This is a genomic window from Streptomyces cinereospinus, assembly GCF_042430725.1.
GTDB lineage: Bacteria > Actinomycetota > Actinomycetes > Streptomycetales > Streptomycetaceae > Streptomyces > Streptomyces cinereospinus.
Genome location: NZ_JBHMCY010000022.1, coordinates 1 through 99,005 on the forward strand (window position 1 = coordinate 1; position 99,005 = coordinate 99,005).

The window sequence follows — 99,005 nt, forward strand, 5'->3', positions numbered from 1 at the left end:
CCCGCCGGCTTCGGGCAAAGGGGCAGTGAGCGCCTGACCCCCGCGGCGGGTGAGTCCGTTGGTGCAGCCGGCCTCGAGGTGACGTCGAGGGGGATGACCAGGACTGATCGGCGGTCGGGCGCCACATGGGGGCCATGCGCATGCAGCCCGCGGCCGCCTGGTGGAAAAGTCGCACCGACCGGGGGAGCATGAGGTGGCGGCGCCGTGTCATACGGGCCGGCCGGGCACGGGCTTCGGCGCCGTGCCTCATGGGCGGCTCGGGTCCTCATGCCTTCGCGCGCGAGGGGCGGAAGCCTTGCCCGGGTCGGAGGATCACGAAGGGCGACTGCTCGATGAACAAGAGTCTGCGCAGACACGTGCAGGTGCGAGAGGACTCGGCGGCGCGGCGATGCGGGTACGGACATGACTCCCCCAGCAGCAGTAAGGTACGCGTAGTTGCGTACCTCTGGGAAGGTACGCAATCAGGCGTACCTTGTCGAGGGGTGAAGTGATGACGGCAGGCGAGTTGGTGCACCCTCGCGCCGAGGAGTTGCAGGTGGGGCCCATCCTTTTGGCGCTGGCCGACGCGAACCGGCGTCGGGTTGTGGCCCAGCTGGCCGAGCGGCCGGATGAAGAGCGGCTGTGCGCTTCCTTCGACCTGCCGGTGGCCAAGTCCAGTCGCACCCGTCACTGGCGGGTACTGCGCGAGGCGGGCCTGGTGTATCAGCGCGATGCCGGGAACGGTCTCTACATACGCCTCCGCAAGGAGGACTTGGACCGCCGGTTCCCGGGCCTGATCCAGGCCGTCATCGCCGCAGGCCAGGCGAGCTGAACCGCGTCAACGCGCTGCAAGACAGACGCCGGGGAAGTACGGGAAGACGCTGACCTGTCTCGGCGGGACCCAGAATCTGTGCGCTCGGTGCCGTCCGTACAGGGAGCAGCCCGGCCAGCAGATCGGCCTCCAGGGGCGGGCACACGCTCTCCCCGTGAGACCTTGGAGATCGTCGGTGGGCTCCGGGTCCTTGCAGATCAGCGTGTCGTGGTCGGGACCGAACAGCGGGCTCTTGTCGCGGTCGATGGGCTGAGCCGAAGCTCAGGAGTTGTCACCGGCGACGCCGGATGAGCTGGCGGAGAGGACCGGTCGAGGCACGTTTCTTGTCACCGATCAGGCATCCCACCTGTCACAACCGCCCGTTCGGCAGACTTTCTGTCACCAGTACCGAAGTCTCTGAGTTCATGGATACCCCAACGCTGCCGTGCTCAGGGCTGAGCCCTTCCACAGCGAGGCGGAAGAGGCGGTCGGCCTGGGTCTCGGGGTCCTTGTGGTGCTCGGTGGCCAGGGCGATGCCGACGGCGAGGGTCAGCAGGTCGTGAAAGGTGACGTGCGGTGCAACCGCCTTGTCGCGAACGGCCCGCTGGAGCAGGGGAGTTCCGGCCGCTGCGATTCTGTTGCCACAGGAGTGCGGGGAGGGTTCCTCGGCGGGAGGCTCGTAGCTGAGGGTGTCGGCGAATCCGCGGGCTGAGACGGCGTAGAGGACGAGGGCGTGGAACCACTCCAGGAGGGCGGTGCGGCAGTCCTCGGTCGCACTCAGCCGGTGGGCGTGCTCGCACAGGTCCTCGATGCGCTCCTGGAAGACGGCTTCGAGCAGGGCACGGCGGGTGGGGAAGTGACGGCGCACGGTCGCCGAACCGACGCCCGCGGTGCGGGCGATCTGCTCCTGGGATGCCTCGGCGCCGTGCGCGGCGACCTCGGCTTTGGCGACGGCGAGGATGCGCTGGTAGTTGCGTCGGGCGTCCGAGCGCTGACTGGTCATGATCTCCTCATTGCTAAACGGCGGCCCCCGCCATATCTTAGCGGCAGGCAAAGCGGCGGGCCCCGCCGTTTCCTGCCTCCGATATGTGAGGAGCAGCAACCATGCCCATCAACCGCGATACCGTCCTGGTCACCGGAGCCACCGGCCAGCAAGGCGGGGCCACGGCCCGCGCACTCCTGGCCGCCGAGGTGCCCGTACGTGCACTCGTACGCGATCCGCGGTCGAAGTCCGCCCAGGCGATCGAGGCGCTGGGCGCCGAGCTGGTGCGGGCGGATCTCTCCGACCGGGCCTCCCTCGGCCCAGCGGTCGAGGGAGTCCGCGCGGTGTTCTCGGTGCAGACGCCGCCCATGACCGAGACCGGCGTGGACTTCGCGGGCGAGCTCGCCCAAGCCACCAACCTGGTGGACGCGGCGAAGGCTGAGGGAGTACGGCAGTTCGTGCAGTCCTCGACCAGTGGAGTCGGTGAGCACACCCGGGTCGCCGGCTGGGCCGAGGGCCGCTGGGCGGCGATGGCGGACTACTTCCACACCAAGCAGGCGATCATAGAGGCGGTGCGGGGTGCGGGCTTCGCCCGCTGGACGGTGATCAAGCCCGCCTTCTTCATGGAGAACCTGCCCCTGCTGGCACCCAAGGGGCCGCGGGGCGGACTGCTGACGGTACTGAAGCCGGAGACCGAACTGGCCCTGGTGGCCGTGCGGGACATCGGCACGGCTGCGGCGCACGCCCTTCGAGACCCTGACCGGTTCCACCAGGTGGAACTGGAGCTGACCGGTGACCTGCGCACGATGGAGCAGATCGCGCAAACCCTGTCCGCCGCCTGGGGCGTGCCCGTGACCGCACCCTCCATGAGCCTGGAAGAGGCCCTCGATGCGGGCATGCCGACGTGGGGAGCCGGACACGAGTGGAACAACGCGATCGTCCAGCCCGCCCGGCCCGAGTTCGCCCGGGAGTTGGGGATCCCGGTCACCACCTTCGCCGAGTGGGCGGATGAGCATCTGACACCCGTGTCCGGCTAGTACTCCGGTCTGACTTCGCGATCTTGTCGCGGACCCGGCTGGGCACGGGTACGGCCACCGCGTGATCATCGGGGGTTGTGTGGACTCCTGAAGATCGTGCGGTGGCCGCAGGCCATAGCGTAGACCCTGCCCGCTGGCGGGCGATGTTCGACCAGGTCATGGCCCGGATTGCGGGACGGTTCGGGCGAGTCGAGCCCCGGGCGAGTGCTCGCGCCTACCTGCTTGGGTTGCTGTCGCCGCGGAGCTGGTCCGCGTCGCCGGTGTCCGCTGGAGCGTCGAGGAGTGCTTCCAGGCCGCCGAGGGCCAGGTCGGACTCGACCACTACCAGGTCAGGCACGGGACCTCATGGCACCGGCACATCACGCTCGCCATGCCCGCCCTGGCCTTCCTCACCGCCGTCGCCGTCGGCGCAGCCCCCAACCCGTCCGCCGGTCCGCACCACTCCGCCAGCAGCCGCGAGCCGATCAAGCCGACCGTCCCGGAGATCCGCCACCTGCTCGCAGCCGTCTTCAACCCACCAGCCCTGTCAGCAACCAGGCTGCTGCACTGGTCCGACTGGCGCAGACGCCCCCAGGCAACAGCCCGCCGCAGCCACTACCAACGACGGTCTCCCGACGAACCTGCTGGATAGATCACGAAACCGCACTGGAGTACTAGAAGAAGCCCAGCTTCTTCGGCGAGTACGAGACGAGAAGGTTCTTCGTCTGCTGGTAGTGGTCCAGCATCATCTTGTGCGTCTCCCGGCCGATCCCGGACTGCTTGTAGCCGCCGAACGCCGCGTGCGCCGGGTAGGCGTGGTAGCAGTTGGTCCAGACGCGGCCCGCCTGGATGGCCCGGCCGGCGCGGTACGCCGTGTTGATGTCGCGGCTCCACACGCCCGCCCCGAGGCCGTACGACGTGTCGTTGGCGATCTTGATGGCGTCGTCGAAGTCCTCGAACGAGGTGACCGAGACGACCGGGCCGAAGATCTCCTCCTGGAAGACGCGCATGCGGTTGTCGCCCTCGAAGATCGTGGGCCGCACGTAGTAGCCGCCCCTCAAGTCGCCGTCGAGGTCGGCGCGTTCGCCGCCCGTGAGGACCTTGGCGCCTTCCTGCCGGCCGATGTCGATGTACGACAGGATCTTGGCGAGCTGCTCACTGGAGGCCTGCGCGCCGATCATGGTGTCGGTGTCGAGCGGGTGCCCCGGCCTGATCAGTTCGGTGCGGGCGACCGCCGCGGCCAGGAAGTCGGGGTAGTTGCCGCGCTGGATCAGTCCGCGGGACGGGCAGGTGCACACCTCGCCCTGGTTCAGCGCGAACATCGTGAAGCCTTCGAGTGCCTTGTCGCGCAGCTCGTCGTCCTTCTCCCACACGTCGTCGAAGAAGATGTTCGGCGACTTGCCGCCCAGCTCGAGCGTGACCGGCTTCAGGTTCTCCGCCGCGTACTGCATGATCAGCCGTCCCGTGGACGTCTCTCCGGTGAAGGCGACCTTCGCCACCCGGGGGCTGGAGGCGAGCGGCCTTCCGGCTTCCGGGCCGAAGCCGTTGACGATGTTCAGCACGCCCGGCGGGAGCAGGTCGGCGACGAGGCCAAGCCAGTAGTGGACGGAGGCCGGGGTCTGTTCGGCGGGCTTGAGGACGACCGTGTTGCCCGCGGCGAGGGCGGGCGCGAGCTTCCACGTCGCCATCAGGATGGGGAAGTTCCACGGGATGATCTGCGCGATCACGCCCAGCGGCTCGTGGAAGTGGTAGGCGACCGTGTCGTCGTCGAGCTCGCTGAGCGAGCCCTCCTGGGCGCGTAAGGCGCCGGCGAAGTAGCGGAAGTGGTCGATGGCCAGCGGGATGTCGGCCGCGAGGGTCTCCCGGACGGGCTTGCCGTTCTCCCAGGTCTCCGCGACCGCGAGCGGCTCCAGGTGGGCCTCCATGCGGTCGGCGATCTTCAGCAGGATGTCGGACCGCTCGGTGGCCGGCCTGCGTCCCCAGCCGGGCGCCGCCGCGTGCGCCGCGTCCAGTGCCGCCTCGACGTCCTCCGCCGTGCCGCGGGCCACCTCGGTGAACGGCTGCCCGGTCACCGGACTCGGGTTGTCGAAGTACCGCCCCTTGACCGGAGGCACGTACGCGCCGCCGATGAAGTGGTCGTAACGGGGCTGGTAGGAGACGATCGCGCCCTCGCTCCCGGGCGCCGCGTAACGGGTCATGCTGCACCGGCCTCCTTCGGCAACGCCGCCCGCCGTCGGGCGGCTCTGCGCCGGAGGGTAGGGAGGCGGACGTTGCATCCAGGTTGCGGCCGCGGCGGCGCGTCGCCCGGGGAGTGGTGGGGTGTCGTGCCGTCACGACCCCCTGGGGCGGAACAGGCTGCCGTCACCGGTGCGGACTCTTTCGGGTGAAGGTCCGTGGCGTCGAGGACGGCACGGGGTATCCCTCCCGGAGGATCCTGGACCGATCACTGGAGTTCCCATGCGCGTCCGCACCCTCCTGACCGCACTGATCACGACGGTGGCCGCGATGTCCCCGGTCTCGGCCGCCCACGCGGCCACCGGGTCGCCGCCGGCGGCGAGGGCCCAGTGTGCGCAGGGCCATATCTGCCTGTGGGAGCACCCCGACTTCCAGGGTTTCCAGTGGGGCGGCCCGCCACCCCCGAACGAGGAGCCCGACGGCTGCGACGACTTCACCGAGATCTCACCCGGATCGGTCATCAACAACTCCGGCCGGACCTACTACGTCTTCCGCGAAGGCACGTGCAGGAACGCGGGACGCACCATGGAACTGCCCCTCGGGGAGTCGCCGCGGTTCCCGTGGCGGGTCGGCTCCGTCTCGTGGTGCCGAAGCTGCTGATCGGGTCCGGCACCACGAGACGGAGCCGCAGCCGTACCAGCCGCAGCCGCGTCGATCGCGAGGCGCACGGTGGTCACGCGGGGTCCGGCGAGCGGCGGGCCTGAGCGGGCGGTGGCGCGCCGAGCCCCGCGTCGCGCGCCTGCGAGACGGCCTCGGCCCGGTGGGCGACGTGGAGCTTGGCGAAGATACGGCTCACGTTGTTGCGGACGGTCTTGTCCGAGAGGACCAGCTCGCGGGCGATGCGCCGGTTGTCGTACCCCCGCGCGACCAGTTCGAGGACTTCGGTCTCCCGGCGCGTCAGTTCGGGGAAGGGCGGGCCGGGTTCGGTCCGGCGGGAGCCGGCCAGCTGGGCGGCGATCCGGTCGGCGATCTCGGGTCCGAAGACCGCCCCTCCGGTCGCGACGGTCCGCACGGCGTTGAGCACCGCGTCCCGCCCCGACCCCTTGACCAGGTACCCGCGCGCCCCCGCGCGCAACGCGGCGAGGAGACTGGCGTCGTCCTGCGCCATCGTCAGCATGAGGACCGGCAGCCCGGGGTGGCTCGAACACAGCCTGCGTACGGCCTCCGTGCCGGAGATGCCGGGCAGTCCGGCATCCATGACGACCACGTCCGGCCGGGTGTCGTCGACGAGGACGTCCAGCGCTTCGGCGTCCCCCGCCTCGCCCACGACGCCGATGTCCGCGGCACTGTCCAGGGCGGCGCGCAGTCCGGAGCGGAACAGGGGGTGATCGTCGACGATCAGGACCCGCAGGAGCGGGCGGTCTTCGATGGTGTCTGCCACGCCCGCATGCTACTTGTAGTGGCGTGATCACCAAGGGTAGCGGCCGGGGGGCGGTCGATGCGCGGCGGCCGCGCCAGGTCGCGGCCCCGGAGCGCGAGTGGGCGGCGGCCGCCTTCTGCCTCCTGCTGTGCGTCGCGTCCGTGCTGGGCTGGGGAGCGCTGTGCACGCTCCACCCGCCGTCGGGCGGCTGGCGCCTGGACATGGGGACGGACCTGTCCACGGCCCTGGTCGGCCTGCCGTGCGCCGTCCTGGGCTTCCTCGTCCTGGTACGCCCCGCCGACCGTACGGCGGGCTGGCTGCTGCTCGCCACCGGGCTCGGGCTCACGCTGCCGCTGTGCACGGGGCAACTGGTCGTCCTGGCCGAGCCCGGCCCGGGAGCGCGCCTCGCCGCGCACCTCGTCGCCCAGCTGTGCTCGCTGGCGCACGGCTACGCGATGGTCGTGCTGCCCCTGACCTTCCCGGCGCCCCGCCGCGCGGGACGCCTGGTCCGCCTGTACGCGGCGGCACTGGCGGCGGCATGCGTCCTGATCACGCTCGTCGCCACGGCCACGGAGGACGCGCCCGGCACGGGCCCGCACCCGTTGCGCGGGACCCTCTGGGAACGCGCGGCCCTGGCCGTCCTGGAGCCCTGCGCCGCCGCGAACCTCTTGCTCATCGTGCTCTGCGCCCTGGTGAACGCGTCCGTCGTCGCCCGTCGCTGGCGCCGGGCCGGCCGGTGGGCGCGCCGCGAGGCCGTCGCCTTCGCCGCCGCGTACCTCCCCTGGACGTACGGGGACATCGTCGAGGAACTGCCCGGGACGCCCTCCTGGACGGTGATCGCGGCCTTCACCACCGGAGCGGCCGGCTGGTACGCGGCGGTCGCGTACGTCATCGGCAAGGGCGGCATGTGGCAGATCGACCGCACCAGCCGCCGCCTGCTCGTGACCGCCGTCGTCGTCACCGCGGTCGTCGTCGCCTACACGGCGGCCGCGGCCACGGTCTCCACGGTGCTGCCCGACGCCGACGGGGCCGGGGCGTTCGCCGTCGCGGTCGTCGCCGTGCTGATCGGCTCCGGTCTGCGGCCGCTCACCGGGTGGGCGAGCCGCCGCGTCGACCACCTCTTCCACGGCAGGAGCGCGGCACCGTACGAGGCCGTGCGCGGGCTCGCCCGGCGCCTGCGCGAAGCGCCGGAACCGGACGACGTCCCGGTGGTGCTGTGCCGTTGCGCGACGGAGGACCTGCGCTTCCCCATGGCCCTGGTCGAGGTGGCGACCCGCTCCGGCCCGTGCGTCCTGGCCACCACCGGAGGGTCCTGGCGGGGGGAGGGGGCACACGAGTTCCCGTTGCGCCACCACGACGAGGTGATCGGCACGCTGCGGGTGGCGCCGCGCTCGGGAGAGCCGCACCTGTCGGGCCGGGACGCCGAGCTCCTTCAGCTGCTGAGCGACCAGGCCGCGCCCGCGATGGCCGCGCTGCGGCTGATCCAGGACGTACGGGCCGCCCGGCGGCAACTCGTCCTCGCCCGCGAGGAGGAGAGGCGTCGGCTGCGCCGGGAGCTGCACGACGGCCTCGGCCCGCTGCTCGCCGCGGCCCGGATGCACCTGGACACCGCCCTGGCGGTGCTTCCGCCGGGCGCCGCGGAATCCGTCCCGCCCGCCGCCCCGTCCGTACCCTCGGCGCGGCCACCGGCGTCGCCATGGGCGTCGGCCGCCGTGGGCGTGGAGACCGCGCTGCGGCCCGCCGTCGAGGCGATCGCCCAGGCGACGGCCGAGGCCCGGCGTCTCACCGACGGCCTCGGCCCGGCCGTGCTGACCGAGCAGGGACTCGAGTCGGCGCTGCGGGAAATGGCGCAGACGCTGGCGACGCCCGGGATCGTGATCACGGTGGTCACGGAAGCGGAGCCGGAGCTGGAGCCAGGCTTGGCCCGGGGCTGGGCACCGGGTGGGGCTGCCGGGCCGGTGCCGGAGTCGGTTTCGGGCCGGGACCCCGGACCGGTGCCGGACTCGGCACCCGACCGGGACGCCGGACCGGAGCCGGAGCCGGAGCCGGTTCCGGGAGCGGCGGAGTGCGGGGCGGCGCCCGGATCGTCGTTGCCCGCGGCCGTGGAGAGCGCCGTGTACCGGATCGCGGCGGAGGCGCTCGCGAACACCGTCCGGCACGCGGGCGCCACCCGGTGCGAGGTCCGTCTCGCCCGGCATCCCCACGCCGCCGTCCTTACCGTCGTCGACGACGGCACGGGACTGCCCGCCCGCGTCCGTCCCGGCGCCGTGGGACTGGCGTCCATGGCCGAACGGGCCCGGGAGCTGGGCGGCGTCTGCGAGGTGACGAGCGGCCCGTCCGGCACCCGGGTGTACGCGGTGCTGCCGACGGCCGCCGTAGCGTCCCCGCCCGGGTCCTCGCTCCCGTCTGTCCCGGCCGCGGGACGGGACGGAGACGAGACCGGCGCCTCATGCGCCCGGGACACCGGGCGGCGGAAGCTCTGAGCACGGCGCCGGAACGGCCGGCGCCCCGTGGCAGAGGAAGTCACCCATGACCATCCGCACCCGTCTGCGGTCGGCGACGGCCGCGGCGGCGGCCGCGGCGGCGATCGTCCTGACCGCGCAGACCGCGGTCGCCGCCCCGCAGGCCACCGGCCGCTGGGACATGCCCAACGGCGTGCTGTGGGCCCAGACCAGCCGCGAGTTCGGCGACGTGGCCTACCAGCGCACCGGAAGCACCGCCGCCAACGTCTCCATCGGCTTCGTCGACAGCGACGGAGAGCGCCGCTCGCACACCCAGCTCCTGCGCAGCGGCCAGAGCATGGGGTTCCGCTGGGCCCGGGCGAGCGTCCCCGCCGAGTGCGTGACGGTGTTCGTGCAGTTCACCAACGAACGCGTCGCGCACGAGCTGTGCGGCTGACACCCGCACCACCCCCGTTCCGTTTTCCCGAGAGAAGGAGCACCGACGTGCCGACCACCCGCCGACTCCTCGTCCTGTCCACCGTCCTGGCCTCCGCGGCGCTGTTCGCGGCCCCACCGGCCAGTTCCGCGCCGAGCGGCTTCGAGCGCTGCCCCGCCGGCCACTTCTGCCTGTTCGACGGCCCGGACGGCACCGGCCTCATGGCCAGCTTCCGCAGCGGCTCACCCGACCTCGCGCGGCAGAGCATGGACAACCGGGCGTCGTCCCTCGCCCACAACGTCCCCGGCACGGTCTGGTGCGTGTACGACGAGCGCGGCTACGCCGGCACCGAGTACGCGCGCGTGTATCCGGGGGCCGCGGGCCCGTTCCAGCCCGAGTGGGACAACAGGGTCAGCTCCGTCCGGCTGGGCGAATGCAGCCCCTGACGCCGACGCCGACCGCCGGCCACTCCCTTCGACGAACCACCACCCGCAATCGCACAGGAGATTGAGATGAGCAAGATCCGTAAAGCGCTCGCCGTCATGGCGTTGAGCCTCGCCCCGCTCGCGGCGGCGGCGCCGGCCCACGGCGAGGGATCCGGCGTCACCCCGCCGCCGGCCGGGACCGCGGCGGCGCGCGGGCTGGACTTCCGGGTCCCCGGAGTGATCATCTGGGCCACCCCGCTCCAGCCCTCCACCCGGCTGGGCCTGGGCAGCCCCGGCCAGGGATTCGAGATGATCAGCAACGGCGGGCCCTGGGACTACTACACCTGCGACAACGGGGTGACGACCAACTTCTGGCTGTACGGCCGGAATCTCGCCACCAACGTCGTCGGATACGTCCCCGACTGCAACCTCGTCGGCTGACGACGGGACCGAGGAGAGGGGAATCGCCGTGGCCGAGTGGATCCTGGCCTTCGACGCCGACTGCCGGTTGTGCGCGGACGTGATGGAGCGGACGGGCGGCGTGCTCGCCGACGCCGGGCTCACCGCGGCTCCCCTCTCCGACCCTCGGGTCGGGGACCTGCGCCGGCACGCACGCGGCCCGGACGCCGCCTGGGCGCCCACGCTGGTCCGGGTGGGCCCCGGCGGTGTGCGGGCCTGGACCGGGACCGCGCTGTCCCTGCGGCTGGCGGTGCTCCTCGGCCCCGTCGGCTCGCTGCGGGTGGCGCGGGCGCTGCGCGAGGCGGACGTGGTGCGGCGCTCCGGCCGGCGGACGCTGCTGAAGTCCCTGCCCGGGGTGGCGCTCGGGACGTTCCTGCTCTCCGGCGGCCTGACCACGCCGGCGTCCGCCCGGGCGGCGGCGCGGCCGCGGGCGGGTGACGCGCCGGCCGACCGGGGCCCGCGCGCGCCGTCCGACGTCGCCCGGCTGATCACGTACCCCGACCTGTCGGCGTACCCGGAGGCCGACCGCAAGGCGATCTTCCGCGCGGCGCCCGAGGCGGTGCGGCGCGAGCTGTGGACGGCGCACTTCGCCCACTACCGGGCGCGGCACCCGGAGCTGAGTCCGGCCCGGTGTGCCGTCGTCGACCGGGCGACCCGCCTGGCGGCGACCGTCTTCGCGGACGGCGCGGACGGCGCGGACGGCGCGGACGGCGCGGACCGGGCCGCCGCGGCCGAGCTCCGGGCCCTGGAGGACGCCGCGCACGCGGCGTTCGGCCCGGCCGGGACCCGGGCGCTGCTGTGCACGCTCGGCCCGCCCGACCGCCGGGGCGCCACGGCGGCCCCGGTCCTCGCCGGAGTCGCCGCCCTCCCGGAGTGCGACGCCCGGTGCAAGGTCGACGGCTGCGGCCGCGGGCAGATCTGCGACGCGGAACCGTGGAACTGCACCCGCACCACGCGCGGCTGCGGACTGCTGTGGCTGGACCCGTGCGACGGCCGGTGCCTGTAGCGATCCCGGCGGCACGTCACGACAGGCCCCGGAGCCTGTCCGGCCGGGCCCGTCCGTCGCGGCCGGGCCCGGGGCGCGCGGCCCGCCGCGGTGCCGCCAGCTCGGATTCGAGGGCGGCCAGGCGGGCCCGGACCGCCGCCGTCGGCCGGACCGCGGCCAGCGACCGCCACACGTCCAGGTCTTCCTCGCCCCACGGCGCGTGCGCCCAGTCGGCCAGCAGGTCGGGATCCCGGCGGGCGATCAGCGCCGCGCGCAGGCCGTCCGCGAGGTGGCGCCGGAGCCGGACGACGGCCGGAGCCTGGGAGGCGGGCAGCAGCGGGCCCGGGTACGCGGTCAGGGCGCTGGTGACCGCACCGGCCGCCAGCCGGCGCTCCACGACGGTGACGTCCGCTTCGACGGGCGCCGTGAGGCGGTAGGGGCGCGAGGCCAGCAGTCCGGGGCCGAGCATCCGGCGCAGCCGGGCGAGTTCCGCGCGCAGGGTCACGGGCGTCACCGACTCGTCGTCGTACAGGGCGCACAGCAGTGCGTCGCCGGTCAGGCCGCCGGGGTGGCGGGCGAGCAGGACGAGGATCTCGCTGTGCCGGCGGCTGAGCCGGACCCTGCGGCCGCCGGCCGTCAGCAGCGCCTGGTCCCGGCCGAGCGCGGCCAGCCGGGGCGCCCGGGTGCCGGGACGCGCGGGGGCGAGCAGCGCCAGCTGGGACTCCGCCGCCCGCGCCACGGCCTGGACGAAACCCAGGCTGTGCGGGTGGGCCAGGCCGTCCCCGCCGGTGATGTCCACGGCACCGAGCACGCGTCCCGTGCGCGGATCGTGCACCGGCGCGGCCGCGCAGGTCCACGGATGCGCGCGCCGGACGAAGTGCTCGGCCGCGAACACCTGTACCGGGCGGTCGAGTGCGACCGCCGTGCCCGGCGCGTTGGTGCCGACCGCGCTCTCCGCCCAGCGCGCCCCCGGCACGAAGTTCATCCGCCCCGCCTGCCGCAGTGCCGACGCGTGCCCCTCGACCCACAGCAGCCTGCCGTGCGCGTCGCACACCGCCAGCAGGTGCCGGCCGTCCGCGGCGAACGTTCCCATGAGCTCCCGGAACAGCGGCACCACCGGGGCCAGGGGGTGCTCGGCGCGGTGGACGCCGAGGTCGCCGTCGGTGAGTTCGACGTCGGCGGTGCCGTCCGGACGGACCCCGGCCCGCGCCGAGCGCCGCCACGAGTCGGCGACCACCTCGCGCACCGGCCGCGGCACCGTACCGGCCTCGGTGAAGGTCTCGTACGCGCGGTGCAGCGCGCGGACGCGCTCGGCAGGGTCGGCCCCCGGCTCCAGGGCCACCCAGGGATCGGTCAACGTCGCCTCCCGCAGGGTGGTGCGCTGGGGACATCGTCGCTCCACGGGTGCGCGCCGACAACCGTTTCGACGGGCGGCCCTCCAGCCGAGTGTCCGCTCAGCGGACGACCGTGACCGGATCACGCTCTTGACGGAGCATCAGCACCTGACTCAGCATCAGGCGCACACGGCACCCGCACAGCTCTGGCACCACCGATCCAGGCATCGCTCGACTCCCCTCCGCCGTCGGGACATCGACGGCGGCACCGACGCGACATCGACGAGAAAGTGCGGCTCCCCCCATGACGCATCCGCGATCCAGCCTGCCCGTGAGCACCTCCGGACGCCTGGCCGCCGCGGCCCTGGTGACCGTGGCGGGCCTGCTCGCCGCCGCGCCGGCCTCCTCGGCCGCGCCCGACCGCACCGGGGCGGCCACCGCCGGTGCCCGGGTCCTGGCGGCGCCCGACATACCCATCGGCAACGTCAAGGCCCACCTCACGCAGTTCCAGTCGATCGCCACCGCCAACGGCGGCAGCCGCGCGCACGGCCGGACCGGCTACAAGGCCTCGGTCGACTACGTGAAGGCCAGGCTCGACGCGGCCGGCTTCACCACCACCGTCCAGGAGTTCACCACCTCCGGCAGCACCGGGTACAACCTCGTCGCCGACTGGCCCGGCGGGGACCCGAACCAGGTCCTCATGGCCGGGGCGCACCTCGACTCGGTCTCCTCCGGCGCCGGGATCAACGACAACGGATCCGGTTCCGCGGCCGTACTGGAGACGGCCCTCGCCGTCTCCCGCGCCCAGCTCCGGCCCGCCAGGCACCTGCGGTTCGCCTGGTGGGGCGCCGAGGAACTGGGCCTGGTCGGCAGCAAGCACTACGTGAACAACCTGCCGGCCGCCGACCGCGCCCGCGTCTCGGGGTACATCAACCTCGACATGGCCGGCTCCCCGAATCCCGGCTACTTCGTCTACGACGACGATCCGGCGATCGAGAAGGTCTTCAAGGACTGGTACGCGGGCATCGGCGTACCGACCGAGATCGAGACGGAGGGCGACGGCCGCTCCGACCACGCGTCCTTCAAGAACGCCGGTATTCCGGTCGGCGGCCTGTTCACCGGCGCCGGCCGGACGAAGACGGCGGCGCAGGCCGCCAAGTGGGGCGGTACCTCCGGCCAGGCGTTCGACCGGTGCTACCACTCCTCCTGCGACACCACCGCCAACATCAACGACACCGCGCTGGACCGCAACAGCGACGCCCTCGCCCACGCGATCTGGACGCTGGGAACGGCGGAGCCGGTGCCGCCCGGCGAGTCGTACGAGAACGCCGCCGACGTCGCCGTCCCGGACAACGGGGCCGCGGTGACCTCCGCCCTCACGGTCTCGGGCCGCACGGGCAACGCGCCGGCGGCGCTGCGCGCCGGGGTGGACATCAAGCACACCTGGCGCGGTGACCTGGTCGTCGACCTGCTGGCGCCGGACGGCACGGCCTACCGGCTGAAGGACTCCAGCAGCTCGGACTCCGCCGACAACGTCGTCGCCACGTACACCGTCGACGCGTCCGCCGAGCCGGCGAACGGGACCTGGCGGCTGCGGGTGCAGGACGTCGCCGCGCAGGACACGGGCTACGTCGACAGCTGGAAGCTGACCTTCTGACCGGTCGGCCCGGTCGGCTCGCGCGGGAACCGGGGGAGGGCGCCGGCTCACCGGCGGGTGCCTCCGGCCCGGTTCCCGTGCCCGGCTCACCGCACGGAAGCGTGACCGCTCCCCTCGTCGGCACCGTCGTCCCGGTCGGACCGCGGCCAGACGTACGGCAGATCGTCCGGGACACCCGGGAAGGCGTCCCCGTACGCCTCCCGGTCCTTGCGGACCAGTGCGGAACGGTGACTGAGGTGGAAGGCCTCGTCACCGAGCCAGGGCGGCAGTTCCCCGGCGGCCGCGAGCACCGACTGGCCGCGCACCGGGGAGCCCGGGTGGCTCGCGCCGAAACCGGCGACCAGGGAGGCGGCACAGCTGTCCTGGTGCCCCTGCTCGCGCCACACCCGGCAGACCTCCAGCCCGTACCGGACCAGCGCCTCCTCGTACCCGGTCCACATGCGCACGGCCGGGTGCCTGCGCCAGCCGTACCCCGGCACGGTCAGGCCCCGCAGTACCTGGAGCGCCTCGACGCGCTGCTTGCCCAGACGGCGGCGGTCGAGCAGCAGGGCGGAGCGCCGGAAGTCCGGGTCGGGCAGGAACGTCTGCATGGTCGCCGTCCTGAGTCGCTGATTCCTGGATCCTGGCTTTTCGCTGATACGTCCTGAAGGGGGGCTTGCGCGAGCTTCTGCCCCATCCTTCCCCGCGGACCTGGCGGGCGCGATACGTCACGGGACTTCCGCGGTAGCGCGGTGCCGGGGTGACGGGAGCGGGGATGCTCGAAGGCATGGTGCGGTGGCCGTCGCCGGCCCGGCGGTGGCCGCGGCCGGGGCGCGGGCGGCGCGGCCGGCGCCCGGCCGCCCCGGGGACTTCGCCGCGCGGGCGGTGTCCGCGGGCCACGGTCCCCACGGGGGCGCCCCCGAGCGGCGGTGCCGTGCCGTCCACGGTGAGTGCGGGAACCGTCCGGTCGTCCTCGTCCTTCCTCGTCCGTCCCCGCCGGCCGGCGTTCCGCGTCCGTCGGCACGAACGGCACAGGCCGCCGGTCCGGGTGAGATGGGCCAGCTGTTCGAGCGGCCGGCGGGCGCCGGACCCCGACTGGGACAGGCCGTGGGCGGCCCGGCCCGGACCCGAGGGACGTTCCGCCGGCGGGATGTCCGACAGCCGCGGCCGGGCACCGGCGTCCCGCAGCGCCACGGGGGACGGCCGGGCGCGCCCCGCGACGGCGCACCGCTGCCCGCGTCGGCCGAGCCCGCGCCGCTCGCAGCCCGGCGCTCGCGGCCCGGCGCTCCCGCCGCCGCGATCCGCCCGAGCCTGCGGCAGTGGGCCTGACCAGCCCGCTTCGTCCCTCGGCGCGTTGACAGGCGTCCGGCGGCATGGTGCTATGGGGCGCCGCTCGGCCGGACCCGCGTCGCACGGCACCACCCCCGGGTACGCGAGCACGGCCTGGTGGACCGGGGCGGCCCCCGAACCTGGAGCGAGGACCCATGCCGCAGCGCGCCGCGACCGTCGTCGGCGGCGGGATCGGCGGCCTCGCGGCGGCCGTCGCCCTGCACCGCCGAGGCTGGCAGGTCGAGGTGCTGGAACGCGCCCCGGAGTTCACGGAGGTCGGCGCCGGCATCTCCCTCTGGCCGAACGCGCTGCGCGCGCTGGAGGCGCTCGGCCTGGCCGGTGCGGTACGGGCCCTCGGCGCCGTCGAGGCCACGGGCGGCGTACGCGACCGCCGGGGCCGCTGGCTCTCCCGGACGGACAACGCGGAGCTGACGCGCCGCTTCGGGCATCCCCTGGTCGTGCTGCACCGCGCGGACCTGCTGCGGGCGCTCGTCGAGGCGCTGCCCACGGGCAGCCTGCGGCCGGACAGCGAGGTGCACGCGGTCCGCGACGACACCCACGGACCCGTCGTCGAACACCGCGGGGGCACGTCCCGGCCGGACCTCGTGGTCGGCGCCGACGGACTGCGCAGCGCGGTCCGCCGTGCCCTGTGGCCCGCCGCGGCCCCGCCCCGGTACGCCGGCTACACCGCCTGGCGCATGGTCACCGGGCCGCTCGCCGCGCCGCCTGCCGAGGGCGCCGAGACCTGGGGCCGCGGCGAACGGTTCGGCCACACGGCGCTGCCGGGCGGGCGGAGGTACTGCTTCGCGACCGCGTCGCTGCCGGCGGGTGAGGCCGGCGCCGCCTCCGAGTACGCCGAACTGCTGCGCCGCTTCGGCTCCTGGCCGGACCCCGTCCCCGCCCTGCTCGCCGCCGTCCCCGAGGACGCGGTGCTCCGGCACGACCTGTACGACCTGCCCGCGCTGCCCTCCTTCGTCCGCGGCCGGGTCGCGCTGCTGGGCGACGCCGCCCACGCCATGACCCCCAACCTGGGCCAGGGCGCGTGCCAGGCGCTGGAGGACGCGGTCACCCTCGCCCACTGCCTGGACGGCACCCCGGACACGGCCGCCGCGCTCGGCCTTTACGACCGGCTGCGGCGCCCGCGGACCCAGGCCGTCGTCCGCCGCTCCGCCCGGCTCGGCACGGTCGGCCAGCTGGCGTGGCCGCCCGCGGTCCTGCTGCGCGACACGGCGGCCCGGCTGACGCCCGCGTGGGCGACCCTGCGTTCCATGGCGCCGGTGCTCGGCTGGACCGCGCCCGGCGCCCCGGCGAACGCCGCGGAGAGCGGGAACGACTGATGCCGGACTGGACGTACCACCCCCTGCGCGGTCTCGTGGCCGGGGTGCGCTGGGTTCCGCACGCGGCGCGCCGGCGGTTGGCGCCCGAGGGGCCGGAGCCGGAGCGCCGACGCGCGCCGGCCGGCCGGCTGCTGATCGTCACGGGGGCGGGGCCGTTCGTCGGCGGGGCGGTGATCTCGGTCGTCGGCCTGACCGGCGTCCTCGTGCCGTCCGACCTGCCCTTCCTGGGCACCGGCACGCGGACGCTCCAGGCGGTGAACCCCCGGCTCGTGCCGTTCGTCGCGCACGACCGGGCCGGGTTCGGCGGCGCCCTGACGGCCGCCGCCGTGGCGATCGTCCTGCTCAGCGCGTGGGGGTGGCGGCGGGGTGAGTCCTGGGCGCTCTGGAGCCTGGCCGGCGGCGGCCGCCGCCGGGTTCCTCCCGGCGGTCGTGGTGCTCGGCGCGATGCACTACACGGACGTCCTCCACCTGGCCCCGGTGCACTTCGGCATCGCGCTGGCCGGCGCGGGCCTGCTGCTCGCGCGTCCGTACTTGTGCGCGCGGACGGCACGTCCCTGACCTGCCGGGTCCCGGTCCGGGCCGGGACCCGACCGGGGTCACTTCCGGTAGCCGAGGATGGTCATCATCCCGGACTCGGAGTGGTACTGGTTGTGGCAGTGCAGCATCCACAGACCCGGGTTGTCGGCGTAGAAGTCGATGACGAGTTTGCGGTGGGGCAAAACGTGGGCGGTGTCCTTGCGGGCGCCGACCGCGTCGATGCCGGTGAGGGCGAACGTGTGGCCGTGCAGGTGCACCGGATGCCACATGTCGGTGGCGTTGATGAGGCTGATGCGGACCCGTTCGCCCTCCCGGATCGGGATGCGCTTCTGGATGGAGTAGGGCTCGTGGTCGAAGCCCCAGTTGAACTTCTCCATCCCGCCGGTGAGCTTGATGCGCATCTCGCGGTCGGGTTCGTCGTCGCTGAGCGCCACGGACTCGTGCGGCACCAGGCGCCGGGCGGGCACGAGCATGCCGTCGAGCTCGTCCGGATACGCGGTGGGCGGGGGGACGCTGCCACCGCTGGTGCGCAGCACGGCCATGGCCTGCGCGTCCTTGCCCTCGGCGAGCGCGACCAGCGGGAAAACGCCGTCCTTGGCGGTGACCAGCACGTCGTAGCGCTCGGCCATGCCGAGCAGCAGCGCGTCGGTCGTGGTGTGCTCGACCGGGTAGCCGTCCGTGTGGGTGACCGTCATCTCATGGCCGGCCAGGGCCACGCGGAAGGCGGTGTCGCCCCCGGCGTTGATGATCCGCAGCCGGATGCGGTCCCCGGGGCGGGCCCGGAAGACCGTGGGGGCCTTCGGCAGGCGGCCGTTGATCAGGTAGTGCGGGTAGTCGACGTTGCCTCCCATGCTGTGCAGCACACGGCTGTGCGACTCGCGCAGGACGCGGGAGGGACCGGCGTACGCGCGGGGGGAGGAGTCGCTGTCGCCGTTGGACCCGTCACCGCCCGGGCCGTGGTGCGCGGGGCCCTCGCCCATGTCCATCGGCGCGGCCTTGCCGCCCCGCAACTGCGCGAGCACGCCGTCCGGGGTGGAGCCGGACACGCCGTCCACCCAGTCGTCCAGGACGACGACCCACTCCTTGTCGTAGGACAGCGGCTCCTTGGGATCCTCCACGATCAGCGGGGCGTACAGACCGCGGTCGAGCTGCATCCCGGAGTGCGAGTGCAGCCAGTAGGTGCCCGGGTGCGGCACGGCGAAGCGGTACCTGAAGTCCGCGCCGGGCTGGATGGAGGGCTGGGTCAGGCCCGGTACGCCGTCCATGTCGCACCGCATCCGCACCCCGTGCGAGTGCAGCGTGGTCGCCTCCCCCAGATGGTTGGCGAGCGTGAGGTCGAGTACGTCGCCCGCGGTGATGCGCACCTCCTTGCCGGGCAGCGTGTCGCCGTACGCCCATGACCTGACGGTCCGTCCGCCCAGGTCGAGGGAGGTCTCGGTGGCGGTCAGCGTGAATCTTCGTACGGGTCCCGGCCCGCGTCTCCGCTCGGCGGTGAGGACCTCGGGATCGGACGGGTTGACGTATCCCTTGGGCCCCTTGGGGACGAAGCCGCCGCCGCTGTGCGCGTTGCCCCGGTGGCCGGTGGGCCCGGCCTCGGGCTGCGCGTCGTTCCCGGAGCAGGCGGACAGAACCCCCGAGCCGGCGGCCACGATCGAGGCGCCGAGCAAGGCGCGCCGCGTATATCTCTTCATGAATGAATAAGACCTGTTTTATCGCCTTATCTGTGCGAACCTAAGCGGCGCGTCTCGCGATTAGGTCGTGGCGGAGCCCACCGTGCGAGCGTCGTGGGCGCCGCGATCGGTGGTTTGACGCGCCTTCTCTGTTCATATGCATGACCGACGGCGCGATCGGGTTGTGTGAGCGTAGGGCGGAGGGCGGGCAGGCGCTGTATTGAAAGGGGAGGCGACTTCGAAGTCGTCTCTCATGCAACACACTGTTCGTGTACATGAACGTGACGGAATCGATCGAACACGTGAAAGGGAGTCGGCGTGTGACGGCAAACCAGTACCCGGAGAGCGACGCGCACCGCGCCAGAGGCCTCACCAGACGCTGGCTGCTGGCCGGTGCCCCGCTCGCGGCGGCCGGCGGTACGGCCGAGGCTGGCGCCGTCGAGCGCGGGCAGGCCCCCGCCGGCTCGCCGACGTCGCGATCGGGGCGCTGAGCACGGACGGCGTATCCGTCCGGGACGACCACGCGCCCCGGCAGCCGTACGACACCAAGGACGCGTCGACGGGCGCGGCTCAGCCCGCCGGGCCGGCCGGGCTGAAGGTGACCGGCAGCCGGGCCGGGCCGCGCAGCCCGCCGGGCCGCCAGCGCAGCTCGGCCGGCGGCACGGCCAGGGCCAGGTCCGGCAGACGGCGCAGCACCGTGCCGATGGCGATCTGGCCCTCCAGCCGGGCGAGCGGCGCTCCCAGGCAGTAGTGGATGCCGTGCCCGAACGCCAGATGGCCGTTGTCCTGCCGCGCCACGTCCAGCCGGTCGGGGGCGGGGAACCGCGCCGGGTCGCGGTCGGCGATCGCGGTCGCGATCAGCACGGTCGCACCCCGCGGCACGGTCACGCCCGCGATCTCGACGTCCTCACGCGCGAACCGCGGGATGCCCGGGCTGACCGGGCCGTCGTAGCGCAGGAACTCCTCGATCGCGCCGGGCAGCAGCCCGGGATCGGCGCGCAGCAGCTCCAGCTGGCCGGGATGGCGCAGCAGCGCGGCGATCCCACTGCCGATCAGGCTGACCGTCGTGATGTACCCGGCCACCAGCAGCAGGAACGTCATGGAGATCAGCTCGTCCTCGTTCAGCCGCCGCTCCTCGTCGCGGGCGCTGATCAGCGCACTGAGGAGGTCGTCCTCGGGCCGGGCGCGCTTGGACTCCAGCAGCTTCGTGAGATACGCGCGCATCCGCCGCCACGCCTCGTTCACGACCGCCGGGTCCGGCATCGTCTCCCCGCGCAGCAGCATGTCGTCGGTCCACCGCTGGAAGTCGTACCGGTCGTCCGCCGGCACGCCGAGCAGTTCGCCGATCACGGTGACCGGCAGGGGGAGCGCCAGGTCCGCCACGAGATCCGCTTGGCCCGCCGGCGCCACCGCGTCCAGCAGCCGGTCGGTGATCTCCTGGACGCGGGGCCGCAGCCCGGCGACCCGGCGCGCGGTGAACGCCTTGGAGACCAGGCGGCGCAGCCGGGTGTGGTCGGGCGGGTCGGCGCGCAGCATGTTGCTGATCATCGACTCGCGCTCGAACTCGGGCAGCTGCGCCATCAGCCGGGGGTCCGACGCGTCACGGATGTCGCTGCTCAGCCTCGGGTCGGACAGGGCCGCCAGACCGTCCGCGTACCGGGTGACCAGCCAGGCGTCCAGGCCGCCCGCGATGACCGCGCGCCGGACCGGGCCCTCCTCGCGCAGCTGCCGGTAGAGCGGGAAGGGATCCGCCACGAAGACCGGGTCGGAGTAGGGGAAAAGGACCGGCTGCTGACTCATCATGGCTCCCGGGCACGTGACGACATGTGCGACGGTCTGCTGCGACCTGGGTATGTGTACCAGTGTGACCGATGTGTGGCATGAGGGAAGGGACGGGCGCGATGGAACTGAGCGACGGCCTGCGGGCGGGGGAGCGGACCACGTGCTGCGTGGTGGGCGGCGGGCCGGCCGGCATGGTCCTCGCCCTGCTGCTGGCCCGGGCCGGGGTGGCGGTGACGGTCCTGGAGAAGCACGGCGACTTCCTGCGCGACTTCCGCGGTGACACCGTGCACCCGACCACCCTCGCCCTCCTGGACGAGCTCGGCCTCGGTGAGCGGTTCGCCCGGCTGCCGCAGCGGCGGGTCACCACCATCCAGCTGCCGCTCGGCCCCGGCCGGTCGCTGGTCACCGTCGGCGACGTCGCCGCCCTGCGGCGCCGCTACAACTACATCGCGATGGTGCCCCAGTGGGACCTGCTCGACCTGCTCGCGGACGAGGCCCGCAAGGAACCGGCCTTCTCCCTGCGCATGAACACCGAGGCGACCTCGTTCCTGGTGGAGCGCGGCCGCGTCACCGGGGTGTCCTACCGCACCGCCGACGGCCGCACCGGCGAGCTGCGGGCCACCCTCACGGTCGCCTGCGACGGCCGGGGCTCGCTGGCCCGCTCACTGCCCGAGCTGGGCCTGCGCACGTTCCCCTGCCCGATGGACGCCTGGTGGTTCCGGTTGCCGCGGCGCGAGGGCGATCCGCACGGGCTGGTGGGCGGCGCCGGCGAGCGGTTCCTCAGCGCCATGATCGACCGCGGCGACTACTGGCAGTGCGCCGCGCTGATCCCCAAGGGCAGCGACGCGCGGCTGCGCGCGGACGGCCTCGACAGGTTCAGGCAGACGTACGGGACCGCCGTCACCTGGCTCGCGGACCGGATGCACACCCTGACCTCCTGGGACGAGGTGAAACTGCTGGACGTACGGCTCGACCGGCTGCGGCGCTGGCACCGGCCGGGCCTGCTGTGCATCGGGGACGCCGCACACGCCATGTCGCCGGTCTTCGGCATCGGCATCAACCTCGCCGTCCAGGACGCCGTGGCCGCCGCCCGCCATCTCGTCGGGCCGCTGACCGGCGGGGCGGCCGGACTGCCGGCGGCGGTGCGCCGTGTCCAGCGCCGCCGCTGGCCCACCACGGCCCTCACACAGCGCCTGCAGCGCATCGCCCACCGCCGCGTCATCGATCCGGTCCTGCACGGCCGCTCGCCCCTCGGCGACCCCGGGCGCGCCCGGCGCGTGGCCGAACTGGTCAGCGGCTCACGCTGGGTCAACCGGGTGCCGGCCTACTTCCTGGCCTACGGTGCCCTGCGCGAACGCCCCCCGGCGGCCTCCGTCCGCCGGGAGCCGGCGGGCTGAACAAAGCCCGCGCGGAACCCGCGCCGGCTGTAGTGATCACCAGCGTCGACAACGCTCGTGATCACTACACCTGGAAGCCGCGTCCGCCGCCCCCGCAGGATGGTCGTGGCGGCGCTCCTGGCAGCGGTCCTCACGGCGTGCGGCGACGGCGACGCGGACCGGGCGGCGCCGACGCCGTCGTCACCGCCCGTCGCGCCGGACACGGCCGCGTCCCCGGCCCGCTCCGGCTCCGCGTCGAGGCCCTCCGGCCCCCCGTCCGGCTCGCCCAGAGCCAGAGCGGGCCGTTCCTCCAGCTGTCCGCTACGGGGGCGCGACAGGACCTCCAGCAGGCAGCCGGCGTGCTGTCCGGGTGCGGCGAGTTCGGCATCGGGCGGAGCGACGGCACGACCGGACCGAGCGGGTGGTGGCGCACGGGCCGGCGGGCGTCGGCGACGCCTCGTGGCACGCGACGGTCACCGCGACCGCCGAGACGTTCACCGTGCGGGAGACCCTGGTGCTGGTGCTGGTGCTGGTGCTGGTGCTGGTGCTGGTGGTCGTGGGCAGGACCCTGGTCGTCCTCGGCGAGGCGGGCAGTCCCACGGCACCCTCCCGTGCCCGGAGCCTGGACCTGGCCCGCACCGCGGCGTCACGGGTCCCCTGACCGGCGCACCCGGGGTCCACCATGCGCTATGCTGGATCTTGCCGGGGTCGCCCCAACTGGGGGAAACCGGTCGCGCGTTGGTGGTCCAAGGAAAGACGCCCCGCTTCCTGCGGGGAAATGCAGGTGCAAGGCCTGCCCGGCGCTCAGAGACGCGAGCCCATCCCGTACGCGGGGTGGGCTCGCGTGCGTCGTGCGGCCCGGAGGCCGGGACGACGGGAATCGCCCTGGGCCGACCCGTCGACCCACGGAGGCTGACCGGCCGTGCCCGTTTCTGCCGTTTCGACGCAGGGTGCCCGCTTACTGACGGCGTCGGCCGGGGCCCAGCTGCTGTTGGCGCTCGACTTCTCGATCCTCTGTGTCGCGCTGCCCGACATCGGGACGAGCCTCCACTTCTCCGCGGTCGCACCGCAGTGGATCGTGAGCGCGTACGCGGTCTTCTTCGCCGGCTTCCTGCTGCTGGGCGGGCAGTTCGCGGACGTCTTCGGCGCCGGGCGGGTCTGCCTCACCGCTCAGCTGCTCTTCGCCGCCTCCTCGATCGGTGCCGCGCTCTCCTCCGCCGCCGCGCCCCTGATCGCCGCACGGCCGGCGCGGCCGGCCTCCGGGCGCTCGCCCTGGCCGCCGGCACCGAGGGCGGACACGTGCCCGGCCTGCTGCCGGGACTGCTGCTCAGCGGTCTGGGACAGGGAACGGCGTTCACCGGTATGTGCATCACCGGGATCCGCGACCTCCCGCAGGCGAGCGACGCCACCGGAAGCGCCGTGGTGACCACCGCGCAGTACATCGGCGGCTCCATCGGCCTGGCGCTGCTGGGCCTGCTCCACGGAGAACGGCCGACGGGCCCCGACTTCGTCCGGGCGTTCTGCGTCACCGCGGCCGTCGCCGCCGCGGCCGTACCGTCGGCACTGCTCCTCCTCGTCCGCACCGGGCTCCGGCCCGCCCCGGTGCCCCGACCGGACCGGCCTTCCCGGCACCGGACCGAAGGTCGTCGATGAACACGGCCCGCTCCTCCACAGGACCGCACTCCCCGCGCAGGCCCGGCACGGTGGACGACCTGGAGTCCCGGGGCGGCGGCCCACGCCACCGCAGCGGCTCCCCGCAGGCGGCGCCGACCTGACGAGGAGTCGGGTCAACCCTCCTGGCCTGCCGTGCCCAAGACGACCTCGATCGTCTTCCCGCCGCCGGTGGGCGTGACCGTGACGTGCCGGCTGAGTCGTCGGACGAGCGGCCAGCCGAAGCCGCCCGGCGCGGCGGGATGGCTGCGAGGTACGGTGCGCGGTGGTGTGGGCGAGGCGTCGGAGACGCTGAGGACGACGGTGTCGCCGTCGAGGCGGGCGTCGAACGCCGTCAGACCGCCGCCGTGCCGCAGGGCGTTGGTGACCAGTTCGGTGGCGACGAGGAGGATGTCGTCGACCACCGCCCGGGGCGGTGGTCCCGCGGTGCGCGTGGCCAGGAGGCGGCGGAGGCGGGCGCGGACGGCGGCGGCGGTGGGCTGCTGGAGCCGGCCGCCCGTGGGGTCCGTGGCGGTCACGTCTCCTCCTTCGCTCTCCGCATGTCCGTTTCCCCCTCTGCTGGGTTGCCGTTCTGATGTGCCGTGGGTCCGGTCATGGGTGGTGCGGACTGGCGTCGTGCGGGCCGCGGGCCAGCTCCACGGCGGCCGGGAGCCCGGGGGCGATGGTGAAGGCACGGGCGGTGTCGGTCAGGTCCAGCAGGCGCTGGACGAACGGACTGACGTCCGCGAGTACGAGCGGGAGGCCGGCTCGGTCGTGGTCCTGCCGGGCCGTGAGCAGCATGTGGAGGAAGGAGGAATCGGCGAAGGTGACCCCGGACAGGTCGACCACGGTGGCGAGGGGCGATCCGTCCGGAGGGACAGCGAGGCCCTGGATCAGGGTGTCGGCTTCGCCCGGGTCGAGTTCCCCGCCGACCCGTACGATCCGCACGCTGTCGACCATGGATACGGTGATCTCGGCTTCGTCGTTCACCGGGGCATTCTCACAAGCCGCCGGGGGTGCCGGGTAGCCGGGGTGCACGCGGCACGCGGGCACCGCCACCGGCGGGCGGGCCGGTGGCCGCGGGTCCCGGGCGGGGCGGGGGCCCGTCCGGGACCGGTCACGGCCGGTGCGGCGGGCGAGGCGGCCGACCGGTGGTACGGCGCTCCGGTTCGGCCGGTGCGGCGTCATCGGCCGCGTGGCCGACGAAGAGGTGGTCGGTGCCCGTGATCTGCAACACACGTTGGAGGTGGGCCGGCCGGTTGTCCACGTGCAGTCCGGTGCCCGCCTCGGCGGCACACCGGTGGATCATGAGCAGGGCGGCCAGGCCGAGCGAGTCGCACAGCGTCATCCCCGCGCAGTCCAGGTGGAGCCGGCGGGGCGGCGGATCCGCCCGCAGGCAGGCACGGGCCGCTTCGGTGAGGTCGTCGGCGGTGTCCCAGTCGAGATCCCCGGTGATGCGGATGTGGGCGTCGCCGGCGTCGTCCAGGGCGGTGGCCAGCTCGAAGGTGTCGTCCGGGTGGGTCGTCATGCGGTGTGCTCGGGTCCGGGGGGAAGGGGACGGGCGTCCCGCTCGTCCAGGGTGGCGCGGCCCCGGGCGAGGAAGCCCAGGGCGCGGGGGAAGTCCTTCAACTCCTCCCGCAGTAACGCCAGGCCGGGGTCGAGGACGCGGGCGGGGACGCGGCGGGCCTCCAGGACGTCGCAGGTCCAGTCGAGGAAGTCCGTGAACAGGCGGCTGTCGTCGGTGTAGAGGGCGCAGGTGAGGAAGTCGACGATGTGCGCGACGTCCTCGGCGGTGCGCTCGCGCTGGGCTTCGGTGTAGCCGCGCATCGCGGGCAGCCGGTCCTCCAGCCCGGCCAGGACGTTCTTCACCAACTGCCGCTTGCTGCGCAGCACCAGCGTGTACTCCTGGTCGAGCAGGTGCGGCAGGTCCTCCACGGCCTGCCGCGTGCTGCCGGGGGAGGGGCGGGGCAGCCCGCGGGCGAGCAGGCCGGCGGCCGCGCGGGCGTCCGGCGCCCAGGCGTCGGCGCCCAGCAGGCGGGCGTACCGTCCGTCGGCGCCGAAGGCGGCACCGCCCACCAGGACGGGGATGTCGATGGCCCGCACGGCGCTGATCGCGGTGTGCGCGACCGGGAGCCGGGCCGGGATGGAGGAGGACAGGGCCACCGCGTCGGGGGAGGTCTGGTGGAGGTGCGCGATCAGGTGCGGCGTGGGGACCTGGGCGCCGAGGAAGTCCACGCGGTGTCCGCGGTGCCGCAGCACCTCGGCCAGCAGCCGGGCCGGCAGCGCGTGCCATTCGCCGTCCACGCAGGCCACCGTCACCGAGCCGGCCGTGCCGGGCGTGTCCGCCGGGGGGCCGCGGTGGGCCATGGCGGCGATGATCCGGTCGTGGATCGCGGTGGCGGCGTGCTCCTGGGCGACGGTGAAACGATTGGCCGCCCACTCCAGGCCGACCCTGCGCTGCACCGCGGCGATGACCTCCAGCAGCACGTCCTCCGCGTCGGCACCGGCGTCCAGGGCGTCGAAGACGGCCCGGCCCGCGGCGTGCTCGTCACGGTCGGACACCGCCCGCCACAACTCCTCGCGGGCGCGCGCGAGGAGTGGGCCGTGGTCTTCGGCGAAGGTGGTGTCGGTCATGTGGTGTACCTGCCCGGACTGTGTCCGTCTACGGCTGTGAGATGGGCGGTGCGGGAGGCGGTGATCGCCATGACCGCGATGTCGTCGTGCCGGTTGTCGCCGATCCACTCGGCGACCAGCATCTGGACGTGCTCGACGATGGCCTCCGCGGGCATCCCGGCGCACTCCGCCAGCGCGGACCGCAGCCGCGCGTCGCCGAACATCACGTCGCCCAGCGGTCCGCCGCGGGCCTCGGTGACGCCGTCGGTGAACAGCAGGCACGTGTCACCGGGCTTGAGGTCGACGTGCGCGGTGGTGGCCTGGACGTCGGCCAGGGCCCCGATCAGGGTCCCGGACGTCGCCGCCTCCCGCACGCTGCCGTCACCGTGCACGATCAGCGGGACGGGATGGCCGGCGCTGGTCAGCCGCAGCCGCGTGGTGCCGCCCCGCCGCTGGACCGAGGCGAGGACGAGGGTGGCGAAGCGGGTGTGACTGCTGTTGAGCAGCGCGCCGTTGAGCAGCCGCAGCAGCTGCTGGTGGTCGCCGGCCATCGGCAGCAGGGCGTGCAGCGTGTTGCGGATCTTGCCGGTCAGCACGGCGGCCTCCAGCCCCTTGCCGCACACGTCGCCGAGGACCGCCAGGGTCTCCTCACCGGGCCCGGTGCCGGGGTGGACGTCGTAGAAGTCCCCGCCGACGCGTTCGGTGTCCTTCGCCGTCCGGTAGCCGCCGGCGAACTCCACGCCGTGCACGTGCCGCAGTGTCGGAGGCAGCAGCTCCGCCATGAGCGTGGCGGTGATGCCGGCCTGCTCCTGGTACAGCCGGGCCGCGGACAGGGCGGCACCCGCGCGGGCGGCCAGGACCCGGGCGAAGATCCCCTCCGCGGTGTCGAAGGCGGCCTGGTCGCTGCGGCGCAGCAGGATCAGAGCACCGGCCGGGACGCCGTGCCCCGGCAGCGGAGTGACCACCACCGATCCCAGGGGGCCGCCGAAGCCGTCCGGCACGGCCCAGCCGGGCAGCGTGGCGGGGTCTATCCACCGGGACGGCACCGGCGGGAAACCCTGCAGCGCCTCGGCCAGGCCGGGAACCGCCGACGGGTCGATCCGCGCCGAACGGCGCGTGACCGTGCCGCCGACGCAGGTGGCCAGCGGGTGGCGCTTGCCGGAGGCGGGCGCGACCAGCACGGCGGCGTCGGCCAGGTACTCGGACGCCAGTTCCACCGCCACTTCCATGCACCGCTCGATGTTCAGCGAGGCGAGCAGCCGGGTGGAGGCGTCCGCCAGGAACGCGGTGCGCTCGCGCTCGCTCTCCAGCGCCGCCTCGGCCAGCGACCGGTCGGTGTCGTCGATCAGCCACCACACCACCAGCCCGTCCGCGACCGGCGTCGCGTGGGCCTCCAGCGTCCACTGCGCGTGCCGGCCGCGCACCGCGCCGGCCGGGGCGTCACCACCTCCGGCGGCCCGCTGGTGCCCGTCCACCAGCCAGTCGGGGGCCACGTCCGCCAGTCGCGCGCCGCGCGCCGCCGCCGGGAAGAGGCCGGTGGCCTGGGAGTTGATTTCCACGATGGCGCCGGCCGCGTCGACGACCAACGCGGGGTAGGGCGCCCGCATCCACGCGGCACCCACGGACGACAACAGGCTCTGCGCCGCGCGCGAGAAGCCTTCGACACTCGTCATGATCTTCAGATCCGCTTGCCGCGGAACTGATCACCTTCCACTGGAATACAGGGCTCTCCACCCTCTCGCACTTGGAGCAGTGCATCAACCAAGAGCCCTCAAGTGGCACGATCCGATCGCCATAGAGCTATATACGGGGCATTTCGGACGAGTGCGGGGCGAGGAGTGCCGACGTGGGCCGCTCGCCGGCGGTCACCCGCAGGACCGCCTTCCCCGGGACACGGCGCTCGCGCAGGGCCGCGGCGGCCTCCGTGAAGCGCTCCCAGGAGCCCTGCCAGCCGAGCTCGACCGTGAGGGCGCCCTCGGCGGCCAGCCGGGTGAGGACGGCCAGGTCCGCGCCGGCGTCTCCCTCGATGACGAAGGACGTCAGCGACTTGGCCGGGCCGACGGTCGCGTACGGCGGGAAGACCGCGGGCTCCCCGGACGTCCAGCCGACGCTCTGCACGCTGCCCCCGGGGGCGAGCAGGCTCCACGCGGCGACCAGCTGGGGGCCGCCGACGCTGTCGACGACCACGTCGACGGGGTGCCCGAGCCCGTCCAGGCCGACCAGCACCTCGTCGGCACCCAACCGGGTCAGTCCCTCCCCGCGGGCCGCCGAGCCCACCGAGGCGATCACGTGCGCACCGGCCCGCGCCGCCAACTGCACGGCGAACCGGCCGACTCCGCCGGAGGCGCCGGTGACCAGCACCCTCTTGTCCGGGCCGAGCCCGGCGGCGCGCAGGGAGCGCAGCGCGGCGACTCCGGCGACCGGCAGGGCGGCCGCCTCGGCCAGGTCCAGACCCTCGGGCACCTCGGCGAGCGCGCCCCCGTCGATCGCGACCCGCTCCGCGAACGCCCCCGAGGTCAGCGCCACCACCCGGGTACCCACGGCCGGCCCGGTCCCGTCGGCGGCGGCCTCCACCACGACCCCGGCGGCGTCCGAGCCGAGCACCGCGCCCACGGGCACCCGGCCGGAGCGCGCGTCGTTGAGGTCGCCGTAGTTCAGGGAGGCGTGGGAGACCGCCACCAGGACCTGACCCGGTCCGGGCACGGGATCGGGCACCTCGGCCAGACGGACCGCGGCGGGTGCGGACGGGTCGACGACGAGAGCACGAACGGGCATGATCTTCCCCTCAGTTCACGAGATGTAACAGCCGCCATCATCGGTAACCGCGGCGGGCGGCGGAAGGAGGCACTTTCATGTCACGCAGTCACACCCGTGTCACCGACGCGGTGCGGGAGGAGGCCTGTCCGGTCACCGAGGTGCTCGATCGCGTGGCGGGCAAGTGGAGTGTCGGCATCCTGATCGCCGCCGCCCACGGCCCGGTCCGCTTCACCGAACTCGAACGCGCCATCAACGGCATCAGCCGGCGCATGCTCACGCTCACCCTGCGCCGACTGGAACGGGACGGGCTGCTCGTGCGCACCGTCCACCCGACCGTGCCGCCCAAGGTCGAGTACAGCCTCACGCCGATGGCCCGGGAACTGCACGCCTCCCTGACCGGACTGGTGGACTGGGCCGAGCGGCACCGGTCCGCCATCGCCGCGGCCCGCGCCGCCTACGACACCGCGGCGGAGCGGCCGACGGCGCCGGACCCCACGTCCGCACGGTGAGGACGCGGGTCCGCACCGCGTCCGGCCGCCCGTCCGGCTGAGCCGGCCCCGGACCACGGACGGCCAGCCATTCGGCCGCGTCCGAATGGCGCGGCGCACCGGACCGCGGTGGTCTGGACCTGTAGGCGCGCCGGCGTCCAGCGCATGGCGGCGTCGGGCGCCCAGCCGTGAATGGACAAGGCATGCACATATCTGCTCCCACAGCCGGCCGCCGGTGCTGTGCCGCGGCCGTCGCCGCAGTCGTCACCTGCTCGACGGCACTGGCCGGACCGGGACCCGCCGCGGCAGACGGTACGCCGACACCCGCCGCGTCCGCCCCGCGCCTCGACTGGCACCCCTGCGTCAAGGGCAGCCCGTTCGACTGCGCGACCGCGCGGGTCCCACTGGACTACGGCGACCCCGGCGGCCGCACCGTCGAACTGGCGGTCGTCAAGCGGAAGGCGACCGCCCCCGGGCGGCGCATCGGCACCCTGTTCTTCAACCCCGGCGGCCCCGGCGGCCCGGGAACCGTGCAGATGCCCCAGAACTACGCCTTCTTCCCGCGCGAGGTACGGGAACGGTTCGACATCGTCAGCTGGGACCCCCGGGGCGTCGGCAGCAGCACGGCGGTCAAGTGCTTCGCCGGCTCCCAGGAGGCCCAGGCGTGGACGGCGGGCAAATCGACCGGCGTCCCGGTCGGCGCCCGGCAGCGCGCGGCCTGGATCACCGCGTACCAGGACCTCGCCCGGCGCTGCCTCCAGCGCGACCCCGAACTCCTGCGCCACGTGTCGACCGCCGACACCGCCCGCGACCTGGACCGGCTCCGTCAGGCGGTGGGTGACCCGCAACTCACCTACCTCGGCATCTCCTACGGCACGATCCTGGGCGCCACGTACGCCAACCTCTTCCCCGGCACGGTCCGCGCCATGGTCCTCGACAGCAACTGGGACCCGCAGGCCTGGACGGACCACGGCTCCGTCGCCGCCGCCCGGCTCACGGCACCCCTGCGGCAGGGCGCGGACCGCGGCGCGGCGGCCGTCCTGGACGCGTTCCTCGGCCTGTGCGGGTCCGCCACCGCCGCCCGGTGCGCCTTCTCCGCCGGCAGCCCGGAGGCGACCCGGGAGAAGTTCGACCGGCTGGTGCGGCGGCTGCGGACGGATCCCGTGGGCGCGTGGGCGTACGGCCCCGTGATCGGGGACGTGGTGAACAGCCTGTATTCCGTCCACCCAGGGTGGGCGGACCTCGCCGACAGGCTGCAGAGCCTCTGGCAGGGCCGCGCCCCGGAGCCGTCCCCGCTCCCGCCCGCACCACCGGTCCGGGACCCGGATCCGTACCTGGGCGAGGAACAGGCCACCGCGGTGTACTGCGGCGACAGCCCCCATCCGCGCGACCCCGGCGCCTACCAGGCCCTGGAGGAGGCCAGCGCGGCCCGCGCGGGCGACGCCGGACGCTACTGGACCTGGGCCACCGTGGGGTGCGCCACCTGGCGGGCCGTCGCGGCCGACGGCTACCGCGGCCCCTGGAACAAGCCCACGGCACACCCCGTCCTCGTCGTCGGCACCACCCAGGACCCCGCGACCCCGTACTCCGGTTCGCGGGCCATGGCCGAGGAACTGGCCGACGCCCGGCTGCTCACCCACCACGGCTACGGGCACACCGCGCTGGTCAACCCCAGCAGCTGCGTGCAGCGGCACGAGAGCCGCTACCTCGTCGACGGCACGCTGCCGCCGGCGGGGACGACGTGCGAGCAGGACACGCCCCCCTTCCCGGCGGCCGAGCCGCGGGGCGCGGTCGCCGCCGGCGAGGGCGGAGCGGCGAACATCCTGACCAGCCGGCCCTGACATCGCGACCAGCCGGCCCTGACATCGCGACGAGCCGGCCCTGGGATCGTCCGAGCCGGACCTGGGACATCGGAGCCGGCCCTGGGATCGTCCGAGCCGGACCTGGGACGTCGGAGCCGGACCTGGGACGTCCGAGCCGGACCTGGGACGTCCGAGCCGGACCTGAGGAAGCGTCAGCCCACCGGGGCGTCCGGCGCGACCGGATGAACCTCCAGGTCCGGCTCGGCCAGCAGGTCGGCGACGAGGTCGGGGGATCCGCCGACGTAGGTGCTCGTCAGGTCCACGTCCCCGCCGAGGCACCAGGCGCGGTCCTGCGGCCACCACAGGTCGGGCAGCTCGGCGAACGCGTCCGAGACGGCGGGGGAGACGGCGTCGGCGAGCGCGCCCGAGAGCAGCACCTCGTCCCGGCCGGGGGTCCCGAAGAAGGGGAACCGGTCGAAGTCCCGGCTCCCGTAGCCGTTCCAGAGGCCGAACCAGCACTGCTGCGGGGTCCCGGTGTGCCGCTCCAGCACACGGACGAGGATCTCGGCGACGGGCAGCGGGGTCGGACCCTCCACCGGGTGCTCGTCCCAGACGCCGGGCAGGCCGTACTCGGCGGCGTTCTGGTACGTGTCGGCCATCCCGGCCAGTTCGTGCCAGCGGCTGACCGGCGTCACCCCACGCCCGTACGCGGCCGCCACCGTGGCCCAGCGCACCGGCGTCCCGTCCAGTGAGGCCGGGTGCAGCACCCGGACGTAGGCGGGGAATCCGGGCGCGGCCACGCCGGCCACCGTGCCCAGGCCGCCGAGCTCACCGAAGCCGGCGGTCCGTCCGGTGAGCCAGTGGGCCGGGGAGAGATCGGCGCCGCACACCCGCAGGCGTCCGTACCTCTCCGTGGCTGTCTCCCGGTGAACCGGGCGGTAGTCGTTCACCCGCTCAGTCTCGCCGACCCTCCGGGTGCGGTGGGATCCGGTGCCCGTCCGCCGCCTGACAGGACGTCGGGCTCCGCCGCGCGGGCATGTCGGAGCGCCCCGGCGGGACCGGGGCGCTCACGGCGTACGGGCGTCAGCTGCGAGGGCCGTACCCCTCGGACGGCGGACGGTCTCCGTACCCGGCCGAGGCGCCGCGCGTGCCGCGACCGGAGCGCATGTTCGCGCCGGCGGCGGCGGCCAGGGCCAGCAGCAGGGCGATCAGGCCGACGATGACGTTGTTGGTGATGGTGCGTACGGACGACACGTCGCCCGACACCACCCACGGCGCGATGACGGTCCACACGCCCAGTGCGGCGGCGGCCCAGGCCATGCTGTGGGTGCGCTCGTAGGCGTGGCCGAAGCCGCCGATGAGCAGCGCGTAGGCCAGACCCACGATCAGGTTGTTCACGGTCAGGGTGGGGAACTGGTTGAAGCCCACGATCCACGGTGAGGCCGCCAGGTAGAGGCCGGTGACCACGCCCATGGCCTCGATGGCCTGTGCCCGCGGAGTGGTGGCCGCCCGCTCGTGACGAGCCCGCATCTCCAGGATGTCCGGGTGCGATTCCATGGTGGGGTGAGTGTGACTCACGATGGCCTCCTGCGTACGAGCCGGTTACCGAGACTCCACGTACCCATAAGGGTGGGATAAAACCGGCTTGTCGTGTTTATTCCCTGTCCCGTGCCGGTGACGCCTCCGTCGCCCGGGAGGCGGGCGCGGTGGTGTGGCGCCGGGGCGAACGTTCCTTCGAATCGATGCCGTAGGATGCCGCATCGCGTGTCCCGCACCGCCGCCCCGGCCGGGACGGTGCCGTCCCGGGACGGTCAGTAGGCTGCCGGGGTCGCCGCGCCGGGTCACCCTGCCCCGGCGTGCCCGACGTCACCGCCGCCCGCCATCGTTCCGGAGACGCAGCGTGAGCACCGACAGCCTGACCCCGCTCCCCGAGCAGCGAGCCGTCCCCGCGCCGGACGTGCTCAGGCGCAAGCAGCGTCTGCGGCGCCGCCTGGAGCGACTGATCGGCATCGCCGCCACCGAGGGCAACCAGCTCACCCCCCTGCGCAACGGCGACGAGATCTTTCCCGCCATGCTCGGCGCCATCCGGGCCGCCGAGCACACCATCGACATGATGACCTTCGTGTACTGGCGCGGGCGGATCGCCCACGAGTTCGCCGCCGCGCTCGCCGAGCGCGCCCGGGCGGGCGTCCGGGTACGACTGCTGCTGGACGGCTTCGGCGCCCGCCAGATAGAGAAGCCGCTGCTGGACGACATGGACGCCGCGGGGGTGCAGATCGCCTGGTTCCGCAAGCCCGCCTGGCTGTCGCCGTTCAAACAGAACCACCGCTGCCACCGCAAGGCCCTCATCGTGGACGAGCACACCGCGTTCACCGGCGGTGTCGGCATCGCGCAGGAATGGTGCGGGGACGCGCGCGACCCCGGCGAGTGGCGCGACACCCACGTGCAGTTGCGCGGCCCGGCCGTCGACGGGGTCGCCGCCGCGTTCGCCCAGAACTGGGCCGAATGCCATGACGAGCTGTACGACGACCGCGACCGCTTCACCGGCCACGACCGGCACGGAGACGCGATCGTCCAGGTCGTCCGCGGCTCCGCGAGCCTCGGCTGGCAGGACATGCAGACGCTGATCCGCGTCATGCTGACCTCCGCCGAGGAGCGCTTCCGCCTCGCCACCGCCTACTTCGCGCCCGACCAGTACTTCATCGACCTGCTGTGCGCCACCGCCCGCCGCGGCGTCGCCGTCGAGATCCTGCTGCCCGGCCCGTACACCGACCAGCGCGCCTGCCAGCTCGCCGGGCAGGCGCACTACGCCGAGCTGCTCGACGCGGGCGTGCGGATCCGGCAGTACCAGCCCACGATGATGCACGCCAAGATCATCACCGTGGACCGGGTGGCGGCCCTGATCGGGTCCACCAACTTCAACCGCCGCTCCATGGACCACGACGAGGAGGTGATGCTCGCCGTGCTCGACGAGTCCTTCACCGCCGTCCTGGACGACCACTACGACCAGGACATCACCCGCAGCGTCGCCATCGACCTGACCCGGTGGCGGCGGCGAGCCGCACTCCAGCGCGCCAAGGAGATCGCCGTGGCCCCCGTCCGCCGCTTCCTGTAGCCGCGCCTCGCGCCGCCGCGGGGCGGACGGCCGTCAGCAGACGAGAACCGCCGGCCGGTAAGCGTCGCACGGGTAGGGGTCGTACGGCCTCAGTCCGGCGCGCCGAGCGACCAGCCGGAGACGTCGCTGACCCGGCCGCGCCACAGGGGCGAGGTGGGGGTGGCGGTCGCGGACAGGAAGGTGACGTCCACCAGATGGACGAACGCGTGCAGGCTGCCCTCCTCCAGGCTGTCCTGCACCGTACGGGGCAGCAGGACGAGCTGCTCGGCGTCGGCCCGGCCGCCGACGGCTTCCGCGACGACGTCCTCCCACCGCTCGGCCCACACCCGGCTCCCGACGAGGCTGCCGCTGACGATGCCGCCCGCCGTCGTCAGGGTGACGGCGATGCCGGCACCGCTCTGGGCCTCCACCAGCCGCAGCAGCATCTCCAGATGGACGTCGACCGCCGGCTGGGCCCTCTCGCCGGCCGCGGTGGGGTGGTGGTCGGCAGCACTCATGGGCGCACCTCTCGTCGACAGCCTGCCCGCCCACCGGGTGGGCGAGATCCAGGGGGCGGCCCTTCCCGCACCGGACCGACCCGCCGCCGGGCACCGCACCGGCGCCACCCCGCCTACCCGGAGGGCGGCGGGGCATGCCCCCCGGCCGGCGGGCAGGTGCCGGGGGCGTCGGCGTGGAGGGTGAAGACCTGGTCCAGGCCGACCATGGTCAGGATCCGCAGCGTGTTGGCGGGTACGGCGGCCAGGGCGACCTCGGCGCCGGCGGCGAGGGCGACCTGGCGGGCGGCGAGAAGGGCCGTGATGCCACTGGAGTCGCAGAACTCCAGACCGCTCAGGCTGATGACCAGAGGCCGGCCGGGCCGCAGCGCGAGGCCTTCGACCTGTCGGCGCAGCAGGTGGGCGTGGTCGTAGTCGAGGTCGCCGGATACGTCCAGGACGTATCCGGTGGCGGTGGCGCGTTCGGTGATGTTCAGCGGGCTCATCAGTGGTGATTCGTTGTCGGGCGGGTGTGCGGACGGGTGGCGGGAACGCCGAGGGCGAGCAGGGCGGTGTCGTCGTCGAGGCCGTCGCCGAAGCTGTCCAGCAGCCCGGTCAGCGCGGTGATCGCCTCCTGGGCGGTGGCGGGGGCGCGGGCGGAGACGAAGGCGTGCAGGGCCTCCTCGCCGTACAGGCTGTCGCGGGTGGGACCGGTACGCGCCTCGGTCAGGCCGTCGGTGTACAGCAGGAGGGTGTCGCCGGGCGCGAGGGTGGTCTCGGCGGTGGCGAAGGACACGTCGGGCAGCACGCCGACGAGCAGGCCGCCCGGGGTGGGCAGGTACTCGGCCTCTCCCGCGGCGCGCAGCAGCAGGGCCGAGGGGTGGCCGCCGGAGGCGATGCGGACCGTGGGGCGGTCCGGGTCGGTGCCGGTGTCGACGACGCCGAATATGGCGGTGCAGTAGCGGGGGTCGCCGCCGGCCGTGTACCGCTCGTGCAGCACGGCGTTGAGCGTGGCCAGCGCGGTGGCCGGCTCCGGGTCGTGGAGGGCGGCGGCGCGCAGTGTGTACCGGGTCAGCGACGTCAGCGCGGCCGCCTCCGGGCCCTTGCCGCACACGTCGCCGATGAAGAATCCCCAGCGGGCACCGTCGATCGGGAACAGGTCGTAGAAGTCGCCGCCCAACTGGTCGGCGGAGGCGGTGTGGTAATAGACGGCCGTCTCCATCCCGGGCACCGCCGGCAGTGACGTCGGCAGCAGCGACCGCTGCAGCACGGTCAGGGCGTCGGCGAGCCGGGCCCGGTCGGCCTCGGCCTGTGCGCGGGCCTGCTCGGCCTCTTCCCGGGCCTGCTCGGCCTGTGCGCGGGCCTGCTCGGCCTCTTCCCGGGCCTGCTCGGCCTCCTGCTTGCGGCGCAGGAGTTCCTCTTCGTAGGCCCGGCGGTCGGAGGCGTCGAAGACGGTGGTGCGGATCAGCAGCGGCTCCCCTTCACCGCCGTGCTTGACCGCGGAGGAGACCAGCACCGGCAGCCGGCTGCCGCGGCTGGTCCTCATCTCCAGGGCGATACCGGTGATCTCGCCCTGCAACCGCAGCAGGGGCGCGAAGTGGGTCTCGTGGTAGAGCTTGCCGCCCACGGTGAGCAGGTCCGTGAAACGCAGCCGGCCCACCACCGCCTCGCGCTCCAGGCCGAGCCAGTCCAGCAGTGTCGCGTTGATCTTGGCGATGGTGCCGTCCATCAGCGTCGACAGGTACCCGCAGGGAGCCGACTCGTACAGCTCCTCGGAGCTGTCCTCCAGCAGCGTGGTGAAGACGGTGTTGATGTAGGCCTCGTCCCCGGTGCCGGAGGGCTCGGGGTCCTGGCCGGTGCGGCACATCACCGCGACCGGAGGAAGTCGAGGATCGCCTCCGCGGTGGCCTCGGGTGCGCTCAGCTGCGGGCAGTGCCCGGTGGTGTTCAGGGTGACCAGCCGGGAGGAGGGGATCGCGGCGTGCACGTACGCGCCGACTTCGCGCGGGGCGATGACGTCCTCGGCGCACTCCAGCACCAGGGTCGGCACCCGCACGCCCGCCAGGTCCGCACGGCTGTCGGACAGGAACGTGGCGCGGGCGAAGACCCGCGCGATGTCCGGGTCGGTCGCGCAGAAGCTGTTGGTCAGCTCCTGGCCCAGTTCCGGGCGGTCCGGGTTGCCCATGATGACCGGAGCCATCGTGGAGGACCAGCCCAGGTAGTTCGCCTCCAGCGACGACAGCAGTTCGTCGATGTCCTCGGCGGTGAAGCCGCCGCGGTAGCCGTCGTCGTCGTTGAGGTAACAGGGGGACGGGGCCACCATCACCAGCGAACCGATCCGCGCCGGTGCCGCCTGTGCGGCCAGCACGCCGATCATGGCACTGACCGAGTGCCCCACGAACACGGCGTGGTCGAGCTCCAGCTCGTCGCAGACGTCCACCACGTCCTGGGCGTAGCCGTCCAGTGACGCGTAACGCTCCTCGCTCCAGGCGGACAGGTCCGAGCCGCCGGAGCCGACGTAGTCGAAGAGCACCACCCGGTGGTGCTCGGCCAGCGCGGGCACGACGAGGCGCCACATGTTCTGGTCGCAGCCGAACCCGTGCGCCAGCACCACCGCCTGCCCGTCCGGGCGGCCCGTCACCGTCACGTTGTTCCTGCTGCGCGTGTCCATCCCGCCATCCTGCCATTCGGGCCGCACCGCCCTTCAGGGCGGTCCGCCTGCCGCTGGCCCCGTGACGTGCCGGTCGCGGAAGGTGACAGCGGATCGTCCGGGCGGTCAGAGGCCGGCCAGCAGGCCGTCGAGCGGGGCGGGCACGCCGTCGGGGCCGAGGGCCTCGACGAGGACCCGGCCGTAATGGATCTTGCGTCCCTTCTTCGTGCCGAGGAAACGCCGCACCTGTTGCTGCGGGGTGCGGCCCCGCTGGGCGGGCTGGCGCAGGAACGTCCGCAGAGCGCGCAGATCGCCCTGCGCCCGGACCAGCTCGCGCACCCGTGCGACCCCCAGCGCGCGGATGAGTTCGTCCTCCAGGTCCGCCGCGCAGACGAAGAACTCCTGCCGTGCCACGCCGGCCCGCTCCCAGCCGCGGGCGTAGTAGTCGCGCTCGGCCTCGTCGCACAGGCCCGTGAGGCGCAGGCCCAGACCGGGCGGTCCCAGGAGGCGGGCGAACCGCCCGACGCTCATCGCACCGCCCATCGGCAGGACGCAGACGCCTTCGGCCGCCAGGTCCCGGCCGCGGCTCGCGGCCAGCGCGCCGACGGCTGCCGCGTCGCTCGGCCCTTCGAGCAGGACGACGGTCCGGACGGACAGCCGCGTGGCCAGCTGGTGCGCGGGGTCGCCGGGACCGCCCGCCGCCCACGCGACGACCGCCTCCCGGAACGCGCGCATGTCAGTCATGGGGCGAGTCTCCACCCTCTCCGGTCACGGCGGTACGCGATTTCCGCCCGTGCGCCGAGCACCGCGCCGACGCCCGTGACCGGCGGAGCGGCACGAGGCCTGCTATAGTCGATCATGGCTTCGCCGCCCGCACCCCGGGCAGCCGGTCACGCGTTGGTCGTCTAAGGCAAGACGCCCCGCTTCCTGCGGGGAAATGCAGGTGCAAGGCCTGCCCGGCGCTCCAGCACACGAGCCCGCTCCGGCACACGGGGCGGGCTCGTGCCGTTCTGTCAGCCGGGAGCCCCTGGCGGGCCGTTCGACGTCACGGATGGCTCACCGGGTCGGCGACGTCGGTCGCGGAGCCCGGACGGGCCGCCCCGGCCGCCGCCCTCCCGGCAGACCTGGGGTCCGGTCAGGTGAGCGCGCCCGCGTCGCACGCGGCCGAGGACTCGACCTCGTGCGTGTAGGACGTGATGAGGCGTTTCATCGCGTCGGCGTCGCGGTGCCCGGAGCCCTGGGCCTGCATCGCCGTGTACAGCTCCTGGCCGTACCGGGAGTCGACGCATCCGGCCGTCTTGCCGAAGGCCTCGTTCCCCGAGTAGCGGAACCGGTCGTCCTCCGCCGAGTGCCCGACTGCCTCCAGTGACTGGCCGTACGCGAAGTACGCGGTGGTCCTGCCCTCCTCCAGCCACGCCTGCGTGGTGGTCAGGACGAGCCTGCCGTCGACGACCACCTGGCAACTCCTCACCCCGCCGCCGGACTTGGCGCGCACGCTGATCGCGTCTCCGGCCGGCAGGAACGGTGCGAGGTCGTCGGTGCCGACGGCGATCCCGCACAGCTCGGCCGGCACCGCGTAGTTCCGCCCGGGCGCCTCCTCGCCACATCCGCAGAGGGCGGCGAGGAGGGCGGCGATCACCGGGACGACGACCGTGGCGCGCTTCCGTGACGGCGTACGGCGAGACTTCACGGGGACCCTTTCGGCGTGCCGGGGTCATGATTTTCGCATGACGTGGGCCGCCGGCCGGGGCCAGGGCGGGTCACCCCATGCTCTTGGCGCCGTCCAGGGACTCGCGGACGATGTCGGCGTGACCGGCGTGCTGGGCCGTCTCGCCGATGATGTGCAGCAGGACCCGGCGGACGGACCAGCGCGTGCCCGGCTCGTGCCAGGGGGCCGGCGGCAGCGGCTGGGACCGGTCCAGGTCCGGCACCGTGACGACCAGTTCGTCCGTCCGGCGCGCCATGTCCTCGTACGTCTCCAGCACCCCGGCCAGAGTCTCGCCGGGCAGCATCCGGAACTCGTCGGCCCGGCGCTGCCAGTCCGCCTCGGTCATGTTGTTCCAGTCGCCCAGCACCTCGGGGCCGTGCTCGATGAAGTCGCCCCAGGACCGTTCGACCGAGGTGACGTGCTTGATCAGACCGCCCAGGCACAGCTCGCCGGCGGTGGTCCGCCGCCCGGCCTGTTCGTCGGTCAGGTCGCGGGTGGTCAGGCGCAGGAACCCGCGGTGGTGGGCCAACGCCTCCAGCAGGTCGGCGCGTTCGCCGGTGGGCGCGGTGGGCGCGGTGGGCGCGGTGGGCGCGGCGGACGGCGTGGTCGGGGTGGCGGCGTGCTGGGTCTCGGTCATCGGCTCCGGCTTCCGTCGGTGGTGTTGCGTGGACGGGCGCCACGTTAGGAGCCGTATAGGTCGGATCCTGTCCTAAAGGTGCCGCCGCCCTCACGGGACTCGTCCGCACGGCCCCGCCCTACCGGCGCGGGACCAGGCCCGGCCCCCGGCCCGATCCCGGAGAGGGCGCCGCTGCCGCGGTGGCTCCCCAGGCGTCGGCGCACAGCGCCCGTTCGGCCGCGTCGGTGTAGAGGGCGGCGGCCAGCCAGGCACGGGCGAAGCGGTCCGTGTCGGCCGGGAGCAGACGCCCGAAGGCGTCGCGGGAACGGTCGGCGGCGGCGCCGTGCAGGCCGTCCAGGAGGTCGGCCGCCGTGGCGAGGCCGGCCCGGCGCAGGCGGGTGCCGTCGCCCGGCCCGCTCCGGGAGAACGCCAGGACCCGGCGGCCCCCTGCCACCGCCTGGTGCACGCGGCGGCGCAGCAGGTGCAGTGGGGCCTCCTCGCCGGCGGCGGCCACGAGGGGCGCCGGGACCGTCCCGGTGGGCAGGTCCGCGTGTTGCAGCCAGTCCAGGCCCAGGTCCACCCGGGCGGCGGGGTCGACGGGATGCTCGGCGGCGAGCAGCAGGGCGCGGGGGAACGGGCCGGGGACCAGGCGCGCGACGATCCGCAACCGGCTGCCCCGGGCGGCGGCGAGCAGGCGCAGGTTGTCCCGGTAGGGGAGGGCGGGATCGTCGTGGGCCGTCGCCAGCCGCACGGGCACGCCCGCGCAGTCGGCCAGCAGGCAGTCGCCCGCCGTCTCCCGGAGGGTGCCCGTGAGGGTCACCTCCAGGAACAGCAGGTCCTGCCCGCCGTCCAGGGCCCGCGCCACCTGGTCGCCCACGGGTACCGCCCACAGCCGGTCCAGCGGCTCGGCGCGCCAGGCGGCGCCGGACGCGCGGACCGCCCGTACCGCCGCCCCGGTGCCGAGCCGGCCCGTCGGAGAGACGGTGGCACCGGACACGGCCAGCCCCGCACGCGACAGTTGACGGTGGGTCAGGGCCGTGTCGCCGATGCGGACGGCCCGGTCGGCGGCGCCGGTCGCCCGGGCCGGCCCGCCCGGCGCCACGTCCGACACCGTGTACAGGCGGCCGTCGGCGTCGGCGGTCCAGGTGACCGCGCCCGCGTACCCGGTCGCCGTGAGGACCGGCTCGGAGAAGAGCCCGTACAGCCGCAGGGAGCCGTCCGGGCGGTACGGCTGCCGGACCGTGCCGCGCAGCTCGGCGAGGTCCGGGCCGGTGGCGCGCGGGACGCGGTGGGCGACACCCAGGACGCCGGCCAGCGCGCCGGCGAGTTCGGCAAGGCGGTGGCCGGCGGCCGCGGCGCGGGCCGCGTGCACCCGGGTCACCACCGAGACCGCCGCGGCGGAGGCCCGGGGCAGGCCGGCCAGGCGGGCGGCGTGCGCGGCGCGCAGCAGCTCCGCCTGGAGCACGGCGCCGGCGCCGTCCGTGCCGGCGTCCAGGACGGCGGCGGCCGCGGCGTGCACGGCGTGGGCGGCGGTGCGTTGTTCGGGGGTTGCGGTGTCGGTGCCGGTGTCGGAATTGGCGCCGCCGGCGGTGGTGCCGGTGTCGGAGTTGGAGTCGCCGGCGGTGGTGCCGGTGTCGGAGTTGGAGTCGCCGGCGGTGGCGACGTCGGGTGCGGTGGTGGTGTCGGTGGAGTCGGTGGCGGGCTGTGCCTGGTCCGCGTCCGTCGCGCCGTCCGGGGTGTCGTCGGCGATCGGGGCGGCCGAGGCCGCCGCCGCGCGGTGCAGGCAGTCGGGGGCCAGCAGGCATCCGCAGCGGATCGCGTCCGCGCTGGTCACCGTCCCGCCGGGCGCGTGCAGAACGACGTCGGTCTCGTCGTCGACGGCGACGCGGACGGTGTCGCCGTCGCGGACGGCCGGACGCGCCGCGAGCTTGGCGACGCCCGCGTCCAGCCGCTTGCGGAGCCGGGGCGGGAGCGCCCCGACGAGTTCGGCGGTGACGGACGGGACGACCAAAGGCAGGTCCGGGCTCATGCGATCTTCTCCCCTACCCAGCGGGCGAGTTCCAGCGGACTGAGGGCGGCGACCGGCATGCCCGCGGCGACGAGCTGACCGGCGACGCCCGTGGAGTAGCGGGGCCGGCCCGCGTCGTCGAGGCTCGCGCAGCCCAGGACGTGGCAGCCGGCCCCGACCAGGGCGCGGACCTCGGCGAGCAGGCCGCCGAGCGGATAGCCCTCCTCGAAGTCGCTGACGACCACGACGAGGGTGCGCGACGGCACGGTGACGAGCTCGCGCGCGTGCCGGAGACCGGCCGCGATGTGCGTGCCGCCGCCCACGCTCACCTCCAGCAGCAGTGACAGCGGGTCGTCCACGTGCCCGGTGAGGTCGATGACCTCGGTGGAGAACGCCAGGAAGTGGGTGGACAGCGTCGGCACCCCCGCCAGCACCGAGGCGGTCAGCGCGGCCCACACCGTGGACGCCTCCATGGACCCCGACACGTCCGTGACCAGGATCAGCCGCCAGTCGGCGGCCCGGCGCGCCCGGGTGCGGAAGACCGGCCGCTCCGGGATCACCTGCACGGTGCCGTCCGGGAGGCGGCGCGCGGTCGCCAGGTTGGCCCGCAGTGTGCGGGGCAGGTCCAGGCCGCCGCCGGGCCGCCTGCTGGGGCGCGGCAGGGCGGTGCCGTGCAGGGCGGGCCGCAGCCGGGTGGCCAGTTGCCGGGTCAGCGCGTCGACCAGCCGCCGGACCAGCGGGCGCAGCGTGGCCAGGCGGGCCTCTGGCAGCCCGCCCGCGTGCCGCAGGACGGTGCGCAGCAGGTCCACCGAGGGACGCACGCCGTCCGCGTCCAGCTCGGCCAGGACGTCCGTGCGGCCGGACGCGGCGGCCGCCGCCAGGACCTCCTCCCGGACGCCGGGCCCGAACAGCGCGGCCAGCTCCTCGGACCACTCCCGTACCCCGGGGTACGGCGCCTCCCGTCCGCCACCGTTCCCGGCGCCGGCCAGGTCCCCGCGGCTGCCCTCGCCGCGTCCGCTGCCGTACAGCTCGTCCAGCGCGGTCGCCAGCCGTGCGGCGGACCGCGGCAGCCCGTCCGCGCGGCGGCCCAGCAGGAGACGCCAGCGGTCGGCGGGGGCGACGAGGCGGTCCTCGGCCGGGGAAGCGGCCGGCGCCGTGGCACGGCCCTGCTCCGGCCGTTCCGGCGAGGGCTCCGCCGGGCCGCCGGGCGGGGCGGCGGCACCCTCGGACACGGGCAGCAGCCCCAGCGAACGCAGCGCCTCGCGGGCGGTGAGGTCCGCCCGGGTCCAGGCGGCGAGCGAGACCGGGTCGGCACCGTCCGTGCCGGCGACGTGCGCCGTACCGAGGCGCTCCTCGACGGCGGCCAGGAGACGGTCGCGGGCCGCGGGGCTGAGCGTGTCGAAGCCGCCGCGCAGCGCGGGGAGCCGGTCGAGGAACTCCCGGTCCGGCAGCTCGGACACCCGGGCGAGCAGCGGTTCGAGCGCGGGTTCCGCGGCCTCCAGCAGCGGGCCCGCGGCGGTCAGCAGACCGCTGAGCCGGGCGGTCAGCGCGGTCCGCGAGCCGGGGTCGGTGGCCCCGTCGATCCAGGAGGCCACGCGGTCACCGAGGACGCGCGCGTCCTCCTGCCCCAGCAGCACGCGCACGGCCCCGGCGGCACCGCGCATCAGCGGCGAGCCGTCGGCGGACAGCCGGGCCAGGGCGTCGGCGAGCCGGACACCGCCCGCCAGGTCCGCCCGGTGGGCTAGTTCCAGCAGCGCGTGGGCGTCGGCGACCTCCTCGGACCCGGTCAGGCCGTCCACTTGCCGTACCGCCGCCGAGGTCAGCAGCTCCGCCACCGAGGCCGCCCGGTCCGCGCGGTCCGGGGCGGCGTCCAGCCCGGGGACGTGACCGGCCCGCAGCCGGTCCAGCAGGGCCAGCCCGGCAAGCAGTTCCGTGAGCGTCCCGGCCTGCGGGAGGACGGCGGCGACGTCGTCCAGACGTTCGTCCGCGAGGACCGGCAGACCGCACTCCGCCGCCCGTTCGAGCCCTTCGAGGGCCTGGGCGGCGGTCGGCCCGCCCTCGTCCAGCTCCCGGCGCCGCCGTTCGCGCAGTACCCCCTCGGCGGCCTGAGCGGGCGTCACCCCGCGCACGCCGGCCGCCGTGAGCATGGCCTCCGTCGCGGGCGTCCAGCGCACCTCCCAGCGCGAGGTCAGGGCCTCGGCACCCCCCGCGCCGACGACCTCCCGCACCTCCCCGTACGGCACCCCGCACACTGTCAGCCGGCGCAGCAGCAGCTCACGGCGCCGGTCGAGATCCGAACGCAGCGGATCCAGCCGCAGGTCCCGCGCGGGGGCGCGGCCGCCCGCCGCCGGGCCGGGCAGGCCCAGCCGCGCCACCTCGGCCTCGACCGCGGGGGTGAGGCCGCTGCGCGGCGCCTGCGGGGCGGGGCGCCCGCCGCGCGTGCCGACGAGCACCCGCTCCATCGCCCGCGCCACGGCCCGCCCCCGCCCGTACGGCTCACCTTGCGCGAGCACCGTCTGCACGGCCTCCACCAGTTCGCCGCGCCCGGCCGCGGGCAGCCCGCGCAGCCGGGCGAGGTCCGAGGCGAGCCGGCTGATCTCCCGCGCGTCGGCGGGGCCCGAGGGGTGGCCGAGGTCCCGCAGTGCCGCGCAGACGCGGACGGCCGCCCGGGTCAGCGCCTCCTGGAGCGCCGCCGGGTCACCCGCCGCCCGCAGCACCATGTCCTGCCACTCCGGGTCGCGGATGCCCGCCGGGTAACCGGACCGCTCATCGAGCAGGGCGTACGTGTACGGGATCAACGAGGTCGTCCAGCCGGACCGCCGCGCCTCGGCGGCCGTCGCGGTCCCCGCTGTGGCGCCCGGCGACGCGCCCGGCGAAGCCGCCGTCCCCTGCCGGGCCGGCCACGGGTCGGCTGCGGCAGCGGTATCCGCGGGCGCCGGGCACCGGGACGGGTCGGCTGCGGCAGCCGTGTCCGCCGCCCACCGCACCAGCGCCGGGGCGTGGAACGCGCCGACCACCACGGCCGCCCGCTCCCCGCGCGCGGTCGCCTCGGCCAGCCGGGACCGCATCCAGCGCTCCCGCCGCAGGTCCAGTTCCGGTACGCCGCCCGAGGCGGCCGCGTCCTCGCGCAGCGCCCACCCGGTGAGCAGGGCGGCCCGGCGCAGGGCCTCCGGCGGGGAACCGGGGGCGGTCGCCTCCACGAGCCGGTCCCAGAGGTCGTCCCCGGGGCGGCCGGTCAGCCCTGCCCGCAGGGCGGTGGCGAGGCCGGGGCCGCCCACCTGCTCTCCCGCGGCCCGCCGAGCCTCGCCCCACGCGCGGTCGGCGAGCGGCAGGTCGCAGGCGACCACTGGTACGCCGTGCCGGGCGGCCCAGCGCACGGCCGCCAGCTCGGGTGAGAAGTCGGCGAACGGATAGAACGCCGGCCCCGTGCCGCCGCTGCCGTCGGCGGGCGCGGCGGCGAGCGCCACCGGGGCCCGCGTCTCCTCGTGTCCGAGCCAGGGCAGCCACTCCTGCATCTCGGCCGGCAGTTCGACGAGCAGCACGTCCGGCTCCGCCGCGTCCAGCAGCGCGGGCACGGCGGCGGCCAGCGACGGCGCGTGGTGCCGCACGCCGACCAGATAGGGCGCCGCCGGGCCGGTGAGGGCGGCGAGCGCCGCGTCGGGCGAGGCCGGGCCGGCCGGCCGGGAGGGCGCGGCCGGGCCGGGGACCGCCCCGTGGGTGAGGGACACGGCCGTCAGCCCTCCAGGACCGTACGCAGGTCCCACAGGGTGCGCCAGGTGGCGGAACCCTGCTCGGCGCGGCGCCGGACCGGACCGTCCCAGTAGCCGCGCAGCCGGGCCGCGTCGGCGGGGTCGTCCTTGCGGACCACGCCCAGCAGGTGGCCGGGCAGCAGCCCGAGCACGTCCCGGTCGCCCGGGAAGTACGCCGCCGCGAGGGCGAGCGCCCCGGCGACGGACACGGCCTCCGCGGTGCTCATCACCGTGGACGGCCGCTCCACCTCCCAGCCCTCCGCCGAGCGGCCCTCACGCAGGTCCCGGAAGGCGGTGACCAGTGCCTCCAGTACCGCGTCGTCGACCTGGAACGGGGCCCCGGCGCGCTCCACGGACGCCCGCGCCTGACTGCGCACCAGCGCGGTCTCCGCGTCGAGGTCCCCGATGGGGCCGACCGTCTCGAAGTTGAACCGGCGCTTGAGCGCCGCGGACATCTCGGAGACACCCTTGTCGCGCAGGTTGGCGGTGGCGATGAGGGTGAAGCCGGGCGCCGCGTGCGCCAGCGCGTCGTCGGTGCCGGCCAGTTCGGGCACCGCGATCCGCCGCTCGGACAGCAACGACACCAGCGAGTCCTGCACCTCCGGCAGACAGCGGGTGACCTCCTCGACGCGGGCGACGGCGCCGCGGGACATCGCGGTCAGGACGGGGGAGGGCACGAGCGCCCGCCGGCTGGGGCCCTGCGCCAGCAGCAGTGCGTAGTTCCAGCCGTACTTGAGCTGGTCCTCGGTGGTGCCGGCCGTGCCCTGCACGACCAGGCCGCTGGTGCCGCACACGGCGGCGGCCAGCAGCTCCGACAGCATCGACTTGGCGGTGCCGGGCTCGCCGACGAGCAGCAGCCCGCGCTCCCCGGCGAGGGTCACCACGCACCGCTCGACCAGCGCCCGCTCACCGACGAACTTGCCCTCGACCACCAGCCGCCGCGGCACCCCGTCGGGCGCCTGCGCGCGGTCGGGCAGCTTCAGCGCCCGGCCGTCGCTGCCCATCACGAACGTGACGACCGCACGTGGGGTGAGCCGCCACGCGGGCGGCCGCGGCCCGTCGTCGTACGCGGCGAGGAAGGCCAGCTCGGTCGCGTACCGGTCCTCGGGCGGGACGATCTGGCGGTCCGGGGCGGGGTCCGTGGCGGGGGAGAGGGTGGTGGTCATCGATGCGTGTTCTTCCGGGCGCGGGTGGACGGTCGGGTGCGGGTGTGCGGTCTGGCGCGGGTCGGGCGCCGTCATCGGCGGCGGCCCTTGCGGGTGGCGCGAGTGGTGAGTTCCTCGTAGGCCGGGGCGTCACCGGACCGCACGCGGTCCCAGGCGCGCGTGAACAGCTCCGGCACCGGCAGCAGCGGCACCGCGCGCGCCTGGTCGGGGATCGGGTAGAGGCCCCGCTTCCACAGCTCCACCGGCAGCGCGGGCGACTTCAGGTCGAGCCAGCCGCACGGCAGGAAGAGCGTGCGCCCGGCGCGTGCCCGCTTCGCCTCGACGACCAGGCCGGTGGCCGCCAGCTCGGCGCGCGCCTTCTTCGTCCGGGCCGGCTTCCAGCCCGTCCAGCGGGCGCAGTTGCGGTCCGTCGGGTCGGGCAGGGCCAGCAGCTGGAGGTAGAGCGTGGCCGCGTCCTCGCCCAGGCCGTGCGTCCGCGCGACCTCGGCGACCAGTCCGGGCACGCTGACGGACGGGTCCTGGGCGCATCCGGTGGGCCCCTCGGGATCCGTTCCGGCGGCGAGCGCGCGGGCGAGTCCGTCGTCCAGGATCGTGCGCAGCGCCCGCATGTCCGCGCCCCGCCCGGCCCCGACGAGCCCCTCGACCAGTCCGAACACCGGGTCGTCCGCCCCCGTGAGTGCACCCGTGCGGACCAGGACGGTCTCCTTGTCGCCGTGCCAGGGGCGCAGCACCAGCGCCTCGCCCACCGGGGTCAGGCCGTGTGCGTCGGCACCTCCGGTGGCGGGCAGCCCGTACGCCTTGCGCAGCTCCACGGCGGACGGCGTGCCCTTCTCCGTCCAGGCCAGGTCGAGGTCGAGCAGCAGCCCGGGGTCCGCGACCCGGCGGCGCAGCGCGGCCAGCCCGTCCGGCAGTGCGGCGCGCAGGGGGTGGCCGTACGGCAGGCAGTAGGCGAGCCCGGCCAGGGCGGCCACGGCGCGCGTCAGGCGGTACCGGCCGGGCAGTGCCCGGGCGTCGTCCGGCACCAGGGCGCCGTCCTCGCCGGGCCGCTGGACCGTGGTGCGGCTGATCCAGGGGGTGCGCTGCGGGTTGAGCACCTCCTCGGCGGAACCGTTGGGCACGCCGGCCAGGGACAGCTCGCCGGCGATGTCCTCGGGCAGGCGGACCAGCCCGGCGAACCGCTCGGCCCACACGCGGCCCGCCGCGTCCGTGTCCGGTCCCTCGGTCCACAGATCGGCCGGGTCCGCCGGCAGCAGCGCGCCGACGAGCGCCGCCTGGTCCGCGGGCGGCACCGAGGACAGGTGCGCGTCGCCCAGTTCCTTCTGCCGCGGCTTCAGCCCGGTGGCCGCGATCACCTCGGCGGTGAGCTGCGGCGGCTTGCCGGCGAGCAGCAGGGCCGCCTGCACGGGCCCGAGTCCGCCGTGCGTCGCGGCGGCCAGTGCGCCCGGTGCCTCCGGCTGCCAGGGCGCCGGTCCCTTGTCCCGGACCAGCCCCATCACCTCGGCCAGCGCGTCGGCCGGGAACACCGGCGGGTAGACGGTCTCCTGCTTCAGTACGAAGTGCGCGACCGCGCCGAATCCGCCCGTCGGGTCATGGTCCAGCGCCAGCCAGCTCACGCGCCTGTGGTGATGGTCGACGCCCTGGCGGCCGAGGACGACGACGGTGCGCCCCTCCCGGCGCAGCACCTGACCGGCGCGCTCCGGCCCGCCGCTGGGCTCGCTCAGCACCACCTCGCGCAGCGCGCCCCGCGCTCCGGCCAGCGGCCCTTCCACGATCGCCTCGAACAGCAGCAGCAGCGCCTGGCGGTGCGTCTGCGTCAGGGTCGGCATGGCGGCGCGGTAGGCGAGCGGCCGCAGCGCGCCCAGCACCGAGGGCCACACCGAGCCGATGTCCGGTACGGTGAACTCGTCGCTGAGCCACCCCTCGGCGGCCCCGGCGAGCCGGGCGGCCTCCGGCAGGCACTGGCCGTCGGCCGGCTTGCCGGACAGGACGTGGCTGACGGCGCGGATCTGGCGCAGCGCGCTCCAGCGCTGCCCGCCGCCCCACCAGCCGTACAGGTCGGCGAGGCCGGCGACGGCCTCGCGCAGCGTCTGGTCGTCACCGTGTTCGGGACGGTAGTCGGCGAACATGCCTTCGGTCCGCTTGCGTTCCGTCTTCGGGCGCTCCACCGGAGGCGTCACGAAGGTGGCGATCGACTCCGCCAGGCGCAGCACCGCCCGCACCAGGGCCGCGACCCCGGTGACCGTCCGTGGCTCGGTGAGGGCCGGCAGGCAGTGGCGGACGCTCGCGCCCAGCACCTCGTCGGCGGACGGGATCTCCGGCTCGCCGGCGGCGGCCTGCGCCGTACCCGCCGTGCCCGACGCGTTCCCGGCACCGGCCGCCGTGCCCACGGCGTGCCCGGGAGCCACCGTGCCCGCTCCCGCGTCGCCCGCGGCCTTCGCCCGGGCCGCCGCGGCCGCGACCTTCGCCTGCCGTTCGCTCAGCGCCGCGATCCCGGCGTGCAGCATCGCGTCCGCCTGCTCGTCGGTCAGCGCCCGCAGGACCGCCGACGTAGCCTCGTCGCGCGGCCGCAGCGCGTGCCAGAAGTCGACCGGCGGCACGAGCCGCGTCCCGGCGGCGAACTCCCCGCCGCGCTCCAGCGGCGTCACATGACCCAGCTCCCGCACATCCGTGCCGCCGTCCCGGCCGTACCACGAGACGTGCCGGTACTGGGCGACGGCCACGGTCTCGGCCCCGCCGGGGAGCCGCAGCGCGCCGAGCGGAACGCCCGGCGTCCGGGCACCGGGTGCCGCCGGCAGGGTGACGGTGCGCCCGTCCGGCGTGCCGACGGTGAGACGGGCCTCGTCGCCCTCGCCCTCGGTGCGCACCCAGCGGCCGAGGACCGTGCCGTCGGTGCCGAACGGGCTGTCCTCCAGGCCGGATTGCAGGGGCAGCACCGAGCAGTGCCGCTGGAGCAGGGTGGCGCCCTCGCGGATGCCGGTCCGCAGGAAGGCGGGCAGCGAGGCCCGTCCGTGCGTGCCGGTGGCCGGGTCGTACTCGAGCCAGACCTGCTGCCGTCCCTGCCGGCCCTGGCGCCAGTACGAGGTGCCGTCCCCGAGCACGGGGCGGGCGGGCGGCAGGACCGTGTCCCCGGCGTGCAGGGCCCGCCCGCCGGTGGCCCGGCCGCCGCCGGGCAGCGGAACGGAGGTCTCGCCCGCGTCGCCGCTGCTGTACCAGTGCGGGAGCTGTTCGCCGCCGAGGGTGAACACCTCGGTCGGGCGGGCCGACCAGTAGCCGTACTGCCGGCCGTCGCGCCGCCACATCACCAGCAGTTCGCCGTCCGTGTAGCGGAACGCCGGGCGCTGCCAGCGGTCCTGGTCGACCGGCAGCCGCAGGTCGTGTTCCAGCAGGATGTCCTGCGGGCCCACGACGATCACCTTGTGCCTGCGGGCCAGGATCAGCGCCGGCCAGGCCTCGTGGACGGCGAGCGTGTCGTTGCGGTCGTGCCGGGTCTCCGCGTCCAGCCGCCGCAGCGCCTCGTCGAGGGCGGGCCAGCCCAGTTCGTCCAGGATGCCGGCGCGCAGGGTGCGGCCGAGCAGCGGCGCGACGTCGAGCGCGGCGGCCCGGGCCACGGCCCGCGGGCTGACCCGGGCGGCGACGGCACGGAACGGAAGCAGCCGTTCCAGCGCGGCGCGCGCGGCGGGCAGGCCGGCCGCCTGCTCCAGTTCCCCGGCCGCGTCGTCCAGCCACTCGCGCAGTACGCCGGCGAGGACGGGGTGTCCCGCGAGTCCGTCCAGCAGTTCCGTGCCGGAGCGGTGGCCGGTCAGGCCCCCGACCGCCGTGTAGAGCAGGCGCCGGTAGCGCGGGTCCGCTCCGACCGCCGCCAGGTCCCGCCGCCCGGGCCGGGTCTCCCGCAGCCACTGGCCGACGGGGAGGTGCACCTGCTCGTCGGCCGCGGGCAGGGTCAGCGGTATGCCCTCCGCCGCGCACAGGTCCAGCAGGTCGAGGTCGGCGCCGGCGTGCCAGCGGCCCGTGAAGAGGTTCACCGGGCGGCCCTGGGCCCGCAGGCGCGGGGCCATGCGCGCCACCAGCGCGAGGGTGGCCGGTGACCGGCCGCTGACCGTGCCGCCGTGCTTGCGGTGCAGCGCCCAGCGGCTGAGCCAGTCCGCCGCGTCGACCTCGCCCGGCGCCTCCGCCGCGGCGACCCCGCCGGCCGCGTCCGCCGCGTCGGCCCCGTCCTCCGCCGCGTCCGCCCCGGTCTCGCCCGTCAGCATCCGGTCGGCGCCGGTCTCCGCGAGCAGCGCCAGCCAGAACTCGTCGTCCTCCGTGGAGCGGCCCAGCCCGGCCGGCATGATCTCCAGCAGCCGGACCCGCACCGCGGGCCGCTGTCCGGCCAGGACGACCAGCGTCGCCCGGTAGGCGTTCCAGAACGACGCGGGGGCCCGGACCGCCGCCGGGGAGGCGAGCAGGTCCGCGACCAGGCCGCACTCCTCGCTGACCCGGTCGAGTCCGGCGGCCTTGATCAGGGTGCGCGCGTCCTGGGGCAGCGAGGCGTACGGCGGCATGCCCGCCGCGCAGCGCTCCACGGTCAGCTGCCGGAACTGCGCCCAGGCCCGCGCCGGGGCGAGCCGGGCCGAGAGGGCCTTCACATGTTCCTTGAGCGCCTTGACCGTCAGCGCCCCGGCGAAGGCGAACTCCAGGAAGACGGCCCGCTGCCGCTCCTCGTCCACGGCCAGCGCGTGCACCCGCTCCGCCTCGCGGGCCTTGCCGAAGAAGGCCGCCGCGTACGTGGTGTTGTCGTGCTGGAGGAAGACGCGCGCGGCCTGCTCGTAGAAGGTGGGCAGGAAGTGCGGCACGGCCCGGCCGAGTTGCTCGCCGAGCGCCTCGAAGCCCTCTTTCGCCGCTCCGGGGCGGGACTTGGCCTGCCGGGCGAGCCGCTCGACGTCCCTGACCAGCGCCAGCGCGTGGTGCCCGTTCGCCGGGTCGTTGACCAGTGCCCAGGCGGGGAAGCCGAGCGTCTCCCGGCGCACCTGCCCGACCTCGTGGACCTCCGGCTCGCGGACCAGTCCGAGGAAGTCCAGGGCGAGGTCCTCGGCCTCGCCCAGCGTGCCCGGCACGAGTCGTACGACCGCGCGCTCGCCCAGCGCGGGATGCGTGTACGTGCGGACGGTCAGGACGTCGGCGTCCTCCCGGTCCGTGGCGCCCGGCGGCAGCACGGCGCCGGCGTCGAGCAGCGCGGCGGCGGTGGTCTCGTCGTGGGCGGTGGCGTCGTGCGTGGTGGTGCCGTGGGTCGTCATGCCGCACGCTCCTCGTCCTCGATGTCGCGCCCGGCGTAGAGCGCCGCGGCCATGCGCATGCCTTCCGACCAGGCCACCGGCCCGACCCGGCCGAGCTTCAGCACCCGGCCCGCCGGGTCGGTGAAGACCAGCGGCCCGGTCTCGGTCTCCTCGTAGCCGTCGTAGTCGCCGACCCACACCCGGGCCTCGACGCCGCGGCCGTCCTCCAGCACGGAGCACACGGCGTGGCCGCCGCGCACGCGGTAGCCGAGCTGGGTCGCCCGGCCGTGCAGGAAGCGCAGTTCCTTGAAGGCGCCGCCCGCGTAGTCCTCGACGGAGGCCGCCTCGGCGTCGAGTGCGGCGGGCCGGTGCCACACCTCGCGGAAGAGCTGCTGGGCGCGCTGCTCGACGCCGAGTTCGACGGCGAACTCCCGCAGCTCCTCCAGGTCGTCCAGGAGCACGGGGTGCGGCAGGCGGACCAGGCCGGGGGTGAGGCGCACGGTGTCGCCGTCGAGGTCGACCAGGCCGAGGCCGCGCTCGGGGTCGGCGTCCCGCAGGAACCCGGCCACCTCGCCGTCCGCCCCCGTGACCACCAGGTCGCGCAGGGCCGCCTGCCAGGCCGGGTCCGGCCACACGCGCGCCAGGACCGCGAACGGCACCGGCAGCGACCGCACCATCCACCGCTCGACGTCGGCCAGGCACTGCCGTTCGTGCCGTTCCAGCCACTCGACGAGCTGACGCAGCCCCACCACCGCCGGATCGTCGGCGATCTTGGACGGTACGGACTTCAGCCGCCGCCCGGCCGCGTTGCGGCACACCACCTTGCCGTCGTCGAGGGCGACTTCGTAGCCGCCGGCCGACACCCACCCCATGCGTGCCTCCCGCACCCGCAATGATCAAGTGACGGGAACTGTAGAGCAGGCCTCTGACAACGCGGCCCGGCGGCCCGGTGCGCGGGACGGAACCGGGACCGGCGCGGCACCGCCCATGGACCGGGGACCTCACCGGCGCGGGCAGCGGACCTGCCGCCGGCTGACGGCGTGTCGCCTGCCGGCATCCCGTACCGCGTCCTCCGGGCCCCGCCGGACTGGTCCCGACGAGGGACTCGTCGGCGTGTTGCTGGGACAGACGGGTGGATCGATGACACGGCTGGACGGCCCGGATGGTGCGCCTCGGGACGCTGACCCACGGTGGTTCGTGTCGAGGCCGGGTCCCTTCCAGCTGATGCCCTGTTCGCTGCCCGGCCACGGCGAAAGGACACCGACATGCGCTCTGCACGCATTCTTCTCGCCACCGCGGCCGCCTCCGCCGCACTCGCCTTCACCTCGCCCGGCGCCGCGTTCGCCGTAACGGCCGGGGACCACGAAGGCCGTGACGACTCCTCGTACAGCAGTGACCACGGCAGCGACTCCGGCGGCGACCACGACAAGGGTTCCGGCAGCGATTACGACAAGGACTACGGCAAGGACTCCGAGAAGGAGTCCGGCAAGGAATACGACAAGGACTACGACAAGGACTCCGAGAAGGAGTCCGACAAGGACTACGACAAGGACTACGGGAGCGACTACGACAAGGACTACAGCAAGGAGCACGACAAGGACGGCAGCCACGACGGCCCGCGCGGCGGCATGCACACGGGTGGCGGTGCGCTCGCCGCGGTGCGGGGCGGTGACGACTGGAGCTCGGACCACGAGGGCGGCAAGTCGGACCACGACGGAGGCAAGTCCGACCACGGCGGTGACAAGTACGACCACGGTGGCGACAAGTACGACCACGGTGGCGACAAGTACGACTCCGGGTCCTACAAGGGCGACAAGGACAGCGACGACCACGGCAAGCCGCGCGGCGGCATGCACACCGGGGGCGGCGGCCTCGCCGCGCCCGGAGTCACCACGGGCGGGCTGGCCATGCTCGCCGTAGGCGCCACCGGCGTGTACGCGCTGCGTCGCAAGAAGGCCGCCGAGCCGACGTCCTGACCGGTCTCCCGCACACCGGGGACGCGGCCGCCGCCGGCGACACCGTGCCGACCACCCGCCCCCCAAGCCGTCAAGCCCGTGCTGCCACGTCCGAGTGAGGTGATGTCCGATGACAGCAGCAGGTCCCTCCGCCACGCCTCCCGTCCAGCGGGCGCCGGACGGGCAGCACCCCGGCCACGGCGGGCGGCTGACCCTGTGGGGCGTGGCGATCGTCATCATCGGCGTCAGTGTGTTCGGCGGTCGCCAAGAGCCGGACACCACGCCGGCGGCCCCCCGCTCCCCGGCCCCGACGGCGGCTCCCGCACGGACCCAACAGGCCGTGCGGGCGCTGCCCCGCTCCACACCGACCCGGCTGTCCATCCCGAAGATCTCCGTCGACGCGCCCTTCGTCCCCCTCGCCGTCGGCGCCTCGGGCCAGCTCGAGCCGCCGCCGGCGGCCGAGACCAATCTCGTCGGCTGGTACGCCAAGGGGGTCTCGCCCGGCGAGCAGGGCACCTCCATCGTCGCCGGGCACGTCGACACCGCCACCTCGGCGGCCGTCTTCGCCGGCCTCTACGAACTCCGGCGCGGCGACCGGTTCACCGTCGCTCGCGCCGACGGCCGCAAGGCGCACTTCGTCGTGGACGACACGCAGACCTTCGCGAAGGACGACTTCCCCGACAAGCTCGTGTATGCCGACCGGGGCCGCCCCGAGGTGCGGCTCATCACCTGCGCGGGGGAGTACGACCGTTCGGCGAAGGACTACACCGAGAACCTGGTGGTCTTCGCCCACCTGGTGTGACGCGGCGCCGCCCCGCCTCCGTGGGAGCCGGTTCGATTGGACCGGGGCGGCGCAGGGCACTCGGCGATGGCCCGGCCCTCGCAGCCGGGGCCCACGACAGCGCGGAGGTACACGTTGGCAGCTCGTCATCGACTGGTCAAAGCCGGTCCGGCCGTCGTGTGGGCCGTACTGGCCGACGGCGCCACGTACGCGCGGTGGGTGGTGGGACCCTCGGCGGTCGAACCGGTGCGCGGACAGTGGCCGCAGACCGGCGCGGCCATCCGCTACGAGATCCCCGTCGGGCCGCTGCGGCTGTCCAACGAGACGGTCGTCCGCCGCTGCGACGAGGGCGAGGCGCTGGAACTGGAGGCCCACGCCGGCCCGCTCGGCACGGCCCGCATCGCGATCGAACTGCGGCCGTGGGGCGAACACTGCCTGGTGCTCGTGGACGAGCACCCGCTCCAGGGAGCGGGCGGCCTGCTGCACAACGCGGGCTTCGAGGTGCTGATCCAGCTCCGGCACCGCGCCATGCTCAAGCGTCTCGCCCAGCTGTGCGAGGCGGCGGCGCGCGGCGACCGGGGCCGCCGGGCCACCGTGTCCGCTCCCGGCGCAGCCGCCGCGGGCACGGGCGGGACGGCCGATGCCTGACGCCGTGGTGATCGGGGCCGGCCCCAACGGGCTGGTCGCCGCCAACCTCCTCGCCGACGCCGGATGGAGCGTGCAGGTCCTGGAGGAGCAACCCGAACCGGGGGGCGCGGTACGGCACGACCGGGGGGTCGACCCCGGCTTCGTCAGCGACGTCTTCAGCGCCTTCTATCCGCTGGCCGCGGCCTCGCCCGTGCTGGCCGGACTGCGGCTGGAGGACCACGGGCTGCGGTGGAGCCACGCGCCCAGCGTGCTGGCCCACCCGCTCACCGACGGCACCTGTGCCGTGCTCGACCGCGACCTCGACACCACGGCCGCGTCACTCGACGCCTTCGCGGCCGGCGACGGAGCCGCCTGGCGCCGGCTGCACGAGCTGTGGGGGAGCCTCCAGCCCGACTTGCTGAGCGCCCTGTTCACCCCCTTCCCCCCGGTCCGCGCCACCGCCCGGCTGGCCCTCAGGCTGCGCGCCGCCGGCGGGCTGCGCGCGGCACGCTCCCTCGTACTGCCGGTGCGCCGGCTGGGGGAGGAGGAGTTCGACGGCGAGGGCGGCCGGCTGCTCCTGGCCGGCAACGCCCTCCACGCCGACCTGGCCCCCGAGGCGGCCGGCAGCGGAGGGTTCGGCTGGCTGATGGCGATGCTCGGCCAGACCTACGGCTTCCCCGTGCCCGCCGGCGGCTCCGGCGCGCTGACCGACGCCCTCGTCCGGCGGCTGCGTTCGCGCGGCGGCCGGCTGGGCTGCGGACAGCGTGTCGAGCGGATCGTCGTGCGCGGCGGGCGGGCCGTCGCCGTGCGTACCGCGGCCGGGCAGACGGTGGCCGCGCGACGCGCGGTCCTGGCGGACGTGTCGGTGCCCGCCCTGTACGGCGAGCTGGTGCCCGCCGAGCACCTGCCCCCGCAGACCCTGGCCGACCTGCGGCGCTTCCAGTGGGACTTCGCCACCTTCAAGGTGGACTGGGCACTGGACGGCCCGGTGCCCTGGCGGGCGGAGCAGGCGCGCCGGGCCGGGACCGTGCACGTGGCGGACGGCATGGACGAGCTCACCCGGTTCGCCGCGCAGATCGCCATGCGGCAGGTCCCGGACCGGCCCTTCCTGCTGTTCGGCCAGATGACCACGGCCGACCCCGCCCGCTCCCCGAAGGGCACCGAGTCCGCGTGGGCCTACACCCATGTGCCCCACGACATCCGGGGCGACGCCGCCGGTGAAGGCATCACCGGACGGTGGGACACCGGGGACCAGGAGCGCATGGCCGACCGGGTCGAACACCAGGTGGAACGCCTCGCGCCCGGTTTCCGCGCGCTGATCCGGGCCCGGCGCGTGCTGGCGCCCCCGGACCTCCAGGCACTCGACGGCAACCTGGTCGGCGGGGCCATCAACGGCGGCACGACCGCCCTCCACCAGCAGCTCGTCTTCCGCCCGATGCCCGGTACCGGCCGCCCCGAGACCCCCGTCGCTGGTCTCTTCCTGGCCTCCGCCGGAGCGCACCCGGGCGGCGGCGTGCACGGAGCGCCGGGGGCGAACGCCGCCAGGGCCGCGCTGCACCGCCGCCGCCCACCCGGTCTGGCGGCCGCCCAGCGGCTCCTCACCCGACGGGACCGCACCGGGGCAAAACGCTGAAGCGACCGGCGGGGCCGCGACTGGCGGGGCCGGTCGCTTCCCAGTACCGGACGGGCCGGGCCCACCAGGCCGGAACCACCGGTTCAGGCGCATCCGGGCGCGACCTCGGGCGGGAACAAGAGGGACAGAAGACATTCGTTCCCAGCCGGGAAGCCGGGAAGCCGGGAAGCCGGGAAGCCGGGAAGCCGGGAAGCCGGGAACGCTCGGTGCCCGGGAACGCCCGGTGCCCGGGACGCCCGGTACCCGGGAACGCCGGGACAGCTGAGAAGGAGGCCCCCCGATGCACAGCAGTCCGCTCGGCGGCCGGACCGTGGTGGTGACCGGAGCGGCCCGCGGGCTGGGCGCGGCGCTGGCGCACGAAGTCGCCGTGCGCGGCGCCCGGGTGGCTCTGCTCGGCCACGAGGGAAGCGCACTCCAGGCGGTCGCGGCCGCCCTGCCCACCTCGGCCCTCGCCCTGGAGACCGACGTGACCGACCCGGCGGCACTCGCCACCGCCGCGCGCGCCGTCCGCGCCCGCCTGGGGCCCGCCTCGGTGGTGGTCGCCAACGCCGGCATCGCCGAGGGCGGCCCCTTCCTCACCTCGGATCCGGCGATCTGGCAGCGGGTGATCGACGTGAACCTCACCGGCAGCGCGCACACCGCCCGGGCGTTCCTGCCCGACCTGATCACCACGCGGGGCCACTACCTCCAGGTGGCCTCACTGGCGTCGCTCGGCGCGGCTCCCCTGATGAGCGCCTACTGCGCCTCCAAGGCCGGCGTCGAGGCCTTCGCCCACAGCTTCCGGGCCGAGGTGGCCCACCACGGTGTCAGCGTGGGCATCGCCTACCTGAACTGGACCGACACCGACATGGTGCGCGAGGCCGACCAGCACGCCGTACTGCGGCAGCTGCGCCGGCAGATGCCGCCGCCTGCCCGGCGCGTCCACAGCGTCGAGTCGGTCGCCGACCGGATCGCGCACAGCCTGGAGCGCCGGCGTACGGCCGTCTACGCGCCGCCCTGGCTGCGACTGGTCCAGCCGGTACGCGCCGCGCTGCCTCCGGTGGTCCTGCGTGTCTCCCGGCGCCGCCTGCCCCGTCTGGAGGCCGAGGCGCCCTTCCTGCCGACCGGCCTGCTCGGCGCGGGTGGCGAGGCCGACCGCGAGGCGATGGAAGACGCCCCCTGAGCGGTGCGGGTGAGGGACTGCGCCGGTCAGGGGGAGGTGGTGGTGCGGCGCTGGCAGTCCTCGCACAGGCCCCACCAGGTGATCTCGGCCTCGTCGATGGCGAAGCCCTTGCGCTCCAGCGGATCCAGGCAGGGGGCCGCACCGACCGCGCAGTCGACGTCCTCGACCCGGCCGCAGCCGCGGCAGACCAGGTGGTGGTGGTTGTCGCCCACGCGGAGCTCGTAGCGGGCGGGCGAGCCCGCGGGCTCGATGCAGCGGATCAGCCGCGCCGTGGTGAGGTCCTCCAGGACGTTGTACAGCCCCTGCCGTGAGAGGCCGCTCTCGGCGTGCTTGCCGACTCCGATCCGCGCCTCCAGGTCGGGTGCCGTGGAGTGCGGGTGCCCCCGCAGGGCCGCGAGCACCGCACGGCGCTGGGCGGTGTTGCGCAGACCCTTGCGTTTGAGCAGGTCGCCCGCCTGCGGTTCCACGGTCATGTCACTCCCCGGGGCGCGACTGCGCTGATCTCCGGACAATACTGCCGTGATGGGACACGATCAACCGGCCTCAGGTGACGGCCGGCCTCAGTGGGTGGTCTCGGCCACGCGGCACGTGGTGCAGACGGCCCTGCGGACCGACGGCCGGCCGGCCGGGCGGGCGAGGCCGGTGAACTGCTCGACCTGCTCCCGGACGATCTGGGCGTGGTCGCGGCACGTGAACAGTCCGCAGCGGGCGCAGATGCCGATGCCGACCGTGTCGGTCCGCCCCTCCTCGGTGCAGTCGTAGCACATCATGTCTCACTCCTTGGATGATGGTTTGCAGACGCTATCGCCCGCCGTGAGTGAGTTTAGAGTCCACCCTGGACTCAGTCCAATCTAGCCCGGTGTGGTGATGGTCATGTGTCAGACGATCCCTGCCTCCCATGAGAGGCCCCTGCGGGGTGCGGTGGGTATGAGAGGGCTTCGCGCCCGCAATGATCTCCCGGCGTGAGTCGGCGGTCGCCTCCGCCGGAACAAGTGGTCGGTCGCGCCGCTCGGGCTGGGGACGACCAACAGGGGGGAAGCGGTCGCACGCTCCTCGGGGGACTCCCACAGCCGCAGCCCGGACCCGAGCTTCACCGGCGAGACCGCTACGTGCAGGGTGTCGACGAGGCCGGCGTCGGGGAACTCCCGGACGGTGGTGACCCCGCCGCCGAGTCGGACGTCCTTGCCCTGTGCCGCAGCGCGGGCCTGTTCCAGGACCGTGGCCGGGTCGCCGTCGTCGAAGTGGAACGTGGTGCCGGAAAGGGCGAACGAAGGGCGCATGTGGTGCGTCATGACGAACACCGGGGTGCGGAACGGCGGCTCGTCACCCCCACCAGCCGCGCCAGTCGTGGTTCTGCCAGGGCCCGCGCCGGGGCCCGAACTTGTTGCGGCCCATGATCTCGGCGCCGACGTCGCGCGCGAAGTCCCGCGTGAAGTGGTCATCGAGGCCGCGGGTGCCGCCGGGGTCGGTGCGCATGGGCCAACTCGCCGTGGCGCCGGCCCAGCGTGCGGATCTGCGCGCCGATTGAACACACCGGCTCCGCGCCGCGTATGGCACCCGGGGGAACGCACGTCCGGGTCGACCAACGCCTAGGAGTACAGACTGTGGGACGCAACACGCGCAGACGTCCGACCGGCGCGCGACGCGCGAGATTCGCGGCCGTCGCGCTGATGCTGGGCGGCGGCGGACTGGTCGGGGTGAACGTCTACGCCTCCGCGACCGACGGCGGCGCGGGCGGTGACGTCGGTGACACCACGAGCGCGTGGGGTGTCGCCACCGTCGACTGTCCCGACGTGGGGGAGCGGCTGACCGTGGTGCCGGACGCGGCCCGCACGGCGGTCGACCAGGAACTCGCCCTGCTCGACCAGCAGGTCGCCGACGCCTACCGGCAACTGCGCGAGCAGTCGGCCGGCTCCGCCGAGGAGGCGGTGCTGGCACCGCTGACGGAGCGACGCGCGGCGACGATCGAGCGCGTCGCCGTCGCTCTGGACAACGCGGGGGAGCGGCCGGAGGGGCTCGAAGCGCTGGCGGCGTGCACGCTGCGGGCGGCCGGGGAGCAGGCGGGCGACGGAGGCGACGGGCAGGAAAGTGACGGACAAGGCGGTGCCGGGCAAGGAAGTGACGGGCAAGGCGGTGCCGGGCAAGGAAGTGCCGGTCAGGGAAGCGACGGGCAAGGGGGGATCGGCGGCCAGGCCGGCAACGGTCCCGTGGCCGCCGACTACGCGGACATCACCGGCGTCCAGCCCGACGTGACCGCACCGCAGCAGACGGACGGCGCCTCGCGCGGCACGTTCACGACCAGCTGCGGGGTCAACGCCGGCGGCCTGTTCAACTCGGACAACGTGATCGTCGCCCCCGGCGTCACCAACGGAGCGCACCACTTCCACGACTACGTCGGCAACCAGGCCAGCAACGCCTTCGCGAGCGACGAGGACCTCGCCGCCGCCGACACCAGTTGCGCGGACCCGGGGGACAGGTCGTCGTACTACTGGCCCGTGCTGCGTCTGCAGAACGGTACGCAGGAGCAGGACGCCCAGGCGCCCGGCGGCGGGATCGAGGGCAACGCCGGCGAGATCGTGACGCCCGAGGAGGTCACGCTGACCTTCGGGGGCAATCCGCGCGGTGAGGTCACCGCCATGCCGCGGCTGCTGCGCATCATCACCGGCGACGCCAAGGCGTTCGTCAACGGCCCCGCCAACGCGAACGCCTCCTGGAGCTGCACCGGCTTCGAGGACCGGCAGCTGACGGACAAGTACCCGCTGTGCCCGCCCGGCAGCGACGTGGTGCGCACCTTCCGCTTCCAGAGCTGCTGGGACGGTTCCAACATCGACAGCGCCAACCACCGCACGCACGTGGCCTTCGCCGACCCCACCGGCGGCTGCCCCTCCGGTTTCCGCCCGATCCCGCAGCTGGTGCAGCGGATCGTCTACGACGTCGACGCGCCGAGCCTGGAGGACGGCGGCCGGACGACGCCGCTGTTCGCGGTGGACTCCTTCCCGGAGCAGCTCCACAAGCCGGTCACCGACCACGGCGACTTCATCAACGTCTTCGACGAGGACCTGATGGCGGAGATGGTCGACTGCATCAACGGCGGGCGGCAGTGCGCGGCGGGGTCCGGGAACGAGGACGGAGCCGGGGGCGGCGACGGCGGCGACGGCGGGGAGCAGCCGCAGCCGGGTGAGCCGGGTGACGACGGTGAGGAGCAGCCGGGTGAGCCCGGTAACAACGTTGAGGAGCAGCCGGGTGAGCCCGGTGACGGCGGTGCCGGTGCCGAGCCCACCGAGGCGCCCGGCAGTGAGGTTCCCGGCGGGGAGGCCCCTGCCGGCGACGCCCCCGGTGATGACGCACGGGGCGGTGAGGCCCTCGGCGACGCGGCCCCTGACGAAGCGGCCCCTGGCGACGAGACACCCGGCAGCGACGCTTCCGATGCCGCCCAGGATGACGCGGCGGTGACGACCGCACCGCGCCCCGTCGCACCCAAGGCGGCCGGCACGCCGACCGCGCCGTCACCCGCCGCCACGACCCGCGCGCCCGCCGCGGAGGCCGGAACCGGCGGCTCCGGCACGGGCGGCTCCGGCACCGGCGGGCCGGCCGGGCAACAGGCCACCGCCCCGCAGGCGAGCCAGGGCGGACTGGCCGAGACCGGCACGCGTCTGTGGCCCGCCGCGGCCGGTTCCGCCCTGTTGGTCGCGGGCGGTCTGCTCCTGGTGCGGACCCGGCGCCGCCAGGTGTGAGGACGCCGGGCTGCGGAACCGGCTGCGCGGACGGCGCTGGTGAGGCGGGGCAACAGGGCCGTCGGGGTGGTCGAAGCCCGTGTCGGGCATCCGGCACGGGCCCGGCCGGTGAGGCTGGGCCAGGATCGGGCGGCACGCATCCCCGTGACAAGGAGCACGCATGCCGACAGATGCGGTCAGCCGATTCCTGACGGCTCTGGACCCGGACCACCGGAAGGCCGTCACCGCCAGGCCCCGTGAGGAGCAGGAACGTCTCGCGGCGGCCTGGGAACGGGAGCTCGAAGCGGACGACGAGCTCGACACCCTCGACGAACTGTCCCCTGCGGCGGCGGAGGCCGAGGCCGCCCGCCGTGTCATGACCCGCGAGACCGACTAGCTTCGCCGGGGCCACCGTCGCCGGGCGGCTGTCCGACCGGTGCCCGGGCCCGGTCGTCGCGGTCGGCGGTCCGCGGCTCGCCGGCCGGCCGGCCCTGGCCGCGCCGGCCGAAAGGCCGCTCGCCCTGCTCACCCTGGTGTCCGCGCAGGGCGCGCTGCCGTTCGCGCTGGGCAGCACCCTGATCACCCGGGTCCGCTACGAGGCCGCGAGAGCCCTCACCACGGCCGGCTCGTACGCGACCGCCGCACCCAACGTCGGCGCCGCCGCCGGACCGCTCGCCGCCGGCCGGCCGGTCCGGCGAGTAGCTGCCGTTCGGGTCCATGAACTTGATCACCTGTTACGAACACATGTGCAACCTTTCACGCTGGTCGACGGTCGATCAGATCGCTTGCACACATGCAGAGTTCACAGGGAGCATCATGAGAACGTTCTCCGTCGTCCGGGCCGCGGCGCGGATCGGCGCGTGCGCCGTCGCGGCGGGCCTGGCCGCGACCGCCATGGCGGCACCGGCCTTCGCGGTCAGTGACACGCTGTGGATCCAGGCGCCCTACGAGTCCGCCCTGCTCAAGGCGGCGGACGGAGCTCAGCAGGGCCCGGCCACCACGCTCGGCCTCGGGCTCTACCACGACAACGCCACCTACACCGTGACCGACGGCCGGCTGACCGTCGACGTCTCCGGGCTGGCCGGCGTGGCCGACGTCACCTGGCCCGCGAACTGCGCGCCGAGCGGCACCACCGCCGTGTGCACCGTGCCGCAGGTGCCCACCGAGTACGCCACCCAGATCCAGCTCACGGTGCGCGCGGCGGCCGGCGTGGAGGTCGGCGCGACCGGCAGGATCACCTACCAGGCGAAGGCCACCACGACGGGCGGCGAGCTCACCGCCCCCCAGGGCTTCGAGACCACGCTGCGCGTCACCTCGGGCCCCGACCTCGCCCTCAGCGGCCCCTCGCGCGCCGAGGGCGTCACGCCGGGCGCCACCGTGCCCGTACCGTTCTCCGTCGTCAACAACGGCAACGAGGCGGCCCGGGGCGTCCAGGTCACCCTCTACGCCACCCGCGGTCTGCTCCTGGACGGGCTGGCGCCGGAGTGCACCAGCACCCCGGTCGGCGAGGGCACGGACGCCGTCAAGCCCGTCACCAGGGTGGACTGCGCCTTCGACGACGTCGTCGAGCCGGGCGGCTCCTTCACGCTGCCGCAGCAGGTGCGGGCGACGGTGGCGCCCTACGCCCTGAGCGAGCGCGTCGACATCGTGGCCGACCCGCGCGGAGCCGAGGACGTCTCCCCGAGCGACAACGGAACCGTCGCCGAGGTGAAGGCCGTCAACACCGCCGACTTCGCGGTGCGCGGCGCGCGGGTGAGCGGCGCCGCCGGCGAGACCGTCCGGGCCGCGCTGACGTTCCGCAACCGTGGCCCGGCGTGGATCGCGAACCTCGGCTCCGGCGACCCGGTCGGCGTCGTCGACTTCACCGTCCCCCAGGGCGCCACGGTCACCGGCGTGCCGGAGAACTGCTCGGGCCGCACCCTCCAGGGCGACTGGTACGACGGCACCGTCGGTGCCCCGCGCTACGTCTGCGACCTGCCGATGTGGGTGGCCGAGAAGCAGACCGTGACCCTTCCCTTCCAGCTGCGCGTCGACACCGTCATCCCGCGTGCCACCGGTGCGGTGACGCTGAAGCCTCCGTACGGTGACGGGTTCGCCTTCGACCCGAACACCGCCAACCACCAGGCGAAGCTGGTCCTCAACCCGCCCGCCTGATCGGATCGCGGGGGCCGGCCGCTACCGGCAGGCCCCCGGAACCCGCCGGCCGGGCGCTGTCGCACGCAACGTGAGCAGCCGTGCCGGCGTGGTGCCACGCTCCGTCTGAGCCGCCGCACCTCCCTGCCGGCAGGCCGCTCAGCCTTCCCGTGCGGAGTGTGCGGGGTTTCCCGGCGGAGGCCGGTGCGTGACGGAACACTGGGGTGGGGATGTGTGAAGTCGAGCTTGATCTCAAGTGCGCTTGAGATTCTATGGTCGGACGCATCGAGGTCGACGTACGGGAGAGGAACGGCCATGAGGACACTGGTGCTGGGACGGACGCCCGCCAGGGTGACGGCGGTGCTGGCCACGCTGCACGCGGACGGCTTCGACGCGGAGGGGGTGAGCACCGACGCGGAGGCCCGGCAGCTGTTGGCGACCGGGCGGTTCGGGGTGCTGATCATCGGTGGCGGAGTGGAGCCCGCCTCCCGCGCTGCGATGAAGGAGCTGGCGGCGGAGTACCAGGTGCGGCGGGTGATCGACGGCGCGCTGACCGAGCCGTTCGACGCCTACGTACGCCGGGCGTTCGAGCCGCTGATCCGGGAGACCGCCGCCGCCGACGGGTGACGGCCCCGGTGCGCCCGGGCGGCGGCGAGGACAGGAGGCGCCGTGGGGGGGTGCTGGTCCGGTGTGTTTGACCCAGCGGGCTCCGGTTAGGCTCGCCAGGAGTGCTTGGGAAGCAGGTGCTGTCCGCTGCGAGCCCGCCAGGGGTCGCCGCGGTGTCGACGTGTGTCCGTCGCCCGCACAGGAGAGCGCGCATGACCCAGCTGCCCTGGCAACCGCACGAGCGGGCTGCCTCAGTGAACCCTTCCGCGATCGATCCCGCGCGGCGGGCCCGGCTCCTGCCGCAGGAGGAGCTCGACGCGCGCAACCGGTGGCTGGGCCACGACGGGGTGTCCCGTGCGCAGGAGGTGCTCCTCAAGCGCTACCGTCTCACGTCCGGGGACGAGGCCTTCGCCCTGCTGAGAGGCGCCTCGCAGCGGTCCAACGTCAAGCTGCACACCCTCGCCGACGCCGTGGTGCGCACTCCGGCGCCCGACCACGACGCGGCCCGGTGGTTCCCCGGGCGGCCGCGGTACAGTCCGCCCCGGCTGCCCGGCCTCACCCTGGACCCGGGCTCGCGCGGCAGTCAGGGAGCCGTACTGAAGGCGGTGCTGCACCGGACCCTGTCGATCACGCAGACCCCGATGGGCAATGTCCAGCTCGCCGAGGACGACCGGCTGCACCTGGCCCGGCACACCGGCCTGAACAAGTACTTCACCGACTTCTTCGCCTTCGTCGACGCGCCGACCACCGCCTGCTCGCAGGCTGCCGCCGAGCGCCGGCAGGTCACGGTGCGGGACGTGGCGACGGCCGACGTGTTCGACGAGGCGTCCCGTCACGCGATCCTGCAGGCGGGGAGCCGCGCCGCGCACAGCGTTCCGCTCGCCGACCACAGGGGTGTGGTCTGGGGCATGGTCTCCTCCCACCACGCGCGGCCTCTGGTGGGGTTCACCCGTGCCCAGCTGACGGCGCTGCAGCGGACGGGTTCGGACACGGGACGCTGGCTCTCCTGGCACTGGCACACCGTCGTCCTGGACGCGCTGGAAGACCTGCACGCGGCCGCGGCCGGCGGCGCGGACGGCTGATCCGGCCCGTCGCCCGGGGGCTGCCCGGCGGACCGCGCCGGACGGGCCTGGTGCGGCCGCGAGCCGGACTCGGCGCCTGCGGGTGGCCACGTCCACCGTGTCCGCCACCGGCGGCACGGCGGGGGCGGCGGAAGGCGTCCGCCGCGCTGACCACGGTCACCGAGCAGGCGCTGGTGTCGGGATGGGCGGCGTGGACGTAGCGCACCGCTGTGCCTCGGTGGATGCCGAGGAGCCGAACCAGGCGCACAGGGCGGTGGTCTGCCGGACCTCGTGGAGCACCCGGTCCGAACCAGGGGTTTCGGGGGTGAGGCCGATGCGGTCGAAGGCCGGGCGCATCCCGAGTAGCGGCCAAGCCTTCCGTGCCGGGGCGCCGGAGTGCCGGCGGACCTGCGCCGGGCCGGCTCAGACCGCGTCGGTGGAGACCGGCGCCGGTCCGGTGGACCGACGTACGACGAGGTCGGTCCCGAGCACCACGTCCTCGACCGTCGCTCCGTTGCGGATGTCCACGAACATCTGCATGCCGTGGAATCCCAGGTCGCTCAGCGGCAGGCGCAGCGTGGTCAGTGAGGGGGAGACCAGCGAGGCGAGCGGCAGGTCGTTGAAGCCGACCACGGAGAGTCCCTCGCCGACGGTGAGGCCGAGTGTGCTCGCCGCGTAGTAGACGCCCATGGCCATGTTGTCGTCGTCGCAGACCAACGCCGTCGGACGGGAGGGGGAGGCCAGGACGGTCATCAGCTGGTCCCGGACGTGACGCGGGTCGAGGGAGCACGACACATGGCTCGCGGTGATGTCGGGATGGCTGAGGGTGCACTGGTCGAAGGCGCGCGCACGGTCGGTGAACGTCGAGGCGGGGCGGTCGGCGCGCACGTGCATGATGCGGCGGTGACCGAGCGAGGTGAGGTGGGCCAGGATGTGCGCCATGCCGCCGCCGAGGTCCATGCGCACGGTCGGCGCGTGCCCGGTCGGGGTGTCGTCGAGGACCACCAGAGGGAGCCCACTGCGCAGTTCGGCGACGTCGTCGGCCGACATCGAGCAGGCCAGCACCCCGTCGATCGCCTGTTTGGGCACCGGAAAGGGCCCGCATCCGTCTTCCGCGCTCAGCGGGAACACCACCACGCCGATGCCGTTCGTCGCGCCCGCCCGGGCGGCACCGGCGTGCACGGCGGAGAAGGCGGCGTTCTCCAGTGTCGGTACGACGAGGAGGACCGTGCCGGTGCTGCCCAGGCGGAGGCTGCGGGCGGCCTGGTTGACCTGGTAGCTGAGTTCCCTTGCCGTCGCCATCACGCGGCGGGCGGTCTCCTCACGGATCCTGCCCCTCCACTTGCCGTTCAGGACGAGCGAGACGGTCGACTGCGAAACCTGCGCCAAGCGCGCCACATCGGTGGCGGTGACAGCACGGGAGGCCTCGGGTCCTTTCATCCGTATATCCGTCCACTGTTTTCCATTGAACGCATTCCTGGTAAGGGAATGAGTCGGCGGGACTGCATATGATGTCGAGACCTTCTGGGCCGTTCTGCCGCAGCCTGGTGGGTGTTGGCAGCAATGTTGACGATGATCCCCGAGGGGCAGAATACAAGTCAAGCGGGGCCAGGTGGCCCAAGAGCCGTGCACCGGCGTGCGAGACAGGCTCACCGGGCACGGAACGGAGCCTTCCGGCAAGCGGCGCGGGAGCGGGCCGATCGCGACGGCCCGGGCCACGACGACGGGCGGAGCCACGACCACGGGCGGAGCCACGACGACAGGCGGGGCCACGACGACAGGCGGAGCCACGACGACGGGCGGAGCCGCCGTGCGGTGTCCGTGTCGCGCTCACCGGGCCGCGGCGTCCTGCGGCCGCGGTGTCCTGGTGGACCTGCCCAGCGCGGCGACGACGGCACATCCGGCGGCCGCGAGCACGCCCCCGCCGAGCAGACAGATCCGCAGGCCCGTCTCGGACAGCGGAGCCCCGGTGGCGAACTCGCCCACGACCAGCAGCAGCGCCAGCCCGCCCGCGACGCCGAGCTGTTGCGTCGTGACGAGCAGACCGCCCGACACGCCGTGCTCGTCGGGATTGAGGCGGGCCGCCGCGGCGACCGCGGTGACCACGGCGACCAGGACCAGGCCGAAGCCGGTCAGACAGGTCCCCACCAGGACGCACACGACCGCCGCCACGCCCTCGTCGGGCGTGCCGGTGAGCGCCGCCATCCCCACGGCGATCCCGGCGAGCCCCACCCAGGAGGTCCGCGCCATGCCCAGCCGGTCGTGCAGGGGCCGTGCCGCCCGGGCCCCCAACGCGGCGGCGGCAGCGTCCGGCAGGAGCATCAGACCGGTCGTCAGCTCCGACCAGCCGAGCACGTCCTGCATGAAGATCGCCACGAAGTAGACCATGGAGCCGCCGGCGGCCGCGGCCCACGCACCGACGAGGTTGGCGTGCCGGATCGGCCGCCGGGCCAGGAAACCACGCGGGAGCACCGGTGTCTCCCGGCTCCGCCGGCGCACGCGCAGGGCCAGCGCCGAACCGGCGGAGAGCAGCAGGCACGCGGCGAGGGACCCCGGCCGTGCGAGCGCCTCGGGCACCAGGGTGAGCACCATGATGCCCGCGGCGGCGCAGCCCGCGAGGAGGACCGCGCCGACCGCGTCCGGGCGGGCCGACACCGCGGGCCGGTGTTCCGGCACCCACCACAGGGCCATCAGCGCCGACGCCGCCGACAGGACGGCACACGTCCAGAAGACGGCCGGCCAGCCGGCCAGATCGGTGATCACACCGCCCAGGGCCGCCCCCAGGGCGAACCCCAGCGAACCCCCCGCACCCCACCAGCTCAACGCCACCACGCGCCGGTGCCCCGAGGTGAGCGAGGTGATCAGGGCCAGGGCGGCCGGGGTGGCGAAGGCGGCGGCCGCGCCCTGGACCACCCGCAGGGCGATCAGCAGACCGAACGTCGGGGTGACGGCGGCCGTCATCGACGCGACGGTGAACGCGGCCAGCCCGCACAGCAGCAGCCGCCGAGGCCCGAAGGCGTCCGCGAAGCGGCCCCCGCACAGCAGCACCGACCCGTACGCCAGGGCGTAGCCGGACAGCACCCATTGCAGGCTCTGCGCGTCGACGTGGAAGTCCTGCCTGATCTCGGGCAGTGCGACGTTGGCGATGGAGAACTCCAGGGCCACCAGCAGCTGCACCGAGCAGAGTGCGACGATGCCGTGGCCCAGGCGCCCCGGGCGCTGCGGACCGGGCTGCCGCGCACGGCTCATCCAGCCGCTCCGTCCGCTGACGCGCGGGTGAACACGGGGAGGTGGACCAGCGACGTCACCGAGGGGCGGCGCTCGCCCTCCGTGGCGACGGCCAGCGTCTGCACGACCTGTCCGCCCGCCGCGTCGATCAGCGCCTGCAACGCGTGCAGGGTGCCACCGCTGCTGACCACCTCGTCGATCAGGGCGACCCGCCGACCGTCGATCAGGGCGGCGTCGTCCTCCCCCAGCACCAGTTCCTGCTCGCCCGCGGTCCCGATGGTGCGCACCGGGACCCGGATCGGTGCCGTCATGTTGGGACGGACCTTCTTGCGGGCGACGACACAGCTCCTCCTGGCCCGCTGGGCGAGCAGATGGGCCAGCAGGATGCCGCCGGACTCGGGGCCCACGATGACCTCGGCGTCGTCGGTGAGCCGGTCGGCCAGAGCCGCGGTCGCCACCTCCAGCAGTTCGATGTCGCCGTACAGCTTCAGGAACGCGATGGAGACCTCGTCACCGACCGGTACCACGGGAAGGTGACGCTGCAGGTGGCCGATACGGATCGTGTGCACAGCCATGATGCTCCTTGTCGGTGGGGGAGGAGGCGGACCCGGCCAGCGCGTTGCGCAGCTCGGGCAGACGGTTGAGGTGAGGGGAGCGGTGCGGGAACACCGTGCTGCCCAGTACGAGCATGTCGGCGCCGGCCGCGGCCATGAGGGGCGCGGTCGCCGGGCCCACCGCGCCGTCGACCTCGACCTTCTCCACCGCGCCGGTGGCGCGCAGCCGGGACGCCTCGCCGACCGTTTCCAGCGCCTCGGGCCGGAACGGGCGGCCGGCTCCGCCGGGCACGACGCTCATGATGGTCAGCCGGTGCGGGCGGATGCTCCGCACGGCCGGTACGGAGATCGGTTCGCCGGGGTCGACGGCGAGCGCGACCGTCGTACCGGCGTCGTCGGCCTCGCGCAGCGCGGCGCCGACGTCGGGCGTGAGCGAGCGCTGGTGCACGCAGACGCTCGTCGCGCCGCGGGCCGCCGCCTCCCGCACCGCCGGTTCGGGACGGGTGAGCATGATGTGCACGTCGATCGGCAGGTCGCAGGATTCCCGCAGGTCGCTGATGGTCTCCAGCGGAAGCCCCAGGCCCCCGCCGAACGCCGGGTCGACCAGGTCGACGTGCAGGCGGGTCACGCCCAGTCCGTGCAGGGTCTCGATGTGCTGTCCCAGCCGCGTCTGGTCCAGGCAGACGACGGAGACGGCGAGTTCGGGGCACCGCGGGCCGGCGGCGACGCCGGGAAGGTCGGTGACGAGGGTCATGGGGTGGTCCTTCGTTCCGGTCGTGCGGGGCGTGCCTGGCTGAGGAGCCGTGCGGCCAGCGCGGGTGCCATCCAGGGGATCGCGGCGGTGAACGAGAGCCCTTCGACACGGGGCCGCCGGCCGGCGGCGTCGGTGGTGTGCACGCTGCTGATCGCGCCGCTCGCCAGGAGCCCGCTCAGCCGCCGCTCGCCCGAGGGCGTCAGCCTCAGGTGGGTGGCGATCACGTCGATGCGGGCGGCGGGGCTGTGCGCGCGGATCGCGTCCGCGACGGTCTCCACGGTCACCGCGCTGGTGATCAGGTCGTCGACGACCACGGCGTGCGGCACGTCACCGACGTCGCGCGGCGCGCGCAGCGCGACCTCCACCTGCTCGGGGCCGACGCGGCGCTTGTCGGCCACCAGCAGGGGCCGGTCCAGCACCGCCGCGAGCCGGGCGACCTGGTCGGCGGCGCCCCGGTCGGGGGCGACCAGCACCGTGTCCCGGCCGGTGAGCGGGCGCAGCAGGTCCAGGTGCAGCTCGTGCACGGGCAGGAAGGTCAACGGGGTGCCCCTGCGGCTGAACAGCGACCCCAGCAGGTCCTGTGCGCCCGAGGCGATGGTCACGACCTCGTTCAGGCCGGCGGTGGCGGCCAGGTCGGCCAGCAGGCCGGCCATCAACGGCCGGCGCTGGCCGGGCACGTGCCGGTCGTGCCGGGCGTACGCGAGGTGCGGCAGCACGGCTACGATGCGGCCGGCGCCGTGTTCGCGGTAGGACCGGGCCGCCGCCAGCAGACTCATCAGCGACGCGTCCGCGGAGGTGTGCGTGCCGGTGACCGACTGGCAGAGCAGGACGGTCCGGCCGGACGGGTCCTCCGGCAGGTCGACGCACAACTCGCCGTCGGGGAAGCGGCCTTCGAAGCCGTGGTGGCTGCGGACCGGCCGGCCGGTGCCGCGCAGGGCCGCTTCCACGAGCGGTGCCTGGCCGGGGAAGTCGGCGGTGAATCCCGCGCAGAACCCGACGATGAGACCTTCCCGGGTCATCGCGGGGACTCCTGCACCGCGAACAGGCCGGCCACGGCGTCCCGGATGTCGTCGCCGTCGTAGCTGCGGGCCGCCAGCTCCCGCAGGTTCGGCGAGGCGTTGACGGCGACGGTCCGGCTCAGGGTGCGGAACAGCGGCACGTCGGAGTCGGAGTCCCCCAGGGCGATGACCTCATGTTCCTCAAGGCCGAGGTCCCGCCGGAGCCGTCGCACGATCTCCGGTTTGTCCTCCGGGTTGAGGATGTCGTGCGGGTACGAGGAGGCGAAGACGTGGTCGAAGCCGGTGAAGCACTCGGCGAACGGCCGGGGTGCCATGGTGACCAGGCAGGTGACGACCGAACGCTCCCGCAGCCAGGCCAGGGTCTCGTCCAGCCCGCCGATCCGCGGGCAGGCGGCGAAGGCGAGCCGGTAGAGGCCGGGCCCGGCGTGCGCCCACGACTCCAGGCAGCGCTCGGCGAACTGGGTGCTGTCGATGAGCTGGTCGCGGTACGCCTGCTCCAGCTGCTCGACGGCCGACACGTCTCCGGCCGCGAGTCCGATCTGCCGGCAGGCCGTGGTGTCCGGGAGGAGGGTGCCGTCCATGTCGAAGACCGCCAGCCCGGTCGGCAGCCACGCGGTCGGGCGCCAGGCCGTTCCGGCGTCGGTGTCGACGGCTGGGGCAGGCGCGGGGGCGGCGGGGGAGTCGTCCGTGGAATGCGTCATGATCCCGATCCCCCCTCACGCCACCGAGAACAGGTGCGGCAGGCTGCGGTGGTGTGCCAGTGAGTCCAGCAGGTCACCGGGGTCGGCGCGGACGATGACGTTGTCCAGGTAGCGCTGGTGGACGAAGCCCTCGTCGGCCGCGTGCTGGAGGTAGCCGAGCAGGGGCTGGAAGAAGCCGTCGGTGTCGAGCAGCGCGCACGGTTTGCCGTGCAGTCCCAGCTGGGCCCAGGTCAGCACCTCGAAGAACTCGTCGACCGTGCCGAATCCGCCGGGCAGCGCGACGAAGGCGTCACCGAGCTCGATCATGAGGGCCTTGCGGGCGTGCATGTCGGACACGATTTCCAGGCGCGAGAGGCTCTGGTGCGCGATCTCGTGGCCGACCAGCTTCTCCGGGATGACACCGACCACCGGGGCGCCGCCCTCCAGGGCGGCGTCGGCGACGGCCCCCATGAGGCCGGTGGAGGCGCCCCCGTAGACGAGGCCCAGCCCCAGGGCGGCGATGGTCCGGCCGAACTGGACGGCGGCGTGATGATGCGATGGCCGTCGTCCGTGGGAAGCACCGCAATACACCGTGATATAGCGCACGAGAAGGTCCTGTCTGGGAGACGCGGGAGTGGTGGGTGCCGTCGAGGGGCGGCTCGGCCCTCGACGGCGGCATCGGTCGGCGTGGGCCGACGGCGTGGGTTTCGGCGCGCGGGGCAGCCGAAGGGAACCGGCCACACGGACGTGCGGGGTCTGGCCTGGGGAACGGGTGGCGGGTCACCGGGCGGTGAGCGCGCGCCGGACGGCCGGGGCTCCGGGACCGTCGCCACGGTCCCGCCGGCGCTCCGCCCGCGCGGCCGGTTTCGGCCCGAGGGCAGGAAGGCGCGGCTCATTCATCCGGTCATCAGATGCCGGGGTCGCATGACCTCCTCGTCGGTGGGGTGGCGGAAAACCGGCTGTACGCAATGACGGCTTTCGATGTCGGAAGCGTCGTCAACGGGCGACCACGACCGCGATCCGGCCACCTGGCCGGGTATGCGCCGTATGGATCGAGCCAACTGAGGCGTCCATTCCAGGGGAGGCCTGTATCGGACGTATTTCATGATTGGACTGGGTAGTAACGTCGCCATGAGCAGTGTGAGGCCATGTTCGCTCCGTCCGCGCAGGAGGGGGCCGCTGCGGTCGCCGACGCTACAGCCCCACGATTCCGTCATACGTATGAGCAAGTAGGACTGTAGCGCACGCCGAGTCGTCAACGTCCAGTATTCATTAGGCACTTGTCATGCAGTCATGCGTATGACTACCCTCGATCCCGTTCGAAGTGTTCCTTGCTGTGAACGCGCATCGGGGGCTTGCTTCCTGGGTCTGCCGACGGCGCACGGGCGAAGCGTTGAGCAGGAAATTCCCAGGGAGCGCGTATTCCTTGCCGACTCGCACGCCGGGGTCGGTTCTGCACGTGAGCGTGATACTTCGTCGCAATCGCGGGGGCGATTCCACGTGAGTCAGTCCGTCCGGCTGCTTGTCGAAACCGATCCGGTTCTCCGCGGGGAACCGGCCGCAGGCACGGCTTCGGCGAACGGCACCGTCTCCGGCTGAGCAACCCCGCACTATCGTGAAGGGATCGATATGCAGCAAGGTTTCGAGATCGGCCAGCACGGCACCGGGGCCGGGACTCTCGTCACCGCCCGGGGCGACCAACCGCTGAACACCCTGGACCGCGCCTGGTTGCTGGGAGAGCTCGCCAAGTCCGGCTACCTGCTGTTCCGGGGCTTCGACCCGTCGATCGAGCAGTTCTCCGGGCTGGTGCAGTCGGTGTGCACCCGTACCACCCTCGATCCGGCACGGGAGTTCAGCGAGGGAAAGACGGTCCAGAAGGTCGACCTGGGCACCGACGCGGTCGGGCTGCACGTGGAACACGGCACCAACCCGCTCACGCCCGACGTCACCTGGTTCATGTGCGAGACCGCGGCCCGGGTCGGCTCCCAGACGACGGTCTGCGACGGCTACCGGGTCTGGGAGCGGCTCTCCGAGGAGACCCGGCAGCTCTTCCTGGACCAGGACATCCTCTACTCGCGGAACATCAGCGAGGAGGCCTGGCGGGCGCTGACCTCAAGCCTGCTCAACGGAGCCAAGCCGGACGACGAGATCACGGTCGACGACCTCATCGGACTGGCCAAGCTCTTCGGCGAGGACAAACTGCAGATCCGCGCCAACGACGACGGGTCGATCCACTACGTCTACAAGGTGCCGGCGGCGCACCCGACGCTCTTCGGCGAGCGGCTCTCCTTCGCCAACAGCATCCTCGGCCCCTCCTACCACTACGAGAAGCCCCGCATCGCCTTCGCGAACGACGAGGAGCTCCCGCAGGAGGTCATCGCGGAGATCGAGCGGGTGACCGCCGAGCTGACGGAGGACCTCGACTGGCAGGACGGCGATGTCGCGATCGTCGACAACACGCGTGTCATGCACGGGCGTCGCGCCATCGAGGACGCCGGTCGCCGCAAGATCTACGTCGCCCTCGGCTACGTCGACGACCAGCGCTGACGTCCCCCGCGGTGCCGGGGCGGCGACCGCCGCCCCAGCAGACGCACCCGGGGACGACGTACCGGGCGGGCAGTGAGCCAGGCAGGGCCTCACTGCCCGTTCGGGCCGCCCAGCCGTTTCCCGTGCCGGGCCTGCTCAATCGAAAGGAGTCCGTCATTTCCGCGCCGAAGAATTCCGTCAGCATGCTGCACGATGCGGCGTCCAAGCCGCTGCAGCGCCGTCTCAAGGACGACTGGTCCTATATCTACTGGAACGACACGGCACTTTTCTCGGAAGAGTACCAGGACACCATCTACTCCCTTCTGGTGGAGATCTCCACCAAGGCGTTCGGCGCGGACATGACGCCGTACTGGCACGATCGCAGAAAAGGGCGCTTCTTCGAGAAGGTCTCCAAGTTCTGCCTGCTGGTGGACCCGTTGGGCAACATCAGCGGATGGACCGGGTACCACCGGCGCATCTTCGGCAATGCGCACTGCCTTTACCTGGACTCCAGCGGCGTGCTCCCCGAGTCGCAGGGCGGCGGTCTGATGGGGCACGTGCACGCGCGGATGATCGCCTCGGAATGCCTCACCTACGCCCCCCGACCGGTGTATCTGGTGGCCCGTACGGAAAGTCCCGTGGTGTACCGCCTGCTGCGCAACGGATGCGGCGCCGAGAACATCTGGCCCGCCCCGGGCACCGGCGTCGACCGGCGGGTCGCGCTGATCGCCACCGACGTGGCGGAATGGCTGGGCCAGAGCGACAAGTTCGACCCGGACAGCCTGCGCATCCTCGGCGCCTACGACAATCTCGACGCCCTCTACGGCGATCTGCCCAGTTGCGGTGATCCCGCCATCGACACCTTCTTCCGTGAGACCCTCCGCCCGGAGGACGCGTATATCGTGATCGCCAAAGCGGGCCTGCCGCGGATCGCCCAGCAGTGGGGCAAGAGGGAGATCAAGGCGGTGCGTGCGCAGTCGAGGCGGCTGCCCTGGCTCGCCGCGAAGCCGGCGGGAAGGTGACGGAACCCATGGCCGAGGACACACCGGGCGAGTCCGGACTCGCCGAACGCGCCAAGGACGTACTGGCGCCCCTGCACGCCGGTCTCCTGGACGAGGCGGAGAGCCTCTACCTGGACCTGCACCGCCACCCCGAGCTGTCGCACCAGGAGGAGCGCACGGCCGCCCTGGCCGCCGACCGCCTGGAGAAGGCCGGCTTCGACGTCGTCACCGGCATCGGCGGCCACGGCGTGGCGGGCGTACTGCGCAACGGCGACGGCCCCACCGTGATGCTGCGCGCGGACATGGACGCCCTGCCCGTGCAGGAGAGCACGGGACTGCCGTACGCGAGCGAGCGGCGTGCCCACGACGACGAGGGCGAGGAGGTCCCGGTCTCCCACGCCTGCGGCCACGACGCCCACACCAGCAGCATGCTCACGGCGGCCGCCCTGCTCGCCCGCGCCCGGCACGCCTGGCGCGGCACCCTGCTGGCCGTCGCGCAGCCGGCGGAGGAGACCGGCGACGGAGCGCAGGCGATGCTGGACGACGGGCTCTACAGCCGGGTCGGCAAACCCGACGTGGCCCTCGCCCAGCACGTCGTACCGCTGCCGGTCGGCATCGTGGGCCACCGGTCGGGCCCCATGATGGCCGCCTCCGCGGTCGTGAAGGTGAGGATCTTCGGCCGTGGCGCCCACAGTTCCGCGCCGCAGGCGGCGATCGACCCCGTCGTGATCGCCGCTCACGTGATCACCCGGCTGCAGACCATCGTCGCCCGGGAGACGGACCCGGCCAGCTGCGCGGTGGTGAGCGTCGGCACCCTGCACGCCGGCACGAAGCCCAATATCATCCCGGAGACCGCGGAGCTCGGGATCAGCGTGCGCTGCTACGACGACGCCCTTCAGGAGCAGTTGCTCACCGCCATCAAGCGCATCGTGGCGGCGGAGGCCGCGGCTTCCGGAGCGCCCCGGCCCCCCGAGGTCGAGGTGACCGAGGGCGTCCCGGTCAACCACAACTCCCCGGAGTCCACCAGCACGGTCCGCGCCGCCCACGAGGCCTGCTTCGGGGGCCGGGTCATCGAGATGCCGCTGCTGGCGGCCAGCGAGGACTTCCCCTACTTCGGCGCCGCGGGCGCCGGCACCCACTACGATGGCACGGCGGTCCCCACCGTCTACTGGGTCGTCGGCAGCACCTCGATGGAGGCGTGGCAGTCGGCCCCCGGCGAAACTCCGCAGGAGAAGGTGAAGAACCTGCCCACCAACCACTCACCGCTGTTCGCCCCGGACCCCCGGCCCACGCTGCTCACCGCGTCGGAAGCCATGGTGACGGCCGCGCTCTCCCACTTGGCCGCCCCCGTCAACTAGGACCCACAGGTGTCGACGAAACCCACCCAGCGGATCGGATACCGGGAAGCAACCGCCCTCGGTGTCGGCGGCATCATCGGCGCCGGTATCTTCGTCCTGAGCGGGACCGCCAGCGGTCTCGCGGGCCCCGCGGTGGTCGTCTCGTTCGGCATCGCCTTCGGGGCGTCCCTCATCCTCAGCCTCTGCTACGCGGAGCTGAGTTCGATGCACGACGACTCGGGAGGACCGTACGCCTACGCCAAACGGCACCTGCCGCCGGCCGTGGCGACCGTCGTGGGGTGGGCCAACTGGGGCGCGTGGATCTGCGCCAGCGCCTACGTCGGCATCGGCGTGGGGAGCTATCTCCACCTGCTGGTGCCGGCCCTGAGCCAACCGGTCGCCTCCGCCCTGGTGATCGCCGTCTTCACCTGCCTGAACCTGCTGGGCATCCGCTTCTCGGGCTCGGTGCAGTTCGTCGCGCTGATCCTCACCGTGATCGTGCTGCTCGGCTTCATCGCCGTGGGGACCGCCCATGTCGACACGGCCCTCTACACCCCGTTCATGCCGCACGGGTGGAACGGCGTCATGCAGGCGGCCCTCATCGGTTTCCTCGCGCTGACCGGCTGGGACGCGATCGTGGTGTCGGCCGAGGAGATCGAGCACCCCCGCCGGACCATCCCCCTGTCGATCCTGACCAGTCTCGGCATCTCCTTCGTCCTGTACGCCGGGCTGCTGCTGATCAGCAACGGGATCGTCCCGTGGAACGAGCTGGGCGCCTCGGAGACCCCCGTGGTGGACGTCAGCCGGGTCTTCTTCGGCTCGCAGGGGCCGCTCGTCGTCAACTGCATCGTGCTGTTGGCCCTGTTGGCCGCGGTCAACGCCAACCTGATCGTCATCTCGCGTGCCTCGATGGTGCTGGCCCGCGACCGGTTGGCTCCCCGCGTACTGAACCTCAACCTCACCGGCAGGCAGGTTCCCGTCGTCGCCATCGTGTGCGCCGGGGTCGCACAGACACTGATGTCGATCGCGGGGAACCTGCGCTTCGCGGTCTCCTCCACGGGCTTCCTCTACACCCTGACCTTCATCACGTCGATCCTCGCCCTGTTCAAGGCGCGCCGGCACGGCGTCGGCGCCTCGTTCAAGGTGCCGCTCTACCCCTTGGTCCCGGCCCTCGCGCTGGTGCTGTGCTTCGTCTTCATCACCTCGGCCGGCGTCGCGGGCATCCTCACCGGCGTCGGATGGATCGCCGTCGGCCTGTGCTACGCGCACTGGCGCCGGCGCAACGAGCCGGACGAGCGGATACGGCTGCTGTCCCGGGGGGCCGGCACCGGCTCCGCGTCGAGGACCGACGTGCTGAGGTAGCGGAGGACCGGGGTCCCGGGCTGCCCGCCGTCCGCGAGGATCAGCCCACCGAGGCGGCCGGCGGCGTCCACCGGCGGCCGCGGGGCACCATGCTGGAGACGCCGTAGTCCTTCTTGAGCTGCTCGGGGATGGCGTAGTGCATGACGCGTCCCCGGGTGAGGGAGGACAGTTCGAAGACGGTGGTGAGGTGGCCCAGGCGGTCCAGCGCCCAGGCGCCGAGCGGCGAACGGTCCTCGATGGTCTCCAGGACGCCGAGGAGGTGGGGCACGGCCCTGACCACCGTGTCCCAGGGAGTGCGGGGCACCTGGAGCCAGTCGGCGCAGGTGTCCCCGACGAGGTGGCGGACGAGGGCGGAGACGATGGGGTCGAAGAAGGTCCCGGGCACGACCTCCTCGTAGAGATCGATCAGCTGCCGGGTCAGGTGCGCGCCCTCCTCGGACGGCCCCATGTGCCGGATCATGTACAGGTCGAGGAACTGCCGGGCCTCGTCCAGCGTCCGGGGGACGGCGTCCTGGCCGACGCCGAGCATCGCGCCCACCACACGCCAGGCGTAGTAGTAGGCCTCCGCGCCCTCCTGCGACATGTGGATGCCCAGGCGGTGCAGGGAGTCCAGCACGAGCAGGGAGAAGAACATCTGCCCGCCGATCATGTCCTCCTGGCAGATCGGCGTCCCGAGCGCGTCGGTGTCCCACCGGTCCTCGCGTACGAGGTGATGGCGGATGGCGGCGTGCAGCAGCCGCACCTTCTGCGCGGCGGGGACGAACCGGCTGCCGGCCTCGAAGGCGCCGGGCTGCATCAGGTGGACGGTGAACTGGCCGGTCTCCGCCATCCGTTTGGCGGGGTACTTCAGCCCGTGGGTGGCCGACAGCAGCCGTGCCACGTGCGGTACGACGTAGCAGGCGGGCATCGAGGCGAAGGACAGGGCGGTGGAGATGTGCACGTTGTTGTCGATGAAGAACAGCCGGGCCTTCTCCATCTCCGCCCAGTCGACCCAGGACGGCGGCACGCCGGTGGCCCGCAGGTACTCCCGGGCCACGTCGGGCAGCCCGTCCGGCAGGGGGGCGCCGGCCGTGGAGACGAAGCGCATCAGCGTGTTGAACGTGCCCACCTCCCCGCGGTCGAACAGGGCGGCGACGGTGGCGTCGGCGAGTTCGTCGCCGGTCCGTCGCAGGGCGTCCAGGGACGCCTCGGTGTAGGTCATGACGCAACTCCTGGTCGTGGGGTCGTGAACGGGCTCGGACGGGGTCGTGCACGGCGGTGACGCGTCGGCCCGGTTCAGGACAGTCGGCTCGTCGCCGAACGCGCCAGCTCGGTCAGGGCGGCTGCGGCGTGCGCGGGCACGTCCAGCTCGTGCAGGGCGTCGAGAGCCTCCTCGACCCGTGCGGAGATCATGTTCTCGACGCGGTCCGGCGTCCCGAGCCGGCGCATCACCTCGCGCACCGCCCGCAGCCCGTCGCCGTCCGGGTCGCGGCGGCCCAGCAGGGCGCGGAGCCGCTCGCGGTCGTCCGGGCCGGCGACCCGCCAGGTCTCCGCCAGCAGGGCCGTCGGCCGGTGTCCGCGGACGTCGTCCGCGTTCGCCTTGCCGGTGCGGTCCGGGTCGCCGAACAGGCCGAGCAGATCGTCCCGCAGCTGGAACGCCTCGCCCAGCGGCAGCCCGTACGCGGAGTAGCCCTCGCGCTGACGCGCCCCGGCACCGGCCAGCGCGCCGCCGATCAGCAGGGGCTGCTCCACGGTGTACTTGGCGGTCTTGTACCGGATCACCTTCAGCGACGCCGCCGTGTCCGGTTCGGCTCCGGTGTGCAGGATCTCCAGGCACTCACCGGCGATCAGTTCGCGTGCCAGCAGCGGCCACAGGGGGCGGGCCCGCGCCAGGTACGCGGCGGGCAGACCGCAGGTGGCGAACAGCTGCCCGGCCAGGGACACCAGCAGATCCCCGACCAGCATCGCGAGCGACCTGGCGGCGGCGACGGCACGCGGGCGCCGGCGTACGGCACCGCGCAGGGCGACGTGCGCGGTGGGCCGGCCGTGCCGCAACGGGCTGTCGTCGATGAGGTCGTCGTGCACGACCGCGGCGGCGTGCAGCAGCTCCATGGAGGCCGCCGCCCGCACCAGCGCGTCGCTGTCCGGCTGCCCCACCGCGCGCCAGCCCCAGTAACAGAACGCCGCCCGCAGCCGCTTGCCGTCCGCGACCACCGCCGTCAGCTGCCCGGCCACCGGGTCCAGCGCCGGGTCGACGGCCGCGAACCGCTCGGCCTCCTCGGCGACGAACCGGTGGAGCACCTCGTCGACGCGGGCCTTGAACGCGGCCGGCTCCCACCGTTCAGACGTCATCGGTGCCCCGCCGGGCCCTCGCGTGCCGGGCGAGCACCTCCAGGTGGGCCGGGGGGACGGTGCCGTACCGGTCCAGCACCAGGCGCCCGCGCGCCACCAGGTCGTGCTCGGCCTGCGCGGCCAGCTCCGCGGCGTCCGAGCGGCGCAGCAGCCCCCGTACCGTCCCCAGGGCCGATCCGAGCGTGCTCACCGCCAGTTCGGCCAGCCCGGCCACCAGCAGGACCGCCCGTTCGTCCGGGCTCCCCGACGTTCCCACGTCTCGCGTCATGCGACTCCCCACCCCACCGCACGTGCGACCGGCGCCGGTCGCGCACGGTCCGTCCCAGCATCGCGAGGCACCCGGAGGATCAGCGGAGGAACTCACGATCGGGTGAACACCCGAAGAGTTGTGCGGATCGCCATCGGTGCACGCCCGCGCCCAGGCGGTGGTCGGGGGAGGGACGGTGTGGCCGCGCGCACGGCTCCGTGGACGGCGCGGGCCGGGCGGGCACCCCGGGCGGAACGCGGCCCGGCGCAGGCGTGGACCTCCGCGTCCGGTCGCGGAGTCGGTGCGGCGGCGCACACCGCGTCGGTGGGTGTGCCCGAGCAGTCGGGCCCCAGGTCCAGCAGCGCCCCTCGGCCTCGCTCGCCGTGATCACCGCGTGGACCGGAGCGGCGTCCGGCAGCGCCACCGGAAGCGCGGCGACGACGTGGATCGTCCCGGGGCCGGCCGGTTCGACGGCACCCTCCGCCGGGCGGGCGGCCCACCCGCGCACCGGCACACCCGCCGCGGCGGCCGGCTCCGCCCCGCCGCCGCAGGCACGACGGGCGGGTCTACCCGGCCGCTTCCGCCGGGCCGGAATCGGGGTCCAGGGCCTGGCCGAGGGTGGGATAGCAGGCGACCACGGCGTCGAGGCCGACGATTTCGAGCACCCGCTGGACCGGGGCGGCGAGGGCGGCCAGGCGGACCCAGCCCTGCGTCCCGGCGGCTTCCTGGTGGGCGGCGACCAGGGTGTTGATGCCGCTGGAGTCCATGAAGGTGACACCCCGCATGTCCAGCACGGTCCGCGGGGCGGTCGCGTCGCCGCCCAGGATCAGCGCCCGTTGGAACTGAGGGGCGGTGTCGTGATCGATCTCGCCGCGTACGGTGAGAACGCGGATGCCGTCGGTGGAGGCACTGGTGATCGACAGCCGGTTCTCGTCCGTGCTTCCGCTGATCTCTGCCACACTTCCCTCGACAACGCTCGATGATGCTCCGGCCAGTACAACCGTCCGTAAGGCTGCCCGAGCATGGTACGGGCGATGCATCCGGTTGGCCCGGCCACGGGCACACGACCGGTCTGGGCGGTACGCGCCTGGGTAGACGGTGGGTGTGAACGGGGTGATTATGACGGGCAAGACGACCGCGGACGACCGGGGGGAGCGCAGGACGAGGGGGCAGGACGCCGGTCCGGTGGAGACGACCGCGGCCCTGACCGGCGACGGCGCGTGCATCGCCGAGGCGCGGCACCTGGCCGCCGACTTCCTGAGCCGGGCGCGGACCGGCCACGGCCGCGCCGTGCCGGCCCGTACGGTGGACCTGGCGCAGCTGGTGGTCAGTGAACTGGTCACCAACGCCCGCAAGTACGCGCCCGGCCCGATCGTGCTGCGGCTGCGGATCGCGGGCGGCGTGGTGGAGGTCGAGGTGTGGGACAGCGACCCGGTGCTGCCGACGGCACGGCGGGCCGACCCGCAGCGGATCGGCCAGCACGGCCTGGAGATCGTGAAGGCCATAGCCCACGATCTGACCATGTGTCCGGAGCGGGTCGGCAAGCGGATCACCGCCAGCATCACGCTGGAGCCCGACCAGGAGGCACCCGGCCGCGGGTAGACGGCCCGGGCGCATGCGGGCGGACCGGGGCCGCGCGGGGTGGCGGGCGTGTGCGCCTGGCGGTCGCCGTGCCGTCTGCCGCTACCGGTGGCGGATGTGGAGGTGGTTGTCGTGGTTCGGGCAGCTCGTGGTCGGCCCTTCCGCGATCGGCCCTTCCGCGATCGGCTGCGGATCGCTGGAGAAGATCAGCTCGGCATGGCCGGAGGCCTTCGCGCGGCTCCCCTGCACGAGCCGGCGGGTGGCCGCGCGGCCGTACGCCGACGGCTGCCAGGTGAGGCGCCCGGCGGTGCACAGCGCCGAGTCGGTGCGGATCGGCCACACGCCGACGTCCGTCCCGACCTCGTGGCCGGCGCGGCCGGGGACGTCCCCGCCGTGCTCGGAACCGGCGTCGCCGACCGGCAGTCCGCCGTCGCCCGGGCCGGCTCAGCCGGCGGCGGCTGCCACGCCGGTGCCCCGGCTGCCGTCGCCGGCCGGCGGGAAACCGGTCTGGGAGAAGGCCTGCGCGGGCGGGCCCGCTCCCGGAGGCAGCCCGGCCGGCGCGGTGAACAGCGCGATGACGCGCCCGAGTCGTCCCGTGGTGCCTTCCTCACCTTCCTGCCTGGAGGGCGCCCCAGGTCGCGGGGCCGGCGATGCCGTCGACGCCCAGCCCGCGCGAGGACTGGTAGTCGCGGACGGCCTGCGCGGTGCCCGAGCCGTAGACGCCGTCGATGGCCACCGTCCGGCCGAGCGCGGCGGTCAGGCTGCGCTGCACACGGGTGACGGCCTCTCCGGCCGAGCCGCTCTGGACGGTCGGGGTGGTGCCGCGGGACAGCAGCGCGGTCCAGGTCCTGGCGCTGACCACGCCGTCCGCCGTGAGCCCCTTGGCCGCCTGGAAGTTCCTGGCGGCGGTGGCGGTGCCGGGGCCGTAGATTCCGTCCGGTGCGCCGGGGTGGTACCCGGCGGCCTCCAGCAGGCACTGGGCCGCCGTGACCAGGTCGCCGGTCGAGCCGCTCCGGACGGTGGGGTACGCGGTGAAGTCGAGGTCGACGCGGGTGCAGCCGGGCTGCGGCGCGGTGCCGGCGCCCACGTCGAGCTGGTCGCGGTCGATGGTGATCGAGTAGCCGCCGTAGGACTCGGTGACCTCGCCCGCGTACTGGTGGATACGCTGGTGGTCGGACCAGTGGGCGGACGGCGCGTAGGGACCGGTGCCGGTGTCGGCGGCGCCGTTCCACCAGGCGTAGAAGATGTGGTCGACGCGCGTGTAGGCGCTGTTGTCGTACTCGCCGGCCGCGTCCCGGATGCCGGAGGCGGCGCTGGAGTAGAAGCCGGACAGGTAGCCGCTGCTGCGCAGCCGCTCGGTCCAGCCGGACAGGTACGACAGCACGGCCGCCTTGCAGGAGGTGGTCGAGGTGTACGCCTCGATGTCGCTGTAGATCGCGCTGCCCGGCGGGATGCCGAGGCTCGACGCGGCGCTGACGGCGCCGGCGGCCGCGGTGACACCCTGGGACCTGGCCGTCGCCGGGTCGGTGGACATCCGCAGCGAGTAGCTCGTGCACGGTGCCTGGCGGCCGACGTCGATGGGGATCAGACGCCATCCGTCGGCGGTCTGGTCGGTGACCCAGCTCGCGGTCAGGTTGGGCTGGGCGCAGCCGCGGAAGGAGCCGCTGATGTAGACGCCGACCGCGCTGTACGGCGACCTGGCCCGCCAGGCGTTCATGGCGGCCCGCGAGGGCGCGGCGCAGGCGTCGAAGCCCTTGCCGAGGTAGATGCCCGGCTGCGGGCCGGCCGCCGTCAGGGGAGCGGCGCCGGACCGCTGCTCGGCGGGGGGCAGCCCGGTGCGTTCGGCGTCCGCGGTGAGCCGGGCCGAGGCGAGGACGCCGCGCACCAGGCCCTCGGTGTCCGGGGTGTGCGCGGCGGTGACGAGGACCCCGGCGTCCTCGACCGCGATCTGAAGGGTGCCGTCGCTGGACGCGGCGGACGGGGCGGTGGCCTTGCCCCGTGCCGCCCGCGCGGTCGCCGCCGCGGCCCGGCCGGCGGAACGGGCGGTGATCGGCTCGACGACGATGCCCGCCGTCCGGCCGACGACCCGGGCGGGGCAGTCGTTCTGGCCGGCGGGCTCGCCCAGGTAGACGGCGGGTCTGTCGAAGCGGAGGCAGGCGCGGGGGTTCCCGGCCAGATCGACCACCCGCCAGTCGGCGGGCACCTCGATGCGGTAGCCGTGGTAGGCGACGGTCCGGTGGCTCCCGGGCGGGGTGTCCGCCCGGGCGGGGCCGGGGACGGCGAGCGCGCCGATCCCGGCGGACAGCGCCAGCAGGGCCGTGCCGGCGCGGACGCGCCGGCGGTGGCGTGACGACATCAGGCGACTCCTGCTCGGTGCGGGGGAGAGCGAGGGGGAGCGGGGCGGCTGGTCTGTTCCGTGCGGGGGAGAGAGGGGACCAGCGGCGCGACGTCCCGGCGCGGACGGTCTGCTCCGCGCCGGGACGAGCGGTGGGCGTGGCACCGGGCGGTCAGATGCCGCAGCTGGGAGCGGACCAGGAGCGGCTGGTGCGCCCGTCCACGTGGGTGTGGTCGTCGTGCCCCGGGTAGCCGGGGCCGTAGATGCCGCCGAAGCCGTGGTAGCGGGCGCGCTGCGCGAGCCGGCAGAAGGACGGGCTGCCGACGAGGTCGGCGGCGTCACCGTACAGGTGCCGGCTGTTCGAGGCGCCGCCCACCGCGCTGTTGCAGGAGTACGAGCGGAAACCGCTGGTCACCACCAGCGGCGTGTCGCCCATCGCGCGCCGCATGGCCTCCAGCTTCCACATGGTGCGCAGGGCGTTCGACTTGGCCGTCGCCGCGCTGACCGCACCGCCGGACCAGTCGGAGTTGCACTTGTTCAGCTCGGCGTAGGTGAAGTGGACCGGCGTGCAGTCCGGGTCCTGGAGCGCGTAGATCCTGCTGAACGTCTGGGGACCCGCGACCCCGTCCGCCGGCAGCCCGTAGGCCGCCTGGAACGTGGCGACCGCGGCCCTGGTGCGCGGGCCGAAGTCGCCGTCGACGGAGAGGATCTCGCCGTGGTCGACGTGCCCGGCCACCCGGACCTGCAACTGGGTCACGTCGGAGCCCGACATGCCCTCCGACAGGGTGCGGCTCCAGGTGTAGCACTCGTCGGCCCGGGCCGGGCCGGCGGTGACCAGCACACCGCCCGCCATTGCAGTCATGGTCATGACAATTGAGAGGAGTAGTCGGACCGTACGTCGCACCATCGTGCCTCCGCCTCGAACACAGGTCTCCGGCAAGGGATCGAGGCGAGTCTGGCCGCCGCGGCCGCCCCTGTCCACACCGCCACCGTCCGCCACAGGACCAGACCTCCGGCGCACCCCGACACCGGGCGGCGGCAGTCGGGTCAGGGCCGGGCCGCCGCCCGGCCGTCGACGGCGATGTCCAGCCGGCCGGCCACGGTCGTGAGGGCCGCCCCCAGGGGGAGCGCGACCCGGGTGAGGGCGTGCCGGTCGCCCCGGGTCGGGTCCCGGTTGACGATCAGCACCGGCTTCCCGGCCTGCGCCGCCTGGCGGACGAACCGCAGCCCGGACATCACCGTCAGCGAGGACCCCAGGACCAGCAGCGAGGCCGCCTCGTGGACCAGCCGGCGGCAGTGCTCGACCCGCTCCGGCGGCACGTTCTCGCCGAAGAACACCACGTCCGGCTTGAGGACGCCCCCGCAGACCGTGCAGGGCAGCACCTGGAAGTCGCCGACCTGCTCGTCGGTGAGGTCGGCGTCTCCGTCCGGGTTGATGGCGGCGGCCACCGGCGCGAAGCCCGCGTGGCGCTCGGCGAGCCGCCGGGCCAGCTCATGGCGCGGGCTGACGGCGCCGCAGGACAGGCAGACGACCCGGTCCAGGCTGCCGTGCAACTCCACGACGCCCTCGCTGCCGGCGGACTGGTGCAGACCGTCGACGTTCTGCGTGATCACACCCGCCAGCAGGCCGCGCCGCCCGAACGCGGCCACCGCCCGATGCCCGGCGTTGGGGCGGGCGCGGCCGAAGACGCGCCAGCCGAGATGGCTGCGCGCCCAGTACCGGCGCCGGGCCCGGGCGTCGGCGGTGAAGTCCTGGAAGGTCATCGGAGTGTGCCGGCTCAGGCTCCCGCCCTCGCCCCGGTAGTCGGGGATGCCGGACTCCGTGGAGAGGCCCGCGCCGCTGAGCACCAGCACACCGCCGGCGCGCAGCGCGTCGGTGACCGGCCGCAGATCCGTGGTGCCCGGCGGCAGGTCCTCGGGCGGGGTCCAGCTCAGGGTGGGGCGCATGCGCATGCCGCCAGGGTACGGAACGGGCCGCCCGGGCCGGTCACCGATCGGCACGGCAGCGCGCCGTGCGGGGACGCGACGTTCGCTGCGGCGCCCCGGTGACCACCGGGGCCGGCCCGCGCGCCGACTCCCCGGAACGAGGTCGGACGGCGAGGTTTACGGGGCAACCGGACAGGGAGCAGCCGCCGCACGACAAGGAGCGTCCACACGATGGGTACTGCCGTCCACGTCCCGCAGACCCGGGACATGATCGGGGACGAACTCTCCGGCGACGAGGCGTTCACCGCCCTGCGCCACTACGGAGGGCTGCGGCTGCTGGCCGACTCGTTCGCGCGGTTCCGTTACGCGGACGGCTTCACCAACGCGCGGGCCCTCGCCTTCCAGGTGGTGCTCGGGCTGGTTCCGTGCACCGTGGCGCTGGTCGGACTGGCCACGTCGGTGCACACGGAGGGCGTGGGCCGGATCATCGAACTCACGCTCGGCCGGATCGTGCCGGGCGCCAGCGCGGAGATCGTCGAGGACGCCTTCGAGGGGACGCGGCGCACCGCCGAGGGCAGTGTCTGGAGCACGCTCGCCCTGTGGCTCGGTCTGGGCTTCGCGCTGCTGAACCTCGCCTCGGCCATGGGCCAGATCGAGCGCGGCGCCAACCGCATCTACGGCATCGAGCGCGACCGTCCCTTCCCGCGCAAGTACGCGCGGGCGATCGTGCTCGCGCTCGCCGCCGGACTGCCCCTGGTGCTGGGCTTCGTGGTACTCGTCGCCGGTGAGGCCGTGGGCGACGCGGTGGCGGCCTCCGCCGGCCGGGAGGGCAGCGGGCCGCAGTGGTGGGGCGTGCTCGACGTCCCGGCCGGGCTCGCGCTGGCCTGGATGGCCTCCGCGGTGATCTTCCGCTGGTCGCCCCGCCGTGACCAGCCCGGCTACACCTGGCTGGCCTTCGGCTCGGCCGTGCACCTGCTGCTGTGGGTGTCGGCGACGTGGCTGCTCGCGCTGTACGTGGAGGAGAGCGGCGCCTTCGGCGCCGTGTACGGCCCGCTCACCGCGTTCATCGCCCTGTTGCTGTGGGCCAACCTCACCGCCGTCGCGCTCTTCCTCGGCATCGCGTTCGCCGCCCAGCTGGAAGCGGCCCGCGCCGGTGTGGAGTCGGCTGTCCGGCCGGACCCGGGACCGGGTGCGTGAGGCCGGCCGGCGGCGCGGGGGCCGTCGCGTCCTCAGCGGCCGGACGGCGGCGGGGGCCGTCGCGTCCTCAGCGGCCGGCCGCGGCGGTGACCGTCGCGGGATCCACTCCGGTCAGCTCGACGACGCGGTGCGGTGGCACGCCGGCGGCCAGCGCCCGCCCGATGAGGTTGTCCCGGCCGTCCGCGCAGTCGCGGTAGGCGAGCAGGTCCTCCTCGATCCGGGCGAGCGGCTCCGGCGCCAGCCGGTGGCGGACGCGGTTCAGCTCCTCGTCGCTGAGCGGGACGGGCAGCCGTTCCGCTCCCTCGGGCACGCCCGCCGTCTCCTCCGGCGGCAGCAGGCGCAGGTGCGGGGAGGCCGCCGTGGTCCCGTGGGCGTCCAGCCACGCGCGGACCGCGGGGGTCTCCAGGCAGGCGAGCCCGCCGACGGCGGCGGGGGCCACACCGAGCGGCGCGGACGCGTCGTCCAGCAGGAACAGGTAGGCGTCGTCGGTCATCCTCGACTCCTTCGCAAGGGGGGTGGTCGACCTCCCATTACCCCGCCGCGCCCGGATTACCGCCGGATCGCCGGCCCAGCGACTTCCCCTCCATCCCGTCAAGGTCGAGACGTACCGGTCCTGCCGGCGGTGCTGGTGCTGTCACCGCTGCCGCTGCTCGCCGTGCTGGGCGGAATCGTCGCGTGCCTCGCCACCCGGGTGCGCCCGGTGGGCGTGCCGCGCGGTGCCGGGCGGGCCCTGTGCGCCCAGGACCCGGAGTTCGGCCGCGCCGTCTCCCACTGGGTCGGCCACGTGGTCGCGGACCGGCTGCACGCGTCGAGGATCCGGCTGCTGGACCTCTACGCCCCCTACGGCAGCGGCAGCCGGACATGAGCCCGACGCCACGCCGGTGAGACCGGCGCTACCTCTCCTCCCCCACGGGCACCCGCCACACCACCCGCGCGCCACCCCCGGCCGCCCCGGTCACCTCCAGTGAGCCGCCCAGCTGCTCCGCCCGGTCGGCCATGTTGCGCAGGCCGCTGCGGCGGCCGCCCGGCGGGATGCCGACGCCGTTGTCCGCGACCGTGAGGGTCAGGGTGCCGTCGTCGGTCTCCAGGACGACGTCGGCGCGGTCCGCGCGGGCGTGCCGGGCGATGTTGGTGAGGGCCTCGGACAGGACGGCCAGGACATGGCCGGCGGTCTCCCGGGGGACCTGGGTGTCCAGCAGGCCCTCCATGCGGAGGCGGGGCGCGAAGCCGAGCACCGGTGCCGCTTCCCCGACCGCCCGCACCACCCTGGCCCGCAGCCCCTGCCCGACCGCGTCGTCACGCGAGCGGAGCCCGAAGATCGTGGACCTGATGATCTTGATGGTCTCGTCCAGGTCGTCCACGGCCCGTGCGACCCGTTCCGACGCCTGCGGGTGCTCGATGAACCGGCCGGCGCTCTGCAACGTCATGCCGGTGGCGAAGAGCCGCTGGATCGCCAGGTCGTGCAGGTCGCGCGCGATGCGGTCGCGGTCCTGGAGCAGCGCGATCTGCTCGGCGTCCCGGCGGCGCTCGGCGAGCTCCATGGCGACCGCGGCCTGGGCGGCGAAGCCCTGGAGCGGTTCGGTCTCCTTGCCGGAGAACGCCGTCCGGCCCGCCGGGCGGACCAGCAGCACGACTCCCCGGACGCCGTCCTTGCCGCCGATGGGCACCGCCACCGCCGGGCCGAGTCCGGCCACCCGCTCGGGACCGGACGGCACCCGCTCGTCCCCGGAGACGTCCGGGCCGGTGACCGGGGCCCCGGTCGAGAAGGCGCGGCCGATGAGGCCGTCGTCGGCCGGGAGCACCCGGCCGGAGTGGACCTCGGCCTCCTGCCCGATGGCCAGTTCCACGGTGAGGGAGCCGGTGTGCTCCACCGGCACCGCGACCACGGCCAGCGCGGCGCCGGTGTTCTCCATCGCCCGCTCGGCGATCAGCGCGAGCACCTCGCCGCGTCCGCAGCCGGACAGCAGCCGGTGGGTGATCTCCGCGCTCGCGCTCAGCCAGCGTTCGCGCAGCCGGGACTCCTCGTAGAGCCGCGCGTTGTCGATCGCCACCCCGGCCGCCACGGCCAAGGTGGCCAGGACCGACTCGTCGTCCTCGTCGAACTGCGCCCCGCCGCGCTTCTCCGTCAGGTACAGGTTGCCGAAGATCTGGTCGCGGACGCGGATGGGGACGCCGAGGAAGGTGTTCATCGGCGGGTGGTTCGCCGGGAAGCCGTACGAGGCGGGGTGCGCGGAGATCTTCTCCAGGCGCAGGGTCTCGGGCTTGCGGATGAGCTCGCCGAGGATGCCGTGCCCCTCGGGGTAGTGGCCGATCCGGGCGATGCCCTCCTCGCTGATGCCCACGGTGAGGAAGTCCGACAGCCGCCTGCCGTCCGGTCCGATCACGCCGAGGGCGGCGTACTCGGCGTCCACCAGCACGGCCGCGGCCTGCACGATGCCGCGCAGCGCCTGTTGCAGGTCCAGCTCGCGGCCGACCGAGAGCACCGCCTCCAGCAGGCTGTGCACACGGTCGCGGGTGCCCCGGGCCGTGTCCAGGCGGGCCTGGAGCTCCGCCAGGAGCTCGTCCAGCCTCAGCTGCGGCAGCCGCACCCGGGCGGCGTCCCCGCGTTCCTCGGGGCTTGTCACCGCTGTTCCTCCAGGTCCCCTCGTCGTCCCCGCGGACCGGACGTACCGGTCAGCTGCCACGGTATCGGCCGGGGCCGGAGACGGCAGGAGAACGGGCCGGTGCCCGGGCCGGGCGCCGATCGGCAGCCGCCCGGCCCGGCCGTCAGTGCCCTTGCTGCCGCAGCCGGTCCCGCGCCTGCGTCGCGATGACGGCGGCCTGGACGCGGCGCTCGACGCCGAGCTTGGCGAGCATGCGGGAGATGTGGTTCTTGACGGTCTTCTCGGCGAGGTAGAGCCGCTGCCCGATCTGCCGGTTGGTCAGGCCCTCGCCGATCAGGGCGAGGATCTCCCGCTCACGGGCGGTCAGCCCCGGCAGCACGTCCGGCTCGGGCGCCGGCTGCTGCCCGCCGCGCAGCCGGGCCATCAGCCGGGTGGTGGCGCTCGGGTCGAGCAGCGACTGGCCGCGGGCCACCGTCCGGACGGCCGAGACCAGGTCCGAGCCCTGGATCTGCTTCAGCACGTATCCGGACGCGCCGGCCATGATCGAGTCCAGCAGGGCCTCCTCGTCGTCGAAGGAGGTCAGCATCAGGCAGGCCAGCTCCGGCATGCGCGACCGCAGCTCACGGCAGACGGTCACGCCGTCGCCGTCCGGCAGCCGCACGTCCAGCACCGCCACCCGCGGACGCAGGGCGGGCACCCGGGCGAGGGCCTGTTCGGCGGTGGCGGCCTCGCCGACCACGGTGATGTCCGGCTCGTCGTCCAGCAGGTCGCGGACCCCGCGGCGCACCACCTCGTGGTCGTCGAGGAGGAAGACGCGGACCGGGGTCCCGGCGCCGCTGCGCTCACTGTCCGACATGGCCTGCTCCCGTCGCGCGCCGCCGTCCCCGTCCGGAGGGGGACGGCTTCCCCTGCTCACGATCCTGCGCGCGTCCGGGACGAAGGGCCAGGGCCGGTCGGCCCCGTTTCCGCGCCGCTTCGGGACGGGCCGGCGTCTGGCTTCGCGTCGTTGCGGGTCCGCGCCGCTTCGGGTCGGGCCGGCGTCTGGCCCCGCGCCCGTGCGGGTCCGACGCCGGAGACGTACCGGACCGCGGGGGTCCGGCTGCGGAACGCAGGCAGAGGCGGCGAACACGGCGTCGAGCCGCATTCCCTCCGCCGGCCGCGCCCGAGGGCCGTGCCGCCGGCCCCGGCCTGCGGAACGGCGTCCGCGGCGACCCGGACGCCCCCGCAGGACCGAGGCCGGGGAACAGGCGGGGCCCCTTCGAGGAGGGGACACCGCCTGGCCGCCGCCCCGGATCGCCGTCAGCCGATGAGCGCCCGGGCGCGGTCCCGGAACGCTTCGTCCTGGTGGATGAGGCGGTCCTCCACTCCCGAGCGGACGACCCGGGCGTCGCCTTCGGCGAGGACGGTCAGGCGACGCAGGTGGGCCGGCGGCAACCCCGCGGTGCCCAGGGCCTCCAGGGCGTCGCACGCGCCCATCGGATCCGCCTCCTGTTCGGCGGAACGCAGGACGAGGTCGGCGAGTGCCGCGCGGTCCGGTGTGGCGGGGGCTGCCACGGCGGTGAGGGCCAGCACGGCGGCCGGCACCTGCACCGGATGGCCGAGCAGGGCTTCCAGCCGGGAGGTGAGGGGGCGCCCGGCGGGGCCGAGGAGCGCCGTCGCCCGTGCGGCCCGCACCACGGCCCACTGGGACCAGGAGTTCCGTGCGGCCCGGGCGAAGACCGAGTCCAGGGCGTCGACGACCACCGAGGCCTCCCCGGTGATGTGCCACAGGGCCTCCGCGACCGCCGTGTCCGCGTCCAGGGCGGGTGTGGTCGTCCCACCGTCCGCTCCGCTCAGCGCCGCGCGCAGGGCCGGTGCCAGGGCCTCGGCTCCGGTTCCGAGCCCGGCGGCCGCCGACGCCGCGTCCCGCACCCCGCGCCCACCGCGCCGGAGTTCCCGCTCCAGCAGGAACACCAGAGGGTCGAGGTCGCCCACGAGGTCGTGCAGGGCCCGCGCGGCCCGGACCGAGCCCTTCTCGGCCACCGCTCGCAGGAAACGCGCCGCCCGGGCGCGTTCACCGGGGGCCGTGTCGCGGGCGACGGCGGCGATCGCCGGGGCGGCCTGGTCCGGGATGTGCGCAAGCGCCTCGTACAGCTCGGGCAGCGCCGCCGAGGCCCGGCCGCCCCATCCGGTGACCAGCGCCGTCAGCTGCCAGGGTTCGTTGCCGCTCAAGGCCTCGGGCCGGGCGAGACGGGACCGGACCGCGCCGAGGAGCGCGCTGTCGTAGGGAAACGTGGCACGGTTGCGGTCCAGGAGCCCGACGGCAGCGGCGAGTGCCCGCGGCCGCCGGCCGAGCCCGGCGGCCAGCAGCGGCGCGGCCTGCGCCGGGGCGACACGGGCGAGCGCGGCCAGCGCGCGGTCGGCCTCGTCGTCCGCCTCCTCCGGGTTCCGGCCGGCCGGCGGGACCAGGACGTCCGCCAGCGACGCGGCGACGGGGCCGAGGCGTCCGAGCAGCGACGCCATCGCGAGGACGGCGTCCTCGTCGACGGCGGCCGAGCGAAGGGCGTCCAGCAGGCGCCGCGGCGCCGCGCGGGAGAGCGCGCAGGCGCGTTCGGCCGCCCACAGGGCCTCGGCCCGCACCTCGGCCCGCGGGTCGCGCAGGGCGGCGTCGACCAGCTCGAACGCCGCCTCCCGGTCGGCGTCACCGCCCCGCCTGAGCAGCGTTTCCACGACGGCCGCGAAGGGTTCGGTGCGGTCGGGATCGAGCCCTCCGGTGAGCCGCCCGGCCGGCAGGACGGACAGCAGGGCCGTGTGGTGCGCCTCGGTCCACGGCAGGCCCGCATCGAGGCAGGCGAAGACGGCGGCCAGGCTCACCTCGGCCGGCGGGGAGTCCTCCAGGACGGCGGCCGCCTCCGCCGCGCCGGCCGCCGGGTCGAGCCGGGAGATCCCGGCCAGGGCCTCCGCGCGCACCACCGGCTCGCTCTCCTCCTCCCACCGCGTCCGCAGGTGGGGGAGCACCGGTGCCGACGCACGGGTGTGGGACACCGCCCACACGGCGACCCGGCGCACCTGCGGCTCCACGGAGTCCAGCAGGGGCAGGAGCAGGGGCAGTTGCCCGGTCACCGCGGCCCGGACCGCGCCGGGTGCCACACCGTGCTCGTCCTCGCTCTCGGCCAGGCCGCCGAGCAGCGTCAGCACGTCCGCCACGTGGTGGCCGGCTGCCGCGATCCGGGCCAGGAACGGCACCACCTCCGCGCTGGCGGTGTAGACCGTCCCCTGGTGCAGCACGCTGCCGTACAGCTCCGACAGGGCTTGGCCCGCAGCTCGCGGGTCGGGACCGGCCAGAGCGCGCAGCAGTCCGGGCAGGTCGTCGGCGCTGCCGTAAGCATGGTCGAAGGAGGACCAGGGACGGGTGTGCAGGCCGTCGAGCGGGTGTACGAGTTCCATGGCGGGCATCGTGCCAGCCACCTCTGACATCGGCTCCCGCCGGGCATCATGACGGCATGGCCGCCTTGCCCTCCGCGCCGCTCGCCGTCGACCACCGCGGCAACGCCCTGACGTGCTTCGTCCACGGGGCGGAGGACGCGCCGCCCGCCGACGCGCCGCTGCCCTTCGCGCTGGTGGCCCTGTGGCGGGACGATCGCGTCCTGATGGCCTTCAACCGGTTCCGGCAGGACGGGGAGCTGCCGGGCGGAATGATCGAGCCCGGCGAGACCCCGCGCCAGGCAGCTGCCCGTGAGCTGCTGGAGGAGACCGGCCACGGGCCCGGCGGACCGCTCCGCCTCGTCGGCTACGCCCGCTACCTCCTGGCGCCCGAAGGCGGAGGAGGTCGACGGTGATCTGGCCGCCGACGAGACCGCCGAGGGTGCCGTCACCGGCGCGCGGAGTACGGCGCCCTGTTCACCGGCCGGACAGCTGACGGCCAGGGGGAGTTCCGCCCGAACGACGAGATCGCGGCAGTCCGGTGGTGGAACCCGCGCGAGTCGCTGCCGGGGCGGTTGCAGCCGCTGGACGCCTGCCTCGCCGAGCTCAGCCGCCCCACACCCCCGCACGATGGCCGCCGCTGAACTTCGGCCAGGAGTGGACTGTTTGAGCCACCGAAAGATCAATAATCTGCTCCTCGACGGCACGCATCTACTTCGAGGAGTTCCGTGTCCACTGCTCAGCCGGTGCCCGACATCCTCTCGCCCGAGTTCGCGGCGGACCCCTACCCCGCGTATGCGGTGATGCGCGAGAAGGAACCCCTGATCTGGCACGAGGCCACCCAGAGTTACATCATCTCCCGTTACAGTGACGTCGAGCGTGTGTTCAAGGACAAGAAGTCCGAGTTCACCACCGACAACTACAACTGGCAGGTGGAGCCCGTCCACGGCAAGACGATCCTCCAGCTCAGTGGCCGGGAACACGCGGTGCGGCGTGCCCTCGTGGCCCCCGCCTTCCGTGGCAGTGACCTCCAGGAGAAGTTCCTGCCGGTCATCGAGCGCAACTCGCGCGAACTCATCGACGCCTTCCGGCACACCGGCTCCGCCGACATCGTCGGCGACTACGCGACACGCTTCCCGGTCAACGTCATCGCGGACATGCTGGGTCTGGACAAGGCCGACCACGACCGTTTCCACCGCTGGTACACCGCGGTGATCGCGTTCCTGGGCAACCTCTCCGGGGACCCCGAGGTGACCGCCGCGGGCGAGCGCACCCGTGTCGAGTTCGCCGAGTACATGATCCCGGTCATCCGCGAGCGGCGGGACAACCCCGGTGACGACCTGCTGTCCACGCTCTGCGCCGCCGAGATCGACGGCGTCCGGATGAGCGACGAGGACATCAAGGCGTTCTGCAGCCTGCTGCTGGCCGCCGGCGGGGAGACCACCGACAAGGCGATCGCCGGCATCCTGGCCAACCTCATGCTGCACCCCGACCAGTTGGCGGCCGTCCGGGCGGACCGCAGCCTGATCCCCGCGGCCTTCGCGGAGACGCTGCGCTACAGCCCGCCGGTGCAGATGATCATGCGGCAGTCGGCCACCGAGGTCGAGGTCTCCGGCGGCACCATCCCCCCGGGCGCCACGGTGACCTGCCTGATCGGAGCCGCCAACCGGGACGAGCGCCGCTTCCGTGACCCGGACCGGTTCGACATCTTCCGCGACGACCTCACCACCACCTCGGCGTTCTCCGCCGCGGCCGACCACCTCGCCTTCGCGCTCGGCCGGCACTTCTGCGTGGGCGCGCTGCTGGCCAAGGCGGAGGTGGAGATCGGTGTGAACCAGCTGCTCGACGCCATGCCCGACCTCCGTATGGCCGACGGGTTCGACCTGGTCGAGCAGGGCGTCTTCACCCGCGGTCCGCAGTCACTGCCGGTGCGCTTCACCCCGGTCACCGGCTGAGTGGCGAGCAGCGGCGGCCGCCCCACGGTCATGTCCTCCGCGCGCCGGCGATCTCGGGGTTCGCCCGGCCGGCCCGCGGAGGGCGGGTTCACTGCACCGACGGCGTGAACCGCACCGGCAGCGTGGTCAGTCCGCGCATCCAGACCGACGGACGCCAGGTCAGCTCCGCCGCATCCACGGCCAGCACCAGGTCGGGAAGGCGCTCCAGCAGCGTCTCCACCGCCGTACGCGCCATCACGTCCGCCAGGAGCGGCGCCGGGTAGGGGCAGCGGTGCTCGCCGTTGCTGAAGGACAGATGAGCCGAGTTCTCGGCGCCGACGTGCGCCTCGGGCCAGATCTGCGGGTCCGTGTTGGCCGCCGCGAGGCCGAGGACGAGGCAGTCGCCCTCGCGGATGAGCCGCCCGCCCAGCTGGGTGTCGCGCACGGCCCAGCGGCCGATGAAGTTCTGGGTCGGCGTGTCCAGCCACAGAACCTCGTTCAGCGCGTCACCGACGCTGACCCGGCCGCCGGAGACGTTGACGGCGAAACGCTCGTCGGTCAGCAGCAGACGCAGGGTGTTGCAGATCCAGTTGGCGGTCGGCTGCTGGGCCGCGGCGATGACGGAGATGAGGTCCTGGACGACCTCCTCGTCGCTGAGGCCGGCCGGGTGGTGCAGCATGCGCGAGGTCACGTCCGGTCCGGGACGCTCCCGCTTCTCCTTCACCAGCTCCGTGATGCGCTCCCCGACGCGCAGGTACGCCGCCACCGGGTCGTCGCCCTCACCCGCGTCGAGCGAGATCCGCAGATCCTCGACGAGCTGCTCGGTGCCCGTGGTGCCCTGCGGCACACCGCACATCCACAGCACCGCGCGGGCCGGCAGGGCGTGCGCGTACGTGCTCATCAGCTCGGCCTGACCACTGCCGGCGAACGAGGCGATCAGCTGCTCGGCGATCACCTGGCACTGACGGGTCAGTTCGAACTGGTCGACCCCCTCCAGCGCCTCAGTGATCACACCGGCCCGGCGCTGGTGCTCCTGGCCCTCGGTGAACAGCACGGACGGCTGGTGGCCGACGAACGGCAGCAACGGCCAGTCCTGCGGGATGTTCGGCCACTGGTTCCAGCGCCGGGAGTCCCGCGCGAACAACTCGTCATGGCTGGTCACATAGCTGACCTCGGGGTAGCCCAGCACCAGCCAGGCGGGGATGCCGCCGTCGAGCAGCACCGGCGCGACCGCCCCGTGCTCCCGGCGCATGGTGCGGTACAGCTGCGACGGCGTCTGCTGGTACTCCAGGCCGCCCAGGTGCACGGCGGAGGCGTGCGCGGGGCAGCCCGGCGGAGGCGTGTCGGCGGACGGGGCGCCGGTGTGGTCGCTCACGAGGTCCCCTCCCGGGAGAGTGCCAGTGTGTAGAGGTGGTTCACCAGGGTGATCAGGACGTCCTTGCCCGAGGACCTGACCCGCGCGTCGCAGTCGACCATGGGTATGTGGTCGCCGAGTGCCAGCGCCTGACGTATCTCCTCCAGCGAGAACCGGCTCTCGTCGCCGTCGAACCTGTTGACGGCCACCACGAACGGGGTCTTGTGGTGTTCGAGCCGGTCGATCGCGTACCAGGAGTCCGCCATGCGCCGGGTGTCGACGAGGACGACGGCGCCCAGCGTGCCGGCGAACAGCCGGTCCCACAGGAACCAGAAGCGCTCCTGGCCCGGGGCGCCGAACAGGTACAGCACCATCCGCTGGTTCAGGCTGATGCGCCCGAAGTCGAACGCGACCGTCGTCGTCGTCTTGCGCTCCACGCCGGCCGTCTCGTCGACGCCCTGACCGGCCTGCGTCATCACCTCTTCGGTGTTCAGCGGACGGATCTCGCTGACCGACCGGACCAGGGTGGTCTTGCCGACGCCGAAGCCGCCCACGACGACGATCTTCAGACCGGTCTCGGCGTCATCGGCCAGCGGTGTGCGCTGGGAGGGCACCTCAGAGGTTGCGGAGCCCATGGAGCACCTCCTGGAGCAGGGCGGTTTCGGGGAGGGCCGCGACGGACGCGGCCGCGCGGGGGTGGCGGGCGCTCACCTTGCCCATGGCGTGGAGGTCGCACAGCAGGATCCGTACGACGGTGATGGGCAGCCTGAGCTCGGCCGAGACCTCGACCAGCGCCGTCGGATGCCGGCACAGCTCGAGGATCCGCACGTGCTCGGACTGCATCCCCGCGGTGGGTTCGCACTCACTGACGATCAGCGTCACCAGGTCGAACGAGTCGTCGGCTTCGCTGCGTCCGCCGGTGACCGTGTAGAGCCGGTCCGGGACGCCGATGTCAACCGGTTCGTTGATCACGTCGGGGTACCGGGGGTGACTGGTGTGCGCGGTTCGGCCCGCAGGTGGTCGCCGATCTGCTCCACCAGCTCGGTCATCTGGTGGCCGACCACGCCCGGGTCGGCGCTCTCCTGCGCGATGACCGCGAGGTGCGCGCCCTCGCCGGCCTCCACGATGAACAGCAGACCGCCGTGGAACTCGGTCATGGAGTGCCGGACACCGCCCGAGCCGTCACCGAACTCCACGGAGGCGCCCTGCGCGAGAGCCTGGATGCCGGAACATATGGCCGCCAGCTGGTCGGCCTGGTCCAGGGACAGGTTGTCCGTCCAGCACAGCTTCAGGCCGTCCCGGGACAGGACGAGTGCGTGACGGGTACCTGGCGTGCGCTCCAACAGGTTCATCAGAAGCCAGGTCAGGCTGTTGTCGGTGGTCTCCATGACAGGCGGGACGGGATCTGACCGGTCGAGGGTCACCCGGCCCGTACCTCCAATCCAACGGGGTGCGCGATTCAGTGCGGGGGTGAGGGCCGAGGGCCCTGGGCAGTGCGAGGGGCCGGGCTCTAGCCGTCCGCCCCGGCGGCGGTCTCGGGTCCGCCGGCGCCGGGGGCGTCGGCGGGGGAGGAGGCCTCGGAGGGGCCCCCGGCCTGGCGGCCGCGGTGGAAGGCGCCGAACCGGCTGCCGGCGTCGCGCGCCGCACCGGGCGCGCCGGGCTCCTGCCGGGCGGACTCGGCCGAGGCCTGCGGCCGCCTGCGCTCCGCCTCGGCCATGGTGTGGCCGGGGGCCCGCACGGGCAGCCCGTTCTCGGTGGCCGCGACCGGCCTGCGGGAGGCGTCGGCG

90 protein-coding genes and 7 pseudogenes are annotated in these 99,005 nt (G+C 74.1%); 42 read left to right on the forward strand and 55 right to left on the reverse strand.

Annotated elements, in window-relative coordinates:
• Positions 1-490 precede the first annotated feature (490 nt).
• On the forward strand, positions 491-811 hold the full coding sequence (locus ACFF45_RS13850) for an ArsR/SmtB family transcription factor (protein ID WP_381346118.1): 321 nt from the start codon (positions 491-493) through the stop codon (positions 809-811).
• Between the two features lie 349 nt (positions 812-1,160).
• Here the strand turns inward: ACFF45_RS13850 and ACFF45_RS13855 are convergent, their stop codons facing one another.
• Positions 1,161-1,793, reverse strand: a complete 633-nt coding sequence (locus ACFF45_RS13855; protein WP_381346120.1) for a TetR/AcrR family transcriptional regulator — start codon at positions 1,791-1,793, stop codon at positions 1,161-1,163.
• 101 nt (positions 1,794-1,894) lie between these two features.
• On the opposite strand from ACFF45_RS13855, the gene ACFF45_RS13860 reads away from it, so the two are divergent.
• From ACFF45_RS13860 to ACFF45_RS35650, 3 genes and pseudogenes are all read left to right on the forward strand, one after another.
• Positions 1,895-2,809, forward strand: coding sequence for an NmrA/HSCARG family protein (locus tag ACFF45_RS13860; protein ID WP_381346121.1), 915 nt, complete (start codon positions 1,895-1,897; stop codon positions 2,807-2,809).
• A 101-nt stretch (positions 2,810-2,910) separates the two neighbouring features.
• Positions 2,911-3,045, forward strand: a pseudogene (locus tag ACFF45_RS35645) (IS701 family transposase); the annotation flags it as partial.
• A pseudogene (locus ACFF45_RS35650) lies at positions 2,988-3,440 on the forward strand (IS701 family transposase); the annotation flags it as partial. The pseudogenes ACFF45_RS35645 and ACFF45_RS35650, both read left to right, overlap by 58 nt.
• Positions 3,441-3,462: 22 nt before the next feature.
• On the opposite strand, the gene exaC reads toward ACFF45_RS35650, so the two are convergent.
• On the reverse strand, positions 3,463-4,986 hold the full coding sequence (gene exaC / locus ACFF45_RS13875) for an acetaldehyde dehydrogenase ExaC (RefSeq protein WP_381346125.1): 1,524 nt from the start codon (positions 4,984-4,986) through the stop codon (positions 3,463-3,465).
• 259 nt (positions 4,987-5,245) lie between these two features.
• Here exaC and ACFF45_RS13880 point away from each other — a divergent pair, with 259 nt between their 5' ends.
• Positions 5,246-5,623: a peptidase inhibitor family I36 protein gene (locus ACFF45_RS13880; protein WP_381346127.1), complete on the forward strand. Its 378-nt coding sequence runs from the start codon at positions 5,246-5,248 to the stop codon at positions 5,621-5,623.
• Positions 5,624-5,696: 73 nt separating this feature from the next.
• Here the strand turns inward: ACFF45_RS13880 and ACFF45_RS13885 are convergent, their stop codons facing one another.
• Complete coding sequence (locus tag ACFF45_RS13885; RefSeq protein WP_381346129.1) at positions 5,697-6,404, reverse strand: response regulator; 708 nt, start codon at positions 6,402-6,404, stop codon at positions 5,697-5,699.
• A 23-nt stretch (positions 6,405-6,427) separates the two neighbouring features.
• Here ACFF45_RS13885 and ACFF45_RS13890 point away from each other — a divergent pair, with 23 nt between their 5' ends.
• The 5 genes from ACFF45_RS13890 to ACFF45_RS13910 all read left to right on the forward strand — a co-directional run bounded on the left by ACFF45_RS13890 (position 6,428) and on the right by ACFF45_RS13910 (position 11,150).
• Positions 6,428-8,866 carry a sensor histidine kinase gene (locus ACFF45_RS13890; RefSeq protein ID WP_381346131.1) on the forward strand — a complete coding sequence of 813 codons (2,439 nt, stop codon included), beginning with the start codon at positions 6,428-6,430 and terminating at the stop codon, positions 8,864-8,866.
• Positions 8,867-8,912: 46 nt separating this feature from the next.
• Entirely contained in the window at positions 8,913-9,281 is a 369-nt protein-coding gene (locus tag ACFF45_RS13895) for a hypothetical protein (protein ID WP_381346133.1), read from the forward strand.
• Positions 9,282-9,328: 47 nt separating this feature from the next.
• Complete coding sequence (locus ACFF45_RS13900; RefSeq protein WP_381346134.1) at positions 9,329-9,706, forward strand: peptidase inhibitor family I36 protein; 378 nt, start codon at positions 9,329-9,331, stop codon at positions 9,704-9,706.
• 66 nt (positions 9,707-9,772) lie between these two features.
• On the forward strand, positions 9,773-10,126 hold the full coding sequence (locus ACFF45_RS13905) for a hypothetical protein (protein ID WP_381346136.1): 354 nt from the start codon (positions 9,773-9,775) through the stop codon (positions 10,124-10,126).
• 28 nt (positions 10,127-10,154) lie between these two features.
• Positions 10,155-11,150, forward strand: a complete 996-nt coding sequence (locus ACFF45_RS13910; protein WP_381346138.1) for a bacteriocin fulvocin C-related protein — start codon at positions 10,155-10,157, stop codon at positions 11,148-11,150.
• Between the two features lie 16 nt (positions 11,151-11,166).
• On the opposite strand, the gene ACFF45_RS13915 is transcribed toward ACFF45_RS13910, so the two are convergent.
• Complete coding sequence (locus tag ACFF45_RS13915) at positions 11,167-12,486, reverse strand: GAF domain-containing protein (RefSeq protein WP_381346140.1); 1,320 nt, start codon at positions 12,484-12,486, stop codon at positions 11,167-11,169.
• A gap of 281 nt (positions 12,487-12,767) precedes the next feature.
• On the opposite strand from ACFF45_RS13915, the gene ACFF45_RS13920 reads away from it, so the two are divergent.
• On the forward strand, positions 12,768-14,120 hold the full coding sequence (locus ACFF45_RS13920; protein ID WP_381346142.1) for a M28 family peptidase: 1,353 nt from the start codon (positions 12,768-12,770) through the stop codon (positions 14,118-14,120).
• Between the two features lie 86 nt (positions 14,121-14,206).
• Here the strand turns inward: ACFF45_RS13920 and ACFF45_RS13925 are convergent, their stop codons facing one another.
• Complete coding sequence (locus tag ACFF45_RS13925) at positions 14,207-14,710, reverse strand: MSMEG_6728 family protein (protein ID WP_381346143.1); 504 nt, start codon at positions 14,708-14,710, stop codon at positions 14,207-14,209.
• An 873-nt stretch (positions 14,711-15,583) separates the two neighbouring features.
• Between ACFF45_RS13925 and ACFF45_RS13930 the strand changes: the two genes are divergently transcribed.
• Together ACFF45_RS13930 and ACFF45_RS13935 are read left to right on the forward strand one after the other, a co-directional pair.
• Positions 15,584-16,765, forward strand: a complete 1,182-nt coding sequence (locus ACFF45_RS13930; protein ID WP_381346145.1) for an FAD-dependent monooxygenase — start codon at positions 15,584-15,586, stop codon at positions 16,763-16,765.
• A 366-nt stretch (positions 16,766-17,131) separates the two neighbouring features.
• On the forward strand, positions 17,132-17,323 hold the full coding sequence (locus tag ACFF45_RS13935; RefSeq protein WP_381346147.1) for a hypothetical protein: 192 nt from the start codon (positions 17,132-17,134) through the stop codon (positions 17,321-17,323).
• 38 nt (positions 17,324-17,361) lie between these two features.
• On the opposite strand, the gene ACFF45_RS13940 is transcribed toward ACFF45_RS13935, so the two are convergent.
• On the reverse strand, positions 17,362-18,993 hold the full coding sequence (locus tag ACFF45_RS13940; RefSeq protein ID WP_381346149.1) for a multicopper oxidase family protein: 1,632 nt from the start codon (positions 18,991-18,993) through the stop codon (positions 17,362-17,364).
• A gap of 299 nt (positions 18,994-19,292) precedes the next feature.
• On the opposite strand from ACFF45_RS13940, the gene ACFF45_RS13945 reads away from it, so the two are divergent.
• Positions 19,293-19,463, forward strand: a complete 171-nt coding sequence (locus ACFF45_RS13945; protein WP_381346150.1) for a hypothetical protein — start codon at positions 19,293-19,295, stop codon at positions 19,461-19,463.
• A gap of 79 nt (positions 19,464-19,542) precedes the next feature.
• On the opposite strand, the gene ACFF45_RS13950 is transcribed toward ACFF45_RS13945, so the two are convergent.
• Positions 19,543-20,772, reverse strand: a complete 1,230-nt coding sequence (locus ACFF45_RS13950) for a cytochrome P450 family protein (RefSeq protein WP_381346271.1) — start codon at positions 20,770-20,772, stop codon at positions 19,543-19,545.
• 80 nt (positions 20,773-20,852) lie between these two features.
• Between ACFF45_RS13950 and ACFF45_RS13955 the strand changes: the two genes are divergently transcribed.
• The 5 genes from ACFF45_RS13955 to ACFF45_RS13975 all read left to right on the forward strand — a co-directional run bounded on the left by ACFF45_RS13955 (position 20,853) and on the right by ACFF45_RS13975 (position 23,905).
• Positions 20,853-22,151 carry an FAD-dependent oxidoreductase gene (locus tag ACFF45_RS13955; RefSeq protein ID WP_381346152.1) on the forward strand — a complete coding sequence of 433 codons (1,299 nt, stop codon included), beginning with the start codon at positions 20,853-20,855 and terminating at the stop codon, positions 22,149-22,151.
• A gap of 403 nt (positions 22,152-22,554) precedes the next feature.
• Complete coding sequence (locus ACFF45_RS13960; RefSeq protein ID WP_381346153.1) at positions 22,555-22,791, forward strand: hypothetical protein; 237 nt, start codon at positions 22,555-22,557, stop codon at positions 22,789-22,791.
• Between the two features lie 261 nt (positions 22,792-23,052).
• Positions 23,053-23,556, forward strand: a complete 504-nt coding sequence (locus ACFF45_RS13965; protein ID WP_381346155.1) for an MFS transporter — start codon at positions 23,053-23,055, stop codon at positions 23,554-23,556.
• Complete coding sequence (locus ACFF45_RS13970; RefSeq protein ID WP_381346157.1) at positions 23,553-23,783, forward strand: hypothetical protein; 231 nt, start codon at positions 23,553-23,555, stop codon at positions 23,781-23,783. The genes ACFF45_RS13965 and ACFF45_RS13970 overlap by 4 nt, the downstream gene beginning before the upstream one ends.
• Positions 23,780-23,905 carry a hypothetical protein gene (locus ACFF45_RS13975; protein WP_381346159.1) on the forward strand — a complete coding sequence of 42 codons (126 nt, stop codon included), beginning with the start codon at positions 23,780-23,782 and terminating at the stop codon, positions 23,903-23,905. The genes ACFF45_RS13970 and ACFF45_RS13975 overlap by 4 nt, the downstream gene beginning before the upstream one ends.
• 12 nt (positions 23,906-23,917) lie before the next feature.
• On the opposite strand, the gene ACFF45_RS13980 is transcribed toward ACFF45_RS13975, so the two are convergent.
• The 6 genes from ACFF45_RS13980 to ACFF45_RS14005 all read right to left on the reverse strand — a co-directional run bounded on the left by ACFF45_RS13980 (position 23,918) and on the right by ACFF45_RS14005 (position 29,168).
• Positions 23,918-24,319, reverse strand: a complete 402-nt coding sequence (locus ACFF45_RS13980) for an ATP-binding protein (protein WP_381346161.1) — start codon at positions 24,317-24,319, stop codon at positions 23,918-23,920.
• A 73-nt stretch (positions 24,320-24,392) separates the two neighbouring features.
• The gene (locus tag ACFF45_RS13985) at positions 24,393-24,770 is read right to left on the reverse strand and encodes an STAS domain-containing protein (RefSeq protein WP_381346163.1); all 378 of its coding nucleotides are present in this window, start codon (positions 24,768-24,770) and stop codon (positions 24,393-24,395) included.
• Positions 24,771-24,897: 127 nt separating this feature from the next.
• Positions 24,898-25,308: an STAS domain-containing protein gene (locus tag ACFF45_RS13990; RefSeq protein WP_381346165.1), complete on the reverse strand. Its 411-nt coding sequence runs from the start codon at positions 25,306-25,308 to the stop codon at positions 24,898-24,900.
• A complete protein-coding gene (locus tag ACFF45_RS13995) occupies positions 25,305-26,414 on the reverse strand; it encodes a cobalamin B12-binding domain-containing protein (RefSeq protein ID WP_381346167.1) in 1,110 nt (369 codons plus the stop codon). Before ACFF45_RS13995 ends, ACFF45_RS13990 begins: the two co-directional genes overlap by 4 nt.
• A complete protein-coding gene (locus ACFF45_RS14000; protein ID WP_381346169.1) occupies positions 26,411-28,066 on the reverse strand; it encodes a PP2C family protein-serine/threonine phosphatase in 1,656 nt (551 codons plus the stop codon). Before ACFF45_RS14000 ends, ACFF45_RS13995 begins: the two co-directional genes overlap by 4 nt.
• Positions 28,067-28,193: 127 nt before the next feature.
• Complete coding sequence (locus tag ACFF45_RS14005; protein ID WP_381346170.1) at positions 28,194-29,168, reverse strand: zinc-binding dehydrogenase; 975 nt, start codon at positions 29,166-29,168, stop codon at positions 28,194-28,196.
• Positions 29,169-29,245: 77 nt separating this feature from the next.
• Here ACFF45_RS14005 and ACFF45_RS14010 point away from each other — a divergent pair, with 77 nt between their 5' ends.
• Together ACFF45_RS14010 and ACFF45_RS14015 are read left to right on the forward strand one after the other, a co-directional pair.
• The gene (locus ACFF45_RS14010; RefSeq protein ID WP_381346172.1) at positions 29,246-29,659 is read left to right on the forward strand and encodes a winged helix-turn-helix transcriptional regulator; all 414 of its coding nucleotides are present in this window, start codon (positions 29,246-29,248) and stop codon (positions 29,657-29,659) included.
• A gap of 182 nt (positions 29,660-29,841) precedes the next feature.
• On the forward strand, positions 29,842-31,479 hold the full coding sequence (locus ACFF45_RS14015) for an alpha/beta hydrolase (RefSeq protein WP_381346174.1): 1,638 nt from the start codon (positions 29,842-29,844) through the stop codon (positions 31,477-31,479).
• Between the two features lie 173 nt (positions 31,480-31,652).
• Here ACFF45_RS14015 and ACFF45_RS14020 read toward each other — a convergent pair whose 3' ends face one another.
• Both ACFF45_RS14020 and ACFF45_RS14025 read right to left on the reverse strand, forming a co-directional pair.
• Positions 31,653-32,390: a hypothetical protein gene (locus ACFF45_RS14020; RefSeq protein ID WP_381346176.1), complete on the reverse strand. Its 738-nt coding sequence runs from the start codon at positions 32,388-32,390 to the stop codon at positions 31,653-31,655.
• 133 nt (positions 32,391-32,523) lie between these two features.
• Positions 32,524-32,997 (reverse strand): SPW repeat protein, encoded by a 474-nt coding sequence (locus tag ACFF45_RS14025; RefSeq protein ID WP_381346273.1) that lies wholly within the window; start codon positions 32,995-32,997, stop codon positions 32,524-32,526.
• Between the two features lie 358 nt (positions 32,998-33,355).
• Here ACFF45_RS14025 and ACFF45_RS14030 point away from each other — a divergent pair, with 358 nt between their 5' ends.
• The gene (locus tag ACFF45_RS14030; protein ID WP_381346275.1) at positions 33,356-34,555 is read left to right on the forward strand and encodes a phospholipase D-like domain-containing protein; all 1,200 of its coding nucleotides are present in this window, start codon (positions 33,356-33,358) and stop codon (positions 34,553-34,555) included.
• 89 nt (positions 34,556-34,644) lie between these two features.
• On the opposite strand, the gene ACFF45_RS14035 is transcribed toward ACFF45_RS14030, so the two are convergent.
• From ACFF45_RS14035 to ACFF45_RS14090, 12 genes are all read right to left on the reverse strand, one after another.
• Positions 34,645-35,052 carry a GvpU-like protein gene (locus tag ACFF45_RS14035; RefSeq protein WP_381346178.1) on the reverse strand — a complete coding sequence of 136 codons (408 nt, stop codon included), beginning with the start codon at positions 35,050-35,052 and terminating at the stop codon, positions 34,645-34,647.
• A gap of 113 nt (positions 35,053-35,165) precedes the next feature.
• The gene (locus ACFF45_RS14040; RefSeq protein WP_381346179.1) at positions 35,166-35,534 is read right to left on the reverse strand and encodes an STAS domain-containing protein; all 369 of its coding nucleotides are present in this window, start codon (positions 35,532-35,534) and stop codon (positions 35,166-35,168) included.
• Positions 35,534-36,895: a PP2C family protein-serine/threonine phosphatase gene (locus ACFF45_RS14045; protein ID WP_381346181.1), complete on the reverse strand. Its 1,362-nt coding sequence runs from the start codon at positions 36,893-36,895 to the stop codon at positions 35,534-35,536. The genes ACFF45_RS14040 and ACFF45_RS14045 overlap by 1 nt, the downstream gene beginning before the upstream one ends.
• The gene (locus tag ACFF45_RS14050) at positions 36,895-37,698 is read right to left on the reverse strand and encodes an alpha/beta fold hydrolase (RefSeq protein ID WP_381346183.1); all 804 of its coding nucleotides are present in this window, start codon (positions 37,696-37,698) and stop codon (positions 36,895-36,897) included. Before ACFF45_RS14050 ends, ACFF45_RS14045 begins: the two co-directional genes overlap by 1 nt.
• Before the next feature lie 105 nt (positions 37,699-37,803).
• A complete protein-coding gene (locus tag ACFF45_RS14055) occupies positions 37,804-38,421 on the reverse strand; it encodes a TOPRIM nucleotidyl transferase/hydrolase domain-containing protein (RefSeq protein WP_381346184.1) in 618 nt (205 codons plus the stop codon).
• Positions 38,422-38,812: 391 nt separating this feature from the next.
• Positions 38,813-39,367, reverse strand: coding sequence for a hypothetical protein (locus ACFF45_RS14060; protein WP_381346186.1), 555 nt, complete (start codon positions 39,365-39,367; stop codon positions 38,813-38,815).
• Between the two features lie 70 nt (positions 39,368-39,437).
• Entirely contained in the window at positions 39,438-40,022 is a 585-nt protein-coding gene (locus tag ACFF45_RS14065; RefSeq protein ID WP_381346188.1) for a DinB family protein, read from the reverse strand.
• A 118-nt stretch (positions 40,023-40,140) separates the two neighbouring features.
• Complete coding sequence (locus tag ACFF45_RS14070) at positions 40,141-42,030, reverse strand: hypothetical protein (protein ID WP_381346190.1); 1,890 nt, start codon at positions 42,028-42,030, stop codon at positions 40,141-40,143.
• Positions 42,027-45,737, reverse strand: a complete 3,711-nt coding sequence (locus ACFF45_RS14075; RefSeq protein WP_381346192.1) for a DUF5682 family protein — start codon at positions 45,735-45,737, stop codon at positions 42,027-42,029. Before ACFF45_RS14075 ends, ACFF45_RS14070 begins: the two co-directional genes overlap by 4 nt.
• Before the next feature lie 5 nt (positions 45,738-45,742).
• The gene (locus tag ACFF45_RS14080; RefSeq protein WP_381346194.1) at positions 45,743-46,924 is read right to left on the reverse strand and encodes an ATP-binding protein; all 1,182 of its coding nucleotides are present in this window, start codon (positions 46,922-46,924) and stop codon (positions 45,743-45,745) included.
• A 71-nt stretch (positions 46,925-46,995) separates the two neighbouring features.
• A complete protein-coding gene (locus ACFF45_RS14085) occupies positions 46,996-52,197 on the reverse strand; it encodes a hypothetical protein (protein ID WP_381346196.1) in 5,202 nt (1,733 codons plus the stop codon).
• Positions 52,194-53,048 (reverse strand): DUF4132 domain-containing protein, encoded by an 855-nt coding sequence (locus ACFF45_RS14090; protein ID WP_381346198.1) that lies wholly within the window; start codon positions 53,046-53,048, stop codon positions 52,194-52,196. The genes ACFF45_RS14085 and ACFF45_RS14090 overlap by 4 nt, the downstream gene beginning before the upstream one ends.
• A gap of 393 nt (positions 53,049-53,441) precedes the next feature.
• Between ACFF45_RS14090 and ACFF45_RS14095 the strand changes: the two genes are divergently transcribed.
• From ACFF45_RS14095 to ACFF45_RS14115, 5 genes are all read left to right on the forward strand, one after another.
• Complete coding sequence (locus ACFF45_RS14095; RefSeq protein WP_381346200.1) at positions 53,442-54,152, forward strand: hypothetical protein; 711 nt, start codon at positions 53,442-53,444, stop codon at positions 54,150-54,152.
• Positions 54,153-54,261: 109 nt separating this feature from the next.
• Positions 54,262-54,933 (forward strand): class F sortase, encoded by a 672-nt coding sequence (locus tag ACFF45_RS14100; RefSeq protein ID WP_381346202.1) that lies wholly within the window; start codon positions 54,262-54,264, stop codon positions 54,931-54,933.
• A 114-nt stretch (positions 54,934-55,047) separates the two neighbouring features.
• Complete coding sequence (locus tag ACFF45_RS14105) at positions 55,048-55,560, forward strand: SRPBCC family protein (RefSeq protein WP_381346203.1); 513 nt, start codon at positions 55,048-55,050, stop codon at positions 55,558-55,560.
• Entirely contained in the window at positions 55,553-57,172 is a 1,620-nt protein-coding gene (locus ACFF45_RS14110; protein ID WP_381346205.1) for a phytoene desaturase family protein, read from the forward strand. Before ACFF45_RS14105 ends, ACFF45_RS14110 begins: the two co-directional genes overlap by 8 nt.
• Before the next feature lie 280 nt (positions 57,173-57,452).
• Positions 57,453-58,334, forward strand: a complete 882-nt coding sequence (locus ACFF45_RS14115; protein WP_381346206.1) for an SDR family oxidoreductase — start codon at positions 57,453-57,455, stop codon at positions 58,332-58,334.
• 26 nt (positions 58,335-58,360) lie between these two features.
• Here the strand turns inward: ACFF45_RS14115 and ACFF45_RS14120 are convergent, their stop codons facing one another.
• From ACFF45_RS14120 to ACFF45_RS14130, 3 genes and pseudogenes are all read right to left on the reverse strand, one after another.
• Positions 58,361-58,807: a Fur family transcriptional regulator gene (locus ACFF45_RS14120; RefSeq protein WP_381346208.1), complete on the reverse strand. Its 447-nt coding sequence runs from the start codon at positions 58,805-58,807 to the stop codon at positions 58,361-58,363.
• 87 nt (positions 58,808-58,894) lie between these two features.
• Complete coding sequence (locus ACFF45_RS14125; protein WP_381346209.1) at positions 58,895-59,104, reverse strand: DUF2180 family protein; 210 nt, start codon at positions 59,102-59,104, stop codon at positions 58,895-58,897.
• A gap of 207 nt (positions 59,105-59,311) precedes the next feature.
• Positions 59,312-59,837 (reverse strand): annotated as a pseudogene (locus ACFF45_RS14130) (dihydrofolate reductase family protein); the annotation flags it as partial.
• 101 nt (positions 59,838-59,938) lie between these two features.
• Here ACFF45_RS14130 and ACFF45_RS14135 point away from each other — a divergent pair.
• The 6 genes and pseudogenes from ACFF45_RS14135 to ACFF45_RS14160 all read left to right on the forward strand — a co-directional run bounded on the left by ACFF45_RS14135 (position 59,939) and on the right by ACFF45_RS14160 (position 65,868).
• Positions 59,939-62,068: a DUF1996 domain-containing protein gene (locus ACFF45_RS14135; protein WP_446697135.1), complete on the forward strand. Its 2,130-nt coding sequence runs from the start codon at positions 59,939-59,941 to the stop codon at positions 62,066-62,068.
• A gap of 160 nt (positions 62,069-62,228) precedes the next feature.
• Entirely contained in the window at positions 62,229-62,444 is a 216-nt protein-coding gene (locus ACFF45_RS14140; protein ID WP_381346210.1) for a hypothetical protein, read from the forward strand.
• A pseudogene (locus tag ACFF45_RS14145) lies at positions 62,443-62,727 on the forward strand (Cmx/CmrA family chloramphenicol efflux MFS transporter); the annotation flags it as partial. The gene ACFF45_RS14140 and the pseudogene ACFF45_RS14145, both read left to right, overlap by 2 nt.
• A 136-nt stretch (positions 62,728-62,863) precedes the next feature.
• Complete coding sequence (locus ACFF45_RS14150) at positions 62,864-64,201, forward strand: COG1361 family protein (protein WP_381346212.1); 1,338 nt, start codon at positions 62,864-62,866, stop codon at positions 64,199-64,201.
• A 294-nt stretch (positions 64,202-64,495) separates the two neighbouring features.
• A complete protein-coding gene (locus ACFF45_RS14155) occupies positions 64,496-64,807 on the forward strand; it encodes a hypothetical protein (protein WP_381346214.1) in 312 nt (103 codons plus the stop codon).
• Positions 64,808-64,998: 191 nt separating this feature from the next.
• Positions 64,999-65,868 (forward strand): GAF and ANTAR domain-containing protein, encoded by an 870-nt coding sequence (locus ACFF45_RS14160; RefSeq protein WP_381346215.1) that lies wholly within the window; start codon positions 64,999-65,001, stop codon positions 65,866-65,868.
• Positions 65,869-66,270: 402 nt separating this feature from the next.
• Here ACFF45_RS14160 and ACFF45_RS14165 read toward each other — a convergent pair whose 3' ends face one another.
• The 7 genes from ACFF45_RS14165 to ACFF45_RS14195 form a co-directional block, all read right to left on the reverse strand.
• Positions 66,271-67,287: a LacI family DNA-binding transcriptional regulator gene (locus ACFF45_RS14165; protein WP_381346217.1), complete on the reverse strand. Its 1,017-nt coding sequence runs from the start codon at positions 67,285-67,287 to the stop codon at positions 66,271-66,273.
• 390 nt (positions 67,288-67,677) lie between these two features.
• Positions 67,678-69,096, reverse strand: coding sequence for an MFS transporter (locus ACFF45_RS14170; protein ID WP_381346218.1), 1,419 nt, complete (start codon positions 69,094-69,096; stop codon positions 67,678-67,680).
• Positions 69,093-69,650 carry a phosphoribosyltransferase family protein gene (locus ACFF45_RS14175; protein ID WP_381346220.1) on the reverse strand — a complete coding sequence of 186 codons (558 nt, stop codon included), beginning with the start codon at positions 69,648-69,650 and terminating at the stop codon, positions 69,093-69,095. The genes ACFF45_RS14170 and ACFF45_RS14175 overlap by 4 nt, the downstream gene beginning before the upstream one ends.
• Entirely contained in the window at positions 69,586-70,383 is a 798-nt protein-coding gene (locus ACFF45_RS14180; protein WP_381346221.1) for a ribulose-phosphate 3-epimerase, read from the reverse strand. Before ACFF45_RS14180 ends, ACFF45_RS14175 begins: the two co-directional genes overlap by 65 nt.
• On the reverse strand, positions 70,380-71,402 hold the full coding sequence (locus tag ACFF45_RS14185; RefSeq protein WP_381346223.1) for a ribose-phosphate pyrophosphokinase-like domain-containing protein: 1,023 nt from the start codon (positions 71,400-71,402) through the stop codon (positions 70,380-70,382). Before ACFF45_RS14185 ends, ACFF45_RS14180 begins: the two co-directional genes overlap by 4 nt.
• On the reverse strand, positions 71,399-72,103 hold the full coding sequence (locus tag ACFF45_RS14190; protein ID WP_381346224.1) for an HAD family hydrolase: 705 nt from the start codon (positions 72,101-72,103) through the stop codon (positions 71,399-71,401). The genes ACFF45_RS14185 and ACFF45_RS14190 overlap by 4 nt, the downstream gene beginning before the upstream one ends.
• 15 nt (positions 72,104-72,118) lie before the next feature.
• The gene (locus ACFF45_RS14195) at positions 72,119-72,688 is read right to left on the reverse strand and encodes an LOG family protein (RefSeq protein WP_381346226.1); all 570 of its coding nucleotides are present in this window, start codon (positions 72,686-72,688) and stop codon (positions 72,119-72,121) included.
• A 1,023-nt stretch (positions 72,689-73,711) separates the two neighbouring features.
• On the opposite strand from ACFF45_RS14195, the gene ACFF45_RS14200 reads away from it, so the two are divergent.
• From ACFF45_RS14200 to ACFF45_RS14215, 4 genes are all read left to right on the forward strand, one after another.
• Positions 73,712-74,629, forward strand: a complete 918-nt coding sequence (locus tag ACFF45_RS14200) for a TauD/TfdA family dioxygenase (protein WP_381346228.1) — start codon at positions 73,712-73,714, stop codon at positions 74,627-74,629.
• 182 nt (positions 74,630-74,811) lie between these two features.
• Entirely contained in the window at positions 74,812-75,630 is an 819-nt protein-coding gene (locus tag ACFF45_RS14205) for a hypothetical protein (RefSeq protein ID WP_381346230.1), read from the forward strand.
• Between the two features lie 8 nt (positions 75,631-75,638).
• Positions 75,639-76,967 (forward strand): amidohydrolase, encoded by a 1,329-nt coding sequence (locus ACFF45_RS14210; protein ID WP_381346231.1) that lies wholly within the window; start codon positions 75,639-75,641, stop codon positions 76,965-76,967.
• Between the two features lie 9 nt (positions 76,968-76,976).
• Entirely contained in the window at positions 76,977-78,308 is a 1,332-nt protein-coding gene (locus tag ACFF45_RS14215; RefSeq protein ID WP_381346233.1) for an APC family permease, read from the forward strand.
• Positions 78,309-78,348: 40 nt separating this feature from the next.
• On the opposite strand, the gene ACFF45_RS14220 is transcribed toward ACFF45_RS14215, so the two are convergent.
• The 5 genes and pseudogenes from ACFF45_RS14220 to ACFF45_RS14240 form a co-directional block, all read right to left on the reverse strand.
• Positions 78,349-79,509 (reverse strand): oxygenase MpaB family protein, encoded by a 1,161-nt coding sequence (locus tag ACFF45_RS14220; RefSeq protein WP_381346235.1) that lies wholly within the window; start codon positions 79,507-79,509, stop codon positions 78,349-78,351.
• A gap of 74 nt (positions 79,510-79,583) precedes the next feature.
• Complete coding sequence (locus tag ACFF45_RS14225; protein ID WP_381346237.1) at positions 79,584-80,639, reverse strand: polyprenyl synthetase family protein; 1,056 nt, start codon at positions 80,637-80,639, stop codon at positions 79,584-79,586.
• On the reverse strand, positions 80,629-80,907 hold the full coding sequence (locus tag ACFF45_RS14230) for a polyprenyl synthetase (RefSeq protein WP_381346239.1): 279 nt from the start codon (positions 80,905-80,907) through the stop codon (positions 80,629-80,631). Before ACFF45_RS14230 ends, ACFF45_RS14225 begins: the two co-directional genes overlap by 11 nt.
• 92 nt (positions 80,908-80,999) lie before the next feature.
• Positions 81,000-81,430 (reverse strand): annotated as a pseudogene (locus tag ACFF45_RS14235) (adenosylcobinamide amidohydrolase); the annotation flags it as partial.
• Between the two features lie 22 nt (positions 81,431-81,452).
• Positions 81,453-81,845 (reverse strand): STAS domain-containing protein, encoded by a 393-nt coding sequence (locus ACFF45_RS14240; protein ID WP_381346241.1) that lies wholly within the window; start codon positions 81,843-81,845, stop codon positions 81,453-81,455.
• Positions 81,846-82,005: 160 nt separating this feature from the next.
• Between ACFF45_RS14240 and ACFF45_RS14245 the strand changes: the two genes are divergently transcribed.
• On the forward strand, positions 82,006-82,488 hold the full coding sequence (locus tag ACFF45_RS14245; protein ID WP_381346243.1) for an ATP-binding protein: 483 nt from the start codon (positions 82,006-82,008) through the stop codon (positions 82,486-82,488).
• Positions 82,489-82,569: 81 nt separating this feature from the next.
• Here ACFF45_RS14245 and ACFF45_RS14250 read toward each other — a convergent pair whose 3' ends face one another.
• The 4 genes from ACFF45_RS14250 to ACFF45_RS14265 form a co-directional block, all read right to left on the reverse strand.
• Positions 82,570-82,809, reverse strand: a complete 240-nt coding sequence (locus ACFF45_RS14250) for a hypothetical protein (protein WP_381346245.1) — start codon at positions 82,807-82,809, stop codon at positions 82,570-82,572.
• Positions 82,810-83,074: 265 nt separating this feature from the next.
• Positions 83,075-84,823: a glycoside hydrolase domain-containing protein gene (locus tag ACFF45_RS14255; RefSeq protein ID WP_381346247.1), complete on the reverse strand. Its 1,749-nt coding sequence runs from the start codon at positions 84,821-84,823 to the stop codon at positions 83,075-83,077.
• 151 nt (positions 84,824-84,974) lie between these two features.
• A complete protein-coding gene (locus ACFF45_RS14260; RefSeq protein ID WP_381346249.1) occupies positions 84,975-85,709 on the reverse strand; it encodes a D-Ala-D-Ala carboxypeptidase family metallohydrolase in 735 nt (244 codons plus the stop codon).
• A gap of 140 nt (positions 85,710-85,849) precedes the next feature.
• The gene (locus ACFF45_RS14265; protein ID WP_381346251.1) at positions 85,850-86,755 is read right to left on the reverse strand and encodes an NAD-dependent protein deacetylase; all 906 of its coding nucleotides are present in this window, start codon (positions 86,753-86,755) and stop codon (positions 85,850-85,852) included.
• A gap of 204 nt (positions 86,756-86,959) precedes the next feature.
• On the opposite strand from ACFF45_RS14265, the gene ACFF45_RS14270 reads away from it, so the two are divergent.
• Positions 86,960-87,925, forward strand: a complete 966-nt coding sequence (locus ACFF45_RS14270; protein WP_381346252.1) for a YihY/virulence factor BrkB family protein — start codon at positions 86,960-86,962, stop codon at positions 87,923-87,925.
• 67 nt (positions 87,926-87,992) lie between these two features.
• Here the strand turns inward: ACFF45_RS14270 and ACFF45_RS14275 are convergent, their stop codons facing one another.
• A complete protein-coding gene (locus tag ACFF45_RS14275) occupies positions 87,993-88,418 on the reverse strand; it encodes a DUF6003 family protein (RefSeq protein WP_381346254.1) in 426 nt (141 codons plus the stop codon).
• 225 nt (positions 88,419-88,643) lie between these two features.
• On the opposite strand from ACFF45_RS14275, the pseudogene ACFF45_RS14280 reads away from it, so the two are divergent.
• Positions 88,644-88,790 (forward strand): annotated as a pseudogene (locus ACFF45_RS14280) (regulator); the annotation flags it as partial.
• Between the two features lie 28 nt (positions 88,791-88,818).
• On the opposite strand, the gene ACFF45_RS14285 reads toward ACFF45_RS14280, so the two are convergent.
• From ACFF45_RS14285 to ACFF45_RS14295, 3 genes are all read right to left on the reverse strand, one after another.
• Positions 88,819-90,549 (reverse strand): sensor histidine kinase, encoded by a 1,731-nt coding sequence (locus ACFF45_RS14285; protein WP_381346256.1) that lies wholly within the window; start codon positions 90,547-90,549, stop codon positions 88,819-88,821.
• A gap of 142 nt (positions 90,550-90,691) precedes the next feature.
• Entirely contained in the window at positions 90,692-91,384 is a 693-nt protein-coding gene (locus ACFF45_RS14290; RefSeq protein ID WP_381346258.1) for a response regulator, read from the reverse strand.
• 443 nt (positions 91,385-91,827) lie between these two features.
• A complete protein-coding gene (locus ACFF45_RS14295; protein WP_381346260.1) occupies positions 91,828-93,954 on the reverse strand; it encodes a hypothetical protein in 2,127 nt (708 codons plus the stop codon).
• A gap of 56 nt (positions 93,955-94,010) precedes the next feature.
• Here ACFF45_RS14295 and ACFF45_RS14300 point away from each other — a divergent pair, with 56 nt between their 5' ends.
• Positions 94,011-94,346, forward strand: coding sequence for an NUDIX domain-containing protein (locus tag ACFF45_RS14300; RefSeq protein ID WP_381346262.1), 336 nt, complete (start codon positions 94,011-94,013; stop codon positions 94,344-94,346).
• A gap of 312 nt (positions 94,347-94,658) precedes the next feature.
• On the forward strand, positions 94,659-95,885 hold the full coding sequence (locus ACFF45_RS14305; protein WP_381346263.1) for a cytochrome P450: 1,227 nt from the start codon (positions 94,659-94,661) through the stop codon (positions 95,883-95,885).
• 88 nt (positions 95,886-95,973) lie between these two features.
• Here ACFF45_RS14305 and ACFF45_RS14310 read toward each other — a convergent pair whose 3' ends face one another.
• The 5 genes and pseudogenes from ACFF45_RS14310 to ACFF45_RS14330 all read right to left on the reverse strand — a co-directional run.
• A complete protein-coding gene (locus ACFF45_RS14310) occupies positions 95,974-97,239 on the reverse strand; it encodes a cytochrome P450 (protein WP_381346264.1) in 1,266 nt (421 codons plus the stop codon).
• Entirely contained in the window at positions 97,236-97,853 is a 618-nt protein-coding gene (locus tag ACFF45_RS14315; RefSeq protein ID WP_381346266.1) for a GTP-binding protein, read from the reverse strand. The genes ACFF45_RS14310 and ACFF45_RS14315 overlap by 4 nt, the downstream gene beginning before the upstream one ends.
• Complete coding sequence (locus tag ACFF45_RS14320; RefSeq protein ID WP_381346267.1) at positions 97,834-98,190, reverse strand: DUF742 domain-containing protein; 357 nt, start codon at positions 98,188-98,190, stop codon at positions 97,834-97,836. The genes ACFF45_RS14315 and ACFF45_RS14320 overlap by 20 nt, the downstream gene beginning before the upstream one ends.
• Positions 98,187-98,606 (reverse strand): roadblock/LC7 domain-containing protein, encoded by a 420-nt coding sequence (locus ACFF45_RS14325; protein ID WP_381346269.1) that lies wholly within the window; start codon positions 98,604-98,606, stop codon positions 98,187-98,189. Before ACFF45_RS14325 ends, ACFF45_RS14320 begins: the two co-directional genes overlap by 4 nt.
• A gap of 122 nt (positions 98,607-98,728) precedes the next feature.
• Positions 98,729-99,005 (reverse strand): annotated as a pseudogene (locus ACFF45_RS14330) (ATP-binding protein); the annotation flags it as partial.

Excerpts from the sequence above, each read along its gene's own strand:
- ACFF45_RS14010 (WP_381346172.1), top strand. The coding sequence starts at position 29,246 with ATGTCACGCAGTCACACCCGTGTCACCGACGCGGTGCGGGAGGAGGCC.
- ACFF45_RS14205 (WP_381346230.1), top strand. The coding sequence starts at position 74,812 with ATGCTGCACGATGCGGCGTCCAAGCCGCTGCAGCGCCGTCTCAAGGAC.
- ACFF45_RS14175 (WP_381346220.1), bottom strand. The coding sequence starts at position 69,650 with ATGGCTGTGCACACGATCCGTATCGGCCACCTGCAGCGTCACCTTCCC.
- ACFF45_RS14025 (WP_381346273.1), bottom strand. The coding sequence starts at position 32,997 with ATGGAATCGCACCCGGACATCCTGGAGATGCGGGCTCGTCACGAGCGG.
- ACFF45_RS14225 (WP_381346237.1), bottom strand. The coding sequence starts at position 80,639 with ATGACGTCTGAACGGTGGGAGCCGGCCGCGTTCAAGGCCCGCGTCGAC.
- ACFF45_RS14050 (WP_381346183.1), bottom strand. The coding sequence starts at position 37,698 with ATGGACACGCGCAGCAGGAACAACGTGACGGTGACGGGCCGCCCGGAC.
- ACFF45_RS14125 (WP_381346209.1), bottom strand. The coding sequence starts at position 59,104 with ATGATGTGCTACGACTGCACCGAGGAGGGGCGGACCGACACGGTCGGC.
- ACFF45_RS14090 (WP_381346198.1), bottom strand. The coding sequence starts at position 53,048 with ATGGGGTGGGTGTCGGCCGGCGGCTACGAAGTCGCCCTCGACGACGGC.
- ACFF45_RS14180 (WP_381346221.1), bottom strand. The coding sequence starts at position 70,383 with ATGACCCTCGTCACCGACCTTCCCGGCGTCGCCGCCGGCCCGCGGTGC.
- ACFF45_RS14035 (WP_381346178.1), bottom strand. The coding sequence starts at position 35,052 with ATGAGTGCTGCCGACCACCACCCCACCGCGGCCGGCGAGAGGGCCCAG.
- ACFF45_RS14115 (WP_381346206.1), top strand. The coding sequence starts at position 57,453 with ATGCACAGCAGTCCGCTCGGCGGCCGGACCGTGGTGGTGACCGGAGCG.
- ACFF45_RS14070 (WP_381346190.1), bottom strand. The coding sequence starts at position 42,030 with ATGAGCCCGGACCTGCCTTTGGTCGTCCCGTCCGTCACCGCCGAACTC.
- ACFF45_RS14165 (WP_381346217.1), bottom strand. The coding sequence starts at position 67,287 with ATGAAAGGACCCGAGGCCTCCCGTGCTGTCACCGCCACCGATGTGGCG.
- ACFF45_RS13975 (WP_381346159.1), top strand. The coding sequence starts at position 23,780 with ATGAACACGGCCCGCTCCTCCACAGGACCGCACTCCCCGCGCAGGCCC.
- ACFF45_RS14000 (WP_381346169.1), bottom strand. The coding sequence starts at position 28,066 with ATGACGAGTGTCGAAGGCTTCTCGCGCGCGGCGCAGAGCCTGTTGTCG.
- ACFF45_RS14220 (WP_381346235.1), bottom strand. The coding sequence starts at position 79,509 with ATGACCTACACCGAGGCGTCCCTGGACGCCCTGCGACGGACCGGCGAC.
- ACFF45_RS14095 (WP_381346200.1), top strand. The coding sequence starts at position 53,442 with ATGCGCTCTGCACGCATTCTTCTCGCCACCGCGGCCGCCTCCGCCGCA.
- ACFF45_RS14080 (WP_381346194.1), bottom strand. The coding sequence starts at position 46,924 with ATGACCACCACCCTCTCCCCCGCCACGGACCCCGCCCCGGACCGCCAG.
- ACFF45_RS13920 (WP_381346142.1), top strand. The coding sequence starts at position 12,768 with ATGACGCATCCGCGATCCAGCCTGCCCGTGAGCACCTCCGGACGCCTG.
- ACFF45_RS13855 (WP_381346120.1), bottom strand. The coding sequence starts at position 1,793 with ATGACCAGTCAGCGCTCGGACGCCCGACGCAACTACCAGCGCATCCTC.
- ACFF45_RS14110 (WP_381346205.1), top strand. The coding sequence starts at position 55,553 with ATGCCTGACGCCGTGGTGATCGGGGCCGGCCCCAACGGGCTGGTCGCC.
- ACFF45_RS14290 (WP_381346258.1), bottom strand. The coding sequence starts at position 91,384 with ATGTCGGACAGTGAGCGCAGCGGCGCCGGGACCCCGGTCCGCGTCTTC.
- ACFF45_RS14140 (WP_381346210.1), top strand. The coding sequence starts at position 62,229 with ATGCCGACAGATGCGGTCAGCCGATTCCTGACGGCTCTGGACCCGGAC.
- ACFF45_RS14255 (WP_381346247.1), bottom strand. The coding sequence starts at position 84,823 with ATGTCGTCACGCCACCGCCGGCGCGTCCGCGCCGGCACGGCCCTGCTG.
- ACFF45_RS14065 (WP_381346188.1), bottom strand. The coding sequence starts at position 40,022 with ATGACCGAGACCCAGCACGCCGCCACCCCGACCACGCCGTCCGCCGCG.
- ACFF45_RS14315 (WP_381346266.1), bottom strand. The coding sequence starts at position 97,853 with ATGGGCTCCGCAACCTCTGAGGTGCCCTCCCAGCGCACACCGCTGGCC.
- ACFF45_RS14045 (WP_381346181.1), bottom strand. The coding sequence starts at position 36,895 with ATGTGCCGCACCGGCCAGGACCCCGAGCCCTCCGGCACCGGGGACGAG.
- ACFF45_RS14245 (WP_381346243.1), top strand. The coding sequence starts at position 82,006 with ATGACGGGCAAGACGACCGCGGACGACCGGGGGGAGCGCAGGACGAGG.
- ACFF45_RS14270 (WP_381346252.1), top strand. The coding sequence starts at position 86,960 with ATGGGTACTGCCGTCCACGTCCCGCAGACCCGGGACATGATCGGGGAC.
- ACFF45_RS13860 (WP_381346121.1), top strand. The coding sequence starts at position 1,895 with ATGCCCATCAACCGCGATACCGTCCTGGTCACCGGAGCCACCGGCCAG.
- ACFF45_RS14040 (WP_381346179.1), bottom strand. The coding sequence starts at position 35,534 with ATGAGCCCGCTGAACATCACCGAACGCGCCACCGCCACCGGATACGTC.
- ACFF45_RS13955 (WP_381346152.1), top strand. The coding sequence starts at position 20,853 with ATGAGGGAAGGGACGGGCGCGATGGAACTGAGCGACGGCCTGCGGGCG.
- ACFF45_RS14300 (WP_381346262.1), top strand. The coding sequence starts at position 94,011 with ATGGCCGCCTTGCCCTCCGCGCCGCTCGCCGTCGACCACCGCGGCAAC.
- ACFF45_RS13850 (WP_381346118.1), top strand. The coding sequence starts at position 491 with ATGACGGCAGGCGAGTTGGTGCACCCTCGCGCCGAGGAGTTGCAGGTG.
- ACFF45_RS13895 (WP_381346133.1), top strand. The coding sequence starts at position 8,913 with ATGACCATCCGCACCCGTCTGCGGTCGGCGACGGCCGCGGCGGCGGCC.
- ACFF45_RS14160 (WP_381346215.1), top strand. The coding sequence starts at position 64,999 with ATGACCCAGCTGCCCTGGCAACCGCACGAGCGGGCTGCCTCAGTGAAC.
- ACFF45_RS14295 (WP_381346260.1), bottom strand. The coding sequence starts at position 93,954 with ATGGAACTCGTACACCCGCTCGACGGCCTGCACACCCGTCCCTGGTCC.
- ACFF45_RS14055 (WP_381346184.1), bottom strand. The coding sequence starts at position 38,421 with ATGACTGACATGCGCGCGTTCCGGGAGGCGGTCGTCGCGTGGGCGGCG.
- ACFF45_RS13905 (WP_381346136.1), top strand. The coding sequence starts at position 9,773 with ATGAGCAAGATCCGTAAAGCGCTCGCCGTCATGGCGTTGAGCCTCGCC.
- ACFF45_RS14185 (WP_381346223.1), bottom strand. The coding sequence starts at position 71,402 with ATGACCCGGGAAGGTCTCATCGTCGGGTTCTGCGCGGGATTCACCGCC.
- ACFF45_RS13950 (WP_381346271.1), bottom strand. The coding sequence starts at position 20,772 with ATGAGTCAGCAGCCGGTCCTTTTCCCCTACTCCGACCCGGTCTTCGTG.
- ACFF45_RS14005 (WP_381346170.1), bottom strand. The coding sequence starts at position 29,168 with ATGCCCGTTCGTGCTCTCGTCGTCGACCCGTCCGCACCCGCCGCGGTC.
- ACFF45_RS14325 (WP_381346269.1), bottom strand. The coding sequence starts at position 98,606 with ATGGAGACCACCGACAACAGCCTGACCTGGCTTCTGATGAACCTGTTG.
- ACFF45_RS14150 (WP_381346212.1), top strand. The coding sequence starts at position 62,864 with ATGAGAACGTTCTCCGTCGTCCGGGCCGCGGCGCGGATCGGCGCGTGC.
- ACFF45_RS13995 (WP_381346167.1), bottom strand. The coding sequence starts at position 26,414 with ATGACCGACACCACCTTCGCCGAAGACCACGGCCCACTCCTCGCGCGC.
- ACFF45_RS13990 (WP_381346165.1), bottom strand. The coding sequence starts at position 25,308 with ATGACGACCCACCCGGACGACACCTTCGAGCTGGCCACCGCCCTGGAC.
- ACFF45_RS14275 (WP_381346254.1), bottom strand. The coding sequence starts at position 88,418 with ATGACCGACGACGCCTACCTGTTCCTGCTGGACGACGCGTCCGCGCCG.
- ACFF45_RS14100 (WP_381346202.1), top strand. The coding sequence starts at position 54,262 with ATGACAGCAGCAGGTCCCTCCGCCACGCCTCCCGTCCAGCGGGCGCCG.
- ACFF45_RS14210 (WP_381346231.1), top strand. The coding sequence starts at position 75,639 with ATGGCCGAGGACACACCGGGCGAGTCCGGACTCGCCGAACGCGCCAAG.
- ACFF45_RS14120 (WP_381346208.1), bottom strand. The coding sequence starts at position 58,807 with ATGACCGTGGAACCGCAGGCGGGCGACCTGCTCAAACGCAAGGGTCTG.
- ACFF45_RS13925 (WP_381346143.1), bottom strand. The coding sequence starts at position 14,710 with ATGCAGACGTTCCTGCCCGACCCGGACTTCCGGCGCTCCGCCCTGCTG.
- ACFF45_RS13930 (WP_381346145.1), top strand. The coding sequence starts at position 15,584 with ATGCCGCAGCGCGCCGCGACCGTCGTCGGCGGCGGGATCGGCGGCCTC.
- ACFF45_RS14015 (WP_381346174.1), top strand. The coding sequence starts at position 29,842 with ATGCACATATCTGCTCCCACAGCCGGCCGCCGGTGCTGTGCCGCGGCC.
- ACFF45_RS13880 (WP_381346127.1), top strand. The coding sequence starts at position 5,246 with ATGCGCGTCCGCACCCTCCTGACCGCACTGATCACGACGGTGGCCGCG.
- ACFF45_RS14230 (WP_381346239.1), bottom strand. The coding sequence starts at position 80,907 with ATGACGCGAGACGTGGGAACGTCGGGGAGCCCGGACGAACGGGCGGTC.
- ACFF45_RS14200 (WP_381346228.1), top strand. The coding sequence starts at position 73,712 with ATGCAGCAAGGTTTCGAGATCGGCCAGCACGGCACCGGGGCCGGGACT.
- ACFF45_RS13940 (WP_381346149.1), bottom strand. The coding sequence starts at position 18,993 with ATGAAGAGATATACGCGGCGCGCCTTGCTCGGCGCCTCGATCGTGGCC.
- ACFF45_RS14155 (WP_381346214.1), top strand. The coding sequence starts at position 64,496 with ATGAGGACACTGGTGCTGGGACGGACGCCCGCCAGGGTGACGGCGGTG.
- exaC (WP_381346125.1), bottom strand. The coding sequence starts at position 4,986 with ATGACCCGTTACGCGGCGCCCGGGAGCGAGGGCGCGATCGTCTCCTAC.
- ACFF45_RS14260 (WP_381346249.1), bottom strand. The coding sequence starts at position 85,709 with ATGGTGCGACGTACGGTCCGACTACTCCTCTCAATTGTCATGACCATG.
- ACFF45_RS14085 (WP_381346196.1), bottom strand. The coding sequence starts at position 52,197 with ATGACGACCCACGGCACCACCACGCACGACGCCACCGCCCACGACGAG.
- ACFF45_RS14170 (WP_381346218.1), bottom strand. The coding sequence starts at position 69,096 with ATGAGCCGTGCGCGGCAGCCCGGTCCGCAGCGCCCGGGGCGCCTGGGC.
- ACFF45_RS14265 (WP_381346251.1), bottom strand. The coding sequence starts at position 86,755 with ATGCGCATGCGCCCCACCCTGAGCTGGACCCCGCCCGAGGACCTGCCG.
- ACFF45_RS14190 (WP_381346224.1), bottom strand. The coding sequence starts at position 72,103 with ATGACGCATTCCACGGACGACTCCCCCGCCGCCCCCGCGCCTGCCCCA.